This is a genomic window from Streptomyces sp. CB02400, assembly GCF_001905725.1.
In the GTDB taxonomy this organism is placed as follows: Bacteria; Actinomycetota; Actinomycetes; order Streptomycetales; family Streptomycetaceae; genus Streptomyces; species Streptomyces atrovirens.
Genome location: NZ_LIWB01000014.1, coordinates 114,699 through 203,595, shown reverse-complemented (window position 1 = coordinate 203,595; position 88,897 = coordinate 114,699). Strand labels below are relative to the sequence as shown.

The window sequence follows — 88,897 nt, the reverse complement described above, 5'->3', positions numbered from 1 at the left end:
TGGTGACCAGCTCCCGCAGCGGATGCCGGGCCAGCACCGCGTCCACCTCCGGCGTCAACGCCGCCGCCAGCCGGGTGGCACAGGGCAGGGAGTCGTCCCGCAGGGTCTCGGCCGCGGCGAGGACCACGTCCTGCCCGTCGTCCCGCGGAACCCCGGCGGCCGCACGCTCGTGGAGGTCGGCGCCCTCCTCCAGCACCAGCCCGGTGTCGATGCCCGCCGGGACCTTGATGCCGGCGGTCCTGCGCCAGGTGGCCACGGGATCGCCCCACGCCTCGACGCGGTAGGTCCACCGGCCCGGGCCGTCCGCGACGACCTCCGCGCCCCACCGGTCACTGCCCGGCGCGAGCTCCCGCATCGGCGTGAACGGCCCCGGCCGCCCCTCGGGATCCTTCAGCACCACGTTGGCGGCGACCGCGTCGTGGCCCTCCCGGAAGAGTGTGGCCGTGACCTCGAACGTCTCGCCCACGACGGCCTTGGCCGGCCGCCTGCCGCAGTCGACGGACGGCCGGACGTCCCGTACCGGGACACGGCCGATGGTCCGGGTCGTCTTCATGGGTCTGTGCACCTCCGCCGTGCTCGACGCCCGGGCTGACGCCCGGGCGTGGGACCAAACAGCGGCGGGAAGGTCACTGCCTTCCCGCCGGGGAGCGCCGCCCGACGGCCGGCGGTCCCCGTCGGACCGCGGCCGCCGGACGGGGCGTGTCGTTCTGTTCCTGCAGATAGGTGACGAGGGTGGTGCGCAGATACCGTTCGGCGGCGTCCGCCGCCTCCCGCGCGCAGCGCTTGCCCATCAGCACACAGAGGGTGTAGCCGGCGTCCTCGAAGGTGGCCCGTACCGTGTGATCGGTCGGGGCCGCCAGCATCACGCGTTCCCAGGCCCGGTACCGACGCAACTGCCGGGCAACTTCGGCTTTGGCGGGTAGCAGCATGGCGCCGTTCACCTTTCCGGGGCTCGATTCGAGGTGCGTTGTCCCGACGGTCGGGCGGCGGCCGTGCGCGCAGCTGCACGGACCCGTAACGGCGATCGAGGTCTTCACACATGGTGCACGGGTGATGACGCAACGTCTTGTTGGCTTTTCAACCACTTGAGGTGGTGTGCTGCGGCCGTCTCCGCCCGGATGTCGCCCCAGGGGTCACGGGTGTGCGCTCGTGTTGCACGAACGGACCAACCCCCTCACTCTGAAAAGTGACTCAGAAGCGATACCCGCTCACGTTCCGTGTTCGGGGGCTCGCCCCGCGGGGGCGAGGAGGGACGAGAGCTTCGCGTGAGGAGCCAACGACCATGAAGACCGCAGTGCCCTGCTACTACCACCTCGACGTGGAAGTCAGCCCCGAGAGGGTGGGACAGGTCAGCCGCATACTGGCCGCTCACCTCCGGTTCTGGGACCTGGAGAACCTGATGGAGCCCGTCTGCGGCGGCGCCGAGATGCTGCTGCGGGCCATCGACGAGCACGCCACCGACAAGAACACGTCGATCGAGATGTGGTGGAACGGCCAGCACCTCATCACGGCCATCGGTGACAACAACCGCGCCCTGCGCCCCGACCAGGAACTGCGCGGCTGTCTCGAGCACATCGCGGCGAGCAGCGACGGCTGGGGCTGCTGCGCCACCGAGAACGGCAGCAAGGTCATCTGGTTCTCGCAGCGCGCCCGCGCCGGCGAACGCGTCCCCCTCGTGCCGACCGCGCCCGACCCGCGCGAGAGCGAGGGCCTGGACCTCCCCCGCGAGGTGAGCGTCGCCACGCTCACCGGCCGGGTACGCATGCCGGGCGGCCTCCTGGAGGAGGTCCGGTGACCCGGCGACAGAACCGGAAAGGGGCGCCCGCCTGGAGCGGGCGCCCCTACCCGCTGGGTGCGTCCTACGACGGTGAGGGCACCAACTTCGCGCTCTTCAGCGAGGTCGCCGAACGCGTCGACCTGGTCCTGGTCGACGACGACGGCCGGCACACCACCACACGGCTCACCGAGGTCGACGGCTTCGTCTGGCACGGCTACCTCCCCGGCGTCGGCCCCGGACAGCGCTACGGATACCGGGTGCACGGACCCTGGGCCCCGGCGGCCGGCGACCGCTGCAACCCGGCGAAACTCCTCCTCGACCCCTACGCCACCGCGGTGGACGGCCAGATCGACAACCACCCCTCGCTGTACGAGCGCGCCCCGCACGGCCCCGACCCCGCCGACAGCGCCGGACACACCATGCTCGGCGTGGTGACCGACCCGGCCTTCGACTGGGGCGACGACACCCGGCCCGGCCGCCCCTACTCCGACACCGTGATCTACGAGGCCCACGTCAAGGGCCTCACCCGCACCCATCCCGACGTCCCCGCGGAACTCCGGGGCACCTACGCCGGACTGGCGCACCCCGCGGTGGTCGAGCACCTCACCTCGCTCGGCGTCACCGCCGTCGAGCTGATGCCGGTCCACCAGTTCGTCCAGGACGGTGTGCTGCAGGGCCGCGGCCTGGCCAACTACTGGGGTTACAACACCATCGGCTTCTTCGCCCCGCACAACGCCTACGCCGCCCACGGCACCCGCGGCCGGCAGGTCACCGAGTTCAAGGAGATGGTGAAGACCCTGCACGCGGCCGGGCTCGAAGTCATCCTCGACGTGGTCTACAACCACACCGCCGAGGGCAACGAGAAGGGCCCCACGCTCTCCTTCCGGGGCATCGACAACTCCTCGTACTACCGCCTGGTGGACGGCGACTGGCGCCACTACTACGACACCACCGGCACCGGCAACAGCCTGCTGATGCGCCACCCCTACGTCCTCCAGCTGATCATGGACTCGCTCAGGTACTGGGTCACCGAGATGCACGTCGACGGCTTCCGCTTCGACCTCGCCGCCACCCTGGCCCGGCAGTTCCACGAGGTCGACCGGCTGTCGGCGTTCTTCGACCTCATCCAGCAGGACCCCGTGATCAGTCGCGTCAAACTGATCGCCGAACCCTGGGACGTGGGCGAGGGCGGCTACCAGGTGGGCAACTTCCCCCCGCTGTGGTCGGAGTGGAACGGCCTGTACCGGGACGCCGTACGGGACTTCTGGCGCGGCGAGGAACACACCCTCGGCGAGTTCGCCTCCCGGCTGACCGGCTCCTCCGACCTGTACGCGCACCACCGGCGCCGCCCCCGCGCCAGCGTCAACTTCGTCACCGCGCACGACGGCTTCACCCTGCGCGACCTCGTCTCGTACAACGACAAGCACAACAGGGCCAACGGCGAGGGCGACCGGGACGGCGAGAGCGCCAACCGGTCCTGGAACTGCGGCGCGGAGGGCGCCACCCGCGATCCGGCCGTGCTCGAACTGCGGGCCCGCCAGCAGCGCAACTTCCTCGCCACCCTGCTGCTCTCCCAGGGCATCCCGATGCTCTCCCACGGCGACGAACTGGGCCGCACCCAGCGCGGCAACAACAACGCCTACTGCCAGGACAACGAGATCAGCTGGATCGACTGGCGGCTCACCGGCGAACAGCGCGAGCTGCTGGACTTCACCCGCAGGCTCATCTCGCTGCGCCTCGCCCACCCCGTGCTGCGTCGCCGCCGCTTCTTCCGGGGCGAGACCGTGCGCCACGCCGACCAGCCGCTGCCCGACCTGGTGTGGCTGCTGCCCGACGCGCGGGAGATGACCGACGACGACTGGCAGCGCTCCGACGCCCACTCGGTCGGGGTGTTCCTCAACGGCGACGCCATCGCCGAACCCGGCCCGCGCGGCCGGCGCCTGATCGACGACTCCTTCCTGCTGCTGCTCAACAGCCACTGGGAGCCCGTCGGATTCCGCCTGCCGCCCGTCTCCTACGGCGAGCGCTGGACGGCCCTGATCGACACCGCCGACCCGGAGGGCACCCCCGACGAGGCGGAGCACAAGGCCGGCACCACCCTCACCGTGGGTCCCCGCAGTCTGGTCCTGCTGTCCCGTCCGTCCCGCACGTCGGAATGACCGGCAGGCCCCGCGAGGCGTCAGCGCTCGCGGCGTGACGTCACCGTGAACTGGGCGCCCTCGTTGTCGCGGAGCACGGCCTCGTCGGCGCCCAGGGAGAGCACACTGCCGCCGTGCCGCTCCGCGGCGCGGGCACAGGCGGCCACGTCCTTCACGGCGAAGTGCACCTGCCAGTGCGGCCGGACCGTCGGGTCGGGAGCCGACTCCGCCGCCCCCGACTCGATCCGCGCCACCACGTCCCCCTCGCTGCGCAGCACCACTTCCTCACCCTCGTACTGCACCTCGACGCAGCCCGGTTTGTCGGACGCCCAGTCGAAGACCCCGGCGTAGAAGATCGCGGCGTCGAAGGCGTCGCGGGTGTGCAGCCGGACGAACGCGAGCTGCGCGCGGCGCCAGGTGGGCCAGTCGCTGAACAGCTCGCCCTCCCAGACCCCGAACGTCGCCCCGTCCCGGTCGGCCAGCAGCGCCGCGCGTCCGGGCGGCAGGGAGATCGGACCGACCGCCGCGGTGCCGCCGCGCTCCTGCACCCGCCCCGCGGCCTCGTCGGCGCTGCGCACCGCGAAGTACGGCGTCCACGCCACCGCCATCTGCCACATGCCGGCGACATCGGCGATCCCGGCCACCGGCCGGCCCTCGGACAGGGCGATGCGGAACCGGTCGCCGAGGCGCACCGGACGCCACTCCCAGCCCAGCACGGCCCCGTAGAACTCCTCGGTCGTCTTCATGTCGCGGCTGGTCAGGCTCACCCAGCAGGGTGCCCCGAACACGGAGTGCGTCGAGAAGACGTCCGTCGCGCCGGCGGGGGAGGGCATGTCGTGGTTCATAACAGTCGCGTCCTGATCTCGTCGGCCTGGCAGCCACCCGGATGGCACCAGTGTCCGCCGGGTACCCCTCCGGGCGCCTGCCGAGTACCCCGGCGGCGGCACCGAAACGGTGGCCCCGCCGCCCCGGGCCACCCCGGTGGCGCAGGGTGGCCGCAGTGGCGACGATGGAGGGATCGGACACTGGGTGAAGGCACTCAAGCACTATGCGAAGGCACCATGAGAGCGGCACACCGGACCCGGAGGTGACCATGCCCACGGACGGGGGCGCCGACCGCATCCTCCAGCTCGAGGAAGAAGTCCAGCAGCTGAAGGACGCGGTCGTCTCGCACGCGGTGGTGGACCAGGCGATCGGCATGATGGTCGCGCTCGGGCGGGTCTCGCCCGACCAGGGCTGGACCGTGCTGAAGGAGGTCTCCCAGCGCACGAACATCAAACTCCGCAACGTGGCCGACCTGATCCTCGTCTGGGGACGCACCGGACTCCTGCCGGCGGAGGTACGGACGGTGCTGGAGGAGGTCCTGGACCGGCTCGGCCCCACCCAGATCCCGGGCGCGCCGCCGGACGGCTGACGCGCCCGTGGGGCGTCCGCCCCGCTCAGCCGGCCTCGGCCTCGGTGAACAGTTCCTCGCGCAGATGGGCGAAGCAGCCGCTGAGCAGCCGGGAGACGTGCATCTGCGAGATGCCGAGCTGCTCGGCGATGGCGCTCTGCGTCATCCCCCGGAAGAACCTCAGATAGAGGATGAGCCGCTCGCGCTCCGGCAGCGCCTCCAGACAGGGCCGCACCGCCACCCGGTCGACGACCGTGTCGTAGGCCGGATCGGGGCCGCCGATCGCGTCGCCCAGGGCGTAGCCGTCGGTGCCCGGCATCTCCGCCTCCAGCGACAGCGCGGAGAAGCACTCCAGGGCCTCCATCCCGGTGCGCACCTCGCTCTCGGTCAGCAGGGTGTGCGCGGCGATCTCGGCGACCGTGGGGGAGCGGCCCGGAGTGGTCTGCGCCAGCTCCTTCGCAGCGTGCCGCACACGGTTGCGCAGGTCCTGGACCCGGCGCGGCACGTGCAGCGTCCACATGTGGTCGCGGAAGTGGCGCTTGATCTCGCCGGTGATCGTCGGAACGGCGTACGCCTCGAAGGCGTTGCCGCGCGCCGGGTCGTAGTGGTCCACCGCCTTGACCAGACCGAGGGCCGCCACCTGGTACAGATCCTCCAGGGCCTCACCGCGGCCCCGGAAACGGACGGCGATGCGCTCGGCCATGGGCAGCCAGGCCGTGACCAGCGCGTCGCGCAGCATCCTGCGTTCGGGCCCTTCGGGCAGCCGGGCCAGGCGCGCGAAGTCCCCCGCCGTGTCGGGGGCGTCGTCGTGGGGGTGCTGCTTCCTGGGACTGACGGTACGCATCACGCGCACCTCCCTGAGCGGGGTGCCGGATGGACAGAACCCGTGGGAAGCGGCGGCTCGGACCATGACAGGCCCGCGGCCGGCGAAGCGGTCCCCACGGACGTGCCTCCTGTCCGAAGCACTGAGAATTCCCTTCCCCGTGATCCGTCGTTCCAAAACGTCTCCCGGAATTCAGCGGAGAAAATCACCGGAAAGCGCACGGTGTGAAATCGGGTGAATCCACGGCGTGAAATTCCCCGCGGCGGAGCGGGCGGCTCCGGGCCGGCCCGTCCCCGCCGTCGCGGACCGCCCGGACGGTGCGCCGGTGATCACGGCGCCGGACGTGATGTGCGGCACGCCCCCGTCGGCCGCAGGCAGGCCGGCCGGGGGATTCCTCCAGCGCAGCGCTTGATCACCGATCAGGTCGGGCGAACCGCCTGACCACAGCGCATTCCGCTCATTTGACAGTGCGCCGAGGCCACAGATAGGAAGCACCGGACAGAAGTCGAGAGGTGCACTGTGTACGAGCCGAACGTGGTCGGGGACTGGCAGGAGTACGACGAGCATGCCGGTCTGCGGGTCCGCGTCCACCGTCTGGAATCCGGCGAACCGCCGAGGGGACGGGACGACGCCGCCGAGGGGCTGACGTACTTCAGTGTCCGCGTGACCGTCGAGAATCGCGGCGACCGGCCTTTCTCCATTCACGTCGAGGACGGCCAGATCGACGTACGGACCGGCCCCGACGGCGAGAGCGCGTTCATCGACTGGCGCAATTCGCAGTTCATCGAGGGCTTCGACGTCTACCCGCTGCGCCGCGCCACCGCCGTCCTCTACGCGGCCGGTCCCGAGGCGTCCCTGAGCCAGGTCGACGTCCAGGTCCAGCTGCGCGTCGACGAGGAGTGGGCCGGGCGCCGGCTGTGGACGGGCGGCATCGGCGTGCACGAGGGGTCCACGGGGGCGCCCGCGGGCGCGTGCCGGGACAGCCTCGCCCAGCAGGTGAGCGTCTTCCTGCAGGAACAGGCGGAGGAAGGCACCGCCTGAGCGTCGCGTCAGTGCGGGATGCCGTCGATGATCTCGCGGGCTCCCTGACGCAGCAGCGCCACGGCGACCGAGGTGCCGAGCGTGGCCGGGTCGAGCCGTCCCGCCCACTCGTGCGCGTTCAGCCGGGTCTTGCCGTCCGGGGTGAAGACACACGCCCGCAGGGACAGTTCGCCGCCGCGGTCCACCCGTGCGTAGCCGGCGATCGGGCTGTTGCAGTGTCCCTGCAGCACGTGCAGGAACATGCGTTCGGCGGCGGCCTCGCGATGGGTGTCCGGGTGGCCGAGGGCGCCGACCGCGTCGATCAGACCGGTGTCGCCCTCACGGCACTGCAGCGCGAGGATGCCCGCGCCGATGGGCGGCATCATGGCCTCGGGGGAGAGCACCTCGCTGATCACGTCGGCGCGGCCGATGCGCTCCAGGCCGGAGACCGCGAGCAGCAGGGCGTCCGCCTCCCCGGCGGCGAGCTTCGCCAGCCGCCGGTTGGCGTTGCCGCGCAGCGGCACGCACCGCAGATGCGGGTGGGTGGCGGCCAGTTGGGCGACCCGGCGCACCGAGGAGGTGCCGATCCGGGTGCCGGGCGCGAGTTCGTCCAGGGTGAGGCCGTCCGGGTGCACGAGGGCGTCGCGGATGTCGTCCCGCTCCAGGAACGCGGCGAACACCGTGCCCGCCGGGAGCGGCCGGTCGGCGGGCACGTCCTTGACGCAGTGCACGGCGAGGTCCGCCTCGCCGGCGAGCAGCGCGGCGTCCACCTCCTTGGTGAACGCGCCCTTGCCCTCCACCGCCGACAGGTCGCCGAGCCACTTGTCCCCGGTCGTCTTCACCGGTACGACCTCGGTGCGCACACCGGGACGGGCGGCGGCCAACTCGGCCCGGACGCGCTCCACCTGGGCGAGCGCCATGGGCGAGTCGCGGGAGACGATACGGATCAGTTCGGGGGCGGACATGGCGACACCATAGACCCTCGGAGGGTCCAGCCGGTGCCGGGACGCCGAACGGCGCCCCGGCGTCAACGAGCCGTGTGCGGTCAGGCGTTCGGGTCGAAGGGGATGCCGGAGGGCTTGGCCGCGGCGAGGTGGGAGGCGAAGCTGCCGTCCTTCAGCCCGAAGTGGGCGCTGCCGAAGTCGTACGAGCTGAGTTTGTCACGCAGCCCCGCCGGGTAGCCGTTCCAGCCGACCAGCGTCGGGTACTGCCAGCCGCCCCTGTGGTTCTCCGGCGGTTCGTCGCCCGAACCCGCGAGGCGGAAGCAGTGGGTGCCGATGCCGTCCTTGTGGTACACGATCTTCGGATGCGTGCCGTCGAAGCGGACCGCCGACCGCGCGTGGACCGTGAAGGACCCGTGGTTGGACGTGGACACGTACTGCACGGTGTCGTTCCGCACCCAGACCACGACGTGCTCCCAGTCGTGGCGGTGCCCCCCGAGGCTGACGCCCGGCAGGGCCTGGTCCTTCTCGAAGTACAGCGCGTAGACGACGGCGCACCAGCCGTTGTTGCACGTGGAGCGGGAGTAGCCGTTGGTGTTCTCCAGGTCCGAGGCGTCACGGCAGTCGCCGTTGAGGGCGCCGGTCGGTCTGAGGCCGGTGTTGACGGAGCCGTCCGGGCCGATCGCCGCTGTCGGGTAGCAGCCGTCGGTGTCGTAGTCGTAGGCGGGCTGGTACGTCCGCTCCAGGACGTCCGCGTCGGCCGGCAGGGCGGGAGGGGGTGCGGCGAAGGCGGTGGCGGGGAAGGCGATGACGAGCGCGGCCGCGCCGGCGAGGCCGGTCAGCCATCTCCTGCGGTGCGTTCGGAACGTGCTCGACGGCACTGCGTCCTCCTCATGGTCCGGGCGCAGCCAACGGCTGTGGGGGAACGGGGAGTTCAGCATCCCGGCTGGACGTATACATGCCAAGAGGGTGCAGACGTACCGCTGGTGAAGCGCGGCCCAACACTCGCCGCACCGGGCCCCGGATCGCACCGGATCACCCGGAGTGCCGGCCGGACCGGCGGCCATGAGGGGTGTGGGCGATTGATTGAGTTACGCAATGAGATGGTAAAGTGCGGTGCATGCCCACACCCGACGTCCCCGCCCCTCCGGAAGTGGCCGAGATCGAGCGCGCGCTCCACCGCCTCACCTACCTGAGCACGCGCGCACGTCAGCACGAGCGGCTGATGGCCCTGGCGGGTGTGCCGCTGGACCGGGCCGCCGTCGCACTGCTGCGGCAGATGGCGGACACCGAGCCGATGCGCCCGGGGGAGCTGGCCGCCCGGCTGGGCGTGGAGGCCTCGCACGTCACCCGCACGGTGCAGCAGTTGCAGAAGTCCGGCCACGTCACCCGAGTCCCGGACCCCGACGACCGCCGCGCCCAGCGCATCGAGCTCACCGGGGCCGGCCGGGAGGCCATCGCCCGGATCCGGGAGACGGGGGTCCGCGGCATGCAGGTGGCCCTGGCCGACTGGTCGCCCGACGACCTGCGGCAGCTCGCCACCCTCTTCCACCGCATGGTCGACGACTTCCTCGCCCACGCCGCCGCCGAGGAGCCGGAACACGCCCGCAGCGCCTGACCGCGGCGCCGGGGCCACGGGTCCCGAGGCCGGTGCCTCACCGTACTTACCGTCGGGTAATATCCCGCGGCAGGTCATCAGAGGAGGAACCGTGTCCCGGTCCGAACGCTCGCCCCTGCTGCTCGCCGGCCTGCTGGCCGCCGCGGGCGCCGCCCACTTCGCCGCCCCGCGCCAGTTCGACCACATCGTGCCGCGCTCCCTGCCCGGCTCGCCCCGGACCTGGACCTACGCCAGCGGCGCCGTCGAACTCGCGCTGGCCGCCGGGCTGGCGCTGCCCCGTACCCGCAAGGCCGCCGCGCTGACCGCGGCGGCCTTCTTCGTCGGCGTGTTCCCCGCCAACGTGAAGATGGCCGTCGACTGGCGGCACCGTCCCGCCCCGCAGAGGGCCGCTGCCCTCGGCCGGCTGCCCCTGCAGGTGCCGCTGGTGCTGTGGGCGCGGGGCGTCGCCAAGGGCGCGGAGGGCAGGTCGTGAGCGGGCGGGTGGAGAAGGGCGACACGGCCCCGGACTTCGCCCTCCCGGACGAGACCGGCACCGTCCGCCGGCTCTCGGAGCTGCTCACCGAGGGACCGGTGGTGCTGTTCTTCTACCCGGCCGCGCTCAGCCCCGGCTGCACCGCGCAGGCCTGCCGCTTCCGCGACCTCGCAGCCGAGTTCGCCGCGGTGGGCGCACGGCCGGTGGGCATCAGCTCGGACGCCGTCGAACGGCAGGCGGAGTTCGCCGGACGGCACTCCCTCGGCATGCCCCTGCTGTCCGACGCCGACGGCACGGTCCGTGAGCGGTTCGGCGTGAAGCGGGGAATCGCCCTGGCGCCGACGAAACGGGCCACCTTCGTCATAGGCCGGGACCGCACCGTCCTGGAGGTCGTGCGCAGCGAACTGCGGATGAACACCCACGCGGACCGGGCGCTCGCCGCGCTCCGCGCATAGGACGCACGGGCGGACCGTCGCGGTTGATACAGGCACGTAATGGGATGATCCTGGACGAATGGATGACGCCTCCGCCGCGATGGTCGTCGATGCCCGCGGCATCGTGACGGGGTGGAGCGAGGGCGCCCGGCGGCTGACCGGGCACCTGGCCGAGGAGGCCGTGGGACGGGCCGTACGGGCGCTGCTCGCCGAGGACGCGCCGTCCGGCACCGCGCCCCTCCCCTCGGGCCCGGTCACGCTGCGTCACCGCGACGGCCGCCCCGTACCGGCCCGGCTCACGCTCCGGCCCCTGCAGGGCGCCGGGGGCACCCCGGCCGGACACCTGATCACCGCCGAACCGTCCCGCGCGGCGGAGACCTCCCTGGCCGCGCGGGCCTTCCAGCAGGCGTCCATGGCGATGTCCGTCTTCGACACCGAGCAGCGCTACCTGCGGCTCAACGACGTCGCCTGCCGGATGACGGGCAGGCCCGAGACGGACCTGATCGGGTCGCCGTACCTGGACAGTGTGGAGAGCGCCGAGTACAGCCGCGGCTTCCACCGGCATCTGCGCCAGGTCACCGAGACGGGCGAACCCCTGCACTACCAGAGCTTCACCCGTGAGCCCTCCGGCACCCGGCCGCACGCCTGGAACATCGAGATGTGGCCGGTCCGTGACTCCTCCGGCGAGGTGGTCGGCGGCGCCCTCGCGGCGTTCGACAGCACCGAGCAGCACCGCGCCCGGCGGCGGCTGGCGCTGCTGAACGAGGCCGCGGCCACCATCGGCACCACCCTGGACGTCGTCCGCACCGCCGAGGAACTCGTGGCGATCCTGGTGCCGGCGGTCGCCGACTTCGCCACCGTCGACCTGCACGACTGGGTCCTCGGCGCCGACGAACCCCCGGTCCGGCCGGACACCGGGGTCGTACTGCGCCGGGTGGCGCACGGCTCCGCCGCCGAGGACGCCCCCCAGGCGGCGGTGCGCCTCGGCCAGACGGACGTCTACCCGCCCTGCTCACCGCCCGCGCGGGCGCTGCGGGAGTGCAGGGCGGTGCTCGCCCGTGCCGGCGAACCGCACTTCGACCGGTGGATCGCCGAACGCGGGGCCCCCGCCCCGGCCGGCCGCGTCCACTCGCTGCTGGCCGTGCCGCTGCGCGCCCGCGGCACCACCCTCGGCGTCGCGGTGGCCGTCCGCAGCATCCACCCCGAGGGGTACGCCGACGACGACGCCGCGCTCGCCGAGGAACTCGCCAGCCGCGCCGCCGTCTGCGTCGACAACGCCCGCCGCTTCGCCCGCGAACGCACCACCGCGCTGACCCTCCAGCACAGCCTGCTGCCGAAGGGGCTGCCCGGACAGGCCGCCGTCGAGGTCGCCCACCGCTATCTGCCCTCCGCGTCGGCGGCCGGCATCGGCGGCGACTGGTTCGACGTCATCCCGCTGGCCGGCAGCCGGGTCGCCCTGGTCGTGGGTGACGTCGTCGGCCACGGCATCCCCTCCACGGCCACCATGGGCCGGCTGTGCACCGCCGTACGCACCCTCGCCGACGTGGACCTCCCGCCCGACGAACTCCTCACCCACCTCGACGACCTGGTCACCCATCTCGCCGCCGACGACCGCGAGGACGTCGCCGAGCTGGGCTCCACCTGTCTGTACGCCGTCTACGACCCCGTCACCCGCCGCCTGGCCGTGGCCGCCGCCGGACACCCCGCGCCCGCCCTCGTGCTGCCCGACGGGACGTCCCGGCTCATCCGTGTGAACGCCGGTCCCCCGCTGGGCGTCGGAGGGCTGCCGTTCGAGGCGACGGAGCTCCAGCTGCCCGAGGGCTCCGTCGTCGCGTTCTACACCGACGGCCTCATCGAGGACCGCGACCGCGACATCGACCGGGCCGCCGACGAGCTGTGCCGCGCCCTGGCGGTGCCCGCCGACTCGCTGGAGTCCCTGTGCGACGGCGTGCTGAAGGACGTACTGCCGCAGGCGCCCGGCGACGACGTGGTGCTGCTCCTGGTCCGCACCCGGGCCCTGGGCGCCGATCAGGTCGTCACGAGGGACGTGCCGCCGGACCCCGAGGAGGTGGCCGCCGCCCGGCAGTGGGCCGGCGAACGGCTGGCAGCGTGGGGGCTGGACGAGATCGCCTTCGTCACCGAACTCGTCGTCAGTGAACTGGTCACCAACGCCATCCGGTACGGCGCGCCGCCCGTCCAGCTACGGCTGATCCGCGACCGCACCCTCATCTGCGAGGTCGCCGACGCCAGCTCCACCTCACCGCATCTGCGCCGCGCCCACGCCTACGACGAGGGCGGACGCGGACTGCTGCTGGTGGCCCAGCTCACCCAGCGCTGGGGCAGCCGCCAGACGGACGGCGGCAAGACGATCTGGGCGGAACAGCCGCTGCCGCAGCCATGACCCGCCGCGCGGTCCCCGCCGGACTCCGCGGCGACCCGGGCGAGGGCCCGGCCGGAGCGCGCCGACCGCGTCGACCACGCTCGCCGCGGACCGGAGGCACCGCGGCCCCGGCACCCCCTTCGGACGCCCGGACGGGGAGCCACGCCTCCCCGTGCCGCCGTCGTCGTCCGCGCCGCGGAAGCGGGTGAGGGCGTACTCGCCGTGCGGCTTCGGTCCGTGCGGCCGGAACGTGGCGTGGCCGAGCGGCCCGTACGTGCCGTGGTCCCGGACGAGGGCCGTGCCGCCGCCGTACCCGCCGCGCGGGTTCACGCCCCCGGACTCCTCGTGCGCCGGCGGACGGTCCTCCGTGGACACGGCGAGCCGCCCGGTCCTTCCCGTGCGCCACCGGCGCCCGCGCGGGCGCCGGATACCCGGTCAGAACTCCTCGTGCACCTCCGGATCCCCGCCGATCCGCCGGTGGGCGCGGTCGGCGATCGTCCGCATCTGGGCGGCGTCCAGTTCGAAGCCGAAGACGTCGAGGTTCGCGCGCTGCCGCTCGGAGTCGGACGACTTGGGGACGGGGAGCGCGCCCAGCTGGACGTGCCAGCGCAGCACCGCCTGGGCCGGGGTGACCCCGTGCGCCTCGGCGACGGCGGCCACGGCCAGGTCGTCCAGGAGCGTCGAGCCACGGCCGAGCGGGCTCCAGCTCTCGGTCAGCACACCCTTGTCGGCGTGGTACGCGCGCAGTTCCTCCTGCGGGAAGAAGGGGTGCAGCTCGACCTGGTTGACCGAGGGCAGCACCCCGGTCTCCTTCTCCAGCCGCTCGATGTGGGCGGGCGTGAAGTTGGAGACGCCGATGGACCGGACGAGCCCGTCCTCCCGCAGCTTGATCATGGCCTTCCAGGAGTCGACGTACTTGTCGACGCGGGGGAGCGGCCAGTGGATCAGGTAGAGGTCGACGTACTCCAGGCCGAGCCGGGCGCGGGACTCCTCGAAGGAGGCGAGGGTCTCCTCGTAGCCGTGGTGCCGGCCCGGGAGCTTCGTCGTCACGACGACCTCCTCGCGCGGGACGCCGGCCCGGGCCACGGCGCGGCCGACACCGGTCTCGTTGCGGTAGTTGGTCGCCGTGTCGACGAGGCGGTAGCCCATCTGGAGGGCCTCGGCCACCGCCCGCTCCGCCTCGGCGTCGTCCATCGGCCAGGTGCCCAGGCCCAGGGCGGGGATCGTGGTGCCGTCGTTGAGGGTGTGGCTCGGGATGCTGCTCACCAGGGTGCCTTCCCGTTGACAGTGTCGTCCTCCCAGCGTCGGGGACGAGGGGGTCAATGATCAACCGGACGGGTAGGGAGACCGGTGGGGACGACCGACGGAGTGGGGAACGCATGACGACGCACAGGGACGGCACGGGGGAGGGCACGGCGGTGGAGGTGCGTCCGGTGGCCGGGCACATCGGGGCCGAGATCACGGGTGTCGACCTCGCCGGTGACCTCGACGACGCCGTGACCGCCGCCATCAGGGCGGCGGTGCTCCGCTGGAAGGTGGTGTTCTTCCGCGGCCAGCGCCTCGACCACGCCGGCCATGTGGCGCTGGCCCGCCGGTTCGGCGAACCGGTCGTGCTGCCCCGGCGCGGCAAGGCCTCACCGGCGGACTTCCCCGAGATCGAGACCACCGCCGACCGGCTGGAGCTCGGCGGACGCTTCGGCATGGAGCACGACGAGTGGCTGCGGCGCCGCCGCCACACCCTGCTGCGCGGCTGGCACTGCGACCACGGCGCCCGCGTCGACCCGCCGGCCGCGACGATCCTGCGCGCCGAGACCGTCCCGCCCTACGGCGGCGACACCACCTGGTCGAACCTGGCCGCGGCGTACGCCGGACTCTCCGCCCCGGTGCGGGAGTTCGCCGACCGGCTGCGCGCCGAGCACCGGCTGGGGGTCGGCTACCAGCCCCGCCCCGGCGACGACGCCTATCTGCGCCATCTGCTGGAGAGCCAGACCGCCTCCGAGCACCCGCTGGTGCGCGTCCACCCGGAGACCGGGGAGCGGGTGCTGTTCGTCAACGGCTACTACGTCGAGCAGATCACCGGCCTGTCCCGCCCCGAGAGCACGGCCGTCCTCCAGATGCTCCTGGAGCAGGCCACCCGGCCCGAGTACACCGTGCGGCTGCGCTGGGAGCCGGGCAGCGTGGCCTTCTGGGACAACCGGGCCACCATCCATCTGGCCCCGGGTGACACCGCCCACCTCGACCACCCGCGGATCATGCACCGGGTGATGCTCGCCGGTGACGTGCCCGTCGGCGTGGACGGCCGGCCCTCGCGAGCCCTCACCGGTACCGCGCCCGGCCGCTGGTAGCTCATGTGAGGGGGATGGTCACCTCGTCCTCGACCGGCGGGGCGATCTCCTGCGCGCGGTGGCCGGTGGCCGCGTGACAGCGCAGCCGGATCGCCTCCGGGCTCACGTCCAGCCGCAGGAAGCACTTGAAGAACGGCGGGCTGTAGGTGGCCGAACCCGGTGAGAACAGCGACGTGTAGGCCTTGCGCACGGGCAGCCGCAGCCGCTTGCCCCGGTCGGGCCGGCGGCCGGTGCCGAGCAGCCCTGCGACCAGCCGCGTCCGGCGGGTGACCCGGGCCGGTGCGCCGGGCGCACGGGTGGGTCCGATGCCGAGGCGTTCGGCGATCACGGCCATCGCCTCGGCGTCGGTGAGACCGAAGAAGCGGCTCAGTCGCAGCCGGCGTCCGTAGAGCCTGCTGTAGAAGGCGAGGGAGTCGCCGCGCAGCGGATAGCAGCGGAAGTCCCGCTCGGTGACCCCGGCGACGTCCACCCGGGGGATGGTGTGGGTGGCGTGGGTGAACGCCCCGCCGCCGCCCGCCACCACGTACTGCAGGGTGCGGCCGTCGTCCAGCCGTACCGGGTAGCGCTGGTAGTTGTGGATGTCGCCGCCTATCGCGGCCACGTAGTGGTGGCCGGGGTCGCGGACGATGTCGTCGACGGTGCCGCCGCCCTCGATCGGGCACGGGTGGTGCTCGCCGTCCACGTACAGGGGCGAGCCCGTGACGAGGATCTTCGGGCGCGGTCCGCGGGATACCTCGCGCAGCCACGCGCCCTGTTCGGCGTCGACCGTGCCCAGCAGTCCCGTGTCGATGCCGACGATCCGCACCGGCCCGGCGTCGATCGCCCAGTACGGCCCCGGCTGCACCGCCTGCTGGGCGGGCGCGGACCGCATCTTGCGGGCCTCGTCCAGGCGCCCGCCGTCCCCGGCGCGCGGCCGGTGCCACAGCAGGGAGCGCAGCCGGGCCCGGCTGAACGGGCGCGGCGTGGGTCCCGGAGGCAGCGGCGGGGCGTCGTCGCAGAAGACGCGCATGAAGCCGCCGAGGTCCTCGTACCAGTCGTGGTTGCCCGGTATCGCGTATATCGGGGCCTGGTAGTCCCGGTACGGGCGGAAGAACTTGGTGCCGTAGTCGTCGGCGCTGCCCACCGGGTAGATCACATCACTGGCGAGCACGGCGAAGGCGGTGTCCCGGCCCTCCTGAAGCAGTCCGGGCACCACCGCGTACTGGGGCTCGTCGCCCTCACCCGTGTCGCCGATCACCAGGAACGAGAACCGGTCCGGATCGTCACGCCGGATCACCTTGTCGGCGGGTGCGCCGGCCGCCTCCCGCTGGGCCACCCAGCGGCTGCGGGTGTCTCCCGTGGGGTCGCCGAACCAGGAGGCCAGGACCCCGTTGCGGGCGGCCCACAGCATGCGCGGGTCGAGCCAGGAGATCTTCTCGACCTCGTTCGGCATCAGCCGCCGGTACGCACCGCGTTCAGCGGTGCCCCAGCCGGCGCCCTCGGCGGTATCACGTGAAGAGTCGGACACCGGTGCACCGTAACAACGGCGCGGTGGACGGCCGGAGAGCGGGGTGCCGGTGAATCCCCGCCGTACGGCACCGAGTTGGGGACAGTGGTCAGAAGGTGCGCGCCAACAGGTCGAGCAGCGCCGCCCAGTGACGCTCGTCCGCCTCCTTGTCGTACGCCGCCGTGTCGGACTGGGTGTAGCCGTGCGGCGCCCCGGCGTACACCTCGCAGCGGTGCCGGACACCGGCATCCGTCAGCGCCCGCTCCAGCCGCTCGATCTGCTCCTCGGGCAGCGAGTGGTCCTGGTCGGCGTGGCCGAAGTACACCTCGGCGGTGATCCGGCCGGCCACCAGGTGCGGACTGTCCGGCGCGTCCGTCGCCAGCCGGCCGCCGTGGAACCCGGCCGCGGCGGCCACCCGGTCCGGGTAGGTGCCGGCGGTGCGCAGGGACAGGGCCGCGCCCATGCAGTAGCCGGTCACCGCCACCGGACCGCCGGCCACCGCGGAGCAGTCGGCGAGCCACCGCAGATACGCGTCGGCGTCCCGCATCGCCCGCTCGGGCGTGAGCTGCCGCATCACCGGCATGAGGCGCCGCAGCAGCCGGCCCCGCGACGCGTCGTCGATGAACTCGGGCAGCTCGGCCACCGGCGCGGGCCCGCTCCGGTAGAGCACATTGGGGACCAGGACGGTGTACCCGGCCCCCGCCAGCCGGTCGGCCATCGCCCGCAGCCGCGGACGCGGCCCGAAGGCGTCCATGTAGAACAGGACCGCCGGCCGCGGCCCCCCGTCGGCGGGATGCGTCAGATACGCGTCCGCGGTGCCGTCCCCGGTGCGGACACCGACGGTCGTTCCCTGTACGGCGGTCATGGCTGCGCTGCCTCTCGAAGGATGTGGATCACGCCCATCGTGGCACGTCGGCCGGGCGCGGCGGACGGCGCGGCGCCCTCACTCGAACCGGGTGACGTCGCCGGCGCCCCGCCGTACGATCTCCGCCTCGCCGCCCGAGAAGTCGATCACCGTGGTCGGCTCGGTGCCGCAGTCGCCGGAGTCGAGCACCGCGTCCACCTGGTGGTCGAGCAGGTCCTTGATCTCCCAGCCCTGGGTCATCGGCTCGTCCTCGCCGGGCAGCAGCAGGGTGCTGGACAGCAGGGGCTCACCGAGCTCCGCCAGCAGGGCCTGGGTGACGACGTGGTCCGGGATGCGCACGCCGACCGTCTTCTTCTTGGGGTGCAGCAGCATCCGCGGCACCTCCTTCGTCGCGGGCAGGATGAACGTGTAGCTGCCCGGGGTCGACGCCTTCACCGCGCGGAACACGTCGTTGTCGATCCGTACGAACTGGCCGAGCTGCGCGAAGTCCCGGCACATCAGGGTGAAGTGGTGCCGGTCGTCCAGCTTGCGGATCGTACGGATCCGGTCGATGCCCGAGCGGCTGCCCAGACGGCAGCCGAGTGCGTAGCAGGAGTCCGTGGGGTACGCGACGAGGGCGTCGGAGCGGATGCTCTCGGCGACCTGCGCGATGGTGCGCGGCTGGGGGTTGTCGGGGTGCACGTCGAAGTACTTCGCCATTCACCGAGCTTATGCCGTCCGCGCGCCAGGGCCCCGCACGCCGCCCTCGTGGCCGGTGCGCCGACGCGCCGGGATGAGTCGCGCGCACGGGTGGGGTAACGTCCCCGACCTGGGCCGGGGACGACGAGCGGACGAGGGGAAGGCCGAGGTGGCAGGCCGTAGGGACGGAATCCGGCGGACGCCGGAGGCGGCCGGGGAGGGTCCGGCGTGGGCGCGGGAGCTGCTCGAACATCTGCGTCCGGCCGGGCGGGACGCCCGCAGGGTCGTCGACTGGCTGGCCGCCACCGCGCACGCGGAGGTGTCCCTCCAGGACGCCGCCGGGGCGCTGCTCGCCGGGCCCCGGCTGCCGTTGGACGGGTCCCTCGTCGCCGACCTCGGCTCCGGCCGGATCGCCTCCGCCGCCTGGGAGGGGGAGGGGCGCCATGTGCGCCTGGTGAGGATCGGGCACCCCTCGGGGGCCTGTGTGCTGGCCGTCTCCCGCGAGGCCCCCTTCGACCGGCACACCTCCGACGTCGTCACGCACACCGCCCAGGTGATCGAACTCCTGCTGACCGCCCACGAGACCGCCGCCGCCGGACACCGGCTGCGGCGGGCCACCGCCGATCTGCGCCTCGCGATCCTGCAACTGCTGATGGTCGAGGACACCGTCGCCGCCCGCCGGGTCGCCGCCGGACTCTGGCCCGGCCTGCTCGACGCCGACACCGCCTGCGTCTACGTCGTCGAGTCCGCGCCCGCCCTGCGCGACCGGCTCGCCGCGGAGTGCCTGGACACCACGCGGGAGGAGGCGCTGGTCGTGCGCTGCCCGGCGATGGACGGGCACGTGATCGTCGTCAGTCCCCGCGAGGCCACCGCCGGCGAGCTGCGGTCGCTGGTCGAACGGCACCCGGGCACCTTCCTCGGCGGCAGTGTGTGGCAGAGCCTCGCCCGTACCGCCACCGCGTACGGGCAGGCCGTCAGCGCCCTGGCGGTGGCGCGCTTCCGCGCCGACAAGACGGCCGTGTACGCCGAACGCACCCACCCGGAGCGGCTGATGGACCCCGCCGCGCTGCGCGGCTGGGCGGCCCGGGTGCTGCGCCCGCTCGACGCGCTGCCGCACCACACCCGCGCCGAACTCCTCGCCACCACCCGCCTCGGCCTGGAGTTCACCGCCGTCAACACCGCCAAGATCCTCGGCGTCAGCCGCAACACCGTACGGGCCCGCATGGAACGCGTCGAGACCATGCTCGGCGCGGACTTCGACGACGTCACCGCCCGCGCCGTGGTGCACCTGGCGCTGCACACCCAGATCAACCTCCTGGACGGGCAGGCGGCCGGCGACCCCGCGGCGCACTCCCCGGGCCTCGCCGACCTGCTGGCCGGCCCCGCCGTCGGCGGCTGGGCGCGGGAGCTGCTGGGACGGCTGGAGGGGGACCCCCGGAACGTGCGCCGCACCCTGCGCACCTGGATCGCCGCCGGCGGCAACGCCGAGCGGGCCGCGCAGAGCCTGGGCGTACACGCCCAGACCGTGCGCGAGCACGTGCGCAGCGCCGAACCGGTCCTGGAACGCCAGCTGCTGGCCACCGGGACCGACCTGTACGAGGTCGTCCTGGCCCATCTGGCGGCGGGTGACCTGGAACAACCGGTCCTCACGGACGGGTGAACCGGGCTTTTCGGACTCAGTTGTGCACGGATGAGCCCTCCGGCGGCCACAGCGGGCACCGGTGCGGTACACAGGCCCGCCCCGCTGCGCATAGTTTCGGCAGCACGGCGGAGGCACGACCGGAACGGGGGACCGGTCGCGCCCCCGCCCCTTCGCCGCTGTGTGCCTCCGGCGTGGACGGGTACCCGGCCGCCGCTGTGGAGGCCCGCCCCCGGCCTCGGGTACCGAGGCGGACGGGCCCGTAACGAGCACCGCGACGAGGAGGCCCGGATGACCAGCGAGACGGAGACCGGCGGCGTCACCGGCACGCAGGACAAGGACTACAACCTGATCTGGTACGTCGAGGCGTGCCTGAGCAACGCACTGCGCCTGGAGAGCTACATCCAGGACGCCGAACGCGCCAAGGACACCGAGGTCGCCGACCTGTTCCGCAAGGCCCAGGCGGACAGCCGCAAGGGCGCGGAACTCGGCAAGGAGCTGCTGCGCGCACGCCTGAACGGCGGCTGAACACGCCGCTTCACAAGGCCCGGCCACCGCGCACGACCACGGCGGCCGGGCCCGTGCCGTCCCGCGGCACCACTTCCTCACCCGTTCCTCACCCGGCCTGGCGCAACCGGCCGCTTCCCGAGTCGCCGACCGCGGTGATGCGGGGCAGCATGGCCCTCGTACGGACGGCATCGGAGGGACGTCGAGCAGCGCAAGGAGCCCACGATCATGACGGACGTTTCGAGCCGGGGCCCCGCTCCGGGCGACGACCGCAAGGTACTCACCAACCGGCAGGGTCATCCGGTCTACGACAACCAGAACCAGCGCACCGTCGGCTCCCGCGGCCCGGCCACGCTGGAGAACTACCAGTTCCTGGAGAAGATCAGCCACTTCGACCGGGAACGCATCCCCGAGCGCGTGGTGCACGCCCGCGGCGTCACCGCGTACGGCTACTTCGAGGCGTACGGGAAGTGGGGCGACGAGCCGGTCTCCCGCTACACCCGCGCCAAGCTCTTCCAGGAGGAGGGCAAGCGCACCGACGTGGCCGTCCGCTTCTCCACCGTCATCGGCGGCCGGGACTCCTCCGAGGCCGCCCGCGACCCCCGCGGTTTCGCGGTGAAGTTCTACACCGAGGACGGCAACTGGGACCTCGTCGGCAACAACCTGGGCGTCTTCTTCATCCGGGACGCCATCAAGTTCCCGGACGTCATCCACGCCCTCAAGCCCGACCCGGTCACCTTCGAGCAGCAGCCGCGCCGCATCTTCGACTTCATGTCGCAGACGCCCGAGTCCATGCACATGCTGGTCAACCTGTTCAGCCCGCGCGGCATCCCGGCGGACTACCGCCACATGCAGGGCTTCGGCGTGAACACCTACAAGTGGGTCGACGCCGAGGGCAACACCAAGCTGGTCAAGTACCACTGGATGCCCAAGCAGGGCGTGCGCAGCATGACCGTCGAGGACGCGGCGAACGTCCAGGCCGAGGGACTCGGCCACGCCACCAAGGACCTCTACGAGGCGGTGGAGCGCGGCGAGTACCCGGAGTGGGAACTGCTGGTCCAGATGATGGACGACCACGACCACCCGGAACTGGACTTCGACCCGCTGGACGACACCAAGACCTGGCCCGAGCAGGACTTCCCGCCGAAGCCGGTGGGGCGCATGGTGCTGGACCGGATGCCGGAGAACTTCTTCGCCGAGAACGAGCAGATCTCCTTCGGCACCGGCGTGCTCGTCGACGGGCTGGACTTCTCCGACGACAAGATGCTCGTCGGCCGGACCTTCTCCTACAGCGACACCCAGCGCCACCGGGTCGGCCCGAACTACCTCCAGCTTCCGGTCAACCAGGCCAAGCACGCGGACGTGCGCACCAACCAGCGCGACGGCCAGATGGCGTACTTCCAGGACAACGGCGGGGAGAATCCGCACGTCAACTACGAGCCGTCGATCACCGGCGGTCTGCGGGAGGCCCAGTACCCGACGCACGACGACCAGGGCCCGGAGATCCGGGGCCGGCTCACCCGCAAGCGCATCGAGCGCACCAACGACTACCTCCAGGCGGGCCAGCGGTACTGCCTGATGGAGGACTGGGAGCGTGACGACCTGGTGAAGAACTTCGTCACCCTGATCTCCCAGTGCGACCGGGAGGTGCAGGAGCGTATGGTGTGGCACTTCCTGCTGGTCGAGAACGACCTCGGCCGCAGGGTCGGCGAGGGCCTCGGGATCACGCCGGAGGACGTCGCCCACCTGGAGCCCCTGGCGAGCCAGGACCTCACCGACGAGGACCGCAAGCGGCTGGCCAGTCTCGGCGACAACCCGCCCCGTGACGTGGAGGGACTCACCATGACCCACTGCGTCCCCGACGAACGGTACGTGGTGACCCGTTAGGGACGGGCCGCCGCCCGCGCCACCGCGAGCGCCTGCCCGGCGTAACCGCGCCCGAACAGCACGGCGTGCACCAGCAGCGGGAACAGCTGGTGCACGCCGACGCGTGTCCGCCATCCGTCGGCGAGCGGCGCCACCTCCTGGTAGCCGTCCAGCACCGCGTCCAGATGGGGGCAGCCGAACAGGGCGAGCATCGCGAGATCGGTCTCCCGGTGCCCGCCGTGGGCGGCCGGGTCGATCAGGTGGACGTGCCCGTCGGCGCCCCAGAGCACATTGCCGTTCCACAGGTCGCCGTGCAGCCGCGCGGGCGGCTCGGCGGGCCCGGCCAGCTCCGGCAGCCGCTCACAGACCCGCTCGACGACACCCGCCTCACCGGCGGTGACGGTGCCGTCGTCGACCGCCCGGCGCAGATACGGCAGGATCCGGTGCCCGGCGTACCAGCCGGGCCAGTCGTCGCCGGTGACGTTGCGCATCGGGGCGAGCCCGATGAACGCCTCCACCGGGCCGCCGGGCGGCGGCGCCCCGAAGGCCGGCGCGCCGGCGGCGTGCAGCGCGGCCAGCCCCCGGCCGAACCGCAGTGCCGCCTCCCGCCCGGGCGGGCCCTGCGCCACCCGGTCGACGACCAGCCGGCGCGCGTCGTGACCGTGCACCACCGGCACCCGTACTGTCCCGGCCCCGGCCAGCCAGCGCAGCCCGGCTGCCTCGGCGCGCGCGGCCTCCGCTCCGTCGGCGCTCTTGACGACCACCACCCGGCCGTCGTCGAGGGCGACCTCGGCCAGTGAGCCGGACAGCGTACGCACACCGGTCACCGCGCGCCCCGTGAACCGGGCCGCCACGGCCCCGGGCCCGTCACTGTCCCGGACGGTCGGACCGGGAGGGAAGCTCATGGGCGGACTCCTCACGTACGGGTGCGCGGGCGAGCGGTCGTGCCCAGGGTAGGGGCTCCCCGTACGCCCGCGTCCGCCGCCGGCCGGTCACGCGGGACGGTGAAATCCCGGCCGCCGCCGATCGAAGGAAACCGCGCCGGGGGACCACTCGGAGCATGACGAGTACATCGTTCCAGCGCACCCTCACCCTGCCCGCCACGCTGTGCGAACAGGCCGCGCACCATCTGGAGCAGGCCGCCCGGCGGACCGTGGACGGCGCCGGAATCCCGCTGAAGGCGTTCCGCGCGGCCGCCGACAGCGACTACACCCTCCCGGTGTCCGTGGTGGAACAGGCGGCGGGCTGCCTGCTGGTCCTGGCCACGGAGACCGCCCAGACCGTACGGCCCTCGGCCCTGCGCACCACCATCGGCGTCGCCCTGTGCCTGCGCGACGCCGTCCAGGCCGTCCACCGGCCCGCGCTCACCACCCGCTTCTGGTGAGGGCGCGCCGCATGGTCCCCGCCCGGCGGGGAACCCGGCGCACCCCCCACCACCCACACCTCCAGGAGAAGGCATGAGTCTGTTGCGCGTCCTCGGCCGGCCGATGCTGGCGTCGATGTTCGTCGCGGGCGGGCTGGACTCCGTCCGCAACCCCCAGAACGTCGCCCCGATCGCCGAGTCCGTCGTCCAGCCCGTCACCGACCGCGTCGCGGTGCTGCCGGACCGCACCGAGGACGCCGTACGCCTCAGCGGCGCCGTCCAGGTCGTGGGCGGACTGCTGCTGGCCACCGGACGTCTGTCCCGCCCGGCGGCGCTCGCCGTCGCCGCCACGCTCGTGCCCACGACGCTGGCCGCCCACCGCTTCTGGGAGGAGGAGGACCCCGGCCAGCGCATGCAGCAGCGCATCCACTTCCTGAAGAACCTGTCGATGCTCGGCGGTCTGCTGATCGCCGCCGACGACACCGGCGCCGCCCCCTCGCTGCTCTGGCGGAGCCGGCACGCCGCCCACGATCTGCGCCGCGACGCCCACCTCGTACGCCGGTCCGTCCGGGCCGGGGCCGGTCCCGCCGCGGCGGCCGGCCGGGTCCGGGCCAAGCTGTCCTGCTGACGCACGGACCGCGTTAGCTCCCCGGAGTCGGGGGGACTCGTCGGCGGGTGGACCCGGCCGGGTGCCACCACGAACCGGAGGTGAAGGACATGGGACACGGAGGCAACGTCATCGACGAACTGGTGACCGATCACCGGGAAGTCGAGGAGCTCTTCGGCAAGATCGAGGCACTGCCGTCCGGTCACAAGGACCGCAAGACGTACGCCGACCAGGCCACCATCGAGCTGATCCGGCACTCGGTGGCGGAGGAGGCGTACCTCTACCCGGCCGTGCGCGAGCACGTGGAGAACGGGGACGCGCTGGCCGACCGCGAGCTCCAGGACCACGCCACGGCCGAGCAGACGATGAAGGACCTGGAGGGCTGCGACGCGGGCGACGCCGAGTTCGACCGGCTCATCGGCGCGCTGATGAGCGAGATCCGCGAGCACGTCGCCGACGAGGAGCAGAACCTGTTCCCGATGCTGCGCGCCTCCTGCTCCCCGGAGGCGCTCGACCAGCTCGGTGACAAGGTCCGGCAGGCGAAGAAGACCGCCCCGACCCGGCCGCACCCGTCCGCCCCGGACAAGCCCCCGGCGAACAAGCTGCTGGCACCGGGCGCCGGCATGGTGGACCGGGTCCGGGACGCGCTGAGCGGACGCGGCAAGCTCGGCTGACGCCACCAGGGGCGCACGCGGGGACACAGAAGGAGGGGCCCGTCACACAGGTGACGGGCCCCTCCCTTGCCCCCGCTCCCTGTGATCAACCACACTCACGGCCCAAGTCCCCCACGCGAAGGCACATTTGACGCCCGCTTCCCCTTGATCTCCGGCTACTCGGAACCGACTCGGCGGTCCCTTCTGCCACGATGGGCCGCGCCCTTCCGGGTGACGGGAGCCGCCGAGCAGCGCAGCCGGCGTTCCGCTTCCCGCGCCCCTCCGCTGAGTCCTCCGACTCGTCCTCCCGAGTAGCGCGCCTGTGTCTTCCTCGCTCCCCCCTGCCCAGTCCGGGTCCCGCTCGCCCTGGCGCTCCCTGCGGCACCGCAGCATGCGCTGGTGGTCCGTCGCGAACTTCGTGTCCAACGCCGGTACGTGGATGCAGCTCACGGTGCAGAACCTGCTGGTCCTCCAGATCACCGGGTCCGCCGCCGCCACGGGCCTGTCCATGTCCGTGCAGGCCGCACCGGCCCTGCTCATGAGCGTCCTCGGCGGCGCGGCGGTCGACCGCTGGCCGCGGAAGCTGACGGCCGCCGTCAGCCAGGCCCTGCTGGCCGTCATCGCCTTCACCACGGCCACGCTGGTGGCGCTGGACCGGCTCGACATGACGTCCCTGATGGTGCTGGCCGCCGTCACCGGCATGATCGCCACCGTCGACAACCCGGCGTGCGCCCTGCTGGGCAACGACCTCGTCCCCGCCGAGGACGTGCCCTCCGCCATCGGCGTGGGCGCGCTGGTGTTCAACGCGGGCCGGCTCGCGGGCGCCGCGCTCGCCGGAGTGACGGTCGGGTTCCTCGGCACCGCCGCCGCCTACTTCGCCAACGGGTTCTCCTTCCTGTTCGTGACCGCGGTCATCCCCTTCCTGCGCCCGGCGGCAGGGGCGGTCCGGCACGTCGTCGGGAAGGGCGGGAAGGGCGAGAAGGGCGAGAAGGGCGAGCGCCCGCAGAGCGCCATGACCGTCCGCGAGGGGATCGCCTTCTTCGCCCGCCGGCCGCGGCTGCTCGCGCTCGCCGGGGTGACCGGCATCAGCGCGGTCTTCGGCCGCAACTACGGGCTCACCCTCGCCGTCCTGGTCACCGGGCCGCTCGCGGGCGGCGCCGGGGCGTTCGGCACGGTGTCCACCGTCCTCGCGGTCGGCGGCATCCTCGGCGCGGTGCTCGGCGCGCGGCTGCGCCGGCCGTCCGTGCGGCTGGTCGGCGCCCTCGCGGCGACGGGCGCGCTGCTGCAGGTGGTGGCCGGGATGTCACCGTCGCTGGCCGTGCTGCTGGCGCTGGTACTGCCCATGGCCGTCGTCGAGTCCGTCTCCGACACCGCCGGAACGGCCGTCCTGCAGACCGACCCGCCCGCCCACCTGCGCGGACGCGTCCTCGGCGTCTGGGGCAGCATCGGCACGGTATGGAGCCTGGGCGGCCCGCCCGCCCTGGGCCTCCTCATGGAACTGGCCGGCCCCCGCGGCGCCCTGATCACCGGCGGCCTGATCATCGCCACCTCGATAGCGGCAGGCCACCTCCTCCACACTCGCCGCACTCAGGCCCCGGTGGTCCTCCGTCCCGAGGCCCTGGAAACAGCGGCGTGACTGCCGGCCCCTCCGGCGTTTGAGGAGCCGGGGGCCCGGGGGCAGCACCCCCGGGGACGGGGCGGGACGGGAAGGGGCTGCGGGGGCGAAAACCTCCCCGCCCCACCCCCCGCTCACCCGTCCGACGCCCGAAGGGCAACCGCCGCCGCCCGCGCCGCCCGCCGGGCAAGCAACGTCGTGGACCGCCCGTCCAGATACGGCAACACCACCGCCTGCCCACCCCAGGCCCGCAACACCCCCGCCTCCGGCAACTCCTGCACGGAGTAGTCCCCGCCCTTCACCCACACATCGGGCCGCAACCGCCCCAGCACCACCTCGGGCGTGTCCTCCTCGAACACCACCACCGCGTCCACACTCCCCAGCGCCGCCAGCACCCTCGCCCGGTCCGCCGCCGGCGTCAGCGGCCGCCCCGCCCCCTTCCGCCGAGCGACCGAAGCGTCGGAGTTCAGGCACACGATCAGACAGTCCCCGACCCGCCGCGCACTCTCCAGCAGCCCGACGTGCCCCGCGTGCACCAGATCGAAGCAGCCCCCCGTGGCGACCACCGTCCCCCCGCGCGCCCGCACCCCCTCCGCCAGCTCGAACGCGTCGGCGGCGGCGGACCCGTGCGCGGGCCCGGGCACGGCCGGCGCGTGCCACAGGTCCGGATTCCCCGCCCCGCCCGCCGCGACGAACGCCGCCGCCTCGGCGACCGCCCGCTGCAGCGCCTCCTCCGGCAGCAGCCCGTCGGCCAGCGCCGCGACGGTCGTCGCCGCGAAGCAGTCACCCGCGCCGCACGGATCCCCGTCCGCCCGGAACGGCGCCGGGATCAGCATCGGCGTACCCCCGCCCGGCCGGGTCAGCAGCACCCCGCGCTCGCCGAGCGTCACCGCGACGCCCGCCGCCCGCCAGCGCTCCGCCAGTTCCGCCCCGCGCTCGGCGAAGGCACTCAACGACGCCCCCGGCGCCCCCGACACCCCCGGCGAACCGGCGCACAGCGCGACCGCCTCCGCCGCGTTGGGCGTGACCAGACGCGCCCCCGGTACCGGTGGGTCGCCCTTGGGATGCGGGTCCCACACCAGCGGTGTGTGCCGGGCCGCGTCCTCCAGGTGCGGACGCACGGCCCCCGCGGTGTGCCGTCCGTAGTCCGCGACGAGGACGGCGTGCGCGCCCGCGAGCGCCTCGCGCACCGCGTCGTCCGGCTCGCCCGGCGTCCCGCCGCCCCGGTCGATGCGCACCACGGGCCGCCCGCCCGCCAGCACCCGCGTCTTCACCGGCAGCGTGCCGTGCAGCGGCAGCTCCAACAGCCGGATCCGTCCGCTGAGCTCCCGGCGTACGGCCTCGCTGGCCGGGTCGTCGCCGAGCGCGGTCACCAGCACCACGTCCCGGCCGCCGCGGGCCGCGAGCGCGGCGGCCAGCCCGGCCCCGCCCGGATGCCGGCGGTCACCGGTGACGTCGACGACCGGGGCGGGCGCGTCCGGGGCCAGCCGGGTCGCGACCCCCTCGATGTCCTCGTCGAGCAGGACGTCCCCCACCACCACCAGCGGTTTCGGACCGGTCATGACATCCTCCCGGGGACGGCCGCCGCACCGCGCGCGAGGGGCGCGGCCACGGCGGCGTCGAAACACTCGCAGAGCAGGTGTACGGCGACCAGATGCGTCTCCTGGACGGTCGCGGTGCTGCCCGCCGCCACGCACAGCGCCTCGTCCGCGGCCTGTGCCAGCGGGTTCGGGCCGGGCCCGGTGAGCGCCCAGACCCGCAGCCCGGCCCGCCGGGCCGTCACCGCCGCCGCGATCAGATTGGCGCTGCGTCCCGAGGTGGACAGCAGCACCAGCACGTCGCCGGGCCGCCCGTGGGCGGTCACCTGGCGGGAGTAGACGTGGTCGAAGCCGTAGTCGTTGCCGATGGCGGTGACGCTGGAGGTCTCCGCGTGCAGGGCGAGCGCCGAATAGGCGCGCCGCTCCCGGCGGTAGCGGCCGACCAGCTCGGCGGTCAGGTGCTGGGCCTGGGCGGCGCTGCCGCCGTTGCCGGCGGCCAGCAGCCGTCCGCCGTCGGTGAGCACGGCGGCGAGGCGTCCGCCCCAGTCGGCGATCCGGGGCAGGCCGCTTCGGCGGAAGCCGTCGAGGGCCTCCTGGAGCGACCGGCAGTGCGCCTGGGCGGCTTCGAGGGCGGAGTCTTCGGTCATGGCGTCTCGGGCGCACCGCCTCGGGGGGACGGCGGCGGCACCCGCACCTCCTTCCAACGTCGGACGTCGGCGGTTCAGCCGGTTCCGGTCGCGGCGGGCTCGGCGTCGAGGACCTCGCAGTACGCCGCCTCGGTGGCCGCGGCGACCCGCGCCCAGCCGTAGCGGCTGAGCACCCGGCGACGGCCGGCCGCCCCGCACGCCTGTCGGGCCGCCGGGTCGGCGAGCAGGCCGGCCACGGCCCCGGCCAGTGCCTCGGGGTCGCTGGGCGGCACCAGCCGGCCGGTGCCCGGATCGGCGACCGTGTCGAGCTGGCCGCCGACCGCGGTGGCCACCACCGGACGGCCGCAGGCCATGGCCTCCAGCGGGACGATCCCGAAGGGCTCGTAGTCGGCGGGGCACAGCACCACGTCGGCGGAGCGCAGCAGCGCCGGCACCCGCCCGGCGTCCACCCCGCCGGTGAACCGGACCCGGTCGGCGACCCCGGCGTCCCGCGCGATGCCGCGCAGCCGCCGCACCTCCGGGTCGTCGCCGAGGAGTTCCGGCGGGGGCCCGCCGACCACCACCAGCTCCGTGCCGGGCAGCCGCGCCAGTGCGGCCACCGACACCGCGGCGCCCTTGCGCGGCACCAGCCGCCCGAGCTGCACCAGCCGGTACCGGAACGGGCCGCGCGGCGCGACCGGGCCCACCGGCGTGAACCGGTCCGTGTCGACACCGCACGGCACGACCCCGATCCGGTGCGCCGGCACACCCATCCGGACCAGCTCGGCGACCTCGTCCCGGCAGGTGGCGACGATCCGGTCGCAGCCCAGCCCCACCTCGGTCTCGCAGCCGATCCGTTCCGGCGGACTGGTGTCGGCGGCCCGCTGGTGCCGGCGCTTCACCGTGCCCAGCGCGTGATAGGTGTGCAGCAGCGGCAGCCCCAGCTCCCGGGCCGCCCCCAGCGAGGCCAGTCCCGACATCCAGTAGTGCGAGTGCGCCACGTCCGGGGTGCGCGCCCGCCACTCCCGGGCGAGTCGGCGCCCGAACTCGTCCATGTACGGCAGCAGCCGGTCCTTGGGTACCGGCTGCGCGGGGCCCGCCGGGACGTGGTGCACCTCGACGCCCTCGCGCAGCGTCACCCGGTCGGGCAGGCCGGGCGCGTCACGGCGGGTGTGCACGGTGACGCGGTGGCCGCGGTCGGCGAGCGCCCCGGCCAGGGCGGCGACATGGACGTTCTGCCCGCCGGCGTCCACCCCGCCGAGGGTGGCGAGCGGGCTCGCGTGCTCCGAGACCAGGGCGATGGACAGCACGCCCGGGGCGAGCGGGCCGGAAGCGGGGGTCATGGGCGCACCTCCGTGATCGGTCGCGGCACAGGCCACGGCGGAATGTTCCTGGGCACCCCGGCCCACCGCCACGGCCGGACGCCGGCTGTCCCGGCCGCGGCCGACCACCGGACCGGACGGGCGCACCGGCCGCACGGCGGGCGGACCGGGAGGCTCCCCCCTCGTGGCCGTACGGCCCGGATGCGGAGGCCCGCCACGGTGGAGGCCGTGCGCACCGTCGGCCGGGACGCGGTCCCGGGGGAGCCGGCGGCACGGTCGCGGGGGGCCGCGGACGGAGGGGCCGCGACCGGGGGCGGCCGGTGGGACGGGCGGGTCACGAGGGGAGCCGTTCGCCGGGCGGCGGGGAGTGCGCGGGCGCGGGGGGACCGGCCCGGTGCGGGCGGGACCGTGCCGTGCGGTGCAGGACGTGGCCGCGCAGCCAGTGCCAGGTCGCGGCGGGCGGGACGAGCACGCTGGTGAGGACCATCGTGACGATCTCGTCGCGGGTGCGCGGACCCGGCAGGATCCGGGCGAGGGCGAACTCGGCGGTCCCCGCCAGCCACCCGGTGGCACACGCCACCGCCGTACGCGGCCGGCCGGACAGCAGACAGCCCGCCGCCGTCAGGCCCGCCGCGGTCAGCGCCAGATGCGCGGGCAGCCGGCCCCGCGGCGCCTGTGCCCGCTGCCACCAGCCGCGCCCGTGCAGCCTCGTCATCAGCACGTCGTCGGCGTTGCCCGCCTGGAGCCGTACGGAGATCCAGCGCCCGGCCGGCCGTACCGGATGGGCGGTGGTGCGGCGGCCCTCGGACAGGGTCCAGCCGGCGTCGAGCACCCGCAGCGCCAGGTCCGCGTCCTCCCGGAAGGCCCTGCGGAACCGTTCGTCGAAGCCGCCGACGGCCTCCAGCGCCCGGCGCCGGTACGCCATGTCGGCGGTGATCCAGCGGGCCCGGGCCAGCCCGGCGGTGCCCCGCTCCCAGTCGGTGGGCGGCCGGTCCGGCGGCAGCGGCACCTCGATCCGGGCGGCGATCCCGGCGGTCGCGACGCTCGCCCCTGCGAGGTCGAGCGCCAGGTCGTCGGCCCAGGCGGGGCCGGGCACCACGTCGTCGTCGAGGAAGACGACCCACGGCGCGTCCCCGGCGGCCCGCCACCCGGTGTTGCGGGCGGCGGCCGGGCCCCGCGCCCCGCCGGGCACGACGAGGGTGCGCGAGCGCAGCGCCGGCGGAACGGCGGCGGTCAGCGGCGCACCGGCCGCGTCCGGGCGGTCGTCGACCACCACGACCCGCGCCGGGCCGGGCCCGTCCGCCTCGGCCAGCGCCCGCAGACACCGGCCGAGGCAGGGCCGGCCGAGCGTCGGCACCACCACCGCGTACTCCCCGCCCGGGGCGGCCGGCCCGGTCACCGGGACCCCTCGCCGTCGTCGCCGGAGCGGAACAGATCGCCGCGCCGGATCGCGTACGGGCCGATGGCCAGGAGGTCGACGGGGGAGGAGCCGAAGCACTCCAGGGCGTCACGCGGGTCGTCCACCATCGGCCGGCCCGCCGTGTTGAGGCTGGTGTTGACGACCACGGGCAGCCCGGTCAGCCGCTCGAACTCGCCCAGCATCCGCGCCACCAAGGGCTCGCGCGCCGCGTCGACCGTCTGGATGCGGGCGGTGCCGTCCACGTGCACCACGGCCGGGATGCGGTCCCGCCAGGCGGGGGCCACGTCGTGCACGAACAGCATGTACGGGCTGGGCAGCGGCCCGTCGAAGATCTCGGCGGCCCGCTCGGCGAGCACCATCGGCGCCACCGGCCGGAACTGCTCGCGCCCCTTGACGTCGTTGAGCCGCTCCGGATTGCCCGCGTGCCCGGGGTGGGCCAGCAGCGAGCGGTGACCGAGCGCCCGGGGGCCGTATTCGCTGCGCCCCTGGAACCAGGCGACGATGCCGTTGCCGGCCAGTGTCCGGGCCACGGTGGCGGCGATGTCCGCCGGCCGCTCGAAGGGGACGGCGGCCGTCTTCAGCCACGCCCCCAGCTCCGCGTCGGTCCAGTCCCGGCCGAGGTCGGCGCCGGTCATCGGCTCGGGCCCGTCACCGGCGCCGGCGGACAGCAGCAGGGCGCCGCCGAGCGCGGTCCCCGCGTCCCCGGCCGCGGGCTGCACCCACACCCGGGAGAACGGGCCCTCGCGGGCGATACGGGAGTTGGCGACGCAGTTCAGGGCGACGCCCCCGGCGAGGGTGAGCACCTCGTGGTGGGTGCGGCCGTGCAGCCAGCGCGCCAGGTCCAGCAGGGTCTCCTCCAGTACGGCCTGCGCGCTCGCGGCGACATCGGCGTGGTCCTGGGTCCACGGCTCGTCCGCGCCGCGCGGCGCGCACAGTTCGTGCCAGGGCACGCCGGTGGCGTGGAAGCCGCCGTCGCCGGTCGGATACACGTACCGGCGCAGTTCGGGCAGCATGCGCGGGGTGCCGTGGGAGGCGAGGGCCATCACCTTGAACTCGTCGGAGGAGCGCAGGAAGCCCAGGTGCTCGGTGAGTTCCTCGTAGACCAGGCCGAGCGAGTGGGGGAGGTCCTGGGCGCGCAGGGGTTCGAGCCGGTCGCCCACCCGGCGGGCGGCGAGGTGCGAGGCGCGCTCGCCGCGGCCGTCCAGCACGAGCACGGAGCAGTCCCCGGCGTCCGGCGCGGCGAAGGCGCCGGAGGCGGCGTGCGCCATGTGGTGCGGTACGAAGCGGACGAGGCCGGGGTCGAGTCCGGGCAGCGCGGTCCGCAGGAAACCGGGGGCCTCCCGCGCGTAGGTGAGCCGCAGGTGGTCCCACGGGTCGTCCAGGCCCATCGCGTCGGCGGGGCGGGCCAGCGCCGGGTCGAAGGAGTAGGCGACCGCGTCGAGGTCCTCCGGGCGCAGCCCGGCCCGCTTCAGACACCAGGCGGCGGCCTGCCCGGGCAGCTCCCAGGCGGAGAACGGCAGCGGGCGCTTGCCGTGCTTGCGCCGGGAGAATCTCTCCTCCTCCGCGGCGGCGACGGTCCGCCCGTCGATCACCAGGGCGGCCGCGGGGTCGTGGAAGAGGGCGTTGATTCCGAGGATGCGCATGGCGGACGGGCCTTTCGCTCAGCGACGGGCTTCGGCGCGGAACCAGTCGATCGTGCGGCGCAGCCCTTCCTCGGCGGCCACCTGGGGCTCCCAGCCGAGCTTGTCGCGGGCCAGCGTGATGTCCGGGCAGCGCACGGCGGGGTCGTCCACCGGGCGTTCGATGTAGCGGACCTCCGAGCGGGAACCCGCGAGCGCGACGACGAGACGGGCCAGGCCCAGCATGGTGATCTCGCCGGGGTTGCCGATGTTGACGGGGCCGCGCATGCCGTGGGCGGCCGCCGCGAGGACGCCTGCCACCGTGTCGTCGACGTAGCACAGCGAGCGGGTCTGCAGTCCGTCACCGGTCACGGTGAGGGGTTCGCCGGCCAGGGCCTGCCGGACGAAGGTCGGTACGGCGCGGCCGTCGTGGCCGCGCATCCGCGGGCCGTAGGTGTTGAACAGCCGCACGATGCAGGTGTCCGTGCCGTGGGTCTCCGCGTGGGCGGTGGTCAGCGCCTCGCCGAAGCGCTTGGCCTCGTCGTAGACGCTGCGCGGGCCGACCGGGTTGACGTGGCCCCAGTACCGCTCGTCCTGCGGATTCTGCTGGGGGTCGCCGTAGACCTCCGAGGTGGAGGCGAGGACGAAGCGGGCCTCGGCGTCCTGGGCGAGCCTCAGGGCGTTGCGGGTGCCGAGACTGCCCGTCTCCATGGTGTGCAGCGGCAGCCGCAGATAGTCCGCCGGTGAGGCGGGGGAGGCGAAGTGCAGCACCAGGTCGGTCGGCCGGTCGACCGGCAGCTCCTGCGCCACGTTGGCCCGTACGAGCGTGAACCCGGGCCGTTCGAGCAGCGGGGCGATGTTCTCCGGGCGGCCGGTGCTGAGGTCGTCCACGCATGTGACGGCCGCGCCCGCGTCGAGCAGGGCGGCACACAGATGGGACCCGACGAATCCCGCCCCACCGGTGACGACGGCGTGCTCCCACTTTCGCGATATGACGGTACTCATACCGCCCAGCCTGACCCCCACCCCCACCCACGGCCCGCTCACCTACTGCATTCCAGTGAATGACGGAACGTGACCCCCGCGATCCGCGGGCAGCCGCATGCCGCCGTCACCGCGGGCAGCCGCATGCCGCCGCCAGCCGCGGGCAGTCGTGCCGCTGGGGCGGCACGGGTGGGCGCGACGGCACCCCGCAGGCGCCGGGCCGCGCAACCCGCCCCCGCCCAGCCACAACACCGGGCACCCGCGAACGCCGAAGTCAGCCCACCAGCGTGGCGTCCGGATCCAGCCGGCTCAGCAGCCCCGACCGGTGAAGCCCCGCCACCGGAGCCACCAGATCCGGATGCCGCAGCAACGCCGCCGCCCGCCGGTCCGCCTCATCGGGCGCCACCAGCCGACGGAACTCGGCAGCCACGGCACCCCCCGCGAGCGCGCTCACCGCAAGACCGGCCAGCTCGGTATCGGCCAGCAGACACACCGCCCAGCTCGCCACCACCTCGTCGACCCACGTACGCCACGCATCCCCCGCGACACCGTCGTCCCCGTCCGCCCCGGTCACCCAGTCGAGCCGCCCCGAACCCCCCGGCCCCGCCAGCCCGACCAGGGCGACATCCATCTCCGTCGGATACCGCAGCCGCGCCGCGACGGTCACCGCCTGCCGCGCCTGCGCCTCGCACAGCGCGACGGCCAGCGCTCCGCCGGGCGCGGGAAAGGAACACGTCAGCCACTGCGCCGTCGCCGCGATGACCGGTGAGAGATCTGCTTGCACTGCCGGGCCGCCCGAGCTGCTGGGGTGAAAGGACCGCACGGAACGCTAGCCGCCGCCCCACCCGTCCCGATATGACCCCGACCTCCTTCGGCACGTGGCCTGGGCCACATCCGAACGGGTGGCCCCGCCCCGCCCGGAGTGTCCCGCCGTCCCCCCGGGGCACCCGACGGCGATGGACGTACTCAGCCGCCCCCTGCTCGACCGCACCCTGCCGCTGCTGGCCGAGGGCTACGCCTGGCTGCCCAACCGGATGCGCGACACCCCAGGACCCGTGGTCCGCACCCGGATCCTGGGCCGGCCCGCCCTCGCCCTGCGCGGCCCCGAAGCGGTGCGGTTCTTCTACGACGAACAGAACGTGCACCGGCACCGCGCCATCCCCGAACCCGTGCTCGCCACCCTGTTCGGCCACGAGGCGGTGCACACCCTCGACGGCGTCGCCCATCGCACCCGCAAGTCCCTGTTCCTGCCGCTGCTCGCCCCCGGCCGGATCGCCGGCCTCGTCGACCACGTGACCGAGGCCTGGGACGAGGCCGTACCCGCCTGGGGCCGGCGCGGCTCCGTCGTACTGTTCGACGAGGCGGGCACGGTGCTCACCACCGGGGTCCACCGGTGGGCCGGCATACCGCTGGACGACGCCGGAGCCGAGGCGACGGCCCGCGACATGATCGCCATGGTCGACGGCTTCGCCACCGCCGGACCGCGCCACCTGCGGGCCCGGCGCGCCCGCGCCCGGCAGGAGGACCGGCTGGGCCGGCTGGTGCGGGACGTACGGTCCGGCGCGGTCACCGCCCCCGAGGACTCGGTCCTCGACCTGGTGTGCCGGCACCGCGACGCGGACGGCGGGGGGCTCGACGAGAAGACGGCCGCGGTGGAACTGCTCAACGTCGTCCGCCCGACGGCCGCCGTCGCCTGGTTCGTCGCCTTCACCGCGCACGCCCTGCACAAGTGGCCCGAGCACCGGGCGCCGCTCGCGGGCGGGGACGTCCCGTTCACCGCCGCGTTCGCCCACGAGGTGCGCCGCTTCTACCCGTTCGTGCCGTTCCTCGGCGGTCTGGCCGCCCGGGACCTGTACTGGCGGGGCGAGTGGGTCCCGGCCGGGGGACTGGTGGTGCTCGACGTGTACGGCCAGAACCACGACGAGTCGCTGTGGGGCGATCCGTACGCCTTCCGCCCGCGGCGCTTCCTCGAACGGCCCGTGGAGCGCGACGAACTGATCCCGCAGGGCGGCGGCGACCCGGCCACCGGCCACCGCTGCCCCGGCGAGGGCATCACCGTCGGTGTGCTGGAGGCGCTCGCGGTGCGGCTCGCCCGAATGGAGTACACGGTGCCGGAGCAGAATCTCACGATCCCGCTGCACCGGGTCCCGACCCGCCCGCACAGCGGTGTGCTCCTGTCCGGCGTACGTCCGCCCGCCGTCTCCTCGTGATGCCCGTACGCCCCGGCCCGTTGAAGAAGTGACGAAAAGCAAGTCCGGGAAAAGTGGCGTGAATTGTCCGGTATGGGTGAGTCTGGAGGGGAAGGTACTCGCTCCACCTCAAGGAGATGGTGTCATGCGTCCCGACGAGAAGGTCACCGAGGAACTCACCGGAATCCAGAGCACCGACATCGAGGCGGCACTCGACCCGGCCGAGACCGACGGTGTGTACCGCGACAGCCGTGAGTGCGCCGCGCTGGCCATCGTCGCCGGCGGAGGCGCGGCTCTGCTGTCGCCGCCGACCCCGCGCCCGAAGAAGGGCTGAACGGGATCGACGGGAGCAGATGATATGGAGCAGTCAGGCACTTCGACCCGCTTGCAGGCCGCGGTGCAGGACCTCGCCTCCGGTGTGGTCTCCGCCCTTCGGGGCGGGGGCCACACCCGCGCGGTCCTCCCGGCGTGGACCGATGGGGAGGCGGGAGATCTCGCGCTCGCCGCCGTACGGGTACTGGGCGCGGACGCGATGCTGCCGAGCCTTCTGCTGGGCGTCCCGCCCGACCCGGCGGAAGTGGCCGTGTTCCGCAAGGCGGTCGAGGCGCACCCGCCCCGCGCGGACGCCGCGCCCACCGTCCGCTGGAGCCACTGGGGCATGGCACGCACGCTGCGGCGGATCGACCCCTCCTTCTCCTCCGGGCCGCCGGACGAGCCGGGTACCGGTTGGCTCGACGAGGCGGGTTGGCAGTCCCTCACCCATCAACTTGCCGTACTGGCCCCGCTCGCCCTGCCCGGTGAGGACTGCGCGGTGAGCCGCGCGGCCGTGCGCCGCCCCGTCGACGTGGCCCGCGGATTCGTCCGGGCGGTGCGCCGCCGGGACTGGCGGCAGGCGGCCGGAGCCGGCCGCTGGCTGACCCTGCTGCCCGGCGTTCCGGGCACCCTCGGCCTCGAATCCGGCCTGGACTTCGTGGAGTTGATGGGCGGGCAGGACCCGCAGGTCGTCCTCCACGTCCAGGCGGCGCGGCTGACGCGGACCGGAGCGCGCGTGTGACCGCGCCCGGCGCCCGGGACATCCGACGGATCGCCGAGGACGCCCTCACCTGGATGACCGCCCACCGTGCCCGCTTCGCACTCAGCGAGGACGCGCTGGCCGTCGACGGCCGGGTCGACGGCACCTGGAAGCCGCTCGGCGAACTCGCCCGGGTCTGCGCGACCGTGATCCACCGCACCGCCCCCGCCGACCCGCTGCACGCCCGGGCGGGCGCGCTGCTGGAGTTCGCCTGGCAGCAGACGCGCGAGGGCGAGATGTTCTCGCTGCTGCAACGTCTTGAGCCGTTCGCCACCTACCCGTTGGAGGTGTACGCGGCCTTCGCCTCGGCGGGGTTCCGCCACCCCGCCTACGAGGAGGCCGCCGCCGTGGCCGCCCGCACCCGGGGCTGGCGGCTCACCGAGCAGGACCCGACCCGGCGTCTCGGCGTCCTGAAGGCCGAGGAGCGCTGCGGCATCCACCGGCCCGGACAGGCCCCGGCCCTGCTGCCGCACACCTGGCTCGGCGGACTGCCCGAACCCTGGACCTTCGAACGCGCCGCCGGATACGCCCTCACCCACGTCGTCTTCCACCTCACCGACTGGGGACGCGCCGACGACGGTCTGCCGCCGGACCTAGCCGGCTATCTGGCCGACTGGCTGCCGTCCTGGCTGGACACCTGCCTGGACGCCGGGATGTGGGACCTGAGCAGCGAGTTGCTGGCCGTGGCCGCGACCCTGCCCCACCCCCTCGACGACGTCGTCCCGCCGGACGCCTGGCAACGCCTGGGGGCGGCGCGGGACCCCTCGGGCGCGATCCGCGAAGAGGGCCGCGACACCGGGGACGGCGAAACCCGCGACCCCGGCCGGTACTTCGCCACCCACTACCACTCCACCCTCCTGGCCGCCTTCGCGGCCGTACTCACCACTGCACGCCCGGCCGGCGCACCCTCCGGCACCGGAACGCGGCGCGGCCGGCAAGGAGCCCCGGCATGACCGACACCCGCCTGATCCACACCGTCGGAGTCGGCGCCCTGGAATGGCTCTGGGCCCACCGCGACGGCTTCCGGCTGGAGCCCGACGCCGACCCGGAAGTGGGATTCCTGGAGCGCTTCAAACCCGTCGGCGAACTCGCCCTGATCTGCAAGGTGCTGTTCCGTGAGGGCGTCGCGGGCTCCCGCCAGGCGCGGCTCGCCCGGCAACTCCTCGACCACGCCTGGCGCGACACCCTGGACGGAGGCACCATGCTGGTGCGCGGACAGCGCACCGAACCGATCTCCCCCATCCCGTTCGAGGTGTACCTGCCGTTCCGTGAACTCGGCTACAGCCAGCTCGAGTTGGAACGCGCCGTCGCACTCAACCACCGCCTCGACAGCTGGCAGGCCTACGAGACGCCTCCCACCCGGCGGCTCGCCCTCTCCGCGTTCCAGCGCCGCTTCGGACTCACCCCCAGGCCCCCGGAACCCGAGGCGCTGCGCCCCACCTGGCTGGCCCGCACCCCCGAACCCTGGACCGTCGAGGGCCACATCGCCTACGACATCACCCACTGCGTGTTCCACCTGACGGACTGGGGGGAGAACCCCGACGGACTGCCCCCGGACCTCGTCGGCTACCTCACCACCTGGCTGCCCGCCTGGATCGACGACTGGCTGGACCTCGAACGCTGGGACCTGCTCGGCGAACTCCTCGTGGTCGACGCCTGCCTGCCCCGCCCCACCCTGGACGAGCCCGCCTGGCGGGCCTTCGCCGCCGCCCAGCGGCCGGACGGCGCCATGCCCGCGATCCGGACGATGCCCGAGGGCGACGAACAGGAGGTGTTCGACATCGTCTACCACTCGACGCTGGTCGCCGCCTTCGCCTCCGTCCTGGCCACCTCCCGCGCCCTCACCGAACTGGCCCGCGCCTCATGACGACGACGTACCGCACGCCCTGGCCGGGCCTCCCGCCCGACGACGGGATCCCCGCCCACCGGACGGAGCCCCGCGCCGACGAGCGCCTGTACGAGCGACTCGGCGACGCCGTCGCCGCGGCCGACGCGCCCGACACCGTCTTCGCCGTGTCCCGGCACGGCCGCCGCACCGTACGCACCGGCGGCACCGCCCCGCCTCCGAAGCACCCGCGCGACACCCTCCGCTACGAGATCGGCTCGGCCTCCAAGACGTTCACCGGACTGCTGCTGGCCCACCTGATGCACAGCGGCCGGCTCTCCGGCGGCGAGGCGGCCCGCACCCTGCTGGACGGCGGCCGGGCCGCCGGACCGGCGCCGGCGACGCTCGTCCACCTGATCACCCACACCTCCGGACTGCCCCGCCTCCCGGCCGACTTCTACGCCCGCGCCCTGCCCACCTGGCGCACCAACCCCTACGCCCGCTACCCCGACGCGCGCGTCGTCGACGCCTTCCTGCGCCACCGCCCCCGGCACCGGCCCGGCACCCGCTGGCGCTACTCCAACTTCGGTGTCGCCGTGCTCGGCCACGCCCTGGCCGCCGCCACCGGCACCCCGTGGCCGGACCTGATCGCCGGTCAGCTGCTCGGCCCCCTCGGTCTCGGCGACACGGCCCTGCGGGCGGACCCCGGCGGACCCGACGCCACCGGGCACGGCAAGGACGGCGAGACGACCGTCTCCGCCTTCGACGCGGGCGGCTTCCAGGCGGCCGGCGCCCTCCGGGCCACCCCGCACGACCTGCTCACCTACCTCGAGGCCCATCTCGACCCGGCCCGCGCCCCCGGCCTCGCCGGCGCGCTGCACGCCGTACGCACCCCCGTGCTCCGCCGCGGACTCGGGCACCGGCATGCGCACACCGTCACCTGGTTCCGGCACCCGACGGACGGCGGTCCCCTGTACTTCCACAGCGGGGCCACCCCCGGCCAGCAGGCCTTCCTCGGCTTCCGGCCCGACACCGGAACCGCCCTGGCCGCGGTCTGCACCCGCCGCTTCCGCGTCCGCGACCCGTTCGTGGCCACGGCGTACGCCCTGCTCGCGGAAGCGGAGCGGTGACGGCCGCGCCCGGAAACGGCGCCGGCGCCGGCACGGGGCCGACGCCGGCGCCGTACGGTCACGCCGTCACAGCCGCTGCCACAGCGCCGGAGTGCCGGCGGGCGCCCACGCGCCCTGCGCCTGGTGGGTCTGCAGGCACTGGTACGTCACACCGTCACGGGTCACCGTGGCGCCCACCTCGTAGACCCGGCCCGCGGTCCACGCCCCGGCGCCGCCCTCCTGCTGGTCCGGCGCCGTCTGCGCGGCGGCGGTGGTCAGGGTGAGCCCGAAGTCGCCGAGGATCGGGTTGACCGGCTGGTAGAACGTCGTACCGCCGCTCGTGCAGTCACCGGAACCGCCGGAGGTGACGCCCTGCGCCTGCGCGCCCGCGACGTACGGCCCGCCGGAGTCGCCCGGCTCGGCGCACACCGTCGTCCGGGTCAGCCCGTCGACCGTGCCCTCGGGGTAGCTGACGCTGGTGTCGTGCTGCTCGATGGTCCCGCAGTGCCATCCGGTGGTCGAGCCGGAACGGCACACCGACGCCCCGACGAGCGCCTGCGCCGAACCGGTGACCTGCACCTCCTGGCCGTCCTGCGCCTTGACGTCGGGCGTGGGCGTCCACTGGTCGTCGGTCGCCACCCACGCCATGTCCTCGCCGGGGAAGACGGAGGCCTGGAAGACGCCCTGCGCGGTGCGGTCGTACCCGGTCGTGGTCGCGCCGGCCCTGCCGCAGTGACCGGCGGTGACGAAGCCCGGCTGCTCGCCCCGGGTCACGGAGAAGCCGACCGAGCAGCGCGCGGAGTCGTTGATGTAGAAGGCGTCGCCGCCGGTGATGTCCTGCAGCAGGCGCGGCCGTACCGTCGTCATCCGGATGCCGACGTCCGCGCCTTCGAGCCCCGCGGCCTTGACGAAGGCGTTGCCGGCCTCCTGACTCGTCGCCTGCACCATGATCCGGTTCTCCGGTACGTCGACGTACCAGACGGGCGTGTCGAGGGTGTTGACGCGCTCGGCCGCCGCGTCCAGCTTCGCCTTGGCCGCCTCCAGGCCGGCCAGCGTCCGCTGGACCACCTTGGCCGTGGCGCCCTCGGCCTCGATGGCCGGTACGTCCTTGGCGTCGGTGGTCGCGACCGTGAGCTGCTCGGCCGTCTTGCCGCGCACCCAGGCACCGGCGAACCGGTCGCCGAGCGCGTTGCGCAGCCGGCCCGCCCGGGAACCCGCCTCGGCCTCGTTGACCAGCCGTTCGGAGGCCTGGGCCTCGTCCAGCTTCAGGTCGCGCCGGAGGGCGGCGAGCAGATGGGGCGACGGCCGGTCGGCGCCCAGGGTCTGGGCGGCGCCGGGCGTCGGCCCCGCCGCGGGCGTGGCATCGGCCGCGGCGGCGTAAGGGAGTCCGGCGAGGACGAGGGCGCCGAGCGCCGTGAACGCCGACCGGCGCGCGGCCCGGGCGTGTCTGAGGACCATTCGGTACGTCTCCTTCAATGGTGGCGAAGCTGCGGAGGCGACTCAGACCTTGCCCGTGACGCCCGGCACGATGTCAGGACACGCCGGATTCACCGCGTCGGTGACCCGAACGGACCCGGGTGCAGTACCGGCGCGCCCCGGCGGTCACCCGGACGGGTCACACCGGCGTCAGACCCGGCGAGCCCGCCTCGGTGACGAAGGAGGCGGCCGTGGAGACGGCGGCGCCCGGCGTCGTCACGACCGGCACGACACGGAAATCGGCCCGCGCGTTCTCCCGGCCCAGCTCGACGCGCACATAGCCGCGCCGGCCGTCGTAGAACCTCAGGTGCGGATTGGCCCGCAGGTAGGTGTCCCAGTTGGCCGGGTGCTCCGCGCCGTCGCGGCCGCTGGCGACGGAGGTGCAGGTCAGCTCCGTGCCCAGAGTGGCGGAGCCGGGGTCGTCGAAGTCGTCCTTGATGTCGAAGGCGTACGCGACATGGACGTCACCGGTGAGGACCAGCCAGTTGTCGACACCGGCCGCCTTCGCGCCCGCGACCAGACGGCCGCGGCTCGCGCGGTAGCCGTCCCAGGCGTCCATGGAGACCTTCGCCTCGGCGTTCAGGTCCAGCTTGCGCTGGGAGAAGCACACCTGCTGGGGCATCACGTTCCACAGCGCCGTCGACGCGCCCCACCCGTCGAGCAGCCAGCGCTCCTGGGCGTCCCCGGTGAGGGTGCGCGCCGGGTCGTCCGACTCGGGTCCGGGCACGTGCGGGGTGTCGTCGTAGGCCTGGTCGGAGCGGTACTGGCGGGTGTCGAGGATGTCGAACTGGGCGAGGGTGCCCCAGTGCAGCCGGCGGAACAGCTGGGCGTCGGGGCCCTCGGGGAGCTGGTCGGCGCGCAGCGGCTGGTTCTCCCAGTAGGCGCGGTAGGCGGCGGCGCGGCGGGCCAGGAACAGCGCCGGGTCGCTGCCGTTCTCGTCGGCGTCGGCCGCGTAGTTGTTCTCGGTCTCGTGGTCGTCCCAGGTGACGACGAACGGGTGGGCGGCGTGCGCGGCCCGCAGGTCGGGGTCGCCCTTGTAGAGCGCGTAGCGCATCCGGTAGTCCGCCAGGGTCGTCGTCTCGCGGTTGAACACGGACGGCAGCACGACGTCGGTGTAACCGCGGGCGCCGCCCGCGGAGTTCACGGCGTACTCGTACAGGTAGTCGCCGAGGTGGAACACCACGTCGACGTCCTCCTGCGCTAGGTGCCGGTGCACCGTGTAGTAGCCGTCGTGGTACGCCTGGCAGGCGACCGCCGCCAGTCTCAGGCCCGCGGTGCCGGCGCCGGCCGGGGGAGCGGTACGGGTGCGGCCGGTGGGGCTGATCCAGGTGCCCGTACGGAACCGGTAGTAGTAGTGGCCGCCCGGTTCCAGGCCCTTCACGTCGACGCGCACGCTGTGCGCGTACTCGGGGTGGGCGAGGGCGGTGCCCCGCCGCACGACCAGGACGAAGGACTCGTCGAGCGCCACTTCCCAGGAGACCTCCACCCGCTGCTGACCGAGACCTCCGTCCGGTTCGAAGGGGGCCGGGGCCAGCCGGGTCCAGATGAGCACCGAGTCGGGCAGCGGGTCCCCGGAGGCGACGCCGAGCGTGAACGGGTCCTCGGTGACGCGGGCCGCGTCGAGCCGGGGCGCGGCGAAGGCGCCGCGCGCGGGGAGGTTGGTGGTGAAGGCGAGGGCGGCGGCCGCGGCGGTGAGGGTGAGGAAGCGACGGCGGGCCGGATGCCGTGCGGCGGCGCGCAGTTCGGCGTCGTGCGGGGTGAGGGCGAGCGCGGACGACGGTCCGGTACGGCCCGACAGCGCCATCTGGTGTCCTCTCGTACGGAGCCGGGCGGGGAGGAGGGACGTGAGGCGCAGGCCGGCGGCGACGCGGGCAGGCGAGCGCGGCCGTGCCCCGGGCGCGTGTGTGGCGACGCGGACCACGGGACACGGAGTCCGTATGTTAAGCAGACAAAATGCGCAAAGAGTGCGCGCCTTGCGGGGTGTTCACACGGGAGGACCTGTACGGACCCGGCCCCGGGACAGAGAAAAGCGCCGCCGGTGCGACCGGCGGCGCTGGGGCGGCGGGCGGGCTCAGACGGTGGCCGCCCCCGTGCCGGTGCCGGCGCCCACGCGGTCGCGGACCGGCAGGTGGTAGACGTGGAAGGCGCGGCCGATGACCGGCTGGGCGACGTTGCGCACCTTCACGCCCCCCGTCGTCATGCCGTGCTCACTGCCGGCGTGCGCGTGCCCGTGCACGGCGAGATCGGCGCCGGCCGTGTCGATCGCCTCGGCCAGCAGATAGCTGCCCAGGAACGGGTAGATCTCCAGCGGCTCCCCGGCCAGGGTCTCCGGCACGGGGGAGTAGTGGGTGAGGGCGATCCGGACGTCGCAGCCCTCCTGGCCCAGCTTCTCCAGCGAGGCCCGCAGGCCGTCGGCGCACCGGCGGGAGAGGCGCACGAACTCCTTCATCACCGGCTCGCCGAACTCCCCGGCGCTCGCCCCGACGAACCCGCCGCCGAACCCCTTGGTGCCGGCCACCCCGACGCGCGCGTCACCGGCCCGTACGACCGCCGACTCCCCCTCCAGGACATGGGCGCCGGCGTCCCGCAGGACGGCCGTGACCTCGTCCTGCCGGTCGTCGTGGTGGTCGTGGTTGCCGAGCACGGCGACCACGGGAACCCCCAGGCCCCGGATCTCGTCGGCCACCACGTCGGCCTCCTCGACGGTGCCGTGCCGGGTGAGGTCCCCGGCCAGCAGCAGGAGGTCGGCGCACTCGGGCAGGGTGTCGAACGCGGGGCGGAGCGTGCCCCGGGTGTCGGGCCCCATGTGGATGTCGCCGACGGCGGCGATCCGGATCATGACAGCTCCTCCGCGTGATCGGGTGACGCGGTCTCGCTGACCACGATGTCCCAGTGCACCTCGAGCCCGGTGAGCTCCTCGCGCACCATGCTCAGGACGTCCTCGCGGCACTGGGCCGAGGGGACGGTCCCGGTGACCAGTACGGCCCCGCCGCGGACCTCGACCCGCACACCGAGTTCGCCGAGCTCGCCGGAGGCGAGACGGTCGTGGAGGTGGGCGACGCGGTACTCCGGGCTCGACGCCGCCGGTGTGCCGCCTGCGGATCCGGCGTCTTGGGTGTTCATGAGCGTTCCTTCCGCGGACGTTCAGATGACGTTCAGGCGTTCCAGGAGGAAGAAGAAGGCGGCCGGCATGGGCTCGTCCCCGCAGTCGCTCCGTACCCGCTCCCAGTCGACCTTCTCGCGCAGGGCGCGGGCGATGGGCAGGACGGCCCCGAAGTCGCAGTGGTGCTCCGAGAAGGCGGCCAGCAGGCCGGTCAGCAGATCGGTGGGCGCCAGGACCGGCATGCGCACCGACTCCACCGGGAGTTCCCGCGCCCGCCGGAGCATCTCGGTGGAGACGGGCCGGTGCGCCAGCTCGAAGATGATGTCCACGTCCTGGCCGAAGCAGGTGGCCTTGATCAGCCAGTCCTCGGGCGGGGTGTACACCGTCAGCCCGGCCTCGCGGAGCGTGGCGGCCACCGACTCGGCGTCCTCGGGCCGGACACAGAAGTCGACGTCGTGCTGGAGGTTCCCGCTGCCGCCGTGGGCGTGGACGGCGACGCTGCCGGCCAGGGCGAACAGGTGCCCGCCCCGCTTGAGCACCGCGCCGACCTGCTTGGCCGCCTCCAGGATCGCCTGATTGCGGTCGCGGGGCAGCTCGGGGTCGTCCTCCCGATCCGGTGTACCGCTCCGCACGGTGTGCGCCGGCACCGGTCCCGGGGCGTCCGTGGCCAGACGGAGCTCCCGGGTCCCCGGGGGCCGGGCGAGCGTGGCGTCCTCGCCGTTCTCCGTCATGACCACTCCCTTCGTCGGCCGGACGGTCCGCACGGCCGCTGTGTGCCTGCACCTAGTACCCGGCGTGCCCGTTCCGACACGGGCGCGGGGAAAGGCGGCGCCCTCGCCGCCGAGGGCGTACAAGAAAGGCGCTTCGTCCGGTCACGGCTGAATATGGGGCAAAAGGCAGGGAAGGTGATGAGTGCCCGTGAGGGACTCGCCCGTGGAGGCCGACATGGAGCAGGACACGTCCCGTCCGTCCGATCTTCCGCAGCCCCTGCGGGCCGTCGCCTCGGGCCTGCGGCATCTGCCGGGCGCGGAGCAGGTGGGAAGGGTGACCGGTGGAGCCCTGGACGCGATCGGCGCGGTCTCCCCGCGCGGACGCCGGATGGCCGTCTACGCCGGAGCCGGGGTGCTCGGCGTGGCCGGCGTCGTCGAGTGGCCGGTGGCGCTGACCGGCGCGGCCGTAGCCTGGCTCACCCAGCCGCGCCCCGCACAGCGGCCCGACGGCGACGGGGAGGGCCTCACACAGTGGCCCGCCGGCGAGCCGGACGCGGAGCCGCCGGCCGACGCGGACGGCCGACACGGAACACCGGCCGACCGCCCGCCCACGGGCCCCGGCGACCGGCTCACCCCCTCCCGCGACCGCACCGGCCGGACGGAACACCCCGTGCACGACCAGCCCGCCAAGGTGGGCGACACCGCCACCGCCTCGGCCCTCAAACAGGTCGCCGACGCCACCCGACACCACGGCGCCCACCTCGCCCCCCGCCCGGACCGGGGCGGTCGGGCGGAGCACCCTGTGGGCGACGAGCCCGCCAGGGCGGGGGACACCGCCTCGGCGCTCGAACAGGACGCCGGGGCCGCCCGGCACCACGGCACGCACCCCGACCCCTCCCGCGACCGGGGCGGCCGGGCGGAGTCCCCTGTGCGCGAGCAGCCCGCCGAGGTGGGCGGCACCGCCGAACAGGTCGCCGGGGCCGCCCGGCACCACGGCACGCACCCCGACCCCGACCCGGACCGGGACAACGCCCCCGGGCAGTCGCGCGACGCCCGTCACACCGGCTGAGCCACGAACAACGGGATCCCGCAGATGCTCACACGCTTCGACGTCGCCCCCCTCGCCGGGGCCGTGGCGGGAGTCGCCGCAGGCGCCGCCCGCGGCACCGCACAGGGCATGACGTCCGTCCACGACACGACGCGCCGCCTCGGCCACGTCGCACGCAACGCCCTCGGCGGCGGCCGGCACTGGCGGGCCGGACACCGCGTCCACCTGGCCCTGCGGCACCCGGACGGTGCCGCCGCCCCGCTCGCCCGCAAGGTCGCCGCCGAACTGCTCGACCACCCCGACGTGCTGACGGCGTACTGGGACGAAGGACTGTCCCGGCTCGTGGTGACCGCCGTGACGGACACGGGCGGCGACCGCGTGACCGAGCGTGCCGTCGCGCTCGCCGCCCGCCTCGGACTGACCGAGGACGCGGGCCCCGAGGACGAGGACGACACGGCCCACCCCGGCGACCCCCGCGAGGTGCGGATCGCCGCCACCGCGCTGCTGCTGGACGCCGCCGGCGCGGCCGGCGCCCTGGCGGGCCGGTCACTGGGCCTGCCCCGCAGCCCCAAGGCGGTCACCGCCGCCGTCACCCTGCTGCGCGAGAACCCCCGCTTCCGGGCCCTGCTGCGGCAGCGGTTCGGCCGCGGCGGCATGGAACTCCTCCTCGCCGCCGCCAACGCCGCCGCGCACGGCGCCGGACAGTCCCCGGCGTCTCTGGTGCTCGACGGACTGCTGCGCACCGGCCAGCTGACCGAGGCGACCGCCCGGGCCGCCGCCTTCGAGGCCCTGCACGACGACGTCTGCCTCGAACGGCGCACCAGCATCCCCTGCCCCGCCGGCACCCGACCGCCCCTGCGGGTGACGCCCGCCCAGGCGTACGCGGCCCACGCCGGCACCGGCAGCGTCGCGGGCGCCGCCGCCACCCTCCTCGTCACCCACGACACCCGGGAGGCGGCCGAAGCCGTCCTCGCCGGCTCCCCCAAGGCGGCGCGCTACGGTCCCGCAGCCTTCGACGCGGTCCTCGGCACCCACCTCGCCCGGTCCGGCGTCCTGGTCCGCGGCGCCGGCCGGCTGCGGCAGCTGGAGATCGCCGACTCCCTGGTCCTGCACGCCGACGCCCTGCGCGGCCGGACGCGGCCCTCCGACGGAGAGCCCGCACTGTTCGAGGACCCCGTCGACCCCTGCGCCGAGGCCGTCCTCGACGCGGCCCGCCGGGCCGGGCTGCACGTCGTGGTCACCGGCGGCTCCGACCTGAAGGACATCACCCGCCTGGCCGACGAGGTCGCCCCCGCCGACCTGCCGTTCGGCGACGTCGTACGGGCGCTGCAGAACGACGGGCACATCGTGGTGAGCGTCGCCCGCGTGGCCGCGCACGGCGACGACGACGTGGCGGACGGACTGCCCGCCGGCGATGTGGCGATCGCCCTCACGGACGCGCGCTCGGCTCTCGCCTGGGGCGCCGACGCGCTCGCCCCGAACGGACTGGCCGACGTCTGGCGCCTGCTGACGGCCGTCCCGGCGGCCCGCCGGGTCGGCCGCCGCTCGCAGACCCTGGCCCGGGCCGGCGCCGCCCTGTCCGGGCTGATGGTGGCCCGCGGCGGCACACCCGGCGGCCGGTTGTGGCAGCGGCTCACCCGGCACGCCCCCGTGAACATCGCGGCGGCGGGCGCCCTGCTCACCGGCTGGACGGAAGGCCTGCGCGTGGCCCGCGCCACACCGCCCGAACCCCGGCTGCACGTGCCCTGGCACGCCCTGGAACCGCACGAGGCGCACGAGCTGCTGCGCGGCACCCGCACCGACGCCGAACCCACCGAACCCACCGGACTCGCCCTGCTCGCCGAACGCTCCCGGCAGCGGGCCGCACGGCTCACCCGCGCGCCCGCGGCCGCCCCCGCCCGCTGGACCTGGCAGGCGGCCGGCGCCGTCCGCCGCGAGCTCGACGACCCGCTCACCCCCGTCCTGGCCACCGGGGCGGTCGCCTCCGCGCTGCTCGGCTCGCTCGTCGACGCGCTGCTCGTCGTCGGCGCCATGGACATCAACGCGGTCGCGGGCGGCCTCCAGCGGCTGCGCGCCGAACGGGCGCTCGCCCGGCTCGCCGCCCACCAGCGGCCCAAGGCCCGCCGGCAGGACACCTCCCGGCGCACGGTCACCGTCGACGCCGCCCGGCTGCGGCCGGGGGACCGGATCAGCCTCGGCGCCGGCGACGTCGTACCGGCGGACGCGCGGCTGCTGGAGGTGGACGGGCTGGAGGTCGACGAGTCATCACTCACCGGCGAGTCGCTGCCCGTGACCAAGGCCCTGGACCCGACCCCGGGCGCGCCGGTCGCCCGGCGGACCTGCATGGTCTTCGAGGGCACCACCGTCGTGGCCGGCCGCGCCGACGCGCTCGTCGTGGACACCGGTGACCGCACCGAGGCGGGCCGCGCCGTCGCCCTGGCCGCCCGCGTTCCACCGCCCGCCGGAGTCCAGGCCCGCCTGCAGGAACTGACCCGTAAGGCCCTCCCGGTGACCCTCACCGGCGGCGCGCTGGTCACCGGCCTGTCCCTGCTGCGCGGCAGCCCGATACGGCGTGCCGTCAGCGGCGGTGTCGCCGTGGCCGTCGCCGCCGTCCCCGAAGGGCTGCCGCTGGTCGCGACCGTCGCCCAGATGGCCGCCGCACGCCGGCTCTCCCGGCGCGGCGTGCTGGTCCGCACCCCGCGCACCCTGGAGGCGCTCGGCCGGGTCGACACCGTCTGCTTCGACAAGACCGGCACCCTCACCGAGAACCGGCTCCGCCTGGTCCGGGTGGCCACCGCCGACGGCACCGTCCTCGCCCCGGACGCCGAGGACGCCGTACCGGTCGTACGGCTCGCCGCGCGCGCCTGCCCGCAGGAGGAGACCGGCGAGGGGCGCCGGGTCGCCCACGCCACCGACGAGGCCGTCCTCGACGTCGCCCCGCCCGACACCGGCTGGACCGCCGACGGCGAGCTGGCCTTCGAGGCCAGCCGCGGCTACGCGGCCGCCGTCGGCCGGGACGGCGACGACGGACTCCTCGTCGTCAAGGGCGCCCCCGAGACGGTCCTCCCCGCCTGCCGGGACCTTCCCGAGGAGACGGCCGACGCCGCCCACACCCTGGCGGGCCAGGGACTGCGCGTCCTCGCCGTCGCCCGGCGTCCCTGCCGGGCGTCCGACGCGGACGCCGAACTCGACGCCGACCTCGCGGACCTGGAGTTCGCCGGGCTGATCGCCCTCGCCGACGTGCCGCGCGACACCTCGCGGGAACTGCTCACCGACCTGCGCCGGGCCGGCATCCTGCCCGTCATGCTCACCGGCGACCACCCGGAGACCGCCCGCGCCATCGCCCTGCAACTGGGCTGGCCCGAGGAGACGGAGGTGGTCACCGGGGACGACCTGGTCGCCATGGGCCGCTCCGACCGGGCGCGCGCGCTGCACGGCGCCGGAGTCGTCGCCCGCGTCGCCCCCGAGCAGAAACTCCACGTCGTGGAGGCCCTGCAACAGGCCGGCCGGGTGGTGGCGATGGCGGGCGACGGCGCCAACGACGCCGCCGCCATCCGCGCCGCCGACGTGGGCGTCGGCATCGAGGCCCGCGGCTCCGCCGCCGCCCGCAACGCCGCCGACCTGGTGCTCACCACCGGCGACCTGTCCGTCCTGGTGGACGCCGTCGGCGAGGGCCGCGCGCTGTGGCGCAGCGTCGCCGACGCGGTCAGCATCCTCATCGGCGGCAACGCGGGCGAGGTCGGCTTCAGCGTGCTGGGCACCCTGCTCGCCGGGTCCTCACCGCTGTCGACCCGTCAGCTCCTCCTGGTCAACCTGCTCACCGACATGTTCCCCGCCATGGCGGTGGCGGTGACACCGAGCGACGACCCGTCGACGGCGGCGCACGCCGCGACCGGCCCGATGGGCCTCGACGTCCTCGGCGCGCCCCTGCTGCGCTCCATCCGGCGCCGCGGCGTCACCACCTGCCTCGGCGCGGTCACCGCCTATCTGATCGGCCGCCTCACCCCCGGCACCGAACGCCGCTCCACCACGATGGCCCTGTGCGGAGTGGTCGGCGCCCAGCTGGTACAGACCCTCTCCGGGCGCCGCCACAGCCCCCTGGTGTGGGTGACGGCCCTGGGCTCCGCCGCCGTGCTCGCCGCCCTCGTCCAGACCCCGGGCGTCAGCCACTTCTTCGGCTGCACCCCGCTCGGCCCCGTCGCCTGGGCGGGCGTCGCCCTGGCCATCACCCTGTCGGCCCTCGCCCCACGCCTGGAACGCCTCGAAGCGGTACGCCACCTGTACGCCCTCACCTCCCGTCTCGCCCTGCGCCTGAGCGACTCCGCGAGGCAGACCCGCCACCTGCTGACCAGCGGAATCGCCCGCCCGGTGGCCTGACCCCGCAGGGCCGCGGGGCTGTGCCGGCATACGGCTCCGCCGCGCGGGCGCGAAGGGGTCTGGGCATATAGGGGCGCGGGGAACTGCGCGAAGGGGGTCTGGGGGCGGAGCCCCCAGGGACGGGAAGGGGTGGCGGGGGCGAGAAAAGGCTCGGACGTCCGCGCAACGCGGGGCGTGGAATCCCGGGGCCGCCCCGACGACGTGACAGGGAACCGCCCGCCCCGAGCGAATCCGGCGCCCCGCACCCACACTGGAAGTGCGGGGCGCCCCCGGCACCCACCCGGAACCCCGCCGGCGCGGGCGAACGCGCCCGACGCCGAAGCCCACCGCAGACCGAGAAGGACGAGGATCGGCATGAAGGGCTACGTCTTCCACGGCCCCGGGCAGTCCGCCTGGGAGGAGGTCCCCGACCCGGCCGTCAAAGAACCCGGCGACGCCATCGTCCGCGTCGACGCCGTCACCATCTGCGGCACGGACCTGCACATCCTCAGGGGCGACGTGCCCGAGGTCCGCCCGGGCACCGTCCTCGGCCACGAGGCGGTCGGCGAGATCGTCGAGACCGGCGGCGACGTCCGCACCGTACGCCCCGGGGACCGCGTCCTGGTCTCCTGCATCTCCGCCTGCGGGCGCTGCGGCTACTGCCGCGAGAGCATGTACGGCCAGTGCCGGGGCGGCGGAGGCTGGGTCCTCGGCCACCTGATCGACGGCACCCAGGCCGAATACGTACGCGTCCCCTACGCCGACCTGTCGGTGTACCCGCTGCCCGGTGCCGTCGACAACGAGGATGCCGTGCTGCTGGCCGACATCTTCCCCACCGCCTACGAGGTGGGTGTGCTCAACGGGCGGGTCCGTCCAGGTGACACGGTCGTCGTGGTCGGCGCCGGCCCCGTCGGGCTCGCCGCGATCGCCACCGCCCGGCTGTTCGGTCCCGAACGCGTCGTCGCCGTGGACGTGGCCGCCTCCCGGCTCCAGGCCGCGAAGGAGTTCGGCGCCGACGCCGTGGCCGACGCGGGCGAGGGCCCCGAGCAGCTCGTCGCGGACCTCACCGGCGAGCTCGGTGCGGACGTGGTCATCGAGGCGGTGGGCGCCCCCGAGACCTTCGAGCTGTGCACCCGTATGGTGCGGCCCGGCGGGCACCTGGCCAACGTCGGTGTGCACGGCGCGCCCGCCACGCTGCACCTCGAGGACCTGTGGATCAAGAACGTCACCATCACCACCGGACTCGTCGACACCCACTCCACCCCCACCCTGCTGCGGATGGCGGCCGCCGGCCGGCTGCCCACCCGCCGGCTGGTCACCCACACGTTCCCGCTCGACCACATGCAGGAGGCCTACGACGTCTTCGGCAACGCCGCCGAGACCGGGGCGCTCAAGGTCGTCCTCGGCGTTCCGCAGCACGAGGTGGTGCCCGCGCACCCGACGGTCTGACGGGCGCACCGGCGGACCGGGCCGTTCGGCCCATGCGGGAGCGGGGCGACCGGGTCCACCCTGGAGTGAGGCGCCGTTCGTCACCCGCGCGAGGAGGTGACCTCCGATGGCGAGGACGCAGGGTACGAGGCCACGGAGGGTGCGGCTGTGGCGGTGGCGGAGGAACCCGCTGCGCCGCCGCAGCGATCTGGCCGAGGCCTGGCTGGTGCTCGCCGCGGTCGTTCTCGCCCTGCTGCTCGGGGCGTTCTCCGGCCTGACGGCGGCCGGGGCCGTGGACGGGTCGCTCGCCGAGCGCCGGGAGCGGACCACCCCCGTACCCGCCGTACTGGTCGAGGACGCCGCCGGGCCGTCCGCGTCGGTGACGCAGGACGGGGACGGCGACGGCGGCGTATGGACCAAGGTGCGGTGGACCGCCCCCGACGGCACCGGCCGCACGGGCCGGGCCGAGGTCGACCCGGGGAGCCCGGCGGGCACCGAGGTCACCGTGTGGACGGACCCCGCGGGCCGACTGGTCTCCGCACCACCCGTCGGCGCGGAAGCACAGTTCCAGACCGTCATGGCCGGTATCACGGTCGCCGTCGCCGCCGGGGGACTGGTCCTGCTCGCCGGCTGGCTCGCCCGCGCCCGGCTGCGACTGCGGCGCCTGGCCGAATGGGAGACCGAGTGGCGCCAGGTCGAACCGTCATGGCGCAAACGCATGACGGGCTGAGCCGCGACGGCGCACACCGTCCTGTCCGGCATCCTCACGGGACAGGCCGAACCGCTGCTGGGGACGGCCGGAGGGACGCCGCCGACAAATCCCGCCACAAGACGCCGATGGAAGCGAATCTCCAGACGACACGCGGCTGTTCTGCCCGGAGACCCGCTCCACCGCTGCCCGCGCAACATGGCCCGGCAGCCCTGGAAGATTCACCAACAGCATCCGGAGGCCCGGTGCTGGGCAACGGCATCCCCCCGACCGGCGGCCCGACCCCTAGGGGCGCGGGGCTGTACCGGCATACGGCTCCGCCGCGTGGGCGCGAAGGGAGCCTGGGCGCAAAGGGGCGCGGGGAACTGCGCGAAGGGGGTCTGGGGGCAAAGCCCCCAGGGACGGGAAGGGGCGGCGGGGGCGAGAGAAGGCTCGGACACCCGAACAGCACGCGGTGCGGAATCACAGAGGCGCCGCCCGCGTGACAAAAACCGCCCGCCCCGAGCGGACCCGGCATCCCGCGCCGGCCCGCGCGAACTCGCGGACGGGACCGGGCACACCCACCCGGCCCCGTCGCCACGACTCTCAGACCTCGCCGCGCCAGGCCCCCGTCTCCAGTCCACGCCGCTCGATGAACTCCTTGAACCGCTTCAGATCACCGCCGACCTGCCGCTTGACGAAGCCGAGCTTGTCACCCACGCTCTCGGTCATCCCCTGCGGATCGAAGTCCATCTGCAGCATCACCTTGGTGGTGGTGTCCCGCACCCGGTGGAAGGTGACGACACCGGCCTGCCGCGCCTCACCGTCGACCGTGGTCCAGGCGACACGCTCGTCCGGGACCTGTTCGGTGATCTCGGCGTCGAACTCCCGTTCCACGCCCCCGACCTTGGTCACCCAGTGGGTCAGCGTGTCGCTGCGCTGCTCGATGCGTTCGACCCCGCTCATGAACTCCGGGAAGCTCTCGAACTGGGTCCACTGGTTGTAGACGGTGCGGACGGGGACGTCGACCTCGATCGATTCCTCTACCTGCGACATGCGTCGGCTACCTCGCTTTCCGATGGGAAGTGGAATGCGAGTACCTGATTTCACGCCGGGCAGTCATGGCGATCCGCCGAACCGGCCGCCCGAGGGGTCACGCCTCCTCGCGGCGGCAGTGCAGGAAGAGCTGCGGTTCCGGCCGGGCGTCGGGATGGGTCGGGGTGAACATCACGCTCTCCCGCGACTCCACCGCCAGGCCCGCCCCACGCACGAGGGCGACGACGTCCTCGGCCGCGAAACTGGTGACGCGCACGTCCTGCCCCATGAAGACGCCGTCGAACCCCTCGACGTCCAGCGGTACGGTGGCCAGCGCGAACAGGCCGCCCGGCCGCAGCGCCCGCGCCAGCCGGCGCACCAGCTCCGACTGCTCCGCCCGCGACATCTGCAGCAGCGCGAAGTACACGCAGACCGCGTCGAACGAACCGTCCTCGAGCGGCATACGGCGGATGTCGGCGCACCGGAACTCGGCCCCGGGCACCTGCCGGGAGGCGATCCCCACCATCACCGGGGACACGTCGACGCCCAGCACCCGATGCCCCGCTTCGGCGAGCGCGGCGGCCGTGGGACGGCCCGTTCCGCTGCCCACGTCCAGCACCCTGCTGCCGGGCGCCAGCCCTTCGAGCAGCCGGTCCAGCGACGCCCGGTGCGCCGACGAGGAGGCGAACGCCTTCTCGTACTCGCCGCCCAGCGCGTCGAACACCGCCGCCGCCCGTGACCCGTGATCCTCGTCGACCAAGACGCACCCCGTCCGTCGCGTACCGATGCGGGGCATCGTGCCATTCCCGCCCCGCCGCCACAACGGGACACCGGCCGTGGCGGCTTGCGGGCACACGGACCGGCACGGCAGGGTCGGGGTGTGCCGACTCTGCTGATCGTCCACCACACGCCCTCGCCCAACTGCCAGGCGATGTTCGAGGCCGTCCTCTCCGGTGCCACCGCCGACGGGATCGAGGGAGTCAAGGTGGTGCGGCGGGCGGCGCTGTCCGCCACCGCCGCCGACGTCCTGGACGCCGACGGCTACCTCCTCGGCACCCCGGCCAACCTCGGCTACATGTCGGGGGCGCTCAAGCACTTCTTCGACCAGGTCTACTACCCGTGCCTGGACACCACCCGGGGCCGGCCCTTCGGGTACTACGTGCACGGCGGGAACGACGTCACGGGCGCGGTGCGGGGCATAGAGTCGATCACGACGGGCCTCGGCTGGCGTCGCGCCGCCGACGGCGTGACGGTCACCGGCGAGCCAGGCAAGGCCGACGTCGAGCGGTGCTGGGAGCTGGGCGCCACGGTCGCAGCGGGCCTGATGGACTGAGCCCCGCCGCGGGCGGCGTCAGGTCTCGTCCATCCGCCGCCGGTCCTCCTCGTTCCAGGCACGCGTGTCGCGCGGCTGCGTGTACGGTTCCGCCTCCGGCGGATGACCCCCGGCGATGGCCCGCTGCCGGGCGATCTCCGCGTCGAACTCCAGCCCCAGCAGAATGGCGAGGTTGGTGATCCACAGCCAGATCAGGAACACGATGACACCGGCCATCGTGCCGTACGTCTTGTTGTACGACCCGAAGTTGGCGACGTAGAGGGCGAACCCGGCGGAGGCGATCAGCCAGATCACCAGCGCCAGGAAACTGCCCGGAGTGATCCACCGGAACCCCTTGACCTTGGCGTTCGGGGCCGCCCAGTACAGCAGCGCGATCATCATGGTGACCAGGACGACCAGCACCGGCCACTTGGCGATCGACCACACGGTCAGCGCGGTGTCGCCCAGCCCGAGCAGGTCGCCGGCCTGGCGGGCCAGCCCGCCGGTGAACACCACGATCAGCGCGCTGATCACGGCCATCACCATGAGCGCGACCGTCGCCCCGAGCCGTACCGGCAGCACCTTCCACACCGGACGCCCCTCGGGGATGTCGTAGACCGCGTTCGCCGAGCGCATGAACGCCGCCACGTAGCCCGACGCCGACCAGACGGCCAGCACCAGACCGACGATCGCCACGATCGAGCCGACGCCCGCGGTGCCCTGCAACTGCTGTACCGCCTGGGTGATGATGTCGCGGGCCGCGCCGGGGGCGGTGAGCTCCTGGAGGTTCTCCAGCACCTTGTCCGTGGTGGACTTGCCGGTGAGGCTCAGGATCGAGACCAGGGCCAGCAGCGCCGGGAACAGCGACAGCACGCCGTAGTACGTCAGGGCGGCGGCCCGGTCGGTGAGTTCGTCGTCCTTGAACTCGCGCAGACTGCCTTTGAACGCCGAGCCCCACGCCCCCTTCGGCAGCTTGCCCGGCGTGTCCGGTGCCGCCCGCTCCACCTCGTCGCTGGGCCCCGGCTCGTCCGCCGCCGCGTGGGCTCCGTGGCCCGGACGGGGCTCGTCCGCCGCCGCGCCGGTCCGGTGATCCGGACGAGGCTCGTCCGTCGCGCTCTCGTGGGTCTGCCGGTCGTTCCGCCCCGGGATATGCAGCTTCATGCCCCTCGGGTAACCAGGGGCCGGGGGGCTAAGCCAGGGACCCGTGCCTCGACCTGGCCGGAAAGGGGTTGTGGGAGCGCTCCCAAGACGTGCAGGATGCCAGACATGACCGAGTCCCCCAGGATCCGCCCGTACCACCGCGAGGACCGGCAGGCCCTCGACGACATCTGCATCCGCACCGCGCACAACGGCCAGGACAGCCGCCCCCACTACACCGACCCCACCGTCTTCCCCGACACCTTCGCCGCGCCGTACGTCCATCTGGAGCCGGAGCTGGCGTTCGTACTGGACGACGGCCGGGGCCGGGCGGTCGGCTACATCGTCGGCACCGCCGACACCGTCCGCTTCGCCAAGACCTTCCGGGCCGCGTGGCTTCCCCTGGTCGGCGACCGCCACCCCGAGCCGTCCGGGCCGCCGGCCACCCCGGACGAGACGATCGCCTGGCTGCTGCACCACCCCGAGCGGATGATCGTCCCGGAGCTGGCCGCCTGGCCGGCCCACCTGCACATCGACCTGCTGCCCGACTGGCAGAGGCGCGGCTACGGCCGGCAGCTGATGCGGACCTTCCTGGGGGCCCTGCGGGACGGGGGAGTGCCGTCCGTCCACCTCGTCATGGCGACGGCCAACAAGCCCGCCCGGGCCTTCTACGACCGCATGGGCTTCGAGGAGATCGACGCGCCGATGGACGACTCGGTCGTCTGCCTCGGCCGTACGACGCACGACCTCGACGGGCTCTGAGGGACCGGCGCCCGTCTCCGTCGAACGCATCGAACGCGCCACCGCTCGCGCGGAAGTGGCGTGAATGCGCATTGCCGCTCCGCTCCGACGGGCGCAGCCTGTGCATTGGGAGCGCTCCCATGGCCGCCGTGGGAGCGCATGCCCGCATCCCCACGATCAACCCCCACAGCGGAAAGAAGGAATCCATGACTTGGCATGGTCATGACGCATTACCGCTCCGGTCCCGTCTGTCACTCGCCCTGACCGTGGCCGTCGCCGCGCTGCTCTGTCTGATCCCCTGGAGCGGTACCGCCGTCGCCCACGGCTCGGTGATCGACCCCGCGTCCCGCAACTACGGCTGCTGGCAGCGCTGGGGGAGCGACTTCCAGAACCCGGCGATGGCGCAGGAAGACCCCATGTGCTGGCAGGCGTGGCAGGACAACCCCAACGCCATGTGGAACTGGAACGGCCTCTACCGCAACGGCTCCGCCGGAAACTTCCAGGCCGTGGTCCCCGATGGCCAGCTCTGCAGCGGCGGGCACACCGAGGGCGGGCGCTACGACTCCCTCGACGCGGTGGGCGCCTGGAAGACGACGAACGTGAACGACAACTTCACCGTCAAGCTGTACGACCAGGCCAGCCACGGCGCGGACTACTTCCTCGTCTACGTCACCCGGCAGGGCTTCGACCCCACCACCGAGCAGCTGGGCTGGGACGACCTCCAGCAGGTGGCCCGCACCGGCTCGTACGCGCCCAGCCAGAACTACTCGATCCCGGTGAGCACCTCCGGTCTCAGCGGCCGCCACGTCGTCTACACGATCTGGCAGGCCTCGCACATGGACCAGACGTACTTCCTGTGCAGTGACGTGGACTTCGGCTGAGTCACCGGCACTTCACCGCTCCCGTCCCCGAGTCCCCGCCGGACCGCGTGAGTCCGGCGGGGATCCGGTGCGTGCGGGACCGGGGCTTTCCGGGATTCCGCGAAGAAACCGTGAGTCCTTTGAACACGCTGTGGCCCGCCTACGTATGGGGCGTGGGAATCCCCTGCCCACCCCCCGCAACAGAAGCGTAGGAGTACTGCCTTGGCACGCAACACACGCAGACGCCCCAAACAGCGCGCGACTCTCGCCGCGTTCGCCCTGATCCTGGGCGGCGGCGGGATGATGGCGGCCAACGTCTACGCTTCCGCGACGGAGGAGGGCGGGCAGGGCGACGGCCAGGCGCAGGTCTTCTCGGGCGCCACGATCGACTGCCCGGACGTGGCCACCGAACTGACGTCGGTGCCGGAGGAGGCGCGGGCGGAGGTGGACAAGGAGCTCGCCGGCCTGGACGCGCAGATCGCGGAAGCGTACAAGCGGATCGGGGAGTCGGCCGAGGCCCTCCGCCAGGACCCGGGCTTCGCGGAGAACGCGATCGCCAAGCCGCTCGAGGAGAAGCGTTCCGCGGCCCTCGCCCGCATCGGGACCGCCATCGACCGGGTCGGCGACCGGCCCGAGGGCCTCGAGGAACTCGCCGACTGCGCCGTGCGCGAGTCCGGCAACGCCGCACAGCCGGACGCCGGGCAGGAGGGCGAGCAGGCGGGCGACGGAGGCGACGGCCAGGACCAGCAGGATCAGGACCAGCAGGGCCAGCAGGGCCAGCAGGGCCAGGGCCAGGGCGGAAACGGCGGTCAGGCCGGCAACGGGCCCGTCGCCGGCGACTACGTCGACATCGAGAGCGTCCAGCCCAACGTCATCGAGCCGAAGCAGACGGAGAACGCCTCCCGCGGCACCTTCACCAGCGAGTGCGGCGTCAACGAGAACGGCCTGTTCAACTCGGACAACGTGATCGCCGCACCGGGTGTCAGCAACGGCGCCCACCACTTCCACGACTACATCGGCAACCAGGCCACCAACGCCTTCTCCAGCGACGAGGACCTGGCGCAGGCGGACACGAGCTGCGCCGACCAGGGCGACAAGTCGTCGTACTACTGGCCCGTGCTGCGGCTGCAGAACGGGACCCAGGAGCAGGACGCCGGGTCCCCGGGCGGTGGTATCGAGGGCAACGTCGGTGAGATCGTCACGCCCAAGGAGGTCACGCTGACCTTCGAGGGCAACCCGCAGGGTGAGGTCACCGCCATGCCCCGGCTGCTGCGCATCATCACCGGCGACGCCAAGTCGTTCGTCAACGGCCCCGCCAACGCCAACGCCTCCTGGAGCTGCACCGGTTTCGAGGACCGGCAGCTCACGGACAAGTACCCGCTGTGTCCGCAGGGCAGTGACGTGGTGCGCAGCTTCGACTTCCAGAGCTGCTGGGACGGCCGCAACATCGACAGCGCCAACCACCGTACGCACATGGCGTTCGCGGACGAGGCAGGCAACTGCCCGTCCGGCTTCAAGCCCGTGCCGCAGCTGGTGCAGCGCATCGTCTACGACGTCGACGCGCCGAGCCTCGACGACGGCGGCAGGACGACGCCGCTGTTCGCGGTGGACTCCTTCCCGGAGCAGCTGCACAAGCCGATCACGGACCACGGCGACTTCATCAACGTCTTCGACGAGGACCTGATGAACGAGGTCGTCGCCTGCATCAACGAGGACCGCACCTGCGGCGCCGGTGAAGGCGGCAACGGTGACGGCGGCAACGGTGACGGTGACGGCGGCGAACAGGGTGAGGAGCCCCAGCAGCCGGAGGAGCCGCAGCAGCCGGAGGAGCCCACGGCCACGCCCGACGACCCGGGCCAGGGCGGCGACGGCAACGACGGCGGCAACCAGGACGGCGGCGGCGACAAGCCCGCCGACGACGGGAACCAGAACAACGACGGAAACCAGGACGACGGCGGACAGGAGCAGCCGTCGGAGACCCCGGCCGCCGAGGAGCCCGCGGAGGGCGACGGCACCGACCGGCCCGAGCAGCCCGATGTCAAGGCGTCCACCCCGGCCGAGGGCACCGGTGCCGGAAACCAGGACGGCGACGACAAGGGCGGTAAGGACGAGGGCGGCCAGGACGACGGTGGCCAGGCGGCTCAGGCCGCCGAGGTGCCTGGCAGCCTCCCCGAACTCGGCACCGGGAACCAGTCCCAGGCACAGGGCGAGAGCGGCAGCCTCGCCGAGACCGGCACCCAGCTCTGGCCGGCCGCGCTGGGCGGAGTGCTGGTGATCTTCGGATTCTTCGTCCTGCGGAGCGTGCGGCGCGGGGCCTGACCCTCCACCGCTCCTCAAACGCCGGAGAGGCTGATTTTCAGCCTCTCCGGCGTTTGAGGAGCGGGGTCTGGGGCGGAGCCCCAAGTCGGGACGGGAAGGGGCGGCGGGGGCGAAAAACGCCTGCGGGGCGTCGGCGACGAGAGCCCGCGCCGGCCCCCAGGACGACCCCGGCGCCGACCAGGGCACTGCCCACCGCCTGCGCCGCACCATAGGACCCGGTACCGACAAGCGGCGCGGTGCACGCGGCCGCCACCGGGATCAGCCCGGAGAACAGGGTGGCCCGCTCGGCACCGATCCGCTGCATGCCCATGTACCAGCACACGAAGCCGATGACGGTGACCACCACCGCCTGCCACAGCAGCGCCGTCGCCTCGACCCCGTCCGGGCGGCGCAGCCACGCGGACCCGTCGAGCAGCAGCCCGGCCGCCGCCGATTCGACCGCGGCGACACCGCACACCACGGCGGACAGCAGACGGGGCCCCAGGGGCCGCAGCACGGGCACGGCCAGTACGGCGAACCCGACCTCCCCGACCAGCGCGCACAGCGAGAAGGCGAGGCCCGCCCCGTCCGTACGCCCCCAGCCCTGCACGGTGAAGGCGCCGACGGCCACCGCCGACGCCCCGTACAGCACCGCCCGCCGCGGCCGCCGGCCCTCCAGCAGGGGGACGAGGACGGCGACCACCACGGGCGCGCAGCCCACGAAGACGCCGGGCACCGCCGGTTCCGCGGTCCGTTCCGCGGCCAGGACGGCCAGGTTGAACCCGACCATGCCGACCGCGGCGAGCAGCGCCAGCCTGGCCCACAGGCGGGGCGGGAGCGACCGCAGCTTCGCGGCCGAGCCTTGGCCGGCCAGGGGGACCAGCAGCAGACAGGCCAGCGCGTACCGCAGGAACTGACCGCCCGCGTACGGATAGTCGCCGAGGACGCTGTTGGCGGTGAAGGAGCCTCCGACGAGGACACAGGCGAGCGCGGCGAGCAGGGCCCCGCGCGTGGTGACGGCGTTCATGGCACCGACGCTAGAAAGGACGGCGGCCCGCCGAGGGGTCCACTTCCGCCCCGTTGTCGGGGACCAATCCGGCCGGGAGGCTTCCCCCGCCTACTCCTCCTGCTTCTTCCAGGGGCCGACGCCCAGCTTCCCCGTCGTCCCGAGGTCGAGTTCGGGGACGACCGTCACCGGGTCCGCGCCGGACTTCGCCCGCACCCGCACGTAGGGCACGTCGACGGGTGCGCCCGCCTCGACCGTGTTGCGCCACACCAGGCCGGCCCAGGCTCCCTCGCCCGGCTTCAGCACGAGCGGCAGGGCCGGGCCGTCCGCCCCCGTGCCGCCGGCGACGGAACCGCCGTCGTGCAGGATCCGCACGCCCTCCACCGGTTCGTGGTCCTCGTCGAAGAGCCGGACGTCGGGATAGCCGTGCAGCGAGTATGGCCGGGTGCCGCAGTTCTCCAGACGCACGGACACCACCCGCAGGCCCATGGCGGCATTGGCCTCGTCCGCGTACACGCGGACACCGGAGTCCGGACACGGGCCGCCAGGGGACGGCGCCTCGTCGACGGGGACGCTGCGCACCTTGGCGATCCGCACCCGGCTCACCTCTCGCGGGCCCGCCATCGACTCGCTCAGCGCGACCCTGCCCGCGGCCGTCCGGCCCGGAGCCACGTCCTCGACGATCCCCTCGGTGTTGTACAGCACGCGCCCCGCCTCGGAGAGGAGGTCGAACGTGACCGTGTAGGTGAAGGGCTCGGCCTCCGCGTGGGTGACCTCGAACAGGACACAGCCCCCGCTTCCGCCGTCGAACCCGGTGATCCGGACCCCGTCCCGTTCCAGCTCGGTGTCCGTGCCGGAGGGCCGCCCCGCACAGGAGGCACCGGACGCCGTCGACTCGGCATGCGCGCCGCACGCGGTGACCGACAGGGCGCCGACGAGGACGAGGACAAGAGGGAGGGAGCTGCTGCGCATACGAGGAGTTGATCAGTACCGGCCGCGATCGGCTGTGATGGAAGCCATGCTTCCGGTCACCGGTGTGTGACACTTGGCGTCGAGGCCGCGAGAGGGGAGTCGCCGTGGACGAGGGGACAGTGCGCACACACGAGGACCACGGGGGCACGGACGCGGCGGCGACCGCGCGTCACGCCCGCTTCGGACGCCTCCCGGAGCCGGTCCGGGTGGAGGACATGGTCGAGGAGCGCCCGGCCGTCGCGCCGGACCCGGCCCGCAACGCCTACGACCCGGACGAGTGGCTGGTGCGCTACTGCCTGTGAGACCGCCGCCCTGGTCAGCCGCTCGCCCGTCGCCTTCACCGCCCGGTGGCCGGGCGGCGGTCAGCGGCCGGGCCGCCAGTCGTACGCCGTCAGCAGCAGTGCCACGTCGTCCGGGCGGTCCTCGGTCCGGCGGGCCGTTCTGATCAGCCGGTCGGCGAGCTCCTCGACCGAGTCGGTGCGGCTGCGTGCCAGACAGCGGCGGATCACCTCGATGCCCGTCCCGATGTCACCGCCGGGCGTCTCGACGAGCCCGTCCGTGTACAGCGCGAGAACGCTGCCCGGGGCCAGGGTGAGTTCCGTGACCGGGTAGACGGCCTCCGGCTGCACCCCGAGCAGCACGCCACCGGGCAGGTCCAGGCTCTCCGTGTGCCCGTCGGGGTGGCGCAGCAGGGGCGGCGGATGGCCCGCCCGGACGGCCAGGGCGCGGCCGGTGGCCGGGTCGAGCTCGATGTAGCAGCAGGTGGCGAAGACGTCCGTCTCCAGCTCCGCCAGCAGCCGGTTGGTGTGGGTGATGACCTCCTGCGGAGGCCGGCCGCTGGCGGCGAAGGCGTGCACCGCGCTGCGGAGCTGTCCCATGACGGCGGCGGCCCCGACGCTGTGCCCCTCGACGTCACCGATGACCAGCGCCACCCCCCGCCCGGTCCTGATCACGTCGTACCAGTCGCCCCCGATGGCCATGCCCTGGGTGCCCGGCAGATAGCGGCCGGTGGTGAGCATCCGGTCGATGGCGGGCAGCCGGTGCGGCAGCAGTCCCTCCTGGAGCCCCCGGGCGACGGCGGACTCGGCGTCGTACAGCCGGGCCCGCTCCATCGCCTGCGCGGTCAGCCCGCCCAGCGCGGTCAGCGCGGTGCGCTCCTCGGGCGTGAACCGGTGCGGCGCGTTCCAGCCGAGGATGCAGGAGCCGACCGGATGGCCGGAGGCGATCAGCGGCAGGAACGCCCAGGCGTTCATCGGGTCCAGGAGGAGCTGGGGGTAGGCGTTGACCAGCGCCTCCGGCGACTCGAAGAAGAGCGGCAGCCGGGTGGTCAGGGCGTGCACACCGGGCAGGTTCGCGGTGAGCGGCACCCCTTCGAAACTCTCGAGGAAATGCTCCGGATAGCCGGACTCCCACAGCAGGTACATCCGGCTGTCCCGGATCGTGTACAGGGCGATCTCCTGCGCGCCGAACGCGGGCAGGAGCTGCTCGGCGACGGCCAGGCAGACGTCCCGGACGGTGACGGCCTCGGTCAGCACACTGGCCATCTGCACGACGTGGTAGAGGGCTCCCGCGCGGGCCGTCGCGACCAGCTCCGGCGCCGCCGCGGTCTCCCTGCCGGGCGGGGCCAGGACCCGGCCCGGCTCGGCCCCGGCGGGGGCGCTGGTGCGGAAGACGCGGCCGGTCAGCCCGTGCACCCCGGGATAGAGCACGAACCCCAGCCAGACGCCGTCCGGGTCGTGCACCAGGTACGACACCGGCTCCTGCGACAGCATCGCCGCCCGGTAGCGGTCCTCGTAGGCCGGATCGCGCAGCCAGGTGAGCACGTCCCACGGGTAGTGGCCGAGCATGTGTTCCAGGTCGCAGCCCAGCAGCTCCTGGCAGCGGCGGTTGGCGTAGACGATCCGGCCGTCCTGGTCCAGGGAGAACACCCCGTCGGGCAGCCGCTCGGCGGCCTCCGCCGCGGTGACCCCGCCGGCCGCGTCGACGAGGGCGCCCACCAGGAGCCGGGCGGCCCCCTCGGCCCGTACGACGTGCCCCCACAGTTCGACCGGCCGGTAGCGGATCCGCCCGTCGTCCCCGGCCTCGTCCAGCACTCTGAAGTGCCGGCCCCTGATCTGCCCGGAGTCCGCCGCCTCCCGCCGGCCCGCCCGCAGCTCGTACAGGTCGTCGGGACACACCCGGTCCTCGACCTCCGCCATGGTGCCGCCGAACTCCTCCCGGGCGACCCCCAGCAGGGACAGCGCGTCGTCGTCCCCGGACCACCGGTCGCTGTCCAGGTCCCACTCGACCATGCCGATCGCCACGGCCCGGGCGGGCGGCGTGGGCAGCCGTACGCTGACCGGCTGGTCGTCGTAGTCGATGCCGTACGCGACGGCGTCCGCGCCCTCCCTGCCGGGCATCCGGCGGGCGAAGTCGGTGAGGCGCTCCTCCATGTCCCGCCCCGCGTCGTGCAGCGCCGCCCGCACCGCCTGCTCGTCCAACGGCTCCCCGGCGGCCGACCGCAGGACGGACAGGACGCCCACGGGTTCGCCGTCGACGTGCACCGGGTGGAAGGCGGAGCCGAACGAGTACGGCAGCGCGGCGGTGAACTGCGGGAAGCGCAGCATCATGGCCCGCTCGTCCGGCAGCCACAGGCTCTCGCTCCTGCGGTACGCCTCGGACATGGGCAGCGCGCCGCCCACGGGCACCCGCCACCAGGTCATCAGCAGCGACCGCGGAACGCCGGCCACCACGCACAGCACCAGCGAGCGCCGGTCCCGCGAACGCAGGTACACCAGTCCGCCGTATCCGCCGATGTCCTGGACCGCCGCCACCACGGGCTCCGCGAGCGCGTCCTCGATCCGGGCCGCCGGATGCGCCGTCCGGAGCTCCTCCGCGCCCGGCCTCTTCCCGGCGCCGCGGCCGGGCACGCCCGCCGGCCGCTCCCCGCGCGGTGCGGCGGCTGCATCATCCATGTCGCACCCTCCCGGTGCGGACGCACGGGACATCCGTTCGCTCCCCACCAGCATGTGCCATGCCGGACGGTCCGGCGCGGCGGAGCCGCAACCTTTCGGTCATCCCGGTCGTCTCACCCGATACCAGAAGGATGCGAGCCCAGGGGGCCGAAAATGCTTCGAAAGAGAACAATCTGCGCGACTCTCGTGCTCGTGGGCGCCACGCTGACCACGGCGACGGTCCCGGCCGCCGCCGCCCCGACGGCGGCGGCCCGGGCCACGGCGTGCCCGACCGGCTGGGGCAGCCTGCCCGAGTCCGGCTCCGACAGCACGACCACACCGGTACGGGACATCAGGACCGGACGGCACGCCTGCTACGACCGCATGGTCGTCGACCTGCCCGGCGCCGCCCGCGGCGACATCGGTTACTCGGTCCGGTACGTCGACCGCCTCCACCAGGACGGATCGGGCCGGCACATCCCCGTCTCCGGCGGCGCCGTCCTCGAGGTGCGGGTGGCCGCGCCCGCGTACGCCCCCGAGACCGGCGAGGCCACCTATCCCGCGCGCGCCGGACGCCCCCTGCCGGGCGTGGATCTCGCCGGGTACCGCACGTTCAGGGACGCGCGGTTCGCCGGCAGCTTCGAGGGCGAGACCCAGATCGGTCTCGGTGTGCGGGCGCGGCTGCCGTTCCGGGTGCTGCGGCTCGACGGCCGGCTCGTGATCGACGTCGCCCACAGCTGGACCGGCAGCCGCTGAGCGCCTGCCGCCGGGCGGTCACTGCTCCAGGGTGCCCGTCTCGCAGACCCGGCGCGCCACCTCGCGCAGTTTGGTGTTGGTGCGCTGGGACTGGGTGCGCAGGATGTCGAAGGCCTGGTCCTCCGTCACATGGTGGCGGCCTATCAGGATGCCCATCGCCTCGCCGATCAGATGCCGCGTGGCGATGGCGTCCTGGAGCTGGGCGTCGGTCCGGGCGGTGGAGAAGGCGACCGCCGCGTGGGAGGCCAGCAGCCAGCCGGCCGTCTCGCTGTCCTCGGTGAACATCCCCGGCTTGAGGGAGTACATGTTGAGGGCCCCCAGCTCCTCCTCCCGCGTGTACAGCAGGAAACCCATCATGCTGCCCACCCCGAGCTCCCGGCAGTGCGGCACGAAGGACGTCCAGCGTTCGGGGTCCGCGGTGAAGTCGGTGATGCGGAAGACGCGTTCGGCCCGGTCGGGCCGGGCCGCGTCGAAGCAGGGCCCTTCGCGCAGACGCTCCTGGAGGCGGTCGCTGTCGATCACGAGCTGCGAGGTCGGTGCCAGCGAACTCACCCGGTCCCCCCGCAGGAGGAGGATCCCGGAGGCGTCGCAGCCGTCGACGAGCTCCACCGCTTTGCGCGAGATCTGCTCCAGGGTCGAGTCGAGGGTGTGCTCGGCCAGGAGATCACGGGCCATGGAAGCCATCTGCTGGGCGAAGAACCGCCAGTCCACCGTCCGCCTCCCTGGTCGCCGCAGTCAGCACACACCGCCTCTACCCCGAGCCGGCGTACGGCACGCCGGTGAACGGCCCGATCCCGGGCAGACGGCGTACGTGATCTTCGCGGGTCCGCGTGACCCCGGGCGCACTTCGTGCCGGCCGCCAGAGAGAGGAACCACCACGGTGACCATGCCCCAGCGCCGTACGCGTCCGACACACCGCGGGCGGCGCTTCGACCTGCGTGCCACGGCCGTGTTCTTCGGTCTGCTCGCCACGGCCCTGATCGCCGTCGGCTTCGCGGTGCGCGCGCTGGCCCCGGTCGTGCAGCGGCGCCCGGTGTGGGTCGTCGTCCTGCTGTGCGTGGTCGCCGCGACCCTGCTGGCCCACGGACGCAGACGGCGGCGGCTGTCCGCGGCGAGGATCGCCCGCCGGGCGGGCGAGGCCCTGGAGCAGGCCACGACGACGGCGCTCGACGCCCTGGACACACCGGCGCCGGCACCGGTCCGCGCGCACGACGGCGTCCCGGGCCCCGGGGAGACGTACGACTACGACGTCCTGGACCCCGACGAGTTCGAGGCGGCGATAGCCGACCTGTGCGTGCGGGACGGCTGCGCGCGGGTGGAGGTCGTCGGGGGAGCGGGGGACCTGGGCGCCGACGTGACGGCCCTGACCCCCGACGGCCGCCGCCTCGTCGTCCAGTGCAAGCGCTACGGCGACGACAACAAGGTGGGCTCGCAGGACCTCCAGCGCTTCGGCGGCACCTGCTTCACCGTCCACGGGGCGGACGTCGCCCTCGTCGTCACCACCAGCGACTTCACCGCGCCGGCCGTCGAGTACGCCGAGCAGTGCGGCATCGTGTGCGTGAACCGCGACGCCCTGCTCGCCTGGAGCGGGGGACGGACGCCGAAACCCTGGGCGGCGGACGCGCACGAGGCGTAGGCCCGGTTGTCAGTGCCGGATGCCATCCTGCCGGTATGGACGAACTGGAGTTCATGCGCGGCAGGGTCTACGGGGCGGACCACGACGATCCGGGCCCGCGCGACGGGAGGTCGTACGTGGAACTGGCCGGGGGCCCGCTGGACGGTCTGCTGCTGGACGTCACCGGCCGCAGCGAGACGGAACTGAGGCACGGCGTCGGCCTGCCCACCGAGATGGGCCGCTACGGCGCGGGCGGCCGCGCGGTGTACGCGCCCCGCGACACGGGCGCCCGGGTGTACGACTGGAGGGGCGACGTTCCCTAGCCGCCCGGCCGGGTACACCGGGTGCATGGGGCGTCGTGGGCGAGGAGGCGGAGCGGACCATGGGACTGCTGACGGAAGGCGGCTCGGTGCTGCGCGACCGGATCGGTCACGCGATCTTCTCCCGGGTCGCCGGACCGGACGGCCCGGACAACCGCGCACGCATCCACGGCACGCCCGGCCCGCGCTGGTTCGGCCCCGACCGGCCGGTCAGGAGGGTGCACGGGGACGCGTCGATGTTCATCGGCGGACTGTCGGCCCTGCTGCTGCAGTCGCTCCACCCGCTGGCCATGGCCGCCGTCGCCGGGCACTCCGGGTTCCGCGGCGACCCCTGGGGGCGCCTCCAGCGGACCAGCACCTTCCTCGCCGTCACCACGTACGGCACCGCAGACAGCGCCCAGCGGGCCGTCGACCGGGTACGGGCGGTCCACGAGACGGTGCGCGGCACCACCGCCGACGGCGAGGAGTACCGGGCGTCCGACCCCCGTCTGCTGTGCTGGGTGCACATCGCCGAGGTCGACATGTTCCTGCGCGCCCACCAGCGCTACGGCGCCCGCCCCCTGGACGAGGAGGGCTGCGACGCGTACGTCGCCGACATGGCGCGGATCGCCACCGCGCTCGGCGTGCCCGACCCGCCGGTCGACCGCGCCGGACTCGCCGAGCGGCTGGCCGCCTACCGCGGCGAGCTGCGCGCCACCCCCGAGGCCCGCAGCACCGCCCGCTTCCTGCTGCTCCACCCGCCCGTCCCCCTGCTGGCCAGACTGCCGTACGGCGCCCTCGCCGCCAACGCGGTCTCCCTGCTCCCCGTCTGGGCCTCCCGCGCCCTCCGCCTCCCCCGCATCCCCCCGGCCGAGAGCATCTGCGTACACCCCCTGGGCACAGCCCTCACCACAACCATCCGCTGGGCCCTGGCCCCCACCCGCGACACGACGCCCTGACCCCGGTCAGCGGCTGCCGCACCCGCCGTCCCCGCGGGCAGTCGTGCCTCCCCCAGTGCCTCAAGGGCCTGGGAGGTACCCCCAGGGCGGCACGGGTGGGCGCGACGGCACCCCGTGAGCGCCGGGCTGCGCGAACCACCCCCGGCCCACACCAACGCGGGGTACCCACGAGGCGCCGGGCAGCGCAACCCCGCCCCCGGCCCACACCGACACGGGGCACCCACAAGCACCAGCCACGTCACCGGTTGACCCCGCCCAGAAGGGGCACCCAGTGCTGACCGACATCACTCACGGACACGGGAGGCCGAAGTGGCGGTCCGCCATCGTCTGATCAGCACAAGCCCGCAGTCCGTCTGGACCGTCCTGGAGGACGGCACCCGGTACGCGGATTGGGTCGTGGGCACCTCCTCCTCGAAACCGGTGCGCGGACACTGGCCACAGCTCGGCTCGGCGATCGGCTACGAGGTCCGCCTCGGCCCCCTGTGCCTGACCAACGAGACCGTCGTCCGGCGCTGTGTGCCCGGCGAGGCGCTGGAACTCGAGGCCAAGGCCGGCCCCCTCGGCACCGCCCGCATCGCCATCGAACTGCGCCCCTGGGGCGACCACTGCCTGGTCGTCGTGGACGAACACCCCCTGCGGGGCGCGGGCGGCACGGTGCACAACGTGGCCGTGGAGGCCCTGATCCAGATCCGCCACCGCGCCATGCTCGCCAGGCTGGCGAAGATCTGTGAGACCGACGCGGCCGAGGCCGAGCGGCGCCGTCCCCTCGGCCAGGTGGTGTCACCGGACCCCGACGAGGGAGGCGCCCGTGCCTGACGCCGTGGTGATCGGGGCCGGCCCCAACGGACTGGTCGCGGCCAACCTGCTCACCGACGCCGGCTGGAGCGTCGAGGTGCTGGAGGAACAGCCGGAGCCCGGCGGAGCCGTACGCCACGACCAGGGCGTGGAGCACGGCTTCGTCAACGACCTCTGCAGCTCCTTCTACCCGCTCGCCGCCGCCTCCCCGGTCCTCGCCGGGCTGCGCCTGGAGGACCACGGGCTGCGCTGGTGCCACGCCCCGCAGGTCCTCGCCCACCCGCTGAGCGACGGCAGGTGCGCGGTGCTCGACCGCCGTATCGACGCCACCGCCGACTCCCTGGAGGCCTTCGCACCGGGCGACGGAGCCGCCTGGCGTCGCCTGCACGACGTGTGGGACACCCTTCGCCCCGCCCTCCTCGACGCCCTGTTCACCCCCTTCCCGCCCGTCCGCCCGGCGGCCCGGCTGGCCGTCCGGCTGCGCGGCACGGGCGGGCTGCGCATGGCGCGCACCCTGGTCCTGCCGGTGCGCCGGCTGGGGGAGGAGGAGTTCCGCGGCGAGGGCGGAGGGCTGCTGCTGGCCGGGAACGCGCTCCACGCCGACCTGGCACCGGAGGCCGCGGGCAGCGGCGGCTTCGGCTGGCTGATGTCGATGCTCGGACAGACCTACGGCTTCCCCGTGCCGGCCGGCGGCGCCGGAGCCCTCACCGAGGCCCTGGCACGCCGGCTGGAGTCGCGCGGCGGGGTGCTGCGCTGCGGCAGGCGCGTCGAGCGGATCCTCGTACGCGGCGGCCGGGCGACGGGGGTGCGCACGGCCGACGGCGAGACGTTCGCGGCCGGCCGCGCCGTCCTCGCGGACGTGGCCGTGCCCGCCCTGTACCGCGAACTCCTCGGCCCCGAGGACGTTCCCGCCCAGGTGCTGGACGACCTGCGGGGCTTCCAGTGGGACTTCGCCACCTTCAAGGTCGACTGGGCGCTGGACGGCCCGGTGCCCTGGAGCTGCGAGCAGGCCGCGGGGGCCGGCACCGTCCACCTCGCGGACGGCATCGACGAACTCACCCGCTTCGCCGCCCAGCTCGCCACCGGCAGCGTCCCCGACCGCCCCTTCTGCCTGTTCGGCCAGATGACGACCTCCGACCCGTCCCGCTCCCCGCGGGGCACCGAGTCCGCGTGGGCCTACACCCACGTGCCCCACGACGTCACCGGCGACGCGGGCGGGGACTCTCTCACCGGGGTCTGGGACGCCGAGGAACAGGAGCTCATGGCCGACCGCGTGGAGCACCAGGTGGAACGCTTCGCGCCCGGTTTCCGGTCCACGATCAGGGCCCGGCGCGTCCTCGCCCCGCCCACCCTCCAGTCCCTCGACCGGAACCTGCACGGCGGCGCCATCAACGGCGGCACCGCGGCCATGCACCAGCAGCTTTTCTTCCGCCCGACCCCCGGCACCGGGCGCCCCGAAACGCCCGTCAAGGGCCTGTACCTGGCGTCCGCCGGCGCCCACCCGGGCGGCGGCGTGCACGGCGCGCCGGGCGCCAACGCCGCACGCGCCGCGCTGCGCCGGCCCCTCGCGCCGGGACTGGCCGGGGCGCAGCGGCTGCTGGCCCGCCGCGACCGCACCGGCCGCCGGCAACCCGACGCGGGCGGCAGCGACGGTGGATGACCGGCGCGCACGACCCCATCGACCACGACCGACGGAGGCGGGACGATGACCCGACACGACGACGGCCCCGACCCCGCCCACCGGCGTCCCGAAGGGGTGAGCGACGAGACGGTGGAGGCGCTCGGCTCGCTGTCGAAGGCACTGGAGACGACCGAGCGGGCCCGGGGCCACCTCTACAGCTTCCACCAGCTCACCGGCACCGCCGACCTCGAACTCGACCGGACGGTCGAACTGCTGCGCGAGGCCGGGCACCCGGACTGGGCGGAGACGGTGCGCACCCAGGTGCTGGGCCGCAACGTGATCCCCGGGCACTGGACGTTCCAGATCGTCGAGGCCTACGACGCCACGTACTACCACCCGTTCAAGGAGATCGAACAGGCCGCCGTCGAGGAACTGGCCGAGGGCCGGGACCACCTCTACGAGGCCGAGATGAAGGAAGCCCGCCGGACCGCCGGCCACCCCGACCACACCGCCCGCCCCGACACCGGCCCGCCGCCCGGGGAAGGGGAGGACCGGTGAGCGGCGGCCCGCTGTGCGGCCGTACCGTCGTGGTCACGGGCGCCGCACGCGGGATCGGCGCGGCCCTGGCCCGTGACCTGGCCCGGCGCGGTGCCCGGATCGCGCTGCTCGGTCACGAGAGGTCCGGACTGGAAGCGGTGGCGGAGAGCCTGCCCACGCGGGCGTGGGTGGACGAGCTCGACATCACCGACGAGGCCGCGCTGGAGCGGGCCGCCGAACGGGTCAGGACGCACCTCGGCACCCCCTCCGCCGTCGTGGCCAACGCCGGTGTCGCGGAGGGCGGCCCGTTCGTCACCTCGGACCCGGCCCTGTGGCGCCGCGTGATCGACGTCAACCTCACCGGCAGCGCGGCCACCGCCCGCGCCTTCCTGCCGGACCTGCTGGCGACGAAGGGCTACCACCTCCAGGTCGCCTCGCTGGCCTCGATCGGCGCCGCCCCGATGATGAGCGCCTACTGCGCCTCCAAGGCGGGTGTGGAGGCCTTCGCCCACTCCCTGCGCGCCGAGGTGGCGCACCACGGTGTCGCCGTCGGCATCGGCTACGTGAACTGGACCGACACCGACATGATCCGTGACGCGGACCGCCATCCCGTGCTGCGGGAGCTGCGCGGCCACATGCCGCCGCCGGCCCGGCGCCTGTACCCGGCGGACCAGGTCGCCGCCCGGCTCGGAGCGGCGGTGGAACACCGCAGCACGGCCGTCTACGTGCCCCGTTGGCTGCGCCTGGCACAGGCGGCGCGTGCCGCGCTGCCCCCCGTGGTGCTGCGGGTGGCCCGTCGTGAACTGGCCCGGCTGGAGGCCGAGGACCCCATGCGGCACACCGGGCTCCTCGGCGCCGGCGGCGAGGCCGACCGGACCGCGGACCGAACGCGCCCGTGACCCGGGCTGACCTGCCGAGCCGGCCGGTCAGCCCGGGAAACGCCCCGTGAACTCAGCCCGGAAAACGTCCTGTGGAACGCAACGACCAGCGCCGCTCCGCGTAGGCCAGGTCGTCGCGCCACAGCCGCCCGGCGGCGGCCCGTACGAGCGGGCGCAGCAGCGGCGCCGCACCGCGCGCCAGGGCGAACCCCGGACGGCCGGACGCCGCCACCACCGCCTCGACGACCGCCGTACGGGGCCGCCCCCGGTCGTCGGGCCCCAGGGGAGTGGCGTGCGACTCGACCACGGACCCCGCCCCCTCGCCCTCGGTGATGCGCATGACGACCGTGCGCGGTTCGGGAGCGGTGAACACCGCCCGCACCGGGACCACCAGCCGCCCCGCCACCTTGAAGGACACGTCCACGGTGAAACCGTCCTCGGCGAAGCCCTCCGCGCCCCCGTCCGGGCCGTCCGGCGCGCCGGCCACGGTGAGGTCGACGAACGAGTAGGGGTGGAACCAGGCCCCGTGCCAGGGGTCCAGACGGTTGGCCACCACGTCCTCGGGCTCACAGACCCCCACGCCGGTGTACACCGCCGTCAGGGCGCGCGCCGGGTCCGGCCGCCGCGGCACCACCGGCGCCTCCAGCGGCGCCTCGCCGCCCACCGCGTCCAGCCGGACCCACAGCAGGACACCGTCGTCGTACGCCGGGAACGGTTCCCAGCCCGCGAAGGACCCGCCGTCCAGGGCGAGTCCGTGCCAGTGGCACACCAGCGTGCCGCAGCGCACCGGACTGTCCCGCAGCGGAGCGCCCAGATGCGGGCAGATCCCGGGCCCGGCGACCGGACGGCCGGCCGCGTCCCGCCACAGCACCACATCCTGCCCCGCCACGGTCCGCGCCAGCGGACGGTCACCGCCCGCGTCACGGGAGGCGCCGACGACGTACCAGTTGCCGGACGGACGCGCCTGCGCCCGCTTCAGCGCCCCGGCGATGACGGCGGGCCGGGCCTCGCGCCAGGTGGGACGCTGATGCTCCCACGGCACCGGGCGCCGGCGCAGGGACAGCGGCAGGCGGCGGCGCCCGCTCCCGGATCCGGTGCTCATGCGACCTCCCCGGGAGCCGGCGGGCACGGGGTGAGCGGACGGGCGTCCGGGCGCCGGGCGCCGCCGCGGGCCCGCAGCCGGGCGGCGGCCACCCGGGCGAGCCCGTCCGCGGCCACCACGGCACGGCGCCGGCGCGGCACCACCGCCCGCCGGTGCAGCACCGACCAGCCGTCCCGCGCCACCGCCTCCAGGATCCCGCCGTACAGCACGAACGCCGCGCGGACGCACGGCCGGGACACCGGTTCCAGCATCGCGAGCCCCGGAGCCGCCTCCCGGTACACGCTCCGCGTCAGCGCCTCGAACTCCTTCAGCGCGGCAGTGACACGCCGGTCGCGGCGGCCGGTGTCCCGGCACCACCGCAGCAGCGCCCGGTGGGCGCCGTGCGCGGCGAGCAGGTCCGCGGGCAGGTACACCCGCCCCCGGTCGAGGTCCTCGCCCACGTCCCGCAGGAAGTTGGTCAGCTGGAAGGCGACCCCGAGGGCCGCGGCGTGCGGCGCGGCCGCCCCGCGCGGGGCGACCGTGCCGAGAACGGGCAGCATCTGCAGCCCGATGACCGCCGCCGAACCGTGCGTGTACCGGCGCAGGGCCGCGTAGTCGGCGTAGTCGGTGACCACCAGGTCGGAGCGCATGGCGGTCATGAAGTCGGCGAAGTGCCCGTGGTCGATGCCGTACCGGCGCGCCGTGTCGGCGACCGCCCGCACCACCGGTTCGGTGCTGTTCCCGTCCCGCAGCCCCTTGTCCAGTTCCCGCTGGAGCGCGGAGAGTTCGGCGTCCCGGCGCTCGGGCCCCGCCCCCGTGCCGAGCGCGTCGACGATGTCGTCGGCCCAGCGGGCGAAGCCGTACAGGGCGTGCACGGCGGGGCGCCGTTCGACGGGCAGCAGCCGGGTGGCGAGGAAGTACGTCCTGCCGTGCCGGGCGTTGAGCGCGCGGCAGCGGCGGTAGGCCTCGCGCAGCGCCGGATCGGTGACGCCGGCCGCGTCGAGTTCACGGTCGGTCATACGGGGGCCTCCTGCGTGGGGGTGAGGGGCGGACGCGGCCGGCGTGGGCCGCCGGTGATCCGTGCCGCGGCCAGCTTCCCGGACAGCAGCACGGTCGGCACGCCGACACCGGGGGTGGTGCCGCAGCCGGCCAGCACGGCGTTCTCGGTGCCGCGGACCAGGTTGCGGGGCCGGAACGGGCCCGTCTGGGCGAAGGTGTGGGCCGTGGCGAACGGCGTACCGGCCGCGTGCCCCTGCGCGTGCCAGTCGGCGGGCGTCACCACGCACTCCGCCTCGACGGCGGCCCCGAGCCCGGCCAGCCCGCGCCGCTCCAGTTCCCGCAGCAGCGCGTCCCGGTAGCCCGGCGCCAGGTCCGTCCAGGCGGCGGCGCCCGGCCCGATGTCGGTGTTGGGGCACGGGGCGAGGACGTAGTGCAGATGGCGTCCCGGCGGGGCGAGGGACGGGTCGGTCGCGGTGGGCCGGGTGATGAGCAGCGACGGGTCGCTCATCAGCCGGCCGGTGCGGGTGAGCTCGTCGAAGGTGGTGCGCCAGGCGGCGCCGAAGGAGAGGGTGTGGTGTGCCAGTTGCGGCCAGGTCCGGTCGGTGCCGAGGTGCAGCACGACCGCGGAGGGGGAGTGCCGCAGCCGTACGGGGCGCCGTGGCGCGCGGCCGAGGAGCCCGTAGGCGACGGGCAGGTCGGGGGTGAGGACGACCGCGTCGCAGGGGATGCGGCCCTGGTCGGTGACGACGGCCGTGATCCGTCCGCCGGAGCGTTCCAGCCGGGTCACCCGGTGGCCGAACCGCAGGTCGGCGCCCGCGTCGGCGGCGGCGTCCGCCATGGCGCGCGGCAGCGCGTGCATCCCGCCGCGCGGGAAGTACACGCCGGCGACGGTGTCCATGTAGGCGATGACCGCGTACGCGGCCAGCGCCCGGGCCGGCGGGACGCCCGCGTACAGGGCCTGGAAGGAGAAGACCCGGCGCAGCCGCTCGTCCCGCAGGAACCGCCCGATCCGCGCGTCCAGCCGCCCGAACCCGCCGAGCGCCGCCAGCCGTACGAGGTCGGCGCCCAGCAGGCCGAGCGGCGAGTCGAAGTTGGCGTCGATGAAGCGGTGCGTCTGGACGCGGTGCAGCCGCTCCAGCCAGTCGCGCAGCCGCAGATAGCCCGCGGCCTCACGGGCACCGGCGAACCGCTCGACCTCCGCCGCCATCTCCCCGGCCCCGGTGTGCACGTCGAGGCTGCTGCCGTCGGCGAAGCGGGCCCGGTACGCCGGGTGCAGCGGGACCAGCTCCACGCGTTTGCGCAGACTGTCGCCGACGGCGGCGAACGGCTCGTCGGCCAGATCGGGCATGGTCAGCACGGTGGGACCGGTGTCGATCCGGTACCCGTCGAGCACCATCCGCCCGGCCCGCCCGCCGGGCAGCGCGTCCCGCTCGACGACGGTGACCCGCCGGCCCGCGCCCAGCAGGTGCAGCGCCGCCGACAGCCCGGCCAGCCCGGCGCCCACCACGACGACATGGTCCGTACGTCCCGTCACGGTGCGGATCACCGGCCGGCCTCCCCGCTGCCGGCCGCCCGCGCGGGCCCCGGCCGGGTGCCGCGGGGGTGCGCGTCCCGCGGCGGCCCCTCACCCGCCGCGGAGGCCAGCAGCAGCCGCAGCCGCTCCCCGCCGTGCGGATCGAGGAGGGCACCGTCGACGTGCCGCAGCCCCCGGGCCACCAGCCGGCCGATCATCGCCTCGACCGTGCTCCGCGCCCCGGTGCCCGTCAGCACTTCCCGCACCTCCTCCAGCCCCTCCTCGGTGAGCGCGCCGTGGCCGAGCGAGCGGTCCAGCACGTCCAGGGCCCGGCGGTCGCCGGCCGCCTCGGCCCGCGCGTGGGCGACCGCCACCAGGCAGGTCGGCTTCCCCTCGCCGATGTCCCCGCCCGTCGGCTTGCCGGTGCGCCGCGGATCACCGAAGACGTCGTCGAGATCGTCGCGGAGCTGGAACGCCGTGCCCACACAGCGCCCGGCCGCGCACAGGGCCGCCGCGGTGCCGGCGTCCGCGCCCGCGAGCGCGGCACCGAGGGCGATCGGCCGTTCGACCGAGTACAGGGCGCTCTTGATACGGGCGGTGCGCAGCGCGCGCGGCAGTGACCGCGAGCCCGTCGCCTGGCCGTGCAAGTCCAGGTACTGGCCGGCCACCATCTCCGTGCGCATGTCGCTCCAGAGCCGGCGCACCGCCCGCCCGCGGTCCCCTTCGAGCGGCGTCTCGGCCATGAGGTCGTCGGCCCATACGAGCGCCAGATCGCCGGCGAGGATCGCGGTCCCGTCGCCGAGGCGCCCGGCCCGCCCCGCCGGTGCCGCGTCCGCGTACTGGGCGGCGACGTCGACATGGAGTGTGGGCCGCGCACGGCGCAGCGCGGAGCCGTCCATCACGTCGTCGTGGACCAGCGCGCAGGTCTGCAGGAGTTCGAGCGCCGCACCGGTCCGCAGGGCCGCCTCGACCGTGGCGGCGCCCTCGCCCCCACAGGCGCGCAGCGCCCACCACAGGAAACGCGAACGGGTGCGCTTGCCGCCCGTACGGGTGAAGTGCGCGACCCGTCCGGCCACGTCGCCGCCGAACAGCGGGTCCACGTCGCGTGCGCGGGCCACCCGGTCGGCCAGCACCTGGTCGAGCACGCGGCCGACCGCGCCGGACACGTCCCGGTCCACGGCGGACGCGTCCTCGGTGCCCGTCGCCGGGTGCCCGACGAGCCGTGGCCCCGCCGTGCCGTGGTCCTCCGCCTGTGTGCGGCCCATCCCGGTTCCTCTCGTCCTGAACGCCGGGCGTTCCCTAGCCCGCGCTTTTCCGCTCGCGCACCGCACGCGGACGCGGCACGGGCGGGAACGGTCCGGTGCGTGCCGCCGCATGCCTTCCCCCTGTGCCCCCTCGTCTCACCGGCAGCGATCCGTCACACGTCCGAGTGACCCGGATCGGATCGGGCACACAGGCAGGAATGCTGGCGAGGTGCGTGTGTGCCGAGGAGCGGGAGGAGCGTGCCGTCGTGCTGGACGCCGACGTGGCGATCGTCGGGGCGGGAGCCGCCGGACTGTCCCTGGCCCACCGCCTGTCGCGGACCGTGCCGGGAACCCGGGCGCCGTCGGTCGTCCTGGTGGACGCCCCGCCCGGCCCGATGCGTCCCCCGCGCCGCACCTGGTGCTTCTGGGAAGCGGGCGCGGGCCGCTTCGACGCCGCCGTCACGGCGACCTGGCGGCACCTGCGGGTGCGTCCCCCTTCCGGCCGGGCGGCCGAGGGGGACATCGCGCCGCTGCGCTACAAGATGATCCGGTCCGACGACTTCGAGCACCTGGTCGGCCACGACCTGGCCTGCAGCCCGGCCGTCCGCCGGCTGGAGGCGACCGTCGAGACCGTGGAGGACGTGTCCGGGGGAGCCCTGGTCCGGCTGCGGGACACCGGCGGCCGCGCCCGCTCCCTGCGGGTCCGCTGGGTGTTCGACTCACGTCCCCCGGGCAGCCTGCCGGCCGCCCGCACCACCCTGCTGCAGCACTTCCACGGCTGGTTCGTCCGCACCGCCCGCCCGGTCTTCGACCCGCGGACCGCCGACCTGATGGACTTCCGCACCCCCCAGCCCGCCGATGGACTGTCCTTCGGCTACGTCCTGCCCGTCGGCCGCCGCGAGGCGCTGGTGGAGTACACCGAGTTCTCCCGGCGGCCCCTCACCGCCGACGGCTACGAGTCGGCGGTACGGCAGTACACCGAGGACGTACTCCGGCTGGGGGAACTGCGGGTTCTGTCCACCGAGACGGGCGTCATCCCGATGACCGACGCCGCGATCCCCCGTCGGGTCGGTGCCTCCGTCTTCCGTATCGGTGCCGCGGGCGGCGCCACCCGCCCCTCGACCGGCTACACCTTCGCCGGCATCCAACGGCAGACGAGGGCCGTCGCCGCCGCCCTCCGCCAGGGCCGCACCCCTGTGCCGCCCCCTGCCCATTCGGCCCGCTCCCGGGCCATGGACGCCGTCCTGCTGCGCGCCCTGGACAGCGGCCGGGCCGACGGACCCGCGCTCTTCTCCCGCCTCTTCACCCGCGTGCCCATGCGGCGCCTGCTGCGCTTCCTGGACGGCCGCACCCGGCTCCACGAGGACCTCGCCGTCGGCCTGCACGCCCCCATCGGCCCCATGCTCCGCTCGGCGCTGGAACTGCCCGCCCTGCCCCGTCGCCCCTTCGACGGCCCCTGACCCGGGCCGCCCGCCCCGCCCCGCCCCTTCTGCACCGGGAGACCGCATGACCCTGCTGCGCGACGAGAACCTCGCCGCCGCTTTCGACCACGCCGCCCGTGGCTACGACGCCCTGGTGGCCGCCAACCCCGGCTACCACTCCCACCTCCGTCGCTCGGCACGCCGCCTGGGACTGCCGAGACAGGGCGAGGGACTGCGCGTCCTGGACCTCGGCTGCGGCACCGGCGCGTCGACCGCCGCGCTCTCCACGGTGCTGCCGGGCGCGCGGATCGTGGCCGTGGACGCCTCCGCCGGCATGCTCGAACGGGCCGCCGCCAAGAACTGGCCGGACAGGGTGACCTTCGTACAGGCACCGGCGGAAGGGCTGGCGGAGGCCGGGGTGGAGGGCCCCTTCGACGCGGTGTTCGCGGCCTACCTCCTGCGCAACGTCGCCGACCCGGACGCCGTGCTCACCACCGTGCGCGGACTGCTGGCCCCCGGCGGGAGACTGGGCGTGCACGAGTACACGCTCGGCGGACGCCGCGCGGACCGCGTGGTATGGACCCTGGTGTGCCGAGGCATCGTCCAGCCGGCGGCCACCGTGCTCGGGGACGCCGAGCTCTACCGCCACCTGCGGCGCAGCGTCGTGGAGTTCGACACCGCCGGCCGTTTCGCCGGCCGGCTGCGCGCGGCCGGCTTCGAAGCGGTGCGCGCCCTGCCCCTGCCGGGATGGCAGACGGGCATCACCCACACCTTCGTCGGCCGACGGCTCCGCACGGAGAGCGAGGACGAGGGATGACCCCCTCCCGCCACCCGGACGCCACCCGGCACGGCCGGGACCGCCGCGCCCGGGTGCTCGCGGCCCCGCCCGGGGCGCGCCGGATCGAGGGCGCCCGCCCGACGACCGCGGTCGTCGGCGGCGGCATCGCCGGCCTGGCCGCGGCGACCGCGCTGGCCGAGCGCGGCGTGGCCGTGACGCTCTACGAACGCGAACCCTTCCTGGGCGGACGCGTCGGCGGCTGGCCGACCGGCCTGGCGGACGGCACCTGGGCGACCATGAGCCGGGGCTTCCACGCCTTCTTCCGCCAGTACTACAACCTGCGCGGTCTGCTGCGCCGTACCGACCCCGGTCTGGAACGGCTCACCGGCCTGCCGGACTACCCGCTGCGGCACGGCGACGGACTGCGGGACGGCTTCCGCCACGTCCCGCGCACCCCGCCGTGGAGCGCGCTCGGCTTCGTCGCCCTCAGCCCGTCCTTCCGCGTGCGCGACCTGCGCCGCATGAGGCCGCTCGCGGCCCTCCCGCTGCTCGACGTGCGTGTGCCCGAGGTGTACGAACGCCTGGACGGCATCAGCGCCCACGACTTCCTCGACGCCGTACGCTTCCCGCACAGCGCCCGCCACCTGGCCTTCGAGGTGTTCTCCCGCAGCTTCTTCGCCGACCCACGGCACCTGTCGGCCGCCGAGATGGTCCTGATGTTCCACATCTACTTCCTCGGCTCCGCCGAAGGGCTGCTGTTCGACGTGCCCGACGCGCCCTTCCCCGCCGCCCTGTGGGAACCCCTGGCCGGCTATCTGCGCCGGCACGGCGCCCGGATCCGCACCGCCACGGCCGTCGAGCACATCGCCCCCACCGGGGACGGCGGCTACGAGGTGGCCGCCACCGGGGAGGAGAGCCGTCACGACACCGTCGTCCTCGCCCTCGACGCCGCGGGGCTGCGCACTCTGGTCGCCCGCTCCGGCCGGCTGGGCGACGGCCCGTGGCGGGAACGGATCGCCCGCCTGCGCAACGCCCCGCCGTTCCTGGTCACCCGCCTGTGGCTGGACCGGCCCGTCGCACCCGACCGGCCCGCGTTCCTGGGCACGAGCGGATACGCGGGCCTCGACAACATCAGCGTGCTGGACCGCTACGAGGACGAAGCGGCCCGCTGGGCCTCCCGCACCGGGGGCTCCGTCGTCGAGCTCCACGCCTACGCCCTGCCCCCGGACGCGTCCCGGGACGTCGAGCGGAAGCGGCTGATCGAACAGCTGCACCACGTCTACCCGGAGACACGGGCGGCCACGATCGTCGACGCCCGGCACGAGTGGCGGGCCGACTGCCCCCTGTTCCCCGTGGGCGGCCACGCCGACCGGCCGACGGTACGCACCCCGGAGCCCGGCGTGACGATGGCCGGCGACCTGGTCCGCACCGACCTGCCCGTCGCGCTGATGGAACGCGCGGCGACGACCGGGTTCCTCGCCGCCAACGCCCTGCTGGAACGCTGGGGGGTGCGCGGACAGACCCTGTGGACCGTGCCCGGCCGGGGACGGAGCGCCGTCCTGCGGGGACTGGCCGGGTGGGCCGGACGGCTTCCGGCCTGACCGGGCGGCCGCCGGTGTCAGGGCGTGGTCACGGCCTCGCGCACGGCGCGGTGGACGGCGCGCGCCAGCCGCGCCCCCCACAGGGAACGGGGTCCGGCGAAGGCGTGCTCCTCCTCGTCCGGGCCCGGTGTGCGGGCGGCGACGCACACCGCGTCGGTGGGCGTGCCCGAACAGTCGAGGCCCGCCTCCAGGAGGGCCTGCACCTTCGCCTCCGTCGCCGTGCTCACCGCGTTGACCAGGGCGGCGTCGCTCAGCGGCACCGGCAGGGCGACGACGATGTTGATCGTGCCCGGACCCTGGAGCCCGTCCGCGCCCTCCCCGGGCCGTGCGGCCCAGCCGCGCACGTCGACGCCCGCCGTGACGCAGGCCTCCGCGCCGGCGTCCTCAGCGCGCGCGTACGCCGAGACGTCCGCCGCGGTCATCAGCCCCACCCCCGGACCCCGCGCACCCGCGGCGGCGGCGAGATCCGCCAGGTGCCGGTCGGGGTCGGTGCGCCGGTAGCCGTGGGAGACCTGGGCGTTGAGGACCCAGGTCCGCTCGCCGATGCCCCCGCCCAGCACCGCGCTGCTGATCATCCGCCGGCCGGGTCCCGCGGTCCACAGCAGCGAGTGCAGCCGTTCGCCGTTCTCGACACGGGTCAGGCACCTAGGGGACGGCAGGGCGGGGGTGGAACGGGGCTGGGGGAGAACGGCGGTCACCGTGCGGGGCTCCTTGCTGGGCGGACCGACCGATCCTAGGGCCTGTCGACCGCCGCGCACGGGGCGGGTCAGCGCCGTGCGCCCTCCGGCAGCCGGAAGCAGGCCGTGACGGTCTTGCCGTGGGGGCAGGGGCGGGCCTCCCAGGTGTCGGCCAGGGCGTCGACCAGCAGCATGCCGCGTCCGCCGGCACGTTCGGTGCTCGGTCCACGGGGCGCGGGCAGGGCCGCGGACCTGTCGTGCACCGAGATGTGCAGACAACGGCCGTCCCACGACATGACCAGTTGCGCGCTGCTGCGGGCGTGGACGTGCGCGTTGGTGACCAGTTCCGAAACGGTCAGCAGCACGGCGTCCGCCGTCTCGGGGGCGGCCGTGTCCCAGCCCAGCGCGACGAGGTGCTCGCGTGCCCAGTCACGGGCCGCCTTCACCCCGTGATCCATCGGCAGTGAGCGCGCCCAGCCCACCGTCCGGACCGACGACTCGTTCATGGAATCCTTCCTGGTCGTCGCCACGCGGCCCGGACGAGTACGTGCCGGACCGCGCGGAAGCGGAAGCGAAACGGCTCGAACGGCTCAGCGGTGGCCGCCGCCGCGGAGCCGGCCCAGCAGACGCTGTGCCTGGGCCCGGCGCCGGGGGTCGGCCGCCGCCCGCCGCACCTGCTCGGCCGTACGCCGCCCCTGAGGGCTCCTGGCGAACTGTTTGATGCGCTCCACCATGCTCGGCATGGGTGCTCCCTTCCGCGGGTCCGGTTCGTCCTTGCCGTTCTCCGCCTACCCCCTGCGGGCGGAGTCAGCCCTCGGGCGGCCGGACGGGCTCACGTCTCCTCCAGCGGCTCGTACACCTCCGCCCCCAGGCCGAACGTCCACGCCACCCCCTCCCGGGCCGTCCGGGTCGTCGGCGGCACACGGAGCCAGTACGTGCGGTGGGTGCCGTCCGGTTCGGGCGTGGAGTTGAGGACCTCGACCATGACGACCGGCTCGTCGTCGGCCAGTTCGATGCGCCAGAGCGTGCCCGTGCCGTCCCGGTGCAGGGGCCGCGCCCCCGAGTCGGCGAGATAGCGGTCGTAGCCGTAGTACTCGAGCATCACCCGCCGCAGTTCGGCGTTCTCCTCCTGCCGGATCCGCTCCGGGGTGAGCGTGCGCAGCTCCTCCAGGAAGGCGCGCGTCACCGGCATGCCGCGCCAGGCGCACAGGGCGAAACCGTCGGGGAACTCCAGGGCGGGCCCGTCGCCGTGGTCGAGCCGGCCGGCCTCGTCCCGGTGCAGGGCGACGGGACGCTCGCACACCACCGCCACCTTCTCGAACGGCCACCACCAGCCGGCGCTGCGGCACACCAGGGCCGGCCCGGCGAGCGCGGACCCCTCGGTGCGCAGGGCGGACAGCCACGGCGCGTCGTGCTGCCCGAGCAGCGCGTCCAGCAGGATCAGCCGTATCTCCGTGCGGGCGGCCGGTTCGTCGGCGGCGAGGTCGTCGAGCACCCCGGCGCGGATCCGGTCGACCAGCGCCTGAGTGGCGTCCCACAGCGCGCCACCGGTCACCGACCAGTGCCGGGACCAGCCCGTCGCACCCAACTTCTCGTACCGCCGGTCGCGTTCGGCCGCCCACGGCGCGGTGCGCACCGCCTCGCGCACGCTCGCCCCGAAGTCCGTGCCCTCCCGGACCAGCGTCACGCCCTCGCGCGGCGACCCGGCCCAGATCACGCGCTCCGGCTCGGCCAGCCCGGCGCTCCGGTAGGCCATCCGGATGCCCTCCTCCGCCGCCGCCCGGTCGGCGGGCCCGGTGGCCGAGGCCCGGGCACGCCAGCGCGCCGTCTCCCCGGTGCTCATCGCCAGTGCGGCCGCCTCGCCGCTCTCCTGCGTGATCGTCATCGTCAACGTCCCCTCTCCCCTGCTGTGATGTGGTGTTCCGTACGGTCGTCGGCGTCCGTCAGTCCGCCACCAGCCGCACCGAGCCGGGGACGTACTCCCGCTGCCGGATCACCCGGAACCATCCCTTCGGCAGCGCGATCGCCGCGTGCTCCTCGTGGACGACCCGGCCGCCCTCGGGCAGGTGCAGCAGGAACGGCCCGAACGGGCCCGGCTCACGGACGAGTTCGCCCTTCCCGAGCACCGCGTGCGCGTGTCCGGTGACCTCCCCCAGGGCCAGCACCAGCCGGCCCCTGGCGTCGCGCGGCTCCTTGGGCGCGTCCGGGACGTGGGACGGCACCGCCCCGTCCGCGACGGGCACGATCAGCACGTCTCCCTGCCGGTACATGGCTCTCCCCTCCGCTCCGGCGCACGGTGCTCCGGAGTCCATGTGCGGACAGTACGAGCCGGCACTGACAACGGACCGTCACCGGACCCTCCGCCGGGCGTTGTCAGTCGCTGTTGGTAGAACTGCTGCACGCACCGCCGGACGGCCCGCACCCCGTGCCCCGTGACGGCCTCGCCCACGCACCGCCTTCCTTCCCGCGTCGCACGACAGGAGCAGCCCGTATGACCATCGGTGGCCACCTCGAGGAGCTGTACGGCCTTCCCGCCTTCACCTTTCCCGGGCCCGGCGAGACACCGCGTGAGCTGCCCGGACCCGAGGCCGTGGCCTGGCGGATCACCGCCGACACCTACGACGCCGAGGAGCAGTGGACCGAGGCCTTCGCCCGCTTCTGCTCCGCGGTCGACACCACCCGGGTCCGCGCCCTGGTCGTCGGCGCCTGGGAGGACGCGTACGAGAGGAGTTCCGCCGACATCGTCGAGGCGCTGGTGGCAGCGCGTGACCGGCTGCCCGGCCTGCGGGCGCTTTTCCTCGGGGACATGCACTCCGAGGAGTGCGAGATCTCCTGGATCACCCAGACCGACGTGACACCCCTGCTGTCGGCCTTCCCGGACCTGGAGGAGTTCGGTGTGCGCGGGGGACAGGGGCTGCGGTTCCCCGCCCTGCGCCACGACGCGCTGCACACCCTGATCGTGGAGACCGGCGGTCTCTCGGTGGACGTCGTCCGCGGTGTCGGGGCCAGCGAACTGCCCGCGCTGGAGAACCTCGACCTGTGGCTCGGCACCTCCTGGTACGGCGCCGACAGCGAGGCCGCCGACCTGGAGCCGATCCTCTCCGGCGTCCGGCTGCCCCGGCTGCGGTACCTGGCCCTGCGCAACAGCGAGATCCAGGACGAGATCGCCGCCGCCGTGGCGTCCGCGCCGGTCGTCGCCCGGCTGGAGGTGCTCGACCTGTCCATGGGCACCCTCGGCGACGACGGCGCCACCGCCCTCCTCGGCGGGCAGCCGCTGACCCATCTCAAGAAGCTGGACCTGCACCACAACTACCTGAGCGAGCCCCTGCGGCAGCGCGTACGCGAGACGCTGGAGGCCGCGGGCGTCGAGGTGGACCTCGACCAGGACGACGCGGACTGGGACGAGGACGACGACGGCACCGTCCACCGCTACGTCAGCGTGGGGGAGTGAACACCGCGTGTACTACTACCCTTCCCACCTGGAACACTTCCACGGCCTGCCCGTGCACCACTTCACCGGCCCCGACGAGGAGCCGGGCCCCGGCCCGCACCCACCCCCTCCCGCCTCGGTCGCCTGGCGGCTCACGGCCGACCGGGAGGTGTCGTTCGAGGAGCGGTGGAACTCGTTCCTGGACCGGGTCCGCACCGACGAGGTCGTGGCCCTCGTCATCCGCGCCTGGTGGCAGGAGTGGGACGAGCACGGCATCGACCCCGCCCTCGACCTGATCACGGCCGAGGCACACCGCCTGCCGAGGCTGCGGGCGGTCTTCCTCGGGGACGTCGAGTCCGAGGAGTCGGAGATCTCCTGGATCAAACAGGGCGACGTCAGCCGGGTGCTGCGCGCCTGGCCCGGTCTGTACGAACTCGGCGTGCGCGGCGCCGAGGGGCTGGTGATCGAACCGCTGCGGCACGAGGAGCTGCGCAGGCTGCGCATCGAGTCCGGCGGTCTGCCGCCCGAGCCGGTACGCGGCCTGGCGGCCTGCGACCTCCCCGCCCTGCACCACCTGGAGTTGTGGCTGGGCACCAACTGGTACGGCGGCGACTGCACCCCGGCCGACGTCCAGGCACTCCTCGCCATGCTGGACCGCAGCCCCCGGCTCGCCCACCTGGGCCTGTGCAACAGCGACATCCAGGACGAGATCGCCGCCGTCGTGGCCGCCGCGCCCGTCGTCGCGGGTCTGGACTCCCTCGACCTGAGCATGGGCACCCTCAGCGACGAAGGGGGAGCCGCGCTGCTCTCGGGGCAGCCGCTGACCCATCTGCGGGCGCTGGACCTCGGGCACCACTACATGAGCGAGGAGATGACCCACCGCGTGCGCGGGACACTGGGACCGCACATCCAGGACCTCGGCCTCACACCCGCCCACCGCAGCGAGTACCGCCCGGAGGAGCGTTATGTCGCGGTCGGGGAATGAACCGGGGCAGGCCGGCGCGCCCGTGCGCCTCGCCGTCGTGGGCAACCCCGAGAACCGCAGGACGGCCCTCTTCACCGACGCCGCCCGCGCGGCCGGACTGCCCGCACCGCGCGTCGTGCCCTGGGAGCGGGTCCTGCGCGAGGGCGGGGCCGACTTCGCCGCCGACGAGGCCGTCCGGCTCGACTCACCCGGCGAGAACCCCGACGTCGACCGGCTGCTGAGGGACGTCCAGGACCCCACCCGCGTGGAGGGCTCGGCACGCTGGTACGCGCGGTTCACCGAGGCCGTCCGCGGACTGCGCGGTGGCGTCCGGCTCGACGACGCCGGCGAACTGGCCGTCATGTTCGACAAACGGCGCTGCCACGCCGTCCTCGACGCGGCGGACGTCCCCGTGCCCGAGTCACCCACCTCCGGCCCGGACGCCGTACGGGTGACCGGCTGGGACGACGTACGCACCGTCATGCGCGAGCACCGTATGCCGAGGCTCTTCGTCAAGCTCGCGCACGGCTCCTCGGCCTCCGGGGTGCTCGCCGTCGAGGCGTCGGGCAGCGGCCGCATCAGGGCCACCACCTCCGTCGAACTCACCGGGGACGGCAGGCTGTTCAACTCCCTGACGGTGCGCCGCTACGAGCGGGAGCAGGACATCGCCGCCGTCGTGGACGCCCTCGCCCCCGACGGCCTCCACCTGGAGCGCTGGCTGCCCAAGGCCTCCCAGCGGGGCCGCGCCGCCGATCTGCGGGTCGTGGTGGTGGCCGGCCGCGCCACCCACGCCGTCGTGCGCACCAGCACCTCACCGATGACGAACCTCCATCTCGGCGGCACCCGCGGCGACCTCGACGCGGTGCACGACGCCGTCGAGGCGGCCGGCGGCCGGTGGCCGGACGTCCTCGCCGTGTGCGAGCGCGCGGCGGCCTGCTTCCCGCGCACCCTGTGCGTCGGCGTCGACCTGCTCCCGGCCGTCGGCTGGCGCCGGTTCGCCGTCGGCGAGGTCAACGCCTTCGGTGACCTGCTGCCCCGCCTCACCGGACTGCCGGGCAGCGGGGCGGAGGGCCTCGACACCTACGCGGCCCAGGTCGCGGCGGTCCTGCGCCGCACCACCGGCCCGTCCCGCCCGCACCACCAGTACAGAACGGGAACCACCCATGTCAGCGCCTGAACCGACGCCCGCGCCCGGCCCCCACGGGGCCGCCGCACCGGACCACGACCCGGACATGAACGAGATCGTCGGCAGCCACGACATCCTCCTCGTCACCCTCGACACCCTCCGCTTCGACGTCGCCGCCGAACTCGCCGCCGAGGGACGCATCCCGAACCTGGCCCGCCATCTGCCCGGCGGCCGCTGGGAGCGGCGGCACGCCCCCGGCAGCTTCACCTACGCCTCCCACCAGGCGATCTTCGCCGGATTCCTGCCGACACCCGCCGCGCCCGGCCCGCATCCGCGGCTGTTCGCGGCCCGGTTCGCCGGCAGCGAGACCACGGCCGGACGCACCTTCGTCCACGACACCCCCGATCTGGTGTCCGGCCTCGCGCGGGAGGGCTACCGCACGGTGTGCGTCGGCGGGGTCGGCTTCTTCAACAAGCGGGGCCCGCTCGGCTCGGTGCTGCCCGGCCTGTTCCAGGAGTCCCACTGGGAGCCGGAGTTCGGCGTCGCCTCGCCCACGTCGTTCGAGGCCCAGGTGGCCCGCGTGGAACACGTCGTACGCGAACTCCCCCACGAGCAGCGCCTGTTCCTCTTCGTCAACGTCGCCGCACTGCACCAGCCCAACTGGTTCCACCGGCCCGGCGCGACCCGCGAGGACGGTGACAGCCGCGCCACCCACGCCGCCGCCCTGGAGTACGTGGACCGGCACATCGGCCGGCTGTTCGCCGCCGCGAGCAGTCGGCGCCGCTGCTTCGCCGTCGTCTGCTCCGACCACGGCACCGCCTACGGCGACGACGGCTACACCGGCCACCGCATCGGCCACGAGTCCGTGTGGACCGTGCCCTACGCCCACTTCTTCCTGGACCGCACCCCCGCCGAGGCCGCCCGATGACCACCACCACCGCCACCCCCGCCCGGACCGGCACCGACGTCCCGGTGAGCCCGTACCAGAGCTACGTCTACGCCTACCCGCACAAGACCGCCTACCGCCGGCTCGCCGACCGCCCCCGCCTCGACGCCCTCTGGGCCGGCGAACCCAAGGACGCCCTCTCCCTCTACCTGCACATCCCGTTCTGCGAGGTCCGCTGCGGCTTCTGCAACCTGTTCACCCGCATCGGCGCCCCCGACGGCCTGACCGGC

General features: G+C 74.3%; 86 protein-coding genes (1 of these 86 running past the window's edge). 47 read left to right on the top strand and 39 right to left on the bottom strand.

Annotated features, from left to right (window positions below; translation table 11 throughout):
- Both AMK33_RS29105 and AMK33_RS29100 read right to left on the bottom strand, forming a co-directional pair.
- Positions 1–553, bottom strand: a 553-nt coding sequence (locus tag AMK33_RS29105; protein WP_143203872.1) for a maltotransferase domain-containing protein, incomplete at its 3' end; no start/stop codon positions are given.
- Between the two features lie 73 nt (positions 554–626).
- Positions 627–929: a DUF5133 domain-containing protein gene (locus AMK33_RS29100; RefSeq protein WP_073935949.1), complete on the bottom strand. Its 303-nt coding sequence runs from the start codon at positions 927–929 to the stop codon at positions 627–629.
- Positions 930–1,282: 353 nt separating this feature from the next.
- Here AMK33_RS29100 and AMK33_RS29095 point away from each other — a divergent pair, with 353 nt between their 5' ends.
- Both AMK33_RS29095 and glgX read left to right on the top strand, forming a co-directional pair.
- Complete coding sequence (locus AMK33_RS29095) at positions 1,283–1,795, top strand: pep a2 (RefSeq protein WP_073935948.1); 513 nt, start codon at positions 1,283–1,285, stop codon at positions 1,793–1,795.
- The gene (gene glgX / locus AMK33_RS29090; RefSeq protein ID WP_073935947.1) at positions 1,792–3,936 is read left to right on the top strand and encodes a glycogen debranching protein GlgX; all 2,145 of its coding nucleotides are present in this window, start codon (positions 1,792–1,794) and stop codon (positions 3,934–3,936) included. Before AMK33_RS29095 ends, glgX begins: the two co-directional genes overlap by 4 nt.
- Before the next feature lie 20 nt (positions 3,937–3,956).
- On the opposite strand, the gene AMK33_RS29085 is transcribed toward glgX, so the two are convergent.
- A complete protein-coding gene (locus AMK33_RS29085; RefSeq protein ID WP_073935946.1) occupies positions 3,957–4,760 on the bottom strand; it encodes a VOC family protein in 804 nt (267 codons plus the stop codon).
- 248 nt (positions 4,761–5,008) lie between these two features.
- On the opposite strand from AMK33_RS29085, the gene AMK33_RS29080 reads away from it, so the two are divergent.
- On the top strand, positions 5,009–5,329 hold the full coding sequence (locus AMK33_RS29080; RefSeq protein WP_201263100.1) for an ANTAR domain-containing protein: 321 nt from the start codon (positions 5,009–5,011) through the stop codon (positions 5,327–5,329).
- A 25-nt stretch (positions 5,330–5,354) separates the two neighbouring features.
- Here AMK33_RS29080 and AMK33_RS29075 read toward each other — a convergent pair whose 3' ends face one another.
- The gene (locus AMK33_RS29075) at positions 5,355–6,152 is read right to left on the bottom strand and encodes an RNA polymerase sigma factor SigF (protein WP_073935945.1); all 798 of its coding nucleotides are present in this window, start codon (positions 6,150–6,152) and stop codon (positions 5,355–5,357) included.
- A gap of 498 nt (positions 6,153–6,650) precedes the next feature.
- Between AMK33_RS29075 and AMK33_RS29070 the strand changes: the two genes are divergently transcribed.
- A complete protein-coding gene (locus tag AMK33_RS29070) occupies positions 6,651–7,172 on the top strand; it encodes a hypothetical protein (protein WP_073935944.1) in 522 nt (173 codons plus the stop codon).
- A gap of 8 nt (positions 7,173–7,180) precedes the next feature.
- Here the strand turns inward: AMK33_RS29070 and hemC are convergent, their stop codons facing one another.
- Positions 7,181–8,116 carry a hydroxymethylbilane synthase gene (gene hemC / locus AMK33_RS29065; protein ID WP_073935943.1) on the bottom strand — a complete coding sequence of 312 codons (936 nt, stop codon included), beginning with the start codon at positions 8,114–8,116 and terminating at the stop codon, positions 7,181–7,183.
- 80 nt (positions 8,117–8,196) lie between these two features.
- Positions 8,197–8,973 carry an NPP1 family protein gene (locus AMK33_RS29060; RefSeq protein ID WP_073935942.1) on the bottom strand — a complete coding sequence of 259 codons (777 nt, stop codon included), beginning with the start codon at positions 8,971–8,973 and terminating at the stop codon, positions 8,197–8,199.
- A gap of 239 nt (positions 8,974–9,212) precedes the next feature.
- On the opposite strand from AMK33_RS29060, the gene AMK33_RS29055 reads away from it, so the two are divergent.
- From AMK33_RS29055 to AMK33_RS29040, 4 genes are all read left to right on the top strand, one after another.
- Positions 9,213–9,710, top strand: coding sequence for a MarR family winged helix-turn-helix transcriptional regulator (locus AMK33_RS29055; RefSeq protein WP_073935941.1), 498 nt, complete (start codon positions 9,213–9,215; stop codon positions 9,708–9,710).
- 91 nt (positions 9,711–9,801) lie between these two features.
- Positions 9,802–10,182: a DoxX family protein gene (locus AMK33_RS29050; protein ID WP_073935940.1), complete on the top strand. Its 381-nt coding sequence runs from the start codon at positions 9,802–9,804 to the stop codon at positions 10,180–10,182.
- Positions 10,179–10,637, top strand: coding sequence for a peroxiredoxin (locus tag AMK33_RS29045; RefSeq protein ID WP_073935939.1), 459 nt, complete (start codon positions 10,179–10,181; stop codon positions 10,635–10,637). Before AMK33_RS29050 ends, AMK33_RS29045 begins: the two co-directional genes overlap by 4 nt.
- A gap of 58 nt (positions 10,638–10,695) precedes the next feature.
- Positions 10,696–13,017, top strand: coding sequence for a SpoIIE family protein phosphatase (locus tag AMK33_RS29040; protein WP_073935938.1), 2,322 nt, complete (start codon positions 10,696–10,698; stop codon positions 13,015–13,017).
- A gap of 414 nt (positions 13,018–13,431) precedes the next feature.
- On the opposite strand, the gene AMK33_RS29035 is transcribed toward AMK33_RS29040, so the two are convergent.
- Positions 13,432–14,262: an aldo/keto reductase gene (locus tag AMK33_RS29035; RefSeq protein ID WP_073935937.1), complete on the bottom strand. Its 831-nt coding sequence runs from the start codon at positions 14,260–14,262 to the stop codon at positions 13,432–13,434.
- Positions 14,263–14,375: 113 nt separating this feature from the next.
- On the opposite strand from AMK33_RS29035, the gene AMK33_RS29030 reads away from it, so the two are divergent.
- Complete coding sequence (locus tag AMK33_RS29030; RefSeq protein WP_073935936.1) at positions 14,376–15,341, top strand: TauD/TfdA dioxygenase family protein; 966 nt, start codon at positions 14,376–14,378, stop codon at positions 15,339–15,341.
- A gap of 1 nt (position 15,342) precedes the next feature.
- On the opposite strand, the gene AMK33_RS29025 is transcribed toward AMK33_RS29030, so the two are convergent.
- The 3 genes from AMK33_RS29025 to AMK33_RS29015 form a co-directional block, all read right to left on the bottom strand.
- The gene (locus AMK33_RS29025) at positions 15,343–16,848 is read right to left on the bottom strand and encodes a metallophosphoesterase family protein (protein WP_073935935.1); all 1,506 of its coding nucleotides are present in this window, start codon (positions 16,846–16,848) and stop codon (positions 15,343–15,345) included.
- Positions 16,849–16,936: 88 nt separating this feature from the next.
- Complete coding sequence (locus tag AMK33_RS29020) at positions 16,937–17,692, bottom strand: dienelactone hydrolase family protein (RefSeq protein WP_073935934.1); 756 nt, start codon at positions 17,690–17,692, stop codon at positions 16,937–16,939.
- A gap of 78 nt (positions 17,693–17,770) precedes the next feature.
- Positions 17,771–18,391, bottom strand: a complete 621-nt coding sequence (locus tag AMK33_RS29015) for an L-threonylcarbamoyladenylate synthase (protein ID WP_073935933.1) — start codon at positions 18,389–18,391, stop codon at positions 17,771–17,773.
- A 148-nt stretch (positions 18,392–18,539) separates the two neighbouring features.
- On the opposite strand from AMK33_RS29015, the gene AMK33_RS29010 reads away from it, so the two are divergent.
- The 3 genes from AMK33_RS29010 to AMK33_RS29000 all read left to right on the top strand — a co-directional run bounded on the left by AMK33_RS29010 (position 18,540) and on the right by AMK33_RS29000 (position 22,403).
- Positions 18,540–20,030 (top strand): helix-turn-helix domain-containing protein, encoded by a 1,491-nt coding sequence (locus AMK33_RS29010; protein ID WP_073935932.1) that lies wholly within the window; start codon positions 18,540–18,542, stop codon positions 20,028–20,030.
- A gap of 270 nt (positions 20,031–20,300) precedes the next feature.
- Complete coding sequence (locus tag AMK33_RS29005) at positions 20,301–20,537, top strand: hypothetical protein (RefSeq protein ID WP_073935931.1); 237 nt, start codon at positions 20,301–20,303, stop codon at positions 20,535–20,537.
- 207 nt (positions 20,538–20,744) lie between these two features.
- Entirely contained in the window at positions 20,745–22,403 is a 1,659-nt protein-coding gene (locus tag AMK33_RS29000) for a catalase (RefSeq protein ID WP_073935930.1), read from the top strand.
- On the opposite strand, the gene AMK33_RS28995 is transcribed toward AMK33_RS29000, so the two are convergent.
- Positions 22,400–23,287 (bottom strand): fructosamine kinase family protein, encoded by an 888-nt coding sequence (locus tag AMK33_RS28995; RefSeq protein ID WP_073935929.1) that lies wholly within the window; start codon positions 23,285–23,287, stop codon positions 22,400–22,402. The genes AMK33_RS29000 and AMK33_RS28995 overlap by 4 nt on opposite strands.
- A gap of 155 nt (positions 23,288–23,442) precedes the next feature.
- On the opposite strand from AMK33_RS28995, the gene AMK33_RS28990 reads away from it, so the two are divergent.
- The 4 genes from AMK33_RS28990 to AMK33_RS28975 all read left to right on the top strand — a co-directional run bounded on the left by AMK33_RS28990 (position 23,443) and on the right by AMK33_RS28975 (position 26,641).
- On the top strand, positions 23,443–23,766 hold the full coding sequence (locus AMK33_RS28990) for a hypothetical protein (RefSeq protein WP_073935928.1): 324 nt from the start codon (positions 23,443–23,445) through the stop codon (positions 23,764–23,766).
- A 73-nt stretch (positions 23,767–23,839) separates the two neighbouring features.
- Positions 23,840–24,373 carry a DoxX family protein gene (locus tag AMK33_RS28985; protein ID WP_073935927.1) on the top strand — a complete coding sequence of 178 codons (534 nt, stop codon included), beginning with the start codon at positions 23,840–23,842 and terminating at the stop codon, positions 24,371–24,373.
- Positions 24,374–24,462: 89 nt separating this feature from the next.
- On the top strand, positions 24,463–25,026 hold the full coding sequence (locus AMK33_RS28980; protein WP_073935992.1) for a hemerythrin domain-containing protein: 564 nt from the start codon (positions 24,463–24,465) through the stop codon (positions 25,024–25,026).
- A gap of 370 nt (positions 25,027–25,396) precedes the next feature.
- Positions 25,397–26,641: an MFS transporter gene (locus tag AMK33_RS28975; RefSeq protein WP_235618234.1), complete on the top strand. Its 1,245-nt coding sequence runs from the start codon at positions 25,397–25,399 to the stop codon at positions 26,639–26,641.
- Between the two features lie 113 nt (positions 26,642–26,754).
- On the opposite strand, the gene AMK33_RS28970 is transcribed toward AMK33_RS28975, so the two are convergent.
- From AMK33_RS28970 to AMK33_RS28940, 7 genes are all read right to left on the bottom strand, one after another.
- Positions 26,755–28,182, bottom strand: coding sequence for a PfkB family carbohydrate kinase (locus AMK33_RS28970; protein ID WP_073935925.1), 1,428 nt, complete (start codon positions 28,180–28,182; stop codon positions 26,755–26,757).
- The gene (locus AMK33_RS28965) at positions 28,179–28,805 is read right to left on the bottom strand and encodes a D-sedoheptulose-7-phosphate isomerase (RefSeq protein ID WP_073935924.1); all 627 of its coding nucleotides are present in this window, start codon (positions 28,803–28,805) and stop codon (positions 28,179–28,181) included. The genes AMK33_RS28970 and AMK33_RS28965 overlap by 4 nt, the downstream gene beginning before the upstream one ends.
- Positions 28,806–28,879: 74 nt before the next feature.
- Positions 28,880–30,127 (bottom strand): glycosyltransferase, encoded by a 1,248-nt coding sequence (locus tag AMK33_RS28960; protein WP_073935991.1) that lies wholly within the window; start codon positions 30,125–30,127, stop codon positions 28,880–28,882.
- A 313-nt stretch (positions 30,128–30,440) separates the two neighbouring features.
- Positions 30,441–31,505, bottom strand: coding sequence for a glycosyltransferase family 2 protein (locus AMK33_RS28955; protein ID WP_073935923.1), 1,065 nt, complete (start codon positions 31,503–31,505; stop codon positions 30,441–30,443).
- Entirely contained in the window at positions 31,502–33,169 is a 1,668-nt protein-coding gene (locus AMK33_RS28950) for a carbamoyltransferase family protein (protein WP_073935922.1), read from the bottom strand. The genes AMK33_RS28955 and AMK33_RS28950 overlap by 4 nt, the downstream gene beginning before the upstream one ends.
- A gap of 18 nt (positions 33,170–33,187) precedes the next feature.
- Positions 33,188–34,150 carry an NAD-dependent epimerase/dehydratase family protein gene (locus AMK33_RS28945; RefSeq protein WP_073935921.1) on the bottom strand — a complete coding sequence of 321 codons (963 nt, stop codon included), beginning with the start codon at positions 34,148–34,150 and terminating at the stop codon, positions 33,188–33,190.
- A gap of 253 nt (positions 34,151–34,403) precedes the next feature.
- Positions 34,404–34,913 (bottom strand): hypothetical protein, encoded by a 510-nt coding sequence (locus tag AMK33_RS28940; protein WP_073935920.1) that lies wholly within the window; start codon positions 34,911–34,913, stop codon positions 34,404–34,406.
- Positions 34,914–35,085: 172 nt separating this feature from the next.
- Between AMK33_RS28940 and AMK33_RS28935 the strand changes: the two genes are divergently transcribed.
- From AMK33_RS28935 to AMK33_RS28910, 6 genes are all read left to right on the top strand, one after another.
- On the top strand, positions 35,086–36,339 hold the full coding sequence (locus AMK33_RS28935) for a cytochrome P450 (RefSeq protein WP_073935919.1): 1,254 nt from the start codon (positions 35,086–35,088) through the stop codon (positions 36,337–36,339).
- Positions 36,340–36,463: 124 nt separating this feature from the next.
- Entirely contained in the window at positions 36,464–36,652 is a 189-nt protein-coding gene (locus AMK33_RS28930) for a hypothetical protein (RefSeq protein WP_073935918.1), read from the top strand.
- 24 nt (positions 36,653–36,676) lie between these two features.
- Entirely contained in the window at positions 36,677–37,372 is a 696-nt protein-coding gene (locus AMK33_RS28925; RefSeq protein WP_073935917.1) for a hypothetical protein, read from the top strand.
- 53 nt (positions 37,373–37,425) lie between these two features.
- A complete protein-coding gene (locus tag AMK33_RS28920) occupies positions 37,426–38,343 on the top strand; it encodes a DUF6895 family protein (RefSeq protein WP_073935990.1) in 918 nt (305 codons plus the stop codon).
- The gene (locus AMK33_RS28915; RefSeq protein WP_073935916.1) at positions 38,340–39,257 is read left to right on the top strand and encodes a DUF6895 family protein; all 918 of its coding nucleotides are present in this window, start codon (positions 38,340–38,342) and stop codon (positions 39,255–39,257) included. The genes AMK33_RS28920 and AMK33_RS28915 overlap by 4 nt, the downstream gene beginning before the upstream one ends.
- On the top strand, positions 39,254–40,345 hold the full coding sequence (locus AMK33_RS28910; RefSeq protein ID WP_073935915.1) for a serine hydrolase domain-containing protein: 1,092 nt from the start codon (positions 39,254–39,256) through the stop codon (positions 40,343–40,345). Before AMK33_RS28915 ends, AMK33_RS28910 begins: the two co-directional genes overlap by 4 nt.
- Before the next feature lie 66 nt (positions 40,346–40,411).
- On the opposite strand, the gene AMK33_RS28905 is transcribed toward AMK33_RS28910, so the two are convergent.
- From AMK33_RS28905 to AMK33_RS28885, 5 genes are all read right to left on the bottom strand, one after another.
- Complete coding sequence (locus tag AMK33_RS28905) at positions 40,412–41,782, bottom strand: trypsin-like serine protease (RefSeq protein ID WP_073935914.1); 1,371 nt, start codon at positions 41,780–41,782, stop codon at positions 40,412–40,414.
- 157 nt (positions 41,783–41,939) lie between these two features.
- On the bottom strand, positions 41,940–43,604 hold the full coding sequence (locus AMK33_RS28900) for an alkaline phosphatase D family protein (protein WP_073935913.1): 1,665 nt from the start codon (positions 43,602–43,604) through the stop codon (positions 41,940–41,942).
- A 267-nt stretch (positions 43,605–43,871) separates the two neighbouring features.
- A complete protein-coding gene (locus AMK33_RS28895; protein WP_073935912.1) occupies positions 43,872–44,639 on the bottom strand; it encodes a metallophosphoesterase family protein in 768 nt (255 codons plus the stop codon).
- Positions 44,636–44,923, bottom strand: a complete 288-nt coding sequence (locus AMK33_RS28890) for a BON domain-containing protein (protein ID WP_073935911.1) — start codon at positions 44,921–44,923, stop codon at positions 44,636–44,638. Before AMK33_RS28890 ends, AMK33_RS28895 begins: the two co-directional genes overlap by 4 nt.
- Positions 44,924–44,944: 21 nt before the next feature.
- Positions 44,945–45,634 (bottom strand): nucleotidyltransferase family protein, encoded by a 690-nt coding sequence (locus AMK33_RS28885; RefSeq protein WP_079195005.1) that lies wholly within the window; start codon positions 45,632–45,634, stop codon positions 44,945–44,947.
- Positions 45,635–45,821: 187 nt separating this feature from the next.
- On the opposite strand from AMK33_RS28885, the gene AMK33_RS44975 reads away from it, so the two are divergent.
- The 4 genes from AMK33_RS44975 (at position 45,822) to AMK33_RS28865 (ending at position 53,175) form a co-directional block, all read left to right on the top strand.
- Positions 45,822–46,682: a hypothetical protein gene (locus AMK33_RS44975; protein ID WP_327379956.1), complete on the top strand. Its 861-nt coding sequence runs from the start codon at positions 45,822–45,824 to the stop codon at positions 46,680–46,682.
- A gap of 24 nt (positions 46,683–46,706) precedes the next feature.
- Positions 46,707–51,038: a cation-translocating P-type ATPase gene (locus tag AMK33_RS28875; RefSeq protein WP_073935910.1), complete on the top strand. Its 4,332-nt coding sequence runs from the start codon at positions 46,707–46,709 to the stop codon at positions 51,036–51,038.
- Between the two features lie 354 nt (positions 51,039–51,392).
- On the top strand, positions 51,393–52,466 hold the full coding sequence (locus AMK33_RS28870; protein ID WP_073935909.1) for a zinc-dependent alcohol dehydrogenase family protein: 1,074 nt from the start codon (positions 51,393–51,395) through the stop codon (positions 52,464–52,466).
- A 106-nt stretch (positions 52,467–52,572) separates the two neighbouring features.
- Positions 52,573–53,175, top strand: coding sequence for an Rv1733c family protein (locus tag AMK33_RS28865; RefSeq protein ID WP_073935908.1), 603 nt, complete (start codon positions 52,573–52,575; stop codon positions 53,173–53,175).
- 564 nt (positions 53,176–53,739) lie between these two features.
- Here AMK33_RS28865 and AMK33_RS28860 read toward each other — a convergent pair.
- The gene (locus AMK33_RS28860) at positions 53,740–54,189 is read right to left on the bottom strand and encodes an SRPBCC family protein (RefSeq protein WP_073935907.1); all 450 of its coding nucleotides are present in this window, start codon (positions 54,187–54,189) and stop codon (positions 53,740–53,742) included.
- Between the two features lie 97 nt (positions 54,190–54,286).
- The gene (locus AMK33_RS28855) at positions 54,287–54,964 is read right to left on the bottom strand and encodes a class I SAM-dependent methyltransferase (protein WP_073935906.1); all 678 of its coding nucleotides are present in this window, start codon (positions 54,962–54,964) and stop codon (positions 54,287–54,289) included.
- 84 nt (positions 54,965–55,048) lie between these two features.
- On the opposite strand from AMK33_RS28855, the gene AMK33_RS28850 reads away from it, so the two are divergent.
- On the top strand, positions 55,049–55,501 hold the full coding sequence (locus AMK33_RS28850) for a flavodoxin family protein (protein WP_073935905.1): 453 nt from the start codon (positions 55,049–55,051) through the stop codon (positions 55,499–55,501).
- An 18-nt stretch (positions 55,502–55,519) separates the two neighbouring features.
- Here AMK33_RS28850 and AMK33_RS28845 read toward each other — a convergent pair whose 3' ends face one another.
- A complete protein-coding gene (locus tag AMK33_RS28845) occupies positions 55,520–56,641 on the bottom strand; it encodes a YihY/virulence factor BrkB family protein (RefSeq protein WP_073935904.1) in 1,122 nt (373 codons plus the stop codon).
- Positions 56,642–56,746: 105 nt separating this feature from the next.
- Here AMK33_RS28845 and AMK33_RS28840 point away from each other — a divergent pair, with 105 nt between their 5' ends.
- The 3 genes from AMK33_RS28840 to AMK33_RS28830 all read left to right on the top strand — a co-directional run bounded on the left by AMK33_RS28840 (position 56,747) and on the right by AMK33_RS28830 (position 60,537).
- The gene (locus AMK33_RS28840) at positions 56,747–57,379 is read left to right on the top strand and encodes a GNAT family N-acetyltransferase (protein WP_073935903.1); all 633 of its coding nucleotides are present in this window, start codon (positions 56,747–56,749) and stop codon (positions 57,377–57,379) included.
- A gap of 185 nt (positions 57,380–57,564) precedes the next feature.
- Positions 57,565–58,239 (top strand): lytic polysaccharide monooxygenase auxiliary activity family 9 protein, encoded by a 675-nt coding sequence (locus AMK33_RS28835; RefSeq protein ID WP_073935902.1) that lies wholly within the window; start codon positions 57,565–57,567, stop codon positions 58,237–58,239.
- Between the two features lie 279 nt (positions 58,240–58,518).
- Positions 58,519–60,537, top strand: a complete 2,019-nt coding sequence (locus AMK33_RS28830) for a DUF1996 domain-containing protein (RefSeq protein WP_107425240.1) — start codon at positions 58,519–58,521, stop codon at positions 60,535–60,537.
- Positions 60,538–60,574: 37 nt separating this feature from the next.
- Here AMK33_RS28830 and AMK33_RS28825 read toward each other — a convergent pair whose 3' ends face one another.
- Positions 60,575–61,543 carry a DMT family transporter gene (locus AMK33_RS28825; protein WP_235618230.1) on the bottom strand — a complete coding sequence of 323 codons (969 nt, stop codon included), beginning with the start codon at positions 61,541–61,543 and terminating at the stop codon, positions 60,575–60,577.
- Between the two features lie 90 nt (positions 61,544–61,633).
- A complete protein-coding gene (locus tag AMK33_RS28820) occupies positions 61,634–62,494 on the bottom strand; it encodes a DUF4232 domain-containing protein (protein WP_073935901.1) in 861 nt (286 codons plus the stop codon).
- A 119-nt stretch (positions 62,495–62,613) separates the two neighbouring features.
- On the opposite strand from AMK33_RS28820, the gene AMK33_RS28815 reads away from it, so the two are divergent.
- Positions 62,614–62,796: a hypothetical protein gene (locus AMK33_RS28815; RefSeq protein WP_107425235.1), complete on the top strand. Its 183-nt coding sequence runs from the start codon at positions 62,614–62,616 to the stop codon at positions 62,794–62,796.
- A gap of 60 nt (positions 62,797–62,856) precedes the next feature.
- On the opposite strand, the gene AMK33_RS28810 is transcribed toward AMK33_RS28815, so the two are convergent.
- Complete coding sequence (locus AMK33_RS28810; protein ID WP_073935899.1) at positions 62,857–65,448, bottom strand: SpoIIE family protein phosphatase; 2,592 nt, start codon at positions 65,446–65,448, stop codon at positions 62,857–62,859.
- 153 nt (positions 65,449–65,601) lie between these two features.
- Here AMK33_RS28810 and AMK33_RS28805 point away from each other — a divergent pair, with 153 nt between their 5' ends.
- Entirely contained in the window at positions 65,602–66,183 is a 582-nt protein-coding gene (locus AMK33_RS28805; protein WP_201263099.1) for an AMIN-like domain-containing (lipo)protein, read from the top strand.
- An 18-nt stretch (positions 66,184–66,201) separates the two neighbouring features.
- Here the strand turns inward: AMK33_RS28805 and AMK33_RS28800 are convergent, their stop codons facing one another.
- Entirely contained in the window at positions 66,202–66,894 is a 693-nt protein-coding gene (locus tag AMK33_RS28800) for a GAF and ANTAR domain-containing protein (protein WP_073935897.1), read from the bottom strand.
- 169 nt (positions 66,895–67,063) lie between these two features.
- On the opposite strand from AMK33_RS28800, the gene AMK33_RS28795 reads away from it, so the two are divergent.
- The 7 genes from AMK33_RS28795 (at position 67,064) to AMK33_RS28765 (ending at position 72,908) form a co-directional block, all read left to right on the top strand.
- Complete coding sequence (locus tag AMK33_RS28795) at positions 67,064–67,819, top strand: restriction endonuclease (protein ID WP_073935896.1); 756 nt, start codon at positions 67,064–67,066, stop codon at positions 67,817–67,819.
- 35 nt (positions 67,820–67,854) lie between these two features.
- Positions 67,855–68,121: a hypothetical protein gene (locus AMK33_RS28790; protein ID WP_073935895.1), complete on the top strand. Its 267-nt coding sequence runs from the start codon at positions 67,855–67,857 to the stop codon at positions 68,119–68,121.
- A 59-nt stretch (positions 68,122–68,180) separates the two neighbouring features.
- Entirely contained in the window at positions 68,181–69,056 is an 876-nt protein-coding gene (locus AMK33_RS28785) for an oxygenase MpaB family protein (protein ID WP_073935894.1), read from the top strand.
- Positions 69,057–69,365: 309 nt separating this feature from the next.
- Positions 69,366–69,872 (top strand): SRPBCC family protein, encoded by a 507-nt coding sequence (locus AMK33_RS28780; protein WP_073935893.1) that lies wholly within the window; start codon positions 69,366–69,368, stop codon positions 69,870–69,872.
- Positions 69,865–71,511, top strand: a complete 1,647-nt coding sequence (locus AMK33_RS28775) for a phytoene desaturase family protein (RefSeq protein WP_073935892.1) — start codon at positions 69,865–69,867, stop codon at positions 71,509–71,511. Before AMK33_RS28780 ends, AMK33_RS28775 begins: the two co-directional genes overlap by 8 nt.
- A gap of 45 nt (positions 71,512–71,556) precedes the next feature.
- Positions 71,557–72,030, top strand: coding sequence for a hypothetical protein (locus AMK33_RS28770; RefSeq protein WP_073935891.1), 474 nt, complete (start codon positions 71,557–71,559; stop codon positions 72,028–72,030).
- Entirely contained in the window at positions 72,027–72,908 is an 882-nt protein-coding gene (locus AMK33_RS28765; protein WP_073935890.1) for an SDR family oxidoreductase, read from the top strand. Before AMK33_RS28770 ends, AMK33_RS28765 begins: the two co-directional genes overlap by 4 nt.
- A gap of 52 nt (positions 72,909–72,960) precedes the next feature.
- On the opposite strand, the gene AMK33_RS28760 is transcribed toward AMK33_RS28765, so the two are convergent.
- Genes AMK33_RS28760 through AMK33_RS28745 form a run of 4 tightly spaced genes read right to left on the bottom strand, consistent with a single transcriptional unit; the run spans position 72,961 to position 77,745 of the window.
- On the bottom strand, positions 72,961–73,989 hold the full coding sequence (locus AMK33_RS28760; protein ID WP_073935889.1) for a DUF5914 domain-containing protein: 1,029 nt from the start codon (positions 73,987–73,989) through the stop codon (positions 72,961–72,963).
- The gene (locus AMK33_RS28755) at positions 73,986–74,987 is read right to left on the bottom strand and encodes a phytoene/squalene synthase family protein (RefSeq protein ID WP_073935888.1); all 1,002 of its coding nucleotides are present in this window, start codon (positions 74,985–74,987) and stop codon (positions 73,986–73,988) included. The genes AMK33_RS28760 and AMK33_RS28755 overlap by 4 nt, the downstream gene beginning before the upstream one ends.
- Entirely contained in the window at positions 74,984–76,513 is a 1,530-nt protein-coding gene (gene crtI / locus AMK33_RS28750) for a phytoene desaturase family protein (protein WP_073935887.1), read from the bottom strand. The genes AMK33_RS28755 and crtI overlap by 4 nt, the downstream gene beginning before the upstream one ends.
- Positions 76,510–77,745, bottom strand: a complete 1,236-nt coding sequence (locus tag AMK33_RS28745) for a polyprenyl synthetase family protein (RefSeq protein ID WP_073935886.1) — start codon at positions 77,743–77,745, stop codon at positions 76,510–76,512. The genes crtI and AMK33_RS28745 overlap by 4 nt, the downstream gene beginning before the upstream one ends.
- Positions 77,746–77,942: 197 nt before the next feature.
- On the opposite strand from AMK33_RS28745, the gene AMK33_RS28740 reads away from it, so the two are divergent.
- Genes AMK33_RS28740 through AMK33_RS28730 form a run of 3 tightly spaced genes read left to right on the top strand, consistent with a single transcriptional unit; the run spans position 77,943 to position 81,524 of the window.
- Positions 77,943–79,184, top strand: a complete 1,242-nt coding sequence (locus AMK33_RS28740) for a lycopene cyclase family protein (protein WP_201263098.1) — start codon at positions 77,943–77,945, stop codon at positions 79,182–79,184.
- Positions 79,185–79,230: 46 nt separating this feature from the next.
- On the top strand, positions 79,231–79,962 hold the full coding sequence (locus AMK33_RS28735; RefSeq protein ID WP_073935885.1) for a class I SAM-dependent methyltransferase: 732 nt from the start codon (positions 79,231–79,233) through the stop codon (positions 79,960–79,962).
- Positions 79,959–81,524: an FAD-dependent oxidoreductase gene (locus AMK33_RS28730; protein WP_079195004.1), complete on the top strand. Its 1,566-nt coding sequence runs from the start codon at positions 79,959–79,961 to the stop codon at positions 81,522–81,524. Before AMK33_RS28735 ends, AMK33_RS28730 begins: the two co-directional genes overlap by 4 nt.
- 17 nt (positions 81,525–81,541) lie before the next feature.
- Here AMK33_RS28730 and AMK33_RS28725 read toward each other — a convergent pair whose 3' ends face one another.
- From AMK33_RS28725 to AMK33_RS28710, 5 genes are all read right to left on the bottom strand, one after another.
- Complete coding sequence (locus tag AMK33_RS28725) at positions 81,542–82,222, bottom strand: adenosylcobinamide amidohydrolase (protein WP_073935884.1); 681 nt, start codon at positions 82,220–82,222, stop codon at positions 81,542–81,544.
- A gap of 68 nt (positions 82,223–82,290) precedes the next feature.
- Positions 82,291–82,707 carry an ATP-binding protein gene (locus AMK33_RS28720; protein WP_073935883.1) on the bottom strand — a complete coding sequence of 139 codons (417 nt, stop codon included), beginning with the start codon at positions 82,705–82,707 and terminating at the stop codon, positions 82,291–82,293.
- Positions 82,708–82,791: 84 nt separating this feature from the next.
- Complete coding sequence (locus tag AMK33_RS42995; protein WP_167748598.1) at positions 82,792–82,944, bottom strand: hypothetical protein; 153 nt, start codon at positions 82,942–82,944, stop codon at positions 82,792–82,794.
- An 89-nt stretch (positions 82,945–83,033) separates the two neighbouring features.
- The gene (locus AMK33_RS28715) at positions 83,034–84,086 is read right to left on the bottom strand and encodes a DUF6745 domain-containing protein (RefSeq protein WP_443030933.1); all 1,053 of its coding nucleotides are present in this window, start codon (positions 84,084–84,086) and stop codon (positions 83,034–83,036) included.
- Positions 84,087–84,144: 58 nt separating this feature from the next.
- A complete protein-coding gene (locus tag AMK33_RS28710) occupies positions 84,145–84,471 on the bottom strand; it encodes a hypothetical protein (protein ID WP_073935882.1) in 327 nt (108 codons plus the stop codon).
- A 221-nt stretch (positions 84,472–84,692) separates the two neighbouring features.
- Between AMK33_RS28710 and AMK33_RS28705 the strand changes: the two genes are divergently transcribed.
- The 5 genes in view from AMK33_RS28705 to AMK33_RS28685 are tightly spaced (at most 55 nt apart) and all read left to right on the top strand, a layout consistent with a single transcriptional unit that may run on beyond the window.
- On the top strand, positions 84,693–85,652 hold the full coding sequence (locus tag AMK33_RS28705; RefSeq protein ID WP_073935881.1) for an STM4015 family protein: 960 nt from the start codon (positions 84,693–84,695) through the stop codon (positions 85,650–85,652).
- A 7-nt stretch (positions 85,653–85,659) separates the two neighbouring features.
- Positions 85,660–86,616: an STM4015 family protein gene (locus AMK33_RS28700; RefSeq protein WP_073935880.1), complete on the top strand. Its 957-nt coding sequence runs from the start codon at positions 85,660–85,662 to the stop codon at positions 86,614–86,616.
- Positions 86,597–87,772 carry an STM4014 family protein gene (locus AMK33_RS28695; protein ID WP_107425233.1) on the top strand — a complete coding sequence of 392 codons (1,176 nt, stop codon included), beginning with the start codon at positions 86,597–86,599 and terminating at the stop codon, positions 87,770–87,772. Before AMK33_RS28700 ends, AMK33_RS28695 begins: the two co-directional genes overlap by 20 nt.
- 55 nt (positions 87,773–87,827) lie before the next feature.
- Complete coding sequence (locus AMK33_RS28690) at positions 87,828–88,649, top strand: STM4013/SEN3800 family hydrolase (protein ID WP_073935984.1); 822 nt, start codon at positions 87,828–87,830, stop codon at positions 88,647–88,649.
- A protein-coding gene (locus AMK33_RS28685) for an STM4012 family radical SAM protein (RefSeq protein WP_073935879.1) crosses the window boundary here: on the top strand, positions 88,646–88,897 show its 5' portion. Its footprint extends 1,128 nt past the window's final position; the window shows 252 of its 1,380 coding nt (coding positions 1–252); the start codon lies at positions 88,646–88,648; its stop codon lies off the right edge, out of view. The genes AMK33_RS28690 and AMK33_RS28685 overlap by 4 nt, the downstream gene beginning before the upstream one ends.

Excerpts from the sequence above, each read along its gene's own strand:
- AMK33_RS29100 (WP_073935949.1), bottom strand. The coding sequence starts at position 929 with ATGCTGCTACCCGCCAAAGCCGAAGTTGCCCGGCAGTTGCGTCGGTAC.
- AMK33_RS29095 (WP_073935948.1), top strand. The coding sequence starts at position 1,283 with ATGAAGACCGCAGTGCCCTGCTACTACCACCTCGACGTGGAAGTCAGC.
- AMK33_RS29085 (WP_073935946.1), bottom strand. The coding sequence starts at position 4,760 with ATGAACCACGACATGCCCTCCCCCGCCGGCGCGACGGACGTCTTCTCG.
- AMK33_RS29080 (WP_201263100.1), top strand. The coding sequence starts at position 5,009 with ATGCCCACGGACGGGGGCGCCGACCGCATCCTCCAGCTCGAGGAAGAA.
- AMK33_RS29075 (WP_073935945.1), bottom strand. The coding sequence starts at position 6,152 with ATGCGTACCGTCAGTCCCAGGAAGCAGCACCCCCACGACGACGCCCCC.
- hemC (WP_073935943.1), bottom strand. The coding sequence starts at position 8,116 with ATGTCCGCCCCCGAACTGATCCGTATCGTCTCCCGCGACTCGCCCATG.
- AMK33_RS29055 (WP_073935941.1), top strand. The coding sequence starts at position 9,213 with ATGCCCACACCCGACGTCCCCGCCCCTCCGGAAGTGGCCGAGATCGAG.
- AMK33_RS29040 (WP_073935938.1), top strand. The coding sequence starts at position 10,696 with ATGGATGACGCCTCCGCCGCGATGGTCGTCGATGCCCGCGGCATCGTG.
- AMK33_RS29030 (WP_073935936.1), top strand. The coding sequence starts at position 14,376 with ATGACGACGCACAGGGACGGCACGGGGGAGGGCACGGCGGTGGAGGTG.
- AMK33_RS29020 (WP_073935934.1), bottom strand. The coding sequence starts at position 17,692 with ATGACCGCCGTACAGGGAACGACCGTCGGTGTCCGCACCGGGGACGGC.
- AMK33_RS29015 (WP_073935933.1), bottom strand. The coding sequence starts at position 18,391 with ATGGCGAAGTACTTCGACGTGCACCCCGACAACCCCCAGCCGCGCACC.
- AMK33_RS29005 (WP_073935931.1), top strand. The coding sequence starts at position 20,301 with ATGACCAGCGAGACGGAGACCGGCGGCGTCACCGGCACGCAGGACAAG.
- AMK33_RS29000 (WP_073935930.1), top strand. The coding sequence starts at position 20,745 with ATGACGGACGTTTCGAGCCGGGGCCCCGCTCCGGGCGACGACCGCAAG.
- AMK33_RS28995 (WP_073935929.1), bottom strand. The coding sequence starts at position 23,287 with ATGAGCTTCCCTCCCGGTCCGACCGTCCGGGACAGTGACGGGCCCGGG.
- AMK33_RS28990 (WP_073935928.1), top strand. The coding sequence starts at position 23,443 with ATGACGAGTACATCGTTCCAGCGCACCCTCACCCTGCCCGCCACGCTG.
- AMK33_RS28985 (WP_073935927.1), top strand. The coding sequence starts at position 23,840 with ATGAGTCTGTTGCGCGTCCTCGGCCGGCCGATGCTGGCGTCGATGTTC.
- AMK33_RS28980 (WP_073935992.1), top strand. The coding sequence starts at position 24,463 with ATGGGACACGGAGGCAACGTCATCGACGAACTGGTGACCGATCACCGG.
- AMK33_RS28975 (WP_235618234.1), top strand. The coding sequence starts at position 25,397 with ATGCGCTGGTGGTCCGTCGCGAACTTCGTGTCCAACGCCGGTACGTGG.
- AMK33_RS28970 (WP_073935925.1), bottom strand. The coding sequence starts at position 28,182 with ATGACCGGTCCGAAACCGCTGGTGGTGGTGGGGGACGTCCTGCTCGAC.
- AMK33_RS28965 (WP_073935924.1), bottom strand. The coding sequence starts at position 28,805 with ATGACCGAAGACTCCGCCCTCGAAGCCGCCCAGGCGCACTGCCGGTCG.
- AMK33_RS28960 (WP_073935991.1), bottom strand. The coding sequence starts at position 30,127 with ATGACCCCCGCTTCCGGCCCGCTCGCCCCGGGCGTGCTGTCCATCGCC.
- AMK33_RS28950 (WP_073935922.1), bottom strand. The coding sequence starts at position 33,169 with ATGCGCATCCTCGGAATCAACGCCCTCTTCCACGACCCCGCGGCCGCC.
- AMK33_RS28945 (WP_073935921.1), bottom strand. The coding sequence starts at position 34,150 with ATGAGTACCGTCATATCGCGAAAGTGGGAGCACGCCGTCGTCACCGGT.
- AMK33_RS28935 (WP_073935919.1), top strand. The coding sequence starts at position 35,086 with ATGGACGTACTCAGCCGCCCCCTGCTCGACCGCACCCTGCCGCTGCTG.
- AMK33_RS28930 (WP_073935918.1), top strand. The coding sequence starts at position 36,464 with ATGCGTCCCGACGAGAAGGTCACCGAGGAACTCACCGGAATCCAGAGC.
- AMK33_RS28925 (WP_073935917.1), top strand. The coding sequence starts at position 36,677 with ATGGAGCAGTCAGGCACTTCGACCCGCTTGCAGGCCGCGGTGCAGGAC.
- AMK33_RS28920 (WP_073935990.1), top strand. The coding sequence starts at position 37,426 with ATGACCGCCCACCGTGCCCGCTTCGCACTCAGCGAGGACGCGCTGGCC.
- AMK33_RS28915 (WP_073935916.1), top strand. The coding sequence starts at position 38,340 with ATGACCGACACCCGCCTGATCCACACCGTCGGAGTCGGCGCCCTGGAA.
- AMK33_RS28910 (WP_073935915.1), top strand. The coding sequence starts at position 39,254 with ATGACGACGACGTACCGCACGCCCTGGCCGGGCCTCCCGCCCGACGAC.
- AMK33_RS28905 (WP_073935914.1), bottom strand. The coding sequence starts at position 41,782 with ATGGTCCTCAGACACGCCCGGGCCGCGCGCCGGTCGGCGTTCACGGCG.
- AMK33_RS28900 (WP_073935913.1), bottom strand. The coding sequence starts at position 43,604 with ATGGCGCTGTCGGGCCGTACCGGACCGTCGTCCGCGCTCGCCCTCACC.
- AMK33_RS28895 (WP_073935912.1), bottom strand. The coding sequence starts at position 44,639 with ATGATCCGGATCGCCGCCGTCGGCGACATCCACATGGGGCCCGACACC.
- AMK33_RS28890 (WP_073935911.1), bottom strand. The coding sequence starts at position 44,923 with ATGAACACCCAAGACGCCGGATCCGCAGGCGGCACACCGGCGGCGTCG.
- AMK33_RS28885 (WP_079195005.1), bottom strand. The coding sequence starts at position 45,634 with ATGACGGAGAACGGCGAGGACGCCACGCTCGCCCGGCCCCCGGGGACC.
- AMK33_RS28875 (WP_073935910.1), top strand. The coding sequence starts at position 46,707 with ATGCTCACACGCTTCGACGTCGCCCCCCTCGCCGGGGCCGTGGCGGGA.
- AMK33_RS28870 (WP_073935909.1), top strand. The coding sequence starts at position 51,393 with ATGAAGGGCTACGTCTTCCACGGCCCCGGGCAGTCCGCCTGGGAGGAG.
- AMK33_RS28865 (WP_073935908.1), top strand. The coding sequence starts at position 52,573 with ATGGCGAGGACGCAGGGTACGAGGCCACGGAGGGTGCGGCTGTGGCGG.
- AMK33_RS28860 (WP_073935907.1), bottom strand. The coding sequence starts at position 54,189 with ATGTCGCAGGTAGAGGAATCGATCGAGGTCGACGTCCCCGTCCGCACC.
- AMK33_RS28855 (WP_073935906.1), bottom strand. The coding sequence starts at position 54,964 with ATGCCCCGCATCGGTACGCGACGGACGGGGTGCGTCTTGGTCGACGAG.
- AMK33_RS28845 (WP_073935904.1), bottom strand. The coding sequence starts at position 56,641 with ATGAAGCTGCATATCCCGGGGCGGAACGACCGGCAGACCCACGAGAGC.
- AMK33_RS28840 (WP_073935903.1), top strand. The coding sequence starts at position 56,747 with ATGACCGAGTCCCCCAGGATCCGCCCGTACCACCGCGAGGACCGGCAG.
- AMK33_RS28835 (WP_073935902.1), top strand. The coding sequence starts at position 57,565 with ATGACTTGGCATGGTCATGACGCATTACCGCTCCGGTCCCGTCTGTCA.
- AMK33_RS28830 (WP_107425240.1), top strand. The coding sequence starts at position 58,519 with ATGATGGCGGCCAACGTCTACGCTTCCGCGACGGAGGAGGGCGGGCAG.
- AMK33_RS28825 (WP_235618230.1), bottom strand. The coding sequence starts at position 61,543 with ATGAACGCCGTCACCACGCGCGGGGCCCTGCTCGCCGCGCTCGCCTGT.
- AMK33_RS28820 (WP_073935901.1), bottom strand. The coding sequence starts at position 62,494 with ATGCGCAGCAGCTCCCTCCCTCTTGTCCTCGTCCTCGTCGGCGCCCTG.
- AMK33_RS28810 (WP_073935899.1), bottom strand. The coding sequence starts at position 65,448 with ATGGATGATGCAGCCGCCGCACCGCGCGGGGAGCGGCCGGCGGGCGTG.
- AMK33_RS28805 (WP_201263099.1), top strand. The coding sequence starts at position 65,602 with ATGCTTCGAAAGAGAACAATCTGCGCGACTCTCGTGCTCGTGGGCGCC.
- AMK33_RS28790 (WP_073935895.1), top strand. The coding sequence starts at position 67,855 with ATGGACGAACTGGAGTTCATGCGCGGCAGGGTCTACGGGGCGGACCAC.
- AMK33_RS28785 (WP_073935894.1), top strand. The coding sequence starts at position 68,181 with ATGGGACTGCTGACGGAAGGCGGCTCGGTGCTGCGCGACCGGATCGGT.
- AMK33_RS28770 (WP_073935891.1), top strand. The coding sequence starts at position 71,557 with ATGACCCGACACGACGACGGCCCCGACCCCGCCCACCGGCGTCCCGAA.
- AMK33_RS28760 (WP_073935889.1), bottom strand. The coding sequence starts at position 73,989 with ATGAGCACCGGATCCGGGAGCGGGCGCCGCCGCCTGCCGCTGTCCCTG.
- AMK33_RS28755 (WP_073935888.1), bottom strand. The coding sequence starts at position 74,987 with ATGACCGACCGTGAACTCGACGCGGCCGGCGTCACCGATCCGGCGCTG.
- AMK33_RS28745 (WP_073935886.1), bottom strand. The coding sequence starts at position 77,745 with ATGGGCCGCACACAGGCGGAGGACCACGGCACGGCGGGGCCACGGCTC.
- AMK33_RS28740 (WP_201263098.1), top strand. The coding sequence starts at position 77,943 with ATGCTGGCGAGGTGCGTGTGTGCCGAGGAGCGGGAGGAGCGTGCCGTC.
- AMK33_RS28735 (WP_073935885.1), top strand. The coding sequence starts at position 79,231 with ATGACCCTGCTGCGCGACGAGAACCTCGCCGCCGCTTTCGACCACGCC.
- AMK33_RS28730 (WP_079195004.1), top strand. The coding sequence starts at position 79,959 with ATGACCCCCTCCCGCCACCCGGACGCCACCCGGCACGGCCGGGACCGC.
- AMK33_RS28720 (WP_073935883.1), bottom strand. The coding sequence starts at position 82,707 with ATGAACGAGTCGTCGGTCCGGACGGTGGGCTGGGCGCGCTCACTGCCG.
- AMK33_RS42995 (WP_167748598.1), bottom strand. The coding sequence starts at position 82,944 with ATGCCGAGCATGGTGGAGCGCATCAAACAGTTCGCCAGGAGCCCTCAG.
- AMK33_RS28715 (WP_443030933.1), bottom strand. The coding sequence starts at position 84,086 with ATGACGATCACGCAGGAGAGCGGCGAGGCGGCCGCACTGGCGATGAGC.
- AMK33_RS28710 (WP_073935882.1), bottom strand. The coding sequence starts at position 84,471 with ATGTACCGGCAGGGAGACGTGCTGATCGTGCCCGTCGCGGACGGGGCG.
- AMK33_RS28705 (WP_073935881.1), top strand. The coding sequence starts at position 84,693 with ATGACCATCGGTGGCCACCTCGAGGAGCTGTACGGCCTTCCCGCCTTC.
- AMK33_RS28695 (WP_107425233.1), top strand. The coding sequence starts at position 86,597 with ATGTCGCGGTCGGGGAATGAACCGGGGCAGGCCGGCGCGCCCGTGCGC.
- AMK33_RS28690 (WP_073935984.1), top strand. The coding sequence starts at position 87,828 with ATGAACGAGATCGTCGGCAGCCACGACATCCTCCTCGTCACCCTCGAC.